The organism is Gordonibacter sp. RACS_AR49 (assembly GCF_030418435.1).
GTDB classification, from domain to species: domain Bacteria; phylum Actinomycetota; class Coriobacteriia; order Coriobacteriales; family Eggerthellaceae; genus Gordonibacter; species Gordonibacter urolithinfaciens.
Map to the genome: position 1 here is coordinate 227465 of NZ_JAIUDM010000003.1, position 115343 is coordinate 342807.

Sequence of the window (115343 nt, forward strand, 5' to 3'; positions counted from 1 at the left end):
GTCGGTCTCGGTGATGTCGTTGACCTTCTGCCCCAGAGACGCAATGAGGTCGCCCGCCACGGCCATCTCGTTCGCGCCGCCCTCCTCCAGCACGTCGGTGGCCGCGATGTAGCGCTCGGCGATCATGCGAGTGGTGATGAGGCCCCGGTAGGTGCCGTCGTCGTTCGTCACCACGAGCGCGCGCACGTTGTGCTGGCGCAGCAGGCGCCCCGCCTCCAGGAGCGTGGCGTCGTGGGCGATGGAGATGGGGTCGGGCGTCATGACGTCGGACACGCGCGCATGGACGTGGCCCACGACCTCGGGCAACGGCAGGCCGTTCTCCTTAAGTATCCAGCTGCTCTCGGGGGGCAGCGGCCCCAAGCGCGCCGGCACGTACACGGCCGGCACCTCCCCGTCGCGCGCCTCGCGGCGCGCCAGCTCGTTCTTCAGGTAGGCGTAGCCCACCGCAGCGCAGATGGAATCGTTGTCGGGGTTCTTGTGACCCACCACGATGATGGGTGCCGCTGTGGCCATGCTCGCTCCTTCGCCGCACGGCGCCCCGGGCGGGACGCCTTCGTCTGCCTTTTTTCGTATCGGAGTAGGGCCGCGCGGGCATGCCCGCGGCCTTGATGGAAAACAGTATAGCGACGAAGGGGCGGGCACCGCGGTTTTACCATCGTTTCGTCGTGGAATCTCACGAAATGAGCGGTCGGCGGAGCGCGCTTGCCGGCTTTGCGCTACCATGGCAGCGCAACAGGCGCCCCGCCGATGAGGGCCGGGCAGCCGGAGCCCGTCCTACCCCGCCCGCTGACGCAGGGCTGCACGGAGGGCGGTCGGGCCAGCCCCGCAGCAACGGCACACGAAAGGACGCGCATGGATACGTTCGGGTTCGCCGACATCGTCGGCCCCATCATGGTGGGCCCCTCCAGCTCCCACACGGCGGGCGCGCTGCGCATCGCGCGCATGGCGCGCAGCCTGCTGGCGGCGACGCCGGTGCGCGCGGAGTTCACGCTGTACGGCTCGTTCGCGCACACGCAGTCGGGCCACGGCACCGACAAGGCGCTCGTCGCGGGCCTTTTGGGCCTGGAGCCCGACGACCTGGGCGTGCGCGACTCGTTCGAGCGCGCGCATGCAGCCGGGCTGGCCTTCTCGTTCTGCTGCGACCGCGAAGCCGCCGTGGAGCATCCTAACACGGTGGACGCGCGCATCGTGGATGCGGAAGGCGGCGCGCTGGAGGTGCGGGGCGTGAGCGTGGGCGGCGGCGCGGCCGTTGTCACGCGCATCGACGGCATCGACGTGAACGTCACCGGCGAGCACACGAGCGTGGTCGTGCGCCAGCGCGACGAGACGGGAGTGCTCGCGCACATAGCAGGCTGCTTCTCGGACTGCGCGGTGAACATCGCCACGGCGCGCATGTACCGCACGCGCCGCGGGTCCGAGGCGTTCACGGTCATGGAGCTGGACGGCCCGGCGCCCGCCGAGGCGAAGGCCGCCATCGAACGCCACCCCGCCGTGCGCGACGTGCGCATCGTGCCCGCCGACGGCGCAGCGGGACGGGCGGCGGGCGATGCCGCGGGACGGCCCGCGGGCGGCACGGGCGCGTGTGCGACCGCAGGTGCGGAGCAGGCCGAGGAGCGCTTCGCCGCCTGCGACTTCGCCTCGGGCGCCGAGCTGCTCGCCCGCTGCACCGAGCAGGGTGCCGGGCTGGCCGGCGCGTTCCTGGCCCGCGAGCAGGCACTCGCCGCCCTCGACGGGCGCGCGTGCGACGCCCTCCCCTACGCCGACCGGGTGCTCGCCGTCATGCGCGCCTCGGCCACGGAGCCCCTGCGCGAGCCCGTGCCCTCCATGGGCGGGCTCATCGGCGGCGAGGCGCGCGACGTGCGTCGCTCGCGCGAGCAGGGGCCCGCGGTGGTCGACGGCCTTGCGGGCGCGGCCATGGAGTACGCGCTGGCCGTGCTGGAGACGAACGCGTCCATGGGCCGCATCGTGGCCGCCCCCACCGCCGGCTCGGCCGGCGTCGTGCCCGGCGTGCTGCTGGCCCTGGAGCAGGAGCGCGGCCTGGACGCCGCCGCGCTGCGCCGAGGGCTGCTGGCCGCCGGTGCCGTGGGGTACCTCATAGCCCGCAACGCCACGGTGTCGGGCGCCGAAGGCGGCTGCCAGGCGGAGATCGGCGCGGCCGCCGCCATGGCCGCCGCGGCCGCCGTGGAGATGGCGGGCGGCACGCCGGCGCAGGCTCTCGATGCGGCCGCGAACGCGCTCTCCTCGCTCATGGGGCTGGTGTGCGACCCGGTGGGCGGCCTCGTGGAGGTGCCCTGCCAGAAGCGCAACGCCACCGCCGCGGCCACGGCGCTCGTGAGCGCGCAGATCGCGCTTGCGGGCGTGGGCAACCTCGTGGGCTTCGACGAGACGGTGGCCGCGATGGATTCTGTGGGACGCGCGCTGCCCTTCGAGCTGCGCGAGAGCGCCCTCGGCGGCATCGCCGCCGCCCCGAGCGCCTGCGCCTGGTGCGCCGCGCACGCCTAGCCGGACGCCCGGGCGAGCCGTCCGGGAGCAGAAGAGCCGCACGGCCTCCGGCTTTCCGGGCGTTCTGCCCGGAAAGCCGGAGGCCGTCGGAGAAGCGGCGGGCGAACCAAAGAGGCGCCGGTCCGGGCGAAGCCTACAGCGGCTCGCTCACGCGCACCTGGCACGGGCGCAGCTCGCCGTCGGGCTGCTCGGTCTTTCCCTTGCGGCAGGGGTTGTAGCACACCTCGCCGCAGATCGTGCAGGTCACCGGCTCCGGTAGGGCCAGGTCGGTCAGGTCGAAGCCGCATTTGGTGCACGGGTTGGGCTTCGAGAAGTGCTCGAGGTCAACCGCGTTGAACATGCCGCATTCGGGGCACTTCACCGGGCGCTTGCGCGGCGGCCGGCAGCCGCCGCAGATGGGATTGCACGACCAGCACATTAGCGGAAGTCCTCGCCCTGGTCGCCTCCCAAGAGCTTCGCCTGCTCCTTCAGGTGCTGCGCCTTCTCGGCGGCGGACACGAAGTCCTCGGGAGCGTCCTCCACCTCGAGCAGCTCCACCTCGAACGTCAGGCTCTTGCCCGCCAGGGGGTGGTTCAGGTCGAACGTGACCAGGCCGTCCGTTATGTCCAGCACCGTGGCGGGCATCGGCGCTCCGTCCTCGCTGCTCGACAGCATGATGCGCTTGCCCACCTTCACGTCGTTCACGGGAATCTGCTCGAGGGGGATCTTCGCCACATGGCCCTCGAGGTACTCGCCGTAGGCGCCGTACTCGTCCACCGTGAACGTCTTCTTCTCGCCCGCCTCGTTCATCTCCAGGATGGCCTTCTCGAAGCCGTCGATGGCCATGTCCATGCCCGTTTGGAACTTCATGGGCTTCTCTTCCGTGGCGAAGCCGAACACCGTGCCGTCGTCGAGCTTGCCCGTGTACACCAGGGTTACCGTTGAGCCAAGTTGCATCGTCTTGATCTCCTTCTTTCGCATTGACAGGAACGTAAACCGACGGCAAGGCGCGGGCAGGGGCCCTCCCCTCCCCGCGACCGCGCGGCGCATGCAGCGCCGAGGGTCTGCGAGCCGTCGGGTCGCCTTCGATTGGATGCCGCAGGAGGGACAGAGGCCCCGCGGCCGGCCTTCAGGTAAGCCGCGCGTCCCGCAAGGCCCCGGCGCGCCGGGACGCAGCACGACGAACGGGCTGGGAACGAATGACCGCTTTGACAGTTCTACCGAGTGGACTCCATTGTAGCACACGGACGCCGCCCCTGCCCGCTGTGCCGGCGCCAATCGGCGCCCTCGCCCGACCGGCCCCCGCCCTCACGCCGGATCGGCCGTGTTGAGGCGGATGGCGCACCGCTGCAGCTCGTCCACCATGTCCTGGCTCGGCGGCGCGTCGAGGGGCGCGCCCGCCTCCATCCGGCCGTCAAGCGCGAAACAGGAGCGCACGAACGCCTCGTCCTCGGGCTTGAGCATGCCCAGCCTGCGCGCTTCCCTGAAGCCATCCTCCACGTCCGTGGACCTCGCCACGCGCCAGAGATGCAGCGTCACGAGGCGCACCGAGCCGCGGAACCGCCTCTCTATCGAAACCTCTGCCATACCGTCCTCGCTTCCGTTTTCCGACCACAGTCTACCACGAACGGCGATTCGTGCCCTATAATGGAAAGCCGCAGATAACGAAGGAGAATCCCCATGTCGAATGAAGCCCTGGACGCAGCCCTCGCAGAGTACGAGGCGGTGGGTGCGCGCTACGTGGCAACGCTCGAGGACAAGGGCCTCGTGTTCGCCGAGAAAGGCGCGGGAGAGCAACGACGCGCCGAACTGCGCGCACAGCTGGCGGCGCGCGGCGTGGCCGTGCGCAACGCGGGCGCCAGCCTGAGCGCGGGGCACTTGTCCCCCGCCTGCGTGGAGTGCACGGGCAACCGCGGGTCGGAGACGTTCTCCACCACGTTCAAGTGCCACCGCGACTGCTACTTCTGCTTCAACCACAACCAGCCCGACTACGAGAAGTTCTTCCGCGAGGGCTGCCCATGGGAGGAGGGTGTGAACCGGGCGGCGGCCGAGAACGGCGCGCTCGCCTGCGTAGGCCTGACCGGGGGCGAGCCGCTGCTCGACCTGGAGAACGCCCTGCGCTTCCTCGGCCGCGCGGGCGAGCTGTGGCCCGGCGCCCACAAGCGCCTCTACACCTCGGGCGACCTGTTGACCGTCGAGGCCGCCGCGCGCCTGCGCGACGCCGGCCTCGACGAGATCCGCTTCAGCGTGAAGGACGACGACGCCCCGGAGCAGCAGGAGCGCGTGATCGCGGCCATGCGGCTCGCCAAGGGGTTCATCCCCTCGGTCATGGTGGAGATGCCGGTGATCCCCGGGGCACGCACCCACCTTCAGCAGTTGTTCCGCCAGTTCGAGGACGTGGGCATCGACGGCATCAACCTGCTGGAGTTCTGCTTCCCCTTCTGCAATTGGGACGAGTTCGCCCGGCGCGGCCTCACCCTCAAGAACCCGCCGTTCGAGGTCATGTACGACTACGGATACTCGGGGGGTCTGGCCGTTGCGGGCAGCGAGGAGCTGGCGCTCGAGCTCATGCTGTGGGCGCTCGACGAGGACCTGGGCTTCGGCATGCATTACTGCTCGCTGGAGAACAAACACCGCAGCGAGATGCGCCAGAAGAACGAGCGCGCCGCGCATGCGCACCCGTGCGTCGCGTTCGACGAGACCGATTTCTTCCTGAAAACGGCGAAGGCCTTCGGGCCGGACGTGAAGCCGGTGCGCACCGCGCTCGAGGCGAAGGGCTGCACGGACTTCATGGAGGACCCCGAGGAGGGCTCGCTCGCGTTCCCACCACGCTTCCTCGAAACGGCGCGGAGCGTCCGGCACCCAGACGGCGAGCCGGTACAGCTCCAAAGATGCTTCCTCGTGTACGAGACCGGCGAGGACGGCGGCTACCTCATCGACGTCGCCCTGCGCCCGGCGTAGGGCATGGACCGGCAGCCGACACGCCGCGCACTACGGGAAAGGCCCGCGCTTGTAGCGCGGGCCTTTCCCGTATCGATGTTTGCAGATCGACCCCCGAGGTGCGGACCCTTCATGCAGGGGGAGGGATCTAGCAGGCCCGCTTCCAAGGCGCGCCCGCCGGGTTGAGCTTGCGGCGCGCGGAGAGCTCGTCGGCGAACATGATGCAGTAGCGCAGGCCCTTGAGCGTAACGTACAGACAGGCTATCTCGTGCTTGCCGCCGTGGTTGAACACGTCGTACGTCAGGTACTCGCGCTCGATCATGGGCTCGTAGAGGGGGCTGCCCTTCACCTTCTCCATCAGCAGGTTCGTGGACTCGCGTCCCAGCTCGTCCTGCTTGAGGGAGATGTTGTACAGGATGTCCTCCTGCTCGGGGGTCAGGCGACCCATTTCCTCGATCTCGGCCCTGATGACATCTTCGGTTCCCATAAGCCCTCGTCTCCTTGTGCGGTTCGGTGCCCGCGTTCCCAATGGTTCCCACAGTTCCCAATACGGTGCCCGTAAGGCTTTATCGCCAACAAAGCGCTGCAGGCGCCGTAGTGCTCGCCATTCTAAAAGAGGACCCACTTCGAGCAACAAGCGAGTCCTCCCTTTGCCTCTTCGCAAGCTTTACTGCTTAAAGCTTAGCTCACCGGCTTGATGTCCTTGAAGCTGCCGCCAAGGCCAAGCTCGCCAGCACCCTCGTTGCCGGTAGCCTTCGTGGAGGTGTAGCCGCCCCAAGCACGAGCGATGTACTTGTCCTTCACGAAGAAGACGTTCAGCTTCAGCAGATCCGGCTTGGTAAGCTCGAACTCGGCCGCAGCCTCGTCCTGGTTCTTACCCTCGGCTATGAGAGCGTTCAGCTTATCGGCTGCTGCCTGAGGATCGAGATCCATGAACTCATCATGCGTCATTATACCCTCCTTGTCAGTCGTTACAGAGTCGTGGCCGCCAGCCGCGAAGGCAGCGGCCACGACAATCATAGCATTATCGGCTTACAGCTGGAACAGGACCATCGGGCGATCGAACTCCGCCATCTTGGCCTGCATCTCCTCAAGCGTGCCGTAGTACATAGACGCGGACTCCTCGACCTGGACGGCCAGGGGACGCTGACCGGCCTTGTCGCCGCCGGTGCCCCAGTGCTCGGAGAAGATCGACGTCGGGCACGGAATGTAGAACCACTCCCATGCGTCGCCATCGGAACCCTCACCCTTGCGGAACGGGCCGACCTCGACCTCTTTGATGCCGAATTGGTCAAGCGGGAGGCCCAGCTCTTCCTTGCAAGCGATCTCTGCGGCATGGTTACCGGAGAAGTAGGTATAATCAACGAGCAAAGCGTATTTCTGGTCTGCCATTATCGCCACTTCCTTTCGGGTTAGTCTTGGTCCAGGCTACGGACGCGGCGGACATTGCACATGACACCCTTGTACGGAGCACCGAAACCAAGCTTGCCAACGTTGAAGTGCGGCACCAGGCTGTTGAAGTTGGACTTCCACACGCCGAACAGGTTGGGTTCCTCGCCATCCTGCTCGGGGAACCACCAGCCATGCGCGCAGTTCAGGATGCCGGGCTTGATAACCGGGGTGATCTCAGCCTTGAAGCGGGCCTCGCCGAACATGTTGTACACCTCGCACCAGTCGCCGTCGGTGATGCCATACTCGGCAGCCGTCTCCGGGTTGATCTGGACCCACGGCCACGGATCGATCTGACGCAGCGAGGGCACATGGCGATGCTCGGAGTGGAACGAGCTGTAGCGGCGCGAGCCGGACGTGGTGATCAGCGGGTACTGACCGGCGAAGTCGGGCTTGCTGATGGGGCTGTAGTTCGGCTCCTCGTAGTAAGGCAGCGGATCCTCACCCCAGGATTCGTACAGGATCGAGTAGGCTTCGATCTGGCCCGTGATGGTGTTGAAACCGGGCTCGCCGTCGAAGCGGAGCAGGCCCTTCTCATACTTCTCGTATTCGAAGCCATGGGCACCGGGCTGGTAGAGACCCTCCTCGCGGAACTGGTTCCAGTCCATGCCGAGCTCCTTCAACTGATCGCTGTAGAAGTCCTCCACGGCAACCGCCAGGGCGTCGAGGTCGAGGGACTTGCCGTCGGCCGGCTTGTACCACGGCCACCAGGACGGGTTGAGGCGCTGGCCGAACATGAGGCAGATCTCCACGTCGGACTTGCACTCGCCCACCTGCAGGGCCTTGTTCATGGGGCCCATGAACACGGTGTTGCGGCCGTAGTGCGTGAGCACGATGCCGTTGTGCTCGGCCCACGTGGCCATCGGCAGGAAGTAGTCGCCCACGGCCATGGCCGTCGGGGTCATGGTCAGGTCCTGAACCACGACGAACTCGAGCTTCTGCAGGGCCTTGTGCCAACGCTTAGGCTGCGCGGAGCACGTCGGGGTGAGGAAGTTAGAGCTGTTGAACCAACCCATCTTCAGGGCGTAGGGCTGGTCGGTCTCCATGGTGTTCAGCGTCTCGTCGGGCTGGGTGGTAGCCATGCCGGTGGACAGGCCGGGCCACGCAGCCGCGCCGATGCGCTTCGACCACACCTCGTCGTCCATGGCGCCGCGCTGCTCCATGCGCCACTTGCCGAGCAGGGCCGACGGAGGACCGAGGGTCAGGCCGCCGGGACGGTCGATGGAGCCGGCGAGGGCAGCCAGGACGATGAACGCCTGGGACAGCTGCACGCCGTTCTTGTTCTGGTCGAACGCGAGGCCCCACGCCCAGCCGATCGGGCGCTCGGTGCCGATGATGTGCGCGACGCGCTTGATGTCCTCGGCGTCGACGCCGGTGATCTCGGCAACCTTGTCGACGGGGTACTCGGCCGCGCGGGCCTTCATGTCGTCGAGGCCGTAGATCCACTTCTCGGCGAACTCCTGGTCGTACTCGCCGTTCTCGAACATGAGGTTCATGATGGCGAGGGCCAGGGCCGTGTCGGTCTGCGGGCGGACCTGCAGGTTGATGTTGCCGTCGTGCGCGCCCACCCACGTGATGCGGGGGTCGATGGAGATGATCTTCGTGCCAAGCTTCATCAGGTCGACGAGGCAGTGGCCGAAGAAGCCGTCACCGTTGGAGGGCAGGGGCTCCTTGCCCCAGACCACGATCCACTTCGGCACGGTGTAGCGCGGGTCCTGGTAGCTGCCCGGCAGATGACCGGCGTAGTCGAGCTCGGGGTAGCCGGCGCCCAGCACGTAGTCGGAGATGGAGCAACGCGGGCCGTAGCAGGACCAACCGGACTGCGTGTAGCAGCAGTTGGGCGACTGCAGCACCGAGAACGTCAGCGCATAGTAGAAGATGCAAGCCTCGCGGCCGGTGCCACCGAAGACCACGATGGACTCGGGGCCGTAGGTGTTCTGGAAGTAGCGCACCTTGTCGCAGATGGTGTCCAGGGCCTCGTCCCACGTGGTCTGAACCCACTTATCCTTGCCGCGGTCCTCCGGGTTGCGCTTCATCGGGTGGATGATGCGGGAAGGCGCGTAGGTGTACTCGCGCAGCGCGAGGTTCATCGCGTTCACGCGGCCCGTGGTGATGGGGTTGTCGTCGTCGCCCTCGATGCGGACGAGCTCGCCGTCCTTCGTGACAACCTTGACGCCGTATCCCACCGGGTGGCTTCCCGGAGGCGACCACGTGTTGCTGCGGGTTACGACAGTCCCGTCTTCCATCACGGTTTGCCACTGTTTACCGTATGCCATGTTCTCCTTCTTTCTACACTCTCACTCGTGTTTCGGTAGAAGCATCTCTGCGCTTGTCATCGCGCGAAACCTCGTGTAGATCCTCGTGCTGGGGACCACCCCCTTCCGTGGTCGCGGCGCCCGTCCCCTTTGCAGGCGCCGCTTAAAGCATCGCGTCCGCTTACGCGGTGGGAGGCTTGGGAGCGCCGGGGGCCGCGGGGGCCTTCGGGGCGCCGGGAGCTGCGGGGGCCGCGGGGGCACCGGGAGCCGCGTTCGGCAGCGGCTTCTCACCGTTGATGTACGGCGTGAAGTCAGCCTTGCAGAACGGGCATGCCTTCAACGTCACGCCGGCCATCATCTGGATGGTCTTGCCGCACTCGGGGCACTTGTTCATGCCGCCGCTCGCACCTGCATCTGCTGGTCTGAAGCACATAGGGGAATCCTCCGTCTCATTTCTTCGGCCGGCTCGGGCGGCGCATCGCGCCGTCTTGCTGCCAACCCCTTGCCATAATGTTCGTCAGCGAAAGCCTGACGGGAAACAGCTTAGTTGCCCGGGCGGGAGGGGCATCGAATCACGGGGACAATTTTGAGGATCATACCATCGTCCCCGGAGGTTGATTTTCGTCAACCCGGTGGTTTACTGTTTGTTATTTTGCCTGTTCAAAGGCAATTTTTAGACTTTCATCACCAAAGCGCGCAAACCCCGATGCAACCCCTGAAAACAGCCTCGAGCGCCCTGCGCCAAGCACCCCTGCGCTATAATCGAAGCAAGCGAAAACGTGCCTTTTAAGGGGGATTTCTTTGAAGAACAACAAGGTGTACTTTCCGGTGGACGCCATCGCGCGCCACGAGGACTTCGACGTGTGGTACGAGGACGGCGACGTGTTCCTGAGCCTCAAGGGAGCCTGGTCGGGCGAACGCGACCGGGTGGCCATCTTCGGCCGCATGGGCGGAGAAATGGGCTCCATCAAGCCCGATGCGAAGGCGCTCACCTACTACCTGAAGCTGGAGCGATGGGAGTACGTGTTCCACACGCTGCACCTGTTCGAGCACTACTACGTCAACGGGATGAAGTGGCAGATCGACGGCAGCCTGAGCAACCCGCCCTTCGACTTCGTGGACGAGGAGGACGGGCACAAGGAGGCGCATGTGCAGGTGGTGGACTTCAAGAACCGCGGCGCCTGCTACGAGATACGGGTGCGCGACGTGGCCAAGCTGCGCATCGCCACGGCGGCCGTCATCGCCATGGGCATCAAGGAGGAGTACAAGGGCCTGAGCGAGGGCCTCAAGAACCCCGGCGCCACCAAGCTCGAGAAGGCAAAGAACTGGCTGTTCTCGGGCAAGGGCTACACCTACGAGGAGCTGCTGGCGCAGGAGGAGGGGGGCAACGCCTAAGGGCTGCAGCCTTTCCCGCACCGAGCACCATGAGAAAGGGCCGGAACCCGCAGGTTCCGGCCCTTCTCGTTCAACGCGCGTATGCGCGGCAGGTCAAAGAGCGCTTAAGCCTTCGTGGAGGCCTCGTCGCCCAGGGAAGCGGAGGCCTTGGCGGCCTTGTTCTTGGCGAGCTGCGCGCCGCCGAACACGAAGAAGTACACGAACGGGAGCAGCAGGCCGATTGCCATGAGCGGCAGGGCGTAGGGCTGCTTCGCCCAGTTCGGCACGATGAGCGGGCAGGCGATGCAGAGCACGGCCAGGATGGCCACGATCACCAGCATGATGATGAAGCGCATGTTGCCGTCGCGCTCGGAGGCGCCGAGCTTCTCCTCCTCGGCCGCCAGCTGGTCCATGGTCTTGCCAGCCGTCTCTTTCACGAACAGCACGGTGCAGACGAAGCCCAGGGCGAACGGCACGATGAGCACGAGCACGACCGTCGACCAGTTCGTGGCGCCGGTGGCCGTCTGGAAGAACGCCATGCCGGCGATGCCGCCGAGCACGATGGAGGAGGCGGAGCCGCCGAAGCGGGCGAACGCCTGGCACCAGGACGTGCCGGTGTTGCGGATGGCCGTGGGATAGCTCTCGGGCATGAGGGGCTGGACGGCCGTGATGGCGTAGTTCAGCGCGAAGCCGAAGAGCAGCATGAGGGCGATGCACAGGCCCATGTTGTTCGGGGCCACGAAGATGGAGCACAGGACGATGGCCACGATGCAGAAGAGCCAGGAGAACGCCAGGTTGCGCTTGCGGCCCACCTTGTCGGACACGAAGCCCACGGCGATGTTCGAGGCGATGGCCGCCACGTTGTTCCACGTCTGGAGGGCGACCGAGTCAGCCTGCGAGTAGCCCAGGCCCACGAACCACGTGGGGATCCAGGCGTTCATGCCGTACACGCAGAACTGGCCCACGAAGTAGGCGGCCCAGATAGCGCAGGTCGCCACGATGAACTTGCTGGAGAACAGCACGCTCGGGCCCGTCTTGGCCGGCTTCGGCGGCACGATGAGCAGGGCGGGGTCGTACTCATGGGACGTGTGGCGCGTGGCCTGCTCGATCTCGGTCAGGCGCTTGCAGGCCATGGCCTTGTTGCCGGAGTTGGCGTACCAGTGCGGCGTCTCGTGCATGGCGAAGATGAGCACGATGCCGTAGAGCAGCGGGATGGCGCCGATCAGGTAGCACAGACGCCAGTTGGCGTACATCGTGGCGGTGCCGCCGTCCGCGAGCGTGTAGGTCACCTGGTTCGTGAAGTCGCCCAGCAGCGGCGTGGCCGCGTTGCAGATGGGGTTGGCGATGAGGCCCGCGAGCACCCAGCCCACGACCATGAACGCCATGCCGAACGTCACGAAGATGCCGCGCTGCTTGGAGGGCATGCTCTCGGAGAACACCGTCGTCACAACGGGGATGCAGGAGCCCACGCCGAAGCCGGCGATCAGGCGGAACGCGGCGAAGAACGCCAGGTCGTTCGCGAACGCCTGCGGCAGCGTGAACAGGCCGTAGAACATGACGGCCGCGATCAGCGTCTTCTTGCGGCCGATCTTGTCGGACATGATGCCGCCGAACGCGCCGCCGAGCACCATGCCCAGCAGGCCCCACGTGGTCAGCGAGCCCATGAGCGCGCCCGGGTTCGCGTTGTCGGGCCAGAACGTATGGGCCACGAACAGGTTGGTCGAATTGACGATCATGAAGTCGTAGCCGTCGAAGATCATGGCAAAGGCCAGCAGCACGAACACGACCCACGTGTGCTTGCTGATGCCGATAGAGTCGATGACTTCCGAGACCGTGAACTCTTTTTTATCCATCAGTCCCTCCTTTTGAGGTAACTCGTATGATAAGGAACCGGGTCGCCCGCCCCCGCTCGAAGCGGGTGCGTGCGCCTCCGGCGCTTAACTCTTCCCCTTTGCACAGTGGCAAGACCGGAACCGCAACGTGCCTTCAGGAAATTACGGACGCTTCAGTATTGCTTGAATAACCGACGCTTCCGTAGTTTCGACCGCCGTCCCTCAACGGCGTTCGCAACCTGCCTACAAGACCGTGCCGTCTCCAGAAGAAACGACTGCGCGCACCCTCCTTCCCCGATTCTCTTGCCTGATCGCGTTATTTCCTTTTGCGCAGGAGACCGAAACGGCCGTGAGCATGCAAAAGAAATATCCAAGTCGAAGGGTACGAAACACGGGGCGAGCGGTCATCCTCTCGCGGGTACGCTTTACCGACCGGGCATCGACCCCTGGGATCGATTTATCGGACGCGCCTTTTCAGGTCGTTTCGCGCAGGCCCGGGCTGGCCGGACGGCCGAGGGCCGGGCGGGCGCAGGGCGCAGGACTGTGCAGACACCGGCGGGCGCTGGAGGGCGGTCGGTGGGCCGTCGCCCCGACCTAGGCCGATCGGCAGCGCAAGCCTCCCCGCCTGCAGCTATCCCGCGCGCGGGCCGGCCCAATCCTTGCAGGACGGCCGCGCCCCTTACGGCGCCGCACGGGGAAGCATCGTCCCGAGAGGTTGATTTTTATCGTCCCTACGGCATAGACAACCCAATATCCCCAGATAAGGGTGGTAGCCACGCGATCGCGTCATTTGAACAGAACCGCGGAAACGTTTATAGTGGAGCCCATCGGCCGGATCGGCGCCGCAGGCGACGCCGACAGACACGGAGGCAGCAGCAGGACAGCATCCGACCGAGAAGACTATGTCCGATGATCGCCTCGACAGGGGAATGCGAGGAAAAAACGCCCATGGCCATCAACCTCCCGCGCATCAGCATCACCGTAGACGACCACCGAGGCATGGGGACGCAGGGAGAGCTCAATATCCTGTCCTTGGGCTTCGGCATACACCAGGCATGGATCTACGCTGCCATGTTCGGAACGAACTCCATCTTCCAGATCCCCTCGCCCGAGGGGTTCTTCGGCCAGTCGCACTCCTTCGTATCGTATGTTTTCCTCATCTCCATCGTGGTGTTCGGGCTGTCGCTTCTGTTCGCCGCCATAACCGACCAGAAACTCCTCAAGCTCTACACCGCCAAGCGCGTGCTGCTCGGAGCGGGTATCCTCACCTCGGCGGGCACGTTCGCCGTGTTCGCCGCCACGCTGCCCGGGACGCTGGGCATAGCGGCCACCGTGTTCGCCGGCGTGTCCACGGGCATCGGATCGGCCTTGCTGCTGCTGTTCTGGGGCACCGCCTATTCGCGCCACGGCGCCGCCACCATCGTCATGAACACAGCCGTGGCCATCGTCATAGCCGTGGCCATCTACTCCATCGCGCTCCATATGGTGCCCGCGCCCTACTCGGGCGTGCTCACCGCCTGCCTGCCGCTGCTGGAGCTGCCCATTTTGTGGCACCTCACGCCGGCGAGCTATGCCGTGCGCCACGCCATACCCATCTTCAACCCACTGCCGGTGCACAAAGGGCCGTTCTGCCTGCGCTTCGCGCTCCCGGTGTTGCTGTTCGGCTTCGCGCTGGGCGCGCTCCGCTCGCTGTCCACGCAGGTCATCTTGCCGTCGTCCGACCTCACCACGCAGCTGCTGGCGCTGTTCGCCGGCGGCGCGGCCACCGTGCTGCTGTTGGTCACCACGTTCTCCATCGACAAGCGCAGCCACTGGGATTTCCTGTTCCGGCCGCTTGTACCGTTCATCGCCATCACGCTGTTCTTCCTGCCGTCCCTCGCGTTGGACAACTCCATGATCGCGGCACTCGTGCTGCTCACCGGCTACATGTGCTTCGAGGCGCTCATGTGGGTGTTCTTCGGCGAGCTGTCGCAGGAGTTCCGCCTGTCGCCCATCTTCGTGTTCGGCATCGGGCGCGGCTGCCTGGCCCTGGGCTCGATAGCCGGGTCGCTGTCGATGGCCGACCTCACGTTCCTGTCGTCTCTCACGCCGTTCGGCGAGGCCGGTGGCGCCGTGCTCATCATGATGGCCATGGTGGTGGCGTACGCGCTGCTGCCTCGCGTACGCGACATCAAGCGCATCGTGGTGAAGGGCGGACGCGATTTCGACGCCATAGAGTCCTTCAACCATCAGATAGAGAGGGTTGTCTGGGCTTCGCGCCGGGCAAGCACGGAGGCATCCGACGACAGCGCCGAGATGGAGGCTTTGCCGATGCCCACGCCCGGAACGCTCTTCGGCATGGACTCCGTGGCGGCCGAGACGCCGTCAGACCTTCCCTCTTACGGCTCGGCCGGCACTCCCGGCTGGCGCGCCGCCAGCATAGGAAGCGCGACGCCGTCCAAGCTGGCGGCGGACACCCAGCTGGCCAAGGAACCGGCGAAAGAGGCGGTCAAGGATCCGGACGCGGCCTCGTCGGAGGCCGAGCGCTCGCGCAAGAGCGGGCGGTTCCGCTCGCAATGCGAGGTCATCGCCGACCGCTACCTGCTGTCGCGCCGCGAGACCGAGGTCATGTTCCTGCTGGCCAAGGGCCACAACGCCGCCTACATCCAGGACAAGCTGTGCATCTCGAAGAGTACGGCCAAGACGCACATCAGCCATATCTACCGCAAGCTGGACATCCACAACCAGCAGGAGCTGCTGTCCATGGTGGAGGAGGCGCGCGACGAGCTTTAGGCGCGGCTATGGCTGCAGCCGCGGCGAGACCGCCTCGCGGGCAAGGGCTCTGCCCTTGCCGCCGACCGGGGCCATTCGCCACGCTGCTGCAAGGGCAGAGCCCTTGCCCTGCACTCTACCTGCCAGCCTGTTTACGAGAGATCCAAGTCAGGGCATGCGGCCAGGTCGACTGCCTGGATGGCGATGCAGCTGGGGCCGCCCTGCGTGATGAAGGCCGGGCCGAGCTCGAACAGGCCGAAGCGGCAGCCCGGGAAGCGCTCCTCCAGGTAGGCGAGCGCCTCGGCTGCCTGGCAGGGGTTGTCGGCGTGGCTCACGCCCACGTAATACCCCTCGCCTACCCCGCGTCCCTCGAAGTCGGCCGCAACGGCGGCGATGGCCTTCTTGAACGAGCGGGCGATGGCAAGCTTGCCCAGCCTCCGACCGTCGTCAGTCTGCTCCATCACAGGGAACGCCTTAACCAGGTGAGCGAACTTGGCCGCAAGGGGCGTGAGCCGGCCGCCGCGGCGCAGGTAGTCGAAATCCTCGGGTATGAGGCAGGAGCGCGCGGTGCCCATCATGGCCTCCAGCCGCCCCACGACCTCCGCCGCGCCGAGGCCCTGTGCAGCCAGCTTCACGGCATAGCACGCGAGCGCACGGTGCGGCACGCAGAGCGTCCGCGTGTTCAGCACGTGAACGCGCTCGGGGTGCCGAGCCTGATCGCGCAGGCCGCAGGCCATCTCGTAGGCGCCGGACAGGCCGTCGGCCATGGCCAGGTGCACCACTTCCTCGTCCGTGTCGTAAGCTGCCAGCGTGAGCGCGGGCGGCGGGGAGGCGCTCTGGGGAAGGGCTCCGGCACGCACGAGGGCCAGGAACTCCTCCGACGAGATATCCTCGTATTCAAGCCAGGTAGCTCCGTCTATGGACACGGTCAGCGGAAGCACCGCCATGCCGCGCCTCGCCCCCTCCTCCACGGAGAACATCACGGATGAGTCGGCCACGATCCTCATGCGGGCCTGCTTTCTCCTCGTCGTCGTCAGGGTACGCACCGCCCCCCCCGCGGTATCGCGCACCCCCGTTGAATCCCATCATGCAGGATCAAGCCGCAACAAGCAAGGCCGCTGCGAAAAAAGCGCGCGTCACCACACCGTCGGCCCCTGCCGCCTAAGCGCCGATCTTCACGATGGGCGCATAGTCCTTCAACAGCTTCTTCGTCTGGCCCGACTTGGCGAACTTCACGTAGAGCGTGTCGCCGTCCACCTTCGTCACCTTACCGCGGCCGAACGTCTTGTGGTCCACGGAGTCGCCGGCGGCGAACGCCATTTTCGCCGCAGCCTTCTTTCCCGCGTCGGGACGCGCGTACGCCTCGGCGCGACGGTCGGAGCGGCCGGCGGAACCCGAGGCGCTCGAGCGGCCGAACACGCGGCCCTCCCCCGCCTCGGCGCCGGAGCCCGCGATGCCGCGGCGGCTGCCGCGCTTCTCCCAGCCCGTGCCGCTGAAGCCCGCCGACCCCACGCCGGAGGACTGGCGCAGCTCGGCAGGGATCTCCTGGATGAAGCGCGACACCGGGTTCGCCGACGTCTGCCCGAAGATCTGGCGCTGCGAGGCGCAGGTGAGGAACAGGCGCTTGCGGGCGCGCGTGATGGCCACGTAGGCCAGGCGGCGCTCCTCCTCGACGCTCGCCGCGTCTCCCACCGAGTTCATGTGGGGGAACAGCGTCTCCTCCATGCCGGCCACGAACACGCAGTCGAACTCGAGGCCCTTCGACGAGTGCACGGTCATGAGCGTGACCGCGTTGCCGTCCTCCGCCACGGTATCGAGGTCGGTGCGCAGGCGCACCCACTCGATGAAGTCCGCGAGCGAATCGCCCCGCAACACGCGCGCGGGGGCCGCATCTGCAGCCTCGTCGTTGCCCTCCGCCGTAGGGGCCGCGTAATCCGCATCCTCGTCGTCATGGGTATCCACGAACTCGTCCACCACGCCCAGGAACTCCTGGATGTTCTCGATGCGGCCGCGCGCCTCGTCGGTGTTCTCGGCCTGCAGGGCGCCGATGAGGCCGCTCTTGTCGATGACGGCCTCGATGATCTTGCGCAAGTCGCCGCCGTAGGTGCGCGCCTCGTTGATCAGGCCCACGAACGAGGCCACTGACTGGCGCGTGGAGGCGCGCAGCTCCGGGTCCACGATGGCGAGCTCGGCCGCCTCGATGAACGGCATGTCCATCTCGCGCCCGAACTGCTCGATGCGCTCGATGGTGGTCTTGCCGATGCCGCGGCGCGGCACGTTGACCACCCGCTTGGCGGCGATGTCGTCGGCCGGGTTCACGATGAGCGTGAGGTAGGCCATGACGTCGCGGATCTCGGCGCGGTCGAAGAAGCGCGTGCCGCCCACGATGCGGTAGGGCACGCCGGCGCGCAGCAGCATGTCCTCCAGCATGCGGGACTGGGCGTTCGTGCGGTAGAACACGGCCATCTGGTTGTACGAAAGGCCCGCCGAGCGCTGCTTCTCTATCTCGCCGGCTATCCAGCGGCCCTCGTCGCGCTCGTCGGAGGCCAGGTACACGTTGATCTTCTCGCCATCCTCTGAGGCCGTGAAAAGCTTCTTCTGCTTGCGGTGCTGGTTGTTCGCGATGACGGCGTTGGCCGCGGCCAGTACGTTTCCCACGCTGCGGTAGTTCTGCTCCAGCTTCACCACGTGGGCGTTCGGGTAGTCCTGCTCGAACTCCAGGATGTTGCGCAGATCGGCGCCACGCCACGAGTAGATGGACTGGTCGTCGTCGCCCACCACCATGATGTTCTTGTGCCCCTCCGCCAGAAGCTGCGTGATGGCGTACTGGGCGTGGTTCGTGTCCTGGTACTCGTCCACCATGAGGTAGCGGAAGCGCTGCTGGTAGGCGGCGCGCACGTCCTCGTGGTTCTTGAGCAGCAGGTAGGCGTAGAGCAGGAGGTCGTCGAAGTCGAAGGCGTTCGCGGCGCGCAGGCGCTCCTGCAGGCGCGCGTACACGCGGGCGGCCACCTTCCCCACCGGGTCGGAGGCCTGTTTCTCGAAGTCGCCCGGCACCACGAGCTCGTTCTTCGCCGTGGAAATGCGATTCATGAGCGCGTTCACCGGGAAGCGCTTGGGGTCGATGTCCAGCTCGGCCATGATCTCCTTGTACAGGCGCTTCTGGTCGTCCACGTCGTAGATGGTGAAGTTGCGCGTGAAGCCCAGCTTCTCGGCGTCGGCGCGCAGGATGCGCACGCACATGCTGTGAAACGTGGACACCCACATGCCGCGGCAGCGCGGGCCCACGAGGCCGTTCAGGCGCTCGCGCATCTCAGCGGCCGCCTTGTTCGTGAACGTGATAGCCAGGATCTCCCACGGGGCAACGCCGTGGTTCTCGATGAGGTTCGCGATGCGGTACGTGAGCACGCGCGTCTTGCCCGAGCCGGCGCCCGCCAGCACGAGCAGCGGCCCGTCGATGGTGACGACCGCCTCGCGCTGCGGCCCGTTCAGGGTTTCGATGTCGATTGGCATGTGAGCAGTCTCCTACGGATGGAGGTGAAATCAAGCTTCCGTATTCTACCGCTTTTCCCGCAGGGCCGCGGACAAACGCGCGCAATCTGCGCAAGCGCCCGTCCCGCTATGCGTGCGCCTCGGCCAGCTCGTCGAGCAGGGCGGCAGGCTCGTCGTCGCCGGGACGGCCGGTGCCGAGGGAGTCGCGCCACATGGACAGCTCCGCGCCATGCTCCACGAGGTTCGCGCACTCGTTGCCCGCGCGCTCGAGGCCGAGCAGCAGCTGGTTGTACGCGGCCTTGTTCTCGGGCGCGCACTGGCGGCTTCCCACGCGGCGGAAGTGCGCCTTGCGCGCCTTGCCCTGGCGCTTGATGATGGCGCGGCGGCGCTCGTCGAGCACCTGCTCGGACGCGGCGTCCCGATCGCTTAGGAACCGCAGCACCGCTCCGTACATCTCCGACACCATCGCAGCGCTCTCGGCTAGCTCCTCGCGCGCCTCATCGGAGAATTGCTTCTTGGACGAGAGGCGCTCGCCGTAGAGCGCGGCAACCTCGCCACAGCGCGAGCCGATGCGGCCCACCGCCTCCACGATAGACATGAGGTCGGTGATCTCGGCCGCCTGCCGCTCCGTCGTCGCGCCGGCGCTCAGCAGCTCCACGGCATAGCTCGCGAGCTCGCCCTCCGCGGCCTCCACCTGCGCGCAGTCGGCCTGCAGGGCCTTGAGCGCGGCGGCATCCCGGCTCGCGATGGCCCCGGGCAGCGCCTCCAGCATGGCGCGCACCTTGCCGCAGAACTTCTGCAGCTCCTCGCCGAACATGCGGATGGCGAACACCGGCTGGCCGAGGATGTTCTCGTCGAGCGTGACGAGCGCGCCCGGCTCCCGTTCGCCCTCTTTGCCCGGAACGAGGAGCGTGACGATCCTCACCATCACGCCCAGAAGCGGCAGCCACAGGAACGTGCAGACGATGTTGAACGTGGTATGCGCGTTCGCGATCTGCCGCGCGATGACGTCGAGCTCGGGACCCGGCGTGATGAACTGGACGAACGAGGCGAGCAGCGGCACGAACCAGATGAACACGAACGCTCCCGAAATGTTGAACACGCTGTGCGCCACGGCCGTGCGCTTCGCGTCGCGAGACTGCCCGATGCAGGCGAGGAGCGCCGTGATGGTGGTGCCGATGTTGTCGCCGAGCAGGATGGGGATGGAGCCCTGCAGGCCCAGCACGCTGGTCACGCCGTCGGGGCCGGGCTGGGAGGCGAAGCTCTGCAGCACGGCGATGGTGGCGCTCGAGCTCTGCACCACGAGCGTCATCACCGTGCCCACCACCACGCCGAGCGCAGGGATGTCCTTCACCTGGTCGATCATGGTCAGGAACACGTCGCTCTGCGCGAGCGGCTTCATGACGGCGCCCATGGTGTCGATGCCCACGAACAGGAGCCCGAACGCGAACACGGTCTGGCCGATGTTCTTCACGCGCTCGTCTTTCGCCACGAACCACACGATGAAGCCCACGAACACGATGAGCCAGATGTAGTCGCTGATCTTGAAGGCCATGAGCTGGGCCGTCATCGTAGTGCCGATGTTCGCGCCGAAGATGACCGCGATGGCCTGGCGCATGGTCATGAGGCGCGCGCTCACGAAGCCGATGGCCATGACCGTGGTGGCGCTCGAGCTCTGCAGCACGGCAGTGGCCACGGCGCCAGCCAGCACGCCGAGCACGGGATTGGAGGTGAGCAGAGACAGGATCGACTTCATCTTGGCGCCGGCGGCCTTCTGCAGGCCCTCGGACATCATGTTCATGCCGAACAGGAACACGGCCAGTCCACCCAAGAGGCCGAACACGGTTTCCATCGGAGCGTTCACGCGGGACTCCCCTTCGCTTCATCGGTTGCAGCGTCAGTGCACGTGAGTCGAAAGGATACCGGGCGGACGGTAAGGCCTTCGTCAAGGGAAGGTAAAGCTCGGGTAAAGTTTTTACGAACGGGACGCGTCCGCCGGGTTTCCGCCCGTCGGACGCGTTTGGTCCTTTACACGATGCGCTTGCCGAAGACGGCGGCGATCTCGCGGAGCTTGGCGACGAGCACCTCGAACTGGGCGGGCGTCAGCTGCTGCGGGCCGTCGGAGAGGGCCGCGGGCGGGTTGGGGTGCACCTCGATCATGAGGGAGTCGGCCCCGGCCGCCACGGCGGCGTAGGCGAGCGACGGCACGAGGTCGCGCTGACCGGCGGGGTGCGACACGTCGATGCACACGGGGCACAGCGACTGCTTGTGGATCACGGGCACGGCCGCGATGTCCAGCGTGAAGCGCGTGGCCGTCTCGAACGTGCGGATGCCGCGCTCGCACAGCACCACGTTGTCGTTGCCCTCGGCGGTGAGGTAGTCGGTGGCGGCCAGCCACTCGGCGATGGTGCCCGCGAAGCCGCGCTTGTACAGCACCATCTTGTGCGACTCGGCGGTCACCTGACCGATCTTCTTCAGCAGGCTGAAGTTCTGGAAGTTGCGCGCGCCCACCTGCAGGCCGTCCACGTAGGAGTGCACGAGCTCGCAGTGCGCGGAGTCCATGACCTCGGTGAGCGTCTTCAGGCCGTGCTTCTCGCCCGCATCGCGCATGATCTTGAGGGCTTCCTCGCCCAGGCCCTGGAACGAGTGCGGGTTCGTGCGGGGCTTGAACGCTCCGCCGCGGATCCATTTCAGGCCGAGGCCGGCCACGCATTCGGCCACTTCGTCGAACTGCTCGACCGACTCCACGGAACACGGGCCGGCGAAGATGGTGATCTCGTCGGAGCGCGATCCGAGATCGGGGATAGAGGGGATGTTGACTTCGCTCATACCGACGGGGTCTCCTTCATGATCTTGAGAATGGTGGCGTAGATCTCGCGCAGGTTCTCGTTGTACAAGGGACCCTCGTTGTAGCTGCTCACCTTGGCGAAGATCTCCTCTTCGCGCTTGGCGTCGTACAGGCCCAGATGGGCACCGGGCTTGAGACCGCGGATGACCAGCGAATGGCCGGCGCGCTTGTTGAGCAGCGCGACGATCTGGCGGTCGATCTCGTCGATCTTGGCACGATGTTCCTGAATCTCCGCAAGGGAGGTGTCTTTCTCAGACATCGGCTTTCCTCTCATGACTCTCATGCGATAACGTGCGCTTCAGCCCGCGCCCCCGCACGTTGGAGGGCCTCTTCGGGCAACACGTGTGCCTGACATGATAGCAAAAGCGGCGCGCTCGGTAAGCGCGCCGCTGGGATTTCGCGGGAAGAACCACGGGAGCGGACCGGTCGAGGGCTCGTCGAGTGCTCGCTTGCGGACGCCGCCCTACGGCAGCATGCCCATCGACTCGAACACGAAGTAGCCCAGCACCAGCACGCCCACGACGATGCGGTACCAGCCGAACGCCGTGAAGTCGTTCTTCTTGATGTAGCCCATGAGAAACTTGATGGCGATGACCGACATGACGAACGCCGTCACGATGCCCACCGCGAGCACGACGACCTCCGTCATGGTCATGGCCAGGCCCGCGGCGAAGAACTTGAGGCACTTCACCAGGCCCCAGCCGAACATGATGGGGATGGCCAGGAAGAACGTGAACTCGGCCGCCGCGGTGCGCGAGCAGCCCGACAGCATGCCGCCGATGATGGTAGCGCCGGAGCGACTCGTGCCGGGGATGATGGCGAGCACCTGGAAGCAGCCGATCTTGAGGGCGGTCTTCCAGTCGATCTCGTCCACGTCGGTGATCTTGAACAGCTGCGCCTCGGCCTCGTCGGCCACGTCGCCGTACGACTGGCGCGCGTGCCGGCCGCGCGGCGCGGCGAGGGCGGCCTCGGCCTCGCGCAGGCGACGGCGGTTGCGGCGCTCGAGCACGATGAACGCCACGCCGTACACGATGAGCATCGCGGCCACGGTCACCTTGTTGTAGAAGTGCTCGTTGACCCAGTCGTCGAACGCCAGGCCGATGATGGCCGCGGGGATACAGCCGATGGCCACCATGCCCCAGAGGCGCCAGGTGGACTTCTTCTGCACGCTCGTCTTCTTCGGCGAGAAGGGGTTGAGCTTGTGGAAGTACAGGATGAGCACGGCCATGATGGCGCCCAGCTGGATAACCACGAGGAACAGGGCCAGAAACTCGTCGGACACCTGCAGCTTCACGAATTCGTCCACGAGAATCATGTGGCCGGTGGACGAGATGGGCAGCCACTCGGTGATGCCCTCGACGATGCCGATGAGAAACGCTTTCAATGCTTCGATGATCATGCGCGAGTACTTCCTCGTTGTCCTTCGATATTACTGTTTGTTCTGGTAATGGTCCTGCAGCATGGCGATAGCCAGCAGGGCGACCGAGAGGCACAGCCCCATGAGCACGAACTTGGGGGCTTCCTGCCCCACGGCGATGGTGGCGAACGCCACGACGGCTATCACAAGCGCCGCCAGCTTGCACAGGTACGAGATGCGCCGGTTGAACGAGGCATGCAGGTCGCGCCTGCGCTCCTCGTCGAGGTCGTTTCTGTCCCTGTTCGCTTTCTCCATGCCGGGCATTGTACACGACGCCGACCGGCGAGGTCGAAGAAACCACAGGGGGAACACGGGCGGGTTGGGAAGGTGATCGGGACGCCGCGGATGCCAGGAGGACGCTAGTTCTCCAGGTAGGCGCGCTCGAGAAGGGGCTTCACCTCTTCGAGCTCGTCGAGCGAGGTGAGGCCGACCTCGATATCGCCTGTTCCCCAATGGCCTTTGCCCGAGCAGTCCCTCACCAAGCTCGTCTCCGCAACCGTCGAGGCGTCGAGCGCCAAATGAAGGATCAGCCGCTTCTGGTTGACCTCTATGCACACGATGTTGCGCACCTTCTTGATGGCGAGGTAGAGCTTCAGCTCGTTCTCCGACACGTCGTCGCCGAACGAGGCCATGTAATGGCGGACCTCGTCGACCACCTCGCGCAGCTTCTCCGGCGCTCCGGCCAGCTGCTCGGCGAATGTCTTGTCCACGTATTTCTTGCCGAGCGATCCGCCCGTCGTCGCCGAAACCGACGGAGCGGTCGACGGCGCGTTCAAGAACTCGAACAGGATGACGTCGTCGCTCTTCGCGTAGCGGACGAGCCGGATGTTGCGATTCATCTGCTTGATTGCGTGGAGATCGTATTTTCCGAAGGAGCTGGCGACGCAGTACACCGCCGGAGAGCTCCAGTCTATCGAGTCGGCGACCTGCTTGCCGAGCTTGTCGAGCACTAGCCGCCAGAAGTCCGCACGATGATCCATGAGCCAGTCCAAGTAGAACAGTCCCTGATTGATGACGTTCTCGTTGGAGTCGCGTTTGTACTCGAACACGATCGGAGAGTTGTTCTCGTCAATACCGAGGCTGTCGATCCGACCGGCCTGGTTCTCGTATTCCCCCGCATGGTTGATGACGTACTCCGTTTGCAAGAACCTGATGCCGAAGAAGGCCTCCATGTTCGCCTCGATGAGCTGCTGCACGCCTTTCTCGAGCTTTGCCGGCTTGAGCTCGATGGCGCGCACCGAAGGCTTGATGTTGAACAGCTTGATGTCTCCCATTGGATTCCCCTTCGCATGGCGAGTGATGGCTCAATTTGATTATAAAGGCTGTCAGGCCGGCGGCTCATGCTGTTTTTTGTGCAGTGCGCGTATATGAAGCTGCGACCTGCGCCGGAGACGGTGATTCGTGTAAGATGGGACGCTGAGAAGAGAGATGCGTACTGCGGGCGCCTCCGCTTGGCCGCCGCCCGCGCGAAGGAGAGCCCCATGCCTGCCACCCCGTCCAGCCAGTTGGTCATCGTCGTCGATTTCGGAGCGCAGTACGGGCAGCTGATCGCCCGCCGCGTGCGCGATCTGCACGTGTACTCGGAGATCGTCCCATGCGACGTCACCGCCTCCGAGGTTGCCGCGCTGGCGCCGGCGGCCATCATCCTGTCGGGAGGGCCGGCCAGCGTGTACGCCGAGGACGCGCCTTCCATCGATCCGGGCATCTTCGAGCTGGGCATTCCGGTGCTCGGCTTCTGTTACGGGCAGCAGATCATGGCCGTGACGCTGGGCGGCACGGTCGGCCATACCGACGCCGGCGAGTACGGGGCGGCCTCCTTGACGCGCCGCGACGAGGGCGCGTCCGCGCTGTACGGCGAGACGCCCGTCGAGCAGACGGTGTGGATGAGCCACCGCGACGCCGTGGTCGAGGTGCCCGCGGGCTTCGCGGTGACGGCCTCGACCGCCACGTGCCCCGTGGCTTCGATGGAGTGCGCCGAGCGCCGTTTGTACGCGACGCAGTTCCACCCCGAGGTGCGCCACACGCCGCACGGCGACGAGCTTTTGCGCAACTTCCTGTTCGGCATCTGCGGCCTCGAGGCCAGCTGGACGATGGACTCAATCATCGACGACGCCGTGGCGGCCATCCGCGCGCAGGTGGGCGGCGACCGCGTGATCCTGGGCCTGTCGGGCGGCGTGGACTCCTCCGTGGTGGCCGCGCTGTGCGCGAAGGCCATCGGCAAACAGCTGACCTGCGTGTTCATCAACCACGGCCTGCTGCGCAAGAACGAGCCCGAAGAAGTGGAAGAGGTGTTCACGAAGCAGTTCGACGTGGACTTCGTGCACGTGCACGCCGAGGACCGCTACGCCGCGCTGCTGGCCGACGTCGTCGAGCCCGAGCAGAAGCGCCGCATCATCGGCTCGCAGTTCTGGAAGGAGTTCTTCGCCGTGGCGGAGGACCTCGCCGAAGGCGGGCGTCCGGTGAAGTACCTGGCCCAGGGCACCATCTACCCCGACATCATCGAAAGCGGCGCCCGCAAGACCGGCGGCAAGGCATCCACCATCAAGAGCCACCACAACCTGATCCCCTTCCCCGACGGCGTTCACTTCGACCTCATCGAGCCGTTGGACCACTTCTTCAAGGACGAGGTGCGCGCGCTGGGCACCGCGCTCGGGCTGCCCGACCACATCGTGCATCGCCAGCCCTTCCCCGGCCCGGGCCTGGCCATCCGCATCATCGGCACGGTGACGCGCGAGAAGCTGGAGATTTTGAAGAACGCCGACGCCATCGTCCGCGAGGAGCTGGACGCCTACAACGCCCGCGTGTTCGAGGAGACCGGCGAGCGAAACAGCGAGCGCAGCGTATGGCAGTACTTCGCCGTACTCCCCGACGTCAAGAGCGTAGGCGTCATGGGCGACGAGCGGACGTACGGCTACCCCATCGTCGTCCGCGCCGTGGAGTCAAGCGACGCCATGACCGCCGACTGGGCAAAGCTGCCCTACGACGTGCTGGACGTGATCTCAAGCAGGATCGTGAACGAAGTGGCGGGAGTCAACCGCGTGGTCTACGACATCACGAGCAAACCGCCTGCGACGATCGAGTGGGAGTAACACCTCTCGTCTAACGTTTTCTTCAGCGAGGCAGACAACTACCCACACCCTGAAAACATAAGCATCGATTCAAACAACGGAGCTACATACAGCAAAGTTCTCGCGAAGCATTTTTACATGGTTTAATTCGCGAACCGAAGAAGAGGGGCGGTCATGAACGACGCAGTCAATCTTGAAAAACTTCTTATTTCTAATCCATATGGCTCCAAAAAACGAATTCGAAAGCGTTGCCACTTTTGAAGAAAGCGATCCATACATCAGATGGCTTTCCATTGATTTCGCCCTTGAAAACGAAGCCGGTTCGTCAAGCGTCTTCATTTATGGCGAGGCGGAAAAGGCTGACGATGCCGCGTGTTTGTTCGGCGCGCTAATACTGGGAGAACAGGCCTTGCGAGATGGGGAAGATTTAAAGGACATCTGCGACGCTTGCAACTGCGACCTTTACGAAGCGATTGAAGAACTTGATTGCGAGGGTTTGCTTGAAAGCCCTGACGTATTAGAATGCAACATCCTGTATATCCATAGTCTTGAGCTTTCCAGTACATTGATGGATGCGAGCAACCTCCACCGGTTCTTCGACCGGATCCCTTGGTATGTGTTTCAACACACCAATGTGATGCCGCAAATCGTCTGCTATCAGATCGCGAGCGTTGAAGGATATTACGAAGAAGCCGCTTCCAAAACAAGCTACGATCGCAGATCCGTAGACGAAACATCGCCGCAGCTATTTGCCAACAATGGATACACGTCCAGCGAGTCGGGCATTTTGCTTTACAAAATCGTCGACAACGGAACACTCTTGCCATGCGACAACGCCGACAATTCGAGTTTCATCGAAGATAATCGAAGCGCGACAAAGGAGCGAGTCTCGACGACTCGCTCCTTTTAACTAAAGAAAATCAGGAACTCCGTTCTTTGCCTGAAACATCAGCAAAACAGCTAGAGCAAGATTCGAACGATGACCTGGACAAAACCTTCGTCTTCAGCAAGCGATCCTTACTTGAAAATCATATAGGAGTGAGCGTCGGAGCTAACATGGCGCTCGTACCTAGAACCGCCCCGAAAAAACTGACTCAATATGTTGAAGCGGCGATCTTTGCGCACGATCTTGGCGTCCGAATGGATTATGCCCTCGAGAAGTACGTCTCCGATTCGGAAGTGGATATTCCACCCATCTACGCCTTGTTTCAAAAGATGTACTTCACCGGCAAGAATCATATTGACGCAACTATCGAGCGAATGAAGCCAATAGGCGCTCCAAGCGCCGGAGAGACCTTCGCGGATGTCGCATTGGTGCGAGCTGCTAACACCTATTACGTTGCCGCATTGCTTTATCGAGAGGGTCACACGATCGAGGCACACGCAATGAGCAGGTTGATGCTTGAGCAGATTGCATGGGCATTCGCCGCTTGCGAGGTGGATGAGTACGGCTTAGCGGAGGCAATCGTTCCCACGAAGGCAATTGGCAAGTTAAAAAAGAAAATCAAATCTGTTGGAAAAATGTACGGGGTTCTCTCGAAGCATGTTCACATCCCCATTCAAGGCCATTATGAATTCATCGACCTAAGCCATGGAAGAAACGAGGTGTTGACGCAATTCGGCGTACATTCCTATGCGCGAGGAGCGATCATCTCGCAACTTGCTGACTACTGGTCGGCCGTTTACGAGTACACGCAATCGCGCCATTTTGAGAAACTGGAGAACTGGATAGAGACCTCTGCAGGACTGGAGATAAACCCGGATAGGCCCTTCCTATCAGTGATTCAACCGATACGCGAAGAACTAATGAGGGAGTATGAGGAGAATTATCCCCCATATGATGAATATATAAAGTCTCATTGGAAGATAGACGACACGTTGACTGATGAATCAGGCGATACGGCTACCGAATCCTTTATCGAGAATAAATAAGTCATAGAGCAAGCAATACGGTTTAAACAATTAACCAAGTACACTGATAGTCGCCAATTCATATTGATATTATTCTTCACTCTTAGTTATTTCGCTCTAGGTTCAGATTCTCGTAATACTAGATGGGTGAAAGGCGGTCGGGCGGATGCGGCCGACAGGACTTACACATCAGCGGAACGTAGCCGGCTAACAGGCCATGCAATCGGACGACTACTCAGTTGAAGCCTTGCAACGAGCAAAATTGCCTTCCAGCTCGAAATTGCCAAATTGCAGGGAAGGGTTTCCTCAAACGAAAGCGCCACCGTCGAATCAATCAGATTGCACCGACTATTTTATGATAACGGATATCGCCAAAAGGAAACCGACTACAGCGAATACCCGAGGAGACGATTTGAGCCTCGAATGAGACCCTAAGCAACTCCGAAGGCAAAATGGGGAGATAAAAATCATACAAACAATCATGAGTAACGGATTGTAGTGCTCGGCGCAAATATCATTTAGGCCATATGTCGCACCTTGCATCACGCGCAGCCGCATTATAGCAAAACCTACAGAACCAATAACAGAGCCATAGGAACACTTCCAATACGCTCTGGTAGTCACTCCCTATTTCCCATTCGTGACATTCTGCAGCATAAAAGGTCTCATAAACATAGCCAGCTCGTCAGCAAAATGCGTAATGCTTTTGAGTCCAGCTAACTCGGGGTTCACTCGAACGCCGACAATTTCCCTACCCTCGTCTTGCACGTGTTGAAACTCTTCAAATGTAGTCTTCGTGCGGCTTGAGCCGAATGGATAAAGGAGCACAAGTCTTGGTATGTTGGCAGCTTGCATAAATGCCCATCCTTCGTAGATGTCGGCATTGCTTATTGTGCCGCTGCTAGCATCATCAAATTTATATTTTGCATCAACGAGCAGCCTCGTTCCATCAACGCCTCGTAGCGTATAATCCGGCCTAACTTTAATCGCCGTGTTGTCTCTTTTTGCAAAAGGGTGCTTTTCTTGAAACGTAATGGAACAGTCCTTCATTCCAAGAACAAGGGCCTGGCGGATAAATTCCTCCCAAGCATCAGAAGTTCTCACAACAAACCCGGGGCTCATGTTTTCTCCCTGGTTCACATAGTCAATACCGAACCCGTCGAGAATATCTTTACAAAGCCCATAGAGATCAGCCCAATTCCTAAAGCGCGATGGAACTGAACGCGGCAGTGCGGCCGGAAGGTTTTGTGGGCCGAGATGGCATATATCCCTCTCAAGCCGCGCTCGAAGATCAAAATCATTGACTGCGCAGGAAAGAACGCGGGCCGCTTTCGCAATCACGGCATTGTAAGCATTTCGCCTTGTGAACTCTGTTACCTTTTGAGTAAATCCAACCTGTTCAGGTAGAAAAATTGACTCCTCGTCTAATTCGCCCTCAATCTCGAACTGGTGTATGACACGCTGTCCATACGAGCGGATCGGAACATGAGAGACTCTGTCGAATAGAGTAAGAAAAACCATGGCAAGCGAGTCATTGATACTCCTTTCTCTGCTTTTCGACGCGCCGACCAGGTGTCTTTCAACAAGCATACCCCAGCGAGTACGGGCAAGGAGCAATAGAAAATCAGCTCTCCACAACTCGTCGCCAATCATAAATTTCGGCACTACTTCCATCTCAAGCTGACTTGTCACAGGAAATATGCCTGCCAAACGACTAAACGCAAACTTTCCTCGCTCGAAACGCAGCGAGCCGGTAATCGAGAGTCTCTTACTTAGGTAGTTGTCAACGGTATAAAGACTAGTTATAAGCTCACTCTCACCCATCCCCAGCTCTTTGGCAAGCGCTGTGACCGTCTTCGGGCAATAACTGCCTTCTGTTAAGACAATTCGCTTCATGCTTCATCCCATGAACGAAAGAAGCATACCGTAAACGTTATCCGCGGTGATTTCGGGACATGTCACCGAGATGACTTGTCTACCTGCAAACAGTGAAGTCTTAATTTGATAGAAGCAGCCATCGTCTGCATTGAGGATCTCGGCGATCGCCTCCTTGTCGCCAAAAAACACCTCATCTATATGAGCATCCACAACTGGCCAACAATCAGCGATGTAATGGAGGGCTCCATCAACATCGACCGGCAGCTCGTTTTGAGGGCATCTCATAAATACACCCTGGCCTATCTGATATTCTTCCCCACGTCCGATCCCGATCTCATGGTTTATAGATGCTAGAGCTGCAGCCGCAAGACCGTACACGTCCTTAGCTTCAGTCGGTGTATCGGGATAATTGCCGTCGCAACCGTCAATTCCGAAATATTGACAAAGACTCGTGACAGAAGGAGACAGCTTGACGCGCCTCCACCTGCGCATGAACGCTGCATCCATCGGTTCAACAGACGAGTCAGCCTGATTCATGGCAGCGAGAATATAAAGCTTGCTCGGCAGTTGGTAGTCTTGCAATTCTGCATTGTCGTTGAGTATCTGCACCGTTACCGTCTTACCAGGGACAGGCTTTCCGTCATCGCCAAGTCGCTTATCAGCTTCGAAGGCGGATATCATGTCGCCAAAAATGCTGACCGCAGGACCACGATTGATTTCATCGATAATGAGAAGCGCAGCTGATTCAGGCTGTTTTGCGTATTCGGCAGCTTGCCAGAGGAGGCCTTTGGACACTTCGAATTTTACAGAATCTGCTCCGGGGACCGGAGTCAAACCACGCACGAAATCGCGATACCCTGTATTTTGATGAAAACACGTCCGAAAAACACGTCGGTTCTTGCAACCCTGACCTGGAAACGCGTTCACGTCAGAGGCTGTTAAGAAGGGGAAAGCTATGGGCCCATAGGGGTCAACCCCCGTTTCACCTCTTTGAGTAAACAGCATCTCGACAAGGTTTAACAAAGTCGTTTTTCCGGTTGCGGGGGCTCCTGCTAAAAGAACGTTCTTATCCTCGGCAAGTATTTTTAGAATATGGTTCGCCTTGGCCATCAAATAATCTTGCATGATTTTGCCTCATTCCAATTCCGCCGAGAAAACAATGGCTTTTCTACCTTTTCGCTTATGTATAGCCTCTCTCATAGCTGACGCAATTACAGGGTTGCTTCCTGATGCCCCTATCTGCTTCTCTGTTAAGTATTGCGCTTGCGGCACCCCTTCGGTCTTGCGTATGAAAGCCATGAATAAAATACCGTCGTCATCGAGAATCGTGGGAAGATCCTGAAAGAAGTTTACCTTGTTGATCTGCGCTATACGTACTTCTCCCGGACGGGCGTTCGTCGGCTGAAACGCATAATAAACTTGCTCCAGCGTTCTATCGCCATTCGCGTAGCAATGTTCAAACGCGCCGACGCGATAGGGCGTCCGACCCGCATAGACTACTTCTTCGGAAAAAAGTCGGTTTAAAACAGGTGCGAAGTCGATCCCGAACCGCAGATCACGCGCTCCGCCACCGGTTTGCGAATCGTTTGATAGTGCGTTAATTTTCCGAATATCCGCCTCTGTGATTTCGTGAAAAAGTACCTCTTTTACAGCCATTGCAAACACCCTTCGGCTATCTCACCAAGTTGCGCATGTGCTCATTCGGCACATACGGCATAGCCCCCTGCTCGCATGTATCCTTTGCCTTGCTTCGCAATTTCTTATCGCCAGTAATGGCTGCTCGTACTAGCTCAATCGTCGGTCTAGCACCACCATACAACTGCGCATTTACCCGGTCAACCAAAGGAAAGTCGGAAATTATTGTCTCAAACTCGCCAATTCCCAATCCATACGCCTCAAAGACGAGCGCATCGAGCTTGGCTCGTTCGTCGGCATACGCCCACAACTGTTCTGTACTCCAGCCAGCGTCACTCTTCTCAAGAGCCACTATCCGCCGAACACCATCAATGACCTTTTGCGCTAATTTGTCGTTTAGGCCAATGCGCGGTAAAGGTAAATTTTCAAGTATAAAAAAGTTAATCGTTGTAGTTATATAGCGCCTAACAACCCAGTCGAATACAAATGAATTGGCTAAGCCTAACCACAACATTGCCGCATCTTCACTGGCAAAAAGAAGTGTCGGCACCTTATTGCCACACACGCATCCCTCAGGCACAAAAGCCGCCTGCATGGCTCTTTCGTTTGTCTGACCAGCAATATCACAAAAGCCGATTCGCTTATGTTGCACGCGCGTACGAAGCGTTTGGTCGAGATTGGATTCCTTTACAAAAAATTGCGGCTTAATTCTGCTGTTGCCAATCGGTACAACCTCCCATTTTGCGGACCGACCGGAACCAGATAGATACCCTTTGCAGCCACATCTAAACTGTGAAATCATCCGGCCTTCAATAAGCGGCAGCTCCCCTTGCATTCCATTCAAACCACTCGCTCTCTCGAAAAGATATCTATCGAGTGTCATATCGAGCTCACGCATGGGTCGAATGGCGCCAAATAGGGAATGCTCAACCATACGGTCACTATGGCTCCATATAACTTTAAGAACGGAAACATCATTCTCGGTCTTCACTTCAGGAGCCCCGAGCTCACCAGAGCTATCACAAAAGAGCACGTCGTCAAGGATGAGGCTGGATGCAACCGCCACAGAACTAGTGTCCGCGGTGCAATAATTGAAACCTACACTATCCAGTTTTTTTACGCGTCGTTTGCCACGCAGCATCGCAAGCACGAATTTGAAACGCGCATCAATGGCAAAGAACTTCGCATGGTTCATAAAAACAGACAATTCGACTTCGCCAAAATCCGTAAGCAAACTCACTCGAACAGGAGCCAGACTCTTCGATCTAATGAGTCCCGCCGGCAGATAAAGAGCGACACTCCCGCCATCTAAACAAATATCAATACTCAGGCTCAGGAACGCTCGATATAAATCTAGACCCCCCTTGAGTCCATAGATTTGCGATAGCTGCATGGACCTGGCTTTGTTCTCGGCCCGATGTTTCTCGTACCCCTCAAGAGGTCGTCCGATTTCCTCGCCATAATTAACAGTCACGCCTCGTTCACGAGCGTATTCGTTGCGAGAAGGCCGTACCCTTTCCCAAGGAGGATTGCCCACAACGCAAGCAAATCCATCTAGTCCAAAATGTTGGGGCATGCTACTTCCGAGTTCAAGACTGTCGGCGCACAAGAAATGCGACTTGAGAACTTGCAACTCCGTCTCATTGTTAAGATACGACGCGAGCGCAAGAAGAGAGCCACGAATAGCAGTTGCGGACAAGTCAACGCCATACAAACTATTTGCAACAAAATCCGCTTCATGGCCTTTTACACGGCGAACATACTCGGCGCAGGCGGCGAGCACAATCGATGTACCGCATGAAGGGTCGATAATCGCCCCTTCGTCGTAGCCGTTCATTATCATACTCGCAAGATACTCTGCAAGCCTAAAATCGGTGTAGACGGAACCGTCTCGTTTAGTGCCGAGCTCATCCAACTCGATCCGCGCCAAAGACGTTAAAGCAACTGCAACCGGAATCCCACTTTCATAAATTGAGGCAAGCAAGTCGTCGATTAATTGATCTTCGCTGATGTTAGCGCAATCATATCCAGTTACAGAAGAATAGACATCTATGCTGATTCCAGAGCATCGACATGACACGTTTTCTAGCAGCACCAGACGCGCGGAGACAGAATCCTCCGAACATGAAACATGCTTGTCAATGAGATAATATGCCCGAGCAAGCCGTTTGCGCTCAACGGTTTCAGGACGGGTCATAAGTTTTCGCCCTTCTCACTCTTGTCGATTTCAATCAGGTATTCTTCAACCGCAGAATTACCTTTTGCAGCAGTCCTATTGGGGCGGTATCTACCTATCTTTCCAAGTTCATGTAGAACCACTTTACCGAGTCGTGGCAGAGTCTCAAGTAATTCGCTTAAAGCTACGTGACCTTGTGAGCTATACGAAAGAAAGATATGCTGCGCTTCGAGCCTGTCTATACAATCGTAGACTGCCCCGAGCGCTTTGGCCTTGTAACAAAAAGGCGAGGCAATCTGCTTCCACGGTCTAAGCCCTGCCACACCTCCAACGATTGGCTCATCGTGATAAGCGATCGTCTCGGGAATGTGATAATAGGACGCGTACTGGCGCTTAGTATACGGAGGATCCAGGTAAACCGTATCTCGTTTATCCGTCGTTATATTGAAAACGTCACCGACGCACATTCGGTGCTCAATAGAATTCGGAAATAGAGTGCGGGGCTGAAGGGTAAGCGGCCCTTGCGCTTGAGGCATCCATTTCTTCAAGAAACATCCGTAGGTTCCAGCAATGTTTGCAACATCGTTTGCAGCCTCGATTAAATCAGCAGTGAGGAGCACCTGTTCTTTATAGCCAATAAAGCCGCTTTCGTGCCATTCGGAAATTTTGTTGCGGACGCCATCAATTTTTCGAGCGTTGTCCTCACTGAAATAGCGCCGCTCGTACTCACAAAACTGCGAAGAAGCAGGACTGTACGTTCTCCAGATGAAGCCGTCAACAAGAGGAGTCGTATTGAGCATTTCGACCGTATTTTGATATGATCCAAAGAAAGAAAAGTCAAGTGCTTCTTCGCTAAGAAGAGACGCTTCGGCAAGATAAGTAGCCGAAAGCAGCGTATCGTTCCCCGAAACACTCCAACCTCTTAAAGCGGCGGTACGAGAAACGACACCCGTACCGCAAAAGGCATCCACAAAATGAGACGACCCATTTGTTGGCTCGCCAATAATATTCATAATTGCTTCTACCAAACGAGCTTTTGAGCCAATATATCGAACAGTCATCCTTCTCCAATCAAGTTCTCCCATTCTACTATCAACCTAAAACATAGCAAAGCGCTATTCTGGAAGGAGCAGCGTGGCTAAACTCGGCCCCATATGTAAGAGATTAAGGGCATCGACAGATACACACATGTTTTCCGGCATGCTCGCATCATCGCTAGCCCATCGGCACCAATCCGCCTAGCAAAACCTACTTGTAATACCGCCGCACCCAACCTCGCCGAGGATGTAGGCGCTGAAGCGATTTCCTGAGAAATAAATAGATAATGCTGCGATGATCTGTACTTCCACAGAGTTCTTGACGCCCAAGTCGACGCACTTCGCCCATTCAATGACGCGGGGGCCGGCTCCAGCTCATTTTTTCACCTCGGGCGGGAAACTACCCCGATGGAACACGATAGCCAGATCCGACCCGGTCAAAAGCTCCGTGCCCTCAAGCAGCCGTCCGGCGCGCGCAGCTCGCGGAAGAGGGGCTTGCCGAACTCCTTCGCGAGTCAATCGAGAAAAGCGAGGGACTCGCGGACGTGCTCCTTTACGAGGACGCGTTGAAAGCCCGCCATGTTGATTGGATCCTCGACCAGTACCGGGCCTTTGCCGAGCACGACCTGCGGCCTACCAGCGATCGAACCACCTACCGGTGCATCGTGGAGCTCATAGAGCGCATGCAGCGGCTGCCAGGCGGGAGGCCCGTCGTGCAGGAGATGATGGAGGACTTCAAGAAACGCTACCCGTGCCGGCGCGCGCTCATGGAGGCGTTCGCAAAGCTTACTCAAGACAGCGGGGTAAGAAGGACTGTGGCACAATGGACGCGAAACGATTCCGCTGCACCGCGCGAAAGGAGAGCGCCATATGGACGAGAACGCGCCCGCCACAGAGCCCCGACCCGAGGGCCAGGACGCCGACGCCGCGCCCGCGCAGGATGCAAACGCGCCGAAGCGCACCGCGGCCGAGTACGCGGAGACCTTCAACAAGGCCGTCGACGCCGCCGAGCAGGTGCTGCGCTTCGCTCCCCTTCCCGCCGGGGCCAAGCGCGTGGCGACCCGCGCCATGCCCACGGTGAAGAAGGTGGCGAAGGTGGCCCCCATGGTGGCGCCGGCCGCCGAGCCCTACGTGCGCAAGGCCGCCGCCAAGGCCAAGGAGGTAGCGCCCGAGGTTGCCCAGGCTGCGAAGACGGGGGCGAAGACCGTCGCCGCAGGGGCCCAGACCGGCGCGCGGGCGGCGACGTCGAGCGCGAAGACGGTCGCCGGGCACGTGCGCGAGACGGCCCCCAAGCTGGGGCGTGCGGTGTCCGACGGGGCCAAGGCCGCCGCCACCCGCGTCCACGACGATGCCCCAAACTCGGCCGCGCCGCCGCCGACAAGGCGTCGCGCCTGGCCGGCAAGTTCAAGCGCAAGAACAAGGAGGGCTGAAGCTGTGGAAGGCAGCGGCGACAACGCGCAGATAGAGCCCCTCACGAAGCGCTTGCAGGGCCGCGACAACGCAGACGCCTACGCGGCGCTCAAAGAGCTCCTTGCGCTAAGCGAGGCCACCGACGCCGTCTCCGCACACTTCGACACGTTCGCCCGCCTGCTGCATGCGAAGAGCACCTTCGCCCGCACGCGCGGCTTCCTGCTGATCGTCGCGAACGCACGATGGGACGCCGAGGAGCGAACGGCCAGCATCTTCGACGACCTCGCGCGCCTGTTCAACGACCCCAAGCCCACCACGGCGCGCCAGTGCGTCCAAGCTGCGCCCGCCCTCGCCCAGGCACAGCCCACGCTCGTGCCGCGCATCGCCGAGGCGCTCGAGGGAGTCGATCCCGGCCGCTATCCCAACAGCACGGCCCCGCTCGTCGCCGCCGACGTCGCCGCGGCCCTCGAGGCCGTGCGCGCGCTCGGCTCGACCGCCACCTGATGCGCGAACCTTAAGCCTCTTCATGGTAGAATTCATCCGAACCGAAGCCGGCCCGGCGCAATAAGCGCCGCAAGCCGGCAAAATGCAGAACCAACCGGACGGAGCAACCGCATCATGATCAAAGAACTCGTGACCGACGAAGCCATCCTCTCGCAGCCGTGCGAGACCGCCACCGCCGAGGACGCCGCCGTGGCGCAGGACCTGCTCGACACCCTCGCCTCGCTCGACGAGGCGGCGTGCCTGGCGGCCAACCAGATAGGCGTGGCGAAGGCCGTCATCGTCTACCACGACGAGAACGAGCAGCCGCACGTCATGTACAACCCGGTTCTCAAGCAAGCTCTCGGCGCGTACAAGACCGTCGAGGGCTGCCTCACCCTGGAGGCCGAGTCCAAGGTCACCCGCTACGAGCGCGTCAAGGTGGTCTACGACGAGCTGGTGGACGGCGCCCTGGTCAGCCGCAAGCGCGACTTCACCGGCTGGACCGCCGAGCTCATCCAGCACATGATCGACCACTGCAAGGGCAAGCTGGTCTAAAGGAATCGCAAGCGCCTCATGATCAAGCCCATCATGACGAACCGGATGTTCCTCTCGCTGCCCTCGTCGCCCGCCACGGTGGCCGACGCCCAGACGGCACAGGACCTGCTCGACACGCTCGCGGCGCATGCCCACGAGTGCGTCGGCATGGCGGCCAACATGATCGGCACGGCCAAGCGCATCATCGTCTTCGACGACGGGGGCACACAGCGCGTCATGTTCAACCCGGAAATCGTCAGCCGCTCTGGCGCGTACGAGGCCGAGGAGGGCTGCCTGTCGCTTCCTGGCAGCCGCCGCGCGACGCGCCACCGCACCATCAAGGTGCGTTTCGAGGACCGAGGCTTCCAACCGCACGAGCAAACGTTCACCGGCTTCACCGCGCAGATCATCCAGCACGAGATCGACCACTGCAACGGCATTTTGATCTGACCGACGCTCCCATAGGCGACAGAGACGGCTCCGCTAACTCGAGCCTCCCCCTCTCCACGAATCGCTGACAGCCTGCATTCGTGCGGCCGAATCCGGTAGAATGTTTCGGCGAACTTTTCAACCTGACCGATGCGCGCCGCAAGGAGAACCCGTGCCGACCGAACCCGCCCCCACACCCGACAACAGCGCCGACCCCGTTTTCGACCAGGAGCAACGGCACCTCGCCGGCACCTACGCGAAGCTCCAGCAGATCGGGCGCGCCCTCGTGCGCAAGATGGAGCGCGCGCAGCGCGAGGCGGCGGCCGACAAGAAGGCGATGGCGGAGGAGCTCGCGCCCAACTTCGCCACCTACGCCGACGCGATGGAGACCTACGCCGACTTCGCGGCCATGAACCGCGTGATCGACGGGTACAACCTCGCGCAGGACGCCGACGCCGCCGAGCTCGCCAAGGTGGAGCTGCTCCTGAAGCAGCCCTACTTCGCCAAGGTCGCCCTCCAGTTCAAGCCCGGCCAGGAGCCCAAGGAGCTCTACATCGGCACGGCCGGCATCTCGGACGAGAACTACCGCCGCCTCGTGGTGGACTGGCGCTCGCCCGTGGCCGAGACCTACTACAACCAGGACAACGGCCGCACCTCCTACGTGGCCGACGGCCGCACCATCACGGCCGATCTCAAGCTACGCCGCCAGTTCGACATCGAGGAAGACCGCCTGAACGCCTACTTCGACACCACCGTCGCCATCCAGGACTCGCTCCTCCTGGAGTCGCTCTCGAAGCAGCGCACCGCGCAGATGAAGGCCATCACGGCCACCATCCAGAAGGAGCAGAACACCGTCGTGCGCCACGAGGACGTGCCGGTGCTGCTGGTGAGCGGCATCGCGGGCAGCGGGAAGACGTCGGTGCTGCTGCAACGCATCGCCTACCTGTTCTACCAGCAGCGCGGCAGCCTGGAACCGAGCGAGGTCTTCCTCGTCTCGCCGAACCCGGTGTTCAGCCACTACATCGCGAGCGTCCTCCCCGACCTGGGCGAGCGCAACCCGGAAAGCCTCACCTGGGACGAGTTCGCGCGCCGCCTGCTGCCGCCCGACCGCGGCAGCGGCCGCGTGGACGTGCCGCTCTCCGCGCTCGCGCGCATCGATAGGGCCGTCGAATCGTTCGAGTTCGACGCGAACGACTTCAAGGACATCCGCGTGGATGAGAAGCGCCTCATCGCCGCCGACCAGATCCGCAAGCTGGCCGACAAGCTCGGCCGCATCCCCGCCGGCCCGCACCGCATCACGCTCATGCGCGAGGAGCTGCACGCGCGCCTGGAGAGCCGCCTCAAGCAGATGGCTGGCACCGACGAGGCGCTCGACGAGCTGGAGGCCCTCGAGGCCGACGAGCAGCTGCGCATCTTCGGCGAGCTCATCGCGCCCACCGACGAGCAGGAGGAGCGCGCGCTCGCCCTGCGCTACCTGACCGACCACTACGCCGACGCCTTCGCCGCCGTGGAGAACGACGACTGGCTGCGCATCGACCGCATCGGCATGCGCCTCCTCGGAACCGACGGCCTCGCGCCGCTCGAGTGGCTCTACCTGAAGATGGCGCTCACGGGGCTGGGCAACCCCGACGCGAAGTACGTGATGGTGGACGAGGTGCAGGACTACACCGCCGCCCAGCTGGCCGTGCTCGCGCGCTACTTCCGCCGCGCGAACTTCCTGCTCTTGGGCGACCCGAACCAGGCCATCGCACCCGACACGGCTGCGTTCGACGACGTGCGCGAGGTGTTCCAGGCCGCACGCGGCGCGGTGGAGGAATGCCGCCTCATGACGAGCTACCGCTCGACGCCCGAGATCACCGCCCTGTTCGCGAGCCTGCTGCCACCCGAGGAGCAGCTCCAGGTCTCCTCCATCCAGCGCGCCGACGAGCCGCCGGCCCTCCGCGCCTTCGACGACGACGCCGCCTACGCGGACGCCCTGCGCGCCGCCGTGGCCGGGGCGCGGGCGGGCGAGGGGCTCGCCGCCGTCATCGTGCCGTGGAAGCACGAGGCCAAGCGCCTCCAGCAGCTGCTCGGCGAGGACGCGCCGCCGCTTTTGGACGAGCACGACGAGCTCCCCGCGAGCGGCGTCGTGCTCATCACGCTCAAGCTGGCGAAGGGCCTCGAGTTCGACCACGTCGTCGTGCCGGACGCCTCGGCGCGCGTCTTCCCCGGCGACGACCTCTCGCGCCGCCGCCTCTACACCACCATCTCGCGCGCCACCCGCCGCGTCGACGTGCTGGCGAGGGGCCCGCTCACGCCGCTGCTCGACGGCTTCGGAAAGGAAACCTCATGAGGACGTTCGTCGCGCTCGATTTGCCGCCGGACTTCGCCGACGACGTGGCGGGGCTCGCCCGCCAGCTGAGCGCCGCCGTGGAGGGCCGCTTCCTGCCGCGCTCGACCTACCACCTCACGCTCGCCTTCCTCGGCGAGGTCGACGAGGCGCAGGCGGCCCGCGCGGCCGACGCCCTCGACGCCGCGTGCGCGAATACGGCCCCCGTCGTGCTGGCGAGCGACGGCCTGGGCAAGTTCGGTCGCGCGAGCGACGCGACGCTCTGGCTGGGCGTGGTGCCCACCCGCGAGCTCGAGGACCTCTCCGAGCACCTGCGCGACGAGCTGGCCTCCCGCGGCGTGCCCTTCGACGCGAAGCCGTTCAAGCCGCACATCACCCTCGCCCGCCGCGCTCGCATCCCCAAGGCGAGCCTGCCGCCGCTCGCCTTCCCCCGCGACGACCGGGCCGCCACTGTCACCCTCTGCAAGAGCACCCTCGAACGCACCGGCGCCGTGTACAAGCCCCTCCACACGACGCGCCTCGGCGGCTAGCGGGCAGCCCACGCCGCGGCCGACCTGCCGCGCCCACTCGACCAGCCCCTTGCATCGCGCGCCCCCTTCGACACGCGCCTGCAACCCGAGCACCGCAAGCGGGCGCCGCCCCGCAAGCAAGCCGGGCGGCCAAACAGAAGCCGACCGCTCTCGGGGCTTCTCGTGCAGAAACCGCGAATCGCCTGCCCGCCTCGCCCCAGACGCGCGCCGGGAGCCTTATACTGGTACCTTTGTTGGCACTGCAGGCTACGGGCAAGACGAAAGGCAAACCAATGGGCGGATTCTTCGGGGCTGCATCGCATCACGATGTGGTGCTGGACGTATTTTTCGGGGTGGACTACCACTCGCATCTGGGGACACGGCGCGCAGGCATGATCTTCCACGACGAGGAAGTGGGCTTCCAGCGCGAGATCCACTCGATCGAGAACACGCCCTTCCGCACCCGCTTCGAGGACGATCTTCCCGGATTCAAGGGCATGAGCGGCATCGGCTGCATCAGCGACACCGACCCACAGCCGCTGCTCGTGCGCTCGCACCTGGGCACGTTCGGCATCACCACCGTAGGCGCCATCAACAATGCCGAGCAGCTGGTGGAGCGCTACTTCTCCAGCGGCAGCCGACAGTTCATGGCCATGAGCTCGGGAGCCGTGAACACCACAGAGCTGGTGGCCGCGCTCATAAACCAGAAGGACAATTTCGTGGAGGGCATCAAGCACGCCCAGAAAGAGATAGAGGGCTCGCTCACCCTGCTCATCATGACGAGCGACGGGACGATCATCGCCGCACGCGACAGCATGGGGCGCCTGCCGGTGCTCATCGGAAAGGACGGCGAGGGCTTCTGCATCTCGTTCGAATCGTTCGCCTACCACAAGCTGGGCTATCACGACGAGTACGAGCTGGGGCCGGGCGAGATCGTGCGCGTGGACGCGGACGGCTACGAGACCATCTCCCCCGCTGGCACGCAGATGAAGATCTGCGCCTTCCTGTGGGTCTACTACGGCTACCCCAACTCCAACTACGAGGGCGTGAACGTAGAGGTCATGCGCTACCGCAACGGCGCGATCATGGCGCGCGACGAGGCAGCGGCGGGCGGCGTGCCCGACGTAGACTACGTGGCCGGCGTGCCCGACTCGGGCGTGCCGCATGCCATCGGCTACTCCACCGAGAGCAAGGCCCCCTTCGGCCGCCCGTTCATCAAGTACACCCCCACCTGGCCGCGCTCGTTTATGCCCGCTAATCAGGACGTGCGCAACCGCGTGGCGAAGATGAAGCTCATCCCCGTGCCCGAGCTCATCAACGGCAAGCGGCTCCTGTTCGTGGACGACTCCATCGTGCGCGGCACGCAGCTGCAGGGCACAGTGAACTACCTGCACGAATGCGGCGCCACCGAGGTGCACATGCGCTCGGCCTGCCCGCCCATCATGTTCGGCTGCAAGTACCTGAGCTTCTCGCGCAGCCGCTCCGAGATGGAGCTCATCGCGCGCCGCGTGGTGCAGGAGCTTGAAGGCGACGAAGGGCAGAAGCACCTCGACGAGTATGCCGACAGCTCCACCGAGCGCGGCCAGTGCATGCTGAAGTCCATCTGCGAGAAGATGGGCTTCGACTCGCTGGGCTACCAGTCGCTCGACGGCATGCTGGAGGCCATCGGCATCGACCGCGAGAAGGTATGCACGTACTGCTGGTCGGGCAGGGAATAGGTTTTCGGCCACGGCGGCGCGCAGAAACCTGCGCGCCGCTTTTTTATGCGCGGAAACGAGAGGATTTACATCAACCGTCCCGGTAGTAGGACAAGCAAGCAGGCGGCGGCGCGTATGATGGGGCCACCATCCAACGCACGACCCCAGGAGGCACCATGGTCGCCAACGCCGCCCTTGCCACGAATTACCCCCTTGCCGAAGCGCCCTCGCCCTCGCACGGCACCGCCGCCCGCGGGGCGCATGCGCGTACCGTGCGGGACGCCCCCACCATCCGCGTGATCGCCTGCCCCGGTGGCGCAGGCCGCCTGCCGCGGCATGCACGCGCGTTGCCGGCGGCGGCGCTTCCCGCCGCAAACCGCGAGACGGGAGCTCGGCCGAAAGGCACCTGCCGCCCGGACATCCCGTCCCCCGCCCACGCGTCGCGCACGGCCCTTTGCCTGCAAGGCACCGCGTTCGGGCTGACCGCCCGCGAGCGCACGTTCGCCGCCGGGGCCGGCATCCTGTTCGCGGCCGCGGCGCTGGCAACGATCCTGCTCTGAGACGAGGACGGGCGGACCGCTTGCGCAGCCCGCCCGTCGAAGGTTTTTCTCGCAGCTCTACAGCCGCGCAGCTCGTTTGCCAGCCTCTCGCCGTTCTGCTGCGCGAAACCTACAGCATGCTCGCGCGCAGCTCCTCGGCGCTCAAGGGCGACAGATACGCGGGCGGGACGTCGAACAGCGTCTTGCAGCCCGTTTGCCCCTCGGCGGAAAGGCGGTGCACCGCACGGGCACAGGCCGCCAGCACGCTGCCGGTGAACTCGGGGTTCGAATCCAGCTTCAGCGAGTACTCCACCACGTGGCCGTGCTCGCCGTCCTGGCCGGTCACGCCCGAGCGGATCACGGAACCGCCGTGCGGGATGCCGGCGTGGTCGCGGTCGAGCTCCTCCTGCGACACGAACGTCACCGTGGTGTCGTAGTCGGCGAAGTAGTTTGGCATCTCCACGATGGCGCGCTCGATGGCGGCCGTGTCGGCGCCCTCTTCCGCCACGACGAAGCACTCGCGCGTATGCTTCTGGCGGGTGGTGAGCTCGGGATTCTCGCCGGCGCGCACGGCCTCGAGCGCCGCGGGCACGGGAACGGTGTACTGGCGCGCGTCGGCCACGCCCTCGATGCGGCGGATGGCGTCGCTGTGGCCCTGGGACACGCCGCGGCCCCAGAACGTGTAGTCGTGACCCTCGGGCAGGATGCTCGTGGCGTACAGGCGCGCGAGCGAGAACATGCCCGGATCCCATCCGCCGGAGATCAGGGCCACCTTGCCGCCCGCCTTCGCCTCCACGTCCACGTCGGCGAAATGGGCGGGGATGTTCGCATGCGTGTCGAACGAGTCCACCACGTTGAACAGGCTCGCGCATGCGGGCGTCTGCTCGGGCAGGTCGCGCGCGCTGCCGCCGCACAGCACGAGCACGTCCACGTCGCCCGTGTGCGCTGCCAGGTCGTCGGCCGCGTACACGGGCACGCCGGCGGTCAGCGGCTGCACGCTCGCCGGATCGCGCCGCGTGAACAGCGCCGTAAGCTCCAGGTCCTCGTTCTGCCGGCAGGCCAGCTCCACGCCACGCCCCAGGTTGCCGTATCCGTAAATGCCGATGCGCGTCTTCGCCATAGTTCCGCTCCTTGCCAAAGTGTCCGTACGTGTTGCAACGATCATCCACGAACAGCGCCCGTTCCGTCAATGCGCGCAGGTCAACTCCAAGAAAGCCCCATCGCATCGAAACACGTTGGAAACCTTGGCGGCCGAGAGGGTCGGCCTCCGCGCGAGAAATCTGCGGAGCTGTCCCATAGGAAGGACAGCCGCTCCGAGCCGCGCGCGTATGATGGCGATACAGGCGAAAACCGAGACCTAGGAGGCATCGTGGACGAACCGTCACGCCCCGCAAAGCAAGATGCGCAGGGAGACCTTCGCGAAGGACGCGCGATGAGCATGCCGGTGGAGGCCGCGACAGCGTTCGCGAACCTGTACCAGCGCTGGTTCGACGATGCCCGCGGCCTCGCGGAGGCCAACCGTCGGCAAGCACGGGGCGCGATCGGCGCATGCGTGGCCGACGTGGTGACGCTCTGGAATGAGCGGGAGCGGTCATGGCTGCCGAACGCGCCGACCATCTTGCGGCTCGAGTCGGGCGACCTCGCAGCGTTCGCCATGAGGGAGCCGTGCATCGCCCTGTATTCCGGTCGCATCGCCACAGACGCCCCCGTGACGGGCCTGCGTTGGGAGAGCTTCCGCCCCTGCTCGTACGCCATCGGGCGGACGGTGGCCGACCTCGTGCTCGTCACCGGCCGAGGCGGCCTGCTCGAGGACGTGGAGGTCGTGCTCGACGATGGAGGACGGCTGTTCCTGGGCAACCGCGACGCATGGCCGCTCGCCCACGCGGTCTAGCCGCGGCCGCGCCGAGGCGTCACTCCCCGTACGAGGCGACGATGCCCGCCAGGTAGTCGCGATACTCGGCCGCGAGCGAGGCGGGCTTCTCGATGCGCACCCGGTCGCCGAACTGCGCGAGCCAGCCGAACAGCACGGGGCTTTTCATGACCGTGGCGTACACGCGCGCCCAGCCCTCGCCCGCCGGCAGGGACTCGACGTCCTTGCCGAACCGGTCGATGATCGCCCCCATGGCCTCGCCGCTCACCAGGAGGGTGGCCGCCACGGGCTCGCCCGAATACATGCCGAACGCGCGGCCCTCGAGTTCCTGGGCGTCGAACGTGGCGATGCGCTCGTTCTTCACGGCGGGCGCGTCCGTGATCTTGATGCGATCCATGCGGTCGACGCGGTAGGTGGCGAAGTCGTCGTGCTTCTCGTTGAACACTACCAGGTAGTAGTACCCCTCGGCGTACACGAGCTGCACGGGCGTCTCGACATAGCGCTCGCCGCCGTGCTGGAGCACCTTCTCCTTGGCCGCGTCGTATTTGAAGTAGACGAACGAGATCTGCCGTTTCTGCGCAATGGCCTCCTGGATGCGGTCGACACTGTGGAACACCGACTCGTTCTGCATCTTGATGCGGCCCTCCACATGCAGGCGCTTGTCGAGCAGCGCGCGCTGGCGGGCGGACGCGAGCCTCTTCACGGCCTCGACCAACGCGTCGCTCTTGCGCTGCGTGAGGAAGCGCGAGCTCTGCACGGCATCCACCAGCAGCAACAGCTCATGGAAGGCGAAGTCGCGCCGTTCCAGCGCATACTCCACCGGCGCGCGCTGGTAGGTGCGCACGTCCAGGCCGAACTCGCGCAGCGCCTCGATGTCGCGGTAGATGCCTTTGCGCTCGGCCGTGATGCCCTGCGCCTCCAGCCGCTCGAGGATCTGCGACATCGTGAGGCCCTGCTCGGCGTCGGTCTCCTCCTCGAGCATCCGCATGAGATACAGCAGCTTGAGCTTCTGACGGTTGACGGCCATGGTTCCTCCTCGCAACAGGTTCGCTTGCAATCCCTACGTGCGAGTATAAACTATCTATCCCTATTATGGTACAGGCAATCGCCCCGAAATAAAGTGATGCCCGCGAGTCGATCACCCTATTCGTTTATGTCTACCAGTCCGCCAGCCACCGCTCCAAAACGGCTACCGAAGGCTACGCGCCCAAGATGAGCTTGACTAACAGTCGGTTCGTCACCGTACTAATACCAGCACATACGACGAGCGCATCAGCCGCTTGTTTGACCACCAGCCAGTTTGCCACTGCTCCAAAACCATTGACAGGCGAGAGTACGTGCGCGAGGGTTTGACTACCAGTCAATTTGTCACTGCTCCAAAACTCTTTGTAGCGGTTGGCGTAGAACTCGGGCGTTTGACTACCAGTCAGTTTGTCACTGCTCCAAAACTGCGATTCCGCTGACGAGCTTTGCGAGCTTGTTTGACTACCAGTCAGTTTGTCACTGCTCCAAAACCGCTCATGATGCCGTCCTTCAAACCGTTTAGTTTGACTACCAGTCAGTTTGTCACTACTCCAAAACGCCTCGTGCAATAAGCCGGAGCTTTTCGGGTTTGACTACCAGTCAGTTTGTCACCGCTCCAAAACCGCCTGAATGTACTGGGCCTTTCGGTCGGGGTTTGACTACCAGTCAGTTTGTCACTGCTCCAAAACCGGGACCAGCGGTGTGCCTTACTGCGCAAGTTTGACTACCAGTCAGTTTGTCACTGCTCCAAAACGACGGCGCGTGGCGCAGACCCGTCACGCATGTTTGACTACCAGTCAGTTTGTCACTGCTCCAAAACAGTTCATGTATCTTGAAGAATTGTTTGGCGGTTTGACTACCAGTCAGTTTGTCACTGCTCCAAAACCGTAAAACGTAATCAAGAGTTCAAAAAAAGTTTGACTACCAGTCAGTTTGTCACTGCTCCAAAACACCTCCTCTCCAATAAAAACAGCTTAACAGTTTGACTACCAGTCAGTTTGTCACTGCTCCAAAACTGGCAAGCGCTCATGGTACCGGGTCAGTTAGTTTGACTACCAGTCAGTTTGTCACTGCTCCAAAACCAGCAGGCCGCAGACAAGATAGGCGCCGCCAGTTTGACTACCAGTCAGTTTGTCACTGCTCCAAAACTATTAGAGTCAACACATTAAACCAATATTGTTTGACTACCAGTCAGTTTGTCACTGCTCCAAAACGCGCAGGCCGACGGGCTGGCGATGCTGGAGTTTGACTACCAGTCAGTTTGTCACTGCTCCAAAACGAACATCCACGCTTCGAACTTCTGCGCGTGTTTGACTACCAGTCAGTTTGTCACTGCTCCAAAACGCCGCGACGAGGAGCTGAAACAGCTTATGGTTTGACTACCAGTCAGTTTGTCACTGCTCCAAAACACGCTCTACTTGTTAAGCACGACATTACAGTTTGACTACCAGTCAGTTTGTCACTGCTCCAAAACATATCTAATAGCGTATTATGCATGTTGTCGGTTTGACTACCAGTCAGTTTGTCACTGCTCCAAAACGACCGCGCGGTACGCCCTCTCGGCCACGTCGTTTGACTACCAGTCAGTTTGTCACTGCTCCAAAACCGTTGGGGCAAAATTCTTTCTGCAGAAGAACGGACAACCGGCTGGCATAACTTTTCATGATTGCAGAAAATGCACGTCAATGCGCATTTTCCTCTCAAACTCATACGTTGCGTCATCGGGCGCGTTCTCAAGCAGCAGCACGTGCAACTTCGAAAATATCGCTTGCCGATAGAACTCTTCGACCTCTTCCCCGGTCAGAAAATTTTTCAAATTCACGAAAACCAACTGCTTTTCGAACGCAGCGTCCGACGCAAACTTCAAGAACTTTATCAAGTTGTCAAGGAGCTTGTCGGAAGGATCGATCTCGACGCCGAAATCGAAGGCCTTCAGGTATTTCCGCATTTCCCATTGTACTTCAAAAGCGTAGTCCGACTGAAGCCGCAGGCCGAGCGATGCCACCCGGTTCGACAAAGCCAAGCCCGCCGCCTCGATTTCTTGGCGCACCTCGTCCTCGGACAAAACCATGTCCTCCAAACGCTCAAGCACCTCGCCGATAAGCGCCCGCTCCGACCAGGGCAGATCGAACGGGTTGAACACGAACAGGAACCTGTTCCGCGAGCTGCGCTGGTCCTCGCCTTCCCAAAGGGCATACGGTTCCAAAGCCTCTCCGTCGAGTCCCGAGTAAAGCGACTGGCACACCCGTGCGAACAACGCGGAATCGTGGATTTCCAGCACCGGAACCGCGTCGCATTCCAAGTCGAGCATCTCGGGAAAACCGGACAAGGAGAGCCTCATAGCACCACGAACCCTTCCAAGGTGTCGATCTCGCTGTAGGACTGGCGCGCGCCCGTGATGAACTCCATTGCCGCGAACTGCTTCTCTGTCACTTTCAGCGCCTGCACCAGCCCTGCCGGCGGACGATGCTGGCGCAGGCGGACGATGGCCGCATTCGCTTGCGCGTCGTTCACCACCAGCTTGGCGTACACTGATTCCTGCAGCATCAGAAAACCCTCTTTGACGAGGTACTTTCGAAATAATCGGTACTCTTTTCGCTGCGCCGCCGTGTCAACCGGCAAGTCGAAGAACACGAACACCCTCATATAGCGGATCCTCTCCCGAGCGCTCATAGCTGCTCGAAGCCCTCGATCTCGGACGGTGCCAAGCTCTTGTTGAGCGCTGCGAGGCAATCCTGCACGAAAAGCGACACCACCGAATGCAGGCGGTACGAGCCTCCTTTGTACGACACCACGCGATTCCCCAGATCGCCGAGCAGGCGACGGACGTCCTGGTCGAAAAGCTCCTGAGCGTAGTCGAAGGCGAGGCGATCGACAACGGGCCGGAAGGGCTCCATCAAATCGCAGGAGAAGTTGAACTGGTTGTACTCGTTGCGGTGGCAGACGCCGCACTGCGTCAGGTACCCGCGCGAGACTACCTCCCGGTTCACCATGGAAAGCAGCACCGCGTACCCGTAGTTCAAAGCGGCGTTGAGCGGCGTGTTGTCGTCGCGCGAGAAATCGCGGCCGAACAGCGCGGCGAAGTACACCCGCGCCGCACGGGCCTCCCGATTCGTCGTGTCGCCCGATTTCACCTCGTCACGACACGCGTACAGGGACTTCGCGGCCTCGGGCAGGTCCTTCTCCTCAAGCAGCCGCGCCTGCTGGCGGATCTTCTCCTTGACCACCTGCTGCCACACGCGCTTCTTTATGGGCTCACCCCATGCCAGCTGTTCCGCGACGCGCTTGCTCGCGTTGTGGGCGCCGTACAGCGGCAGGTACTGGCCGATAGGGTTGCACTTCTCGTCGGCCACCACCAGCGATATCTTGCACTTGGCCAACTCCGCCAACAAATAGGCGCTCAAATACACCTGGGTATTCTGCAAAATAATGGAGGATATCTCCGACAGATGGATCTTCTTCGTGTCATCGGTCTTCCGCACCACCAAGTATCCGCCCTGGTAGCCGCACCGGCACTGGCTCTCGATGAAGATGGTTCTAAAGGCCAAGGTGACACCGCCTCTCGAACATGCCGGTGACGGACGAGTCGACGAAGAGGATGCCATTTGTCGACAGTTCTTTAGAGAACGTGATTTTCATCTGCCCCGATGATCCTTTTCGGCCTATCGGCTTCAAGTCTATGCTGTTCCTATGCGCCGCCGCGATCGACGTCAACGACAGCAGAACTTCCCTCTTGCCCGAAGCTGTTGCCGCGATGAACCCCTCTTCCATTTCAGCCACCTTCATGAGGCGAGCCAAACGCGGTGCGCATGCAAGGTATTTGCGCTGCATCGATCTGAACAAGTCGAGCAATTCCCCTTCCTCGCATTCCTCGCCTTGTTCAATTCGGCAGATGAGCTTCGTCTCATCTTGTGAAAAAGCAAGCTGCCGGGCATTCCTCACCTCTTCTCTCCCCGTGACATACAACCGCGAATCGCCAACGATGATCTGCTGGTACTTGTACACCTTGCGCCGCCGGATACGCTCGAAAACCAAGCCCTCCGCCTCGGCGAGCTCGCGTGCGTAGTCTTCCAATGCATCCGGGTCGTTCGCCAAAGCCGATGCAACCCGCACCGGCACCGGCGCGAACTCCAACACCCGCTGCTTTTTCTTGGGCTTCACGGCTTCATACACGAAGAAGTAGGCGAACTGCTCGCGCGAGTAGCTGCCGTACTTGCGCGGGTCAAGACCTTTCTTCAAAGGAAGGCTCAGCGTCTTGCCCGCCGCCCTCGGCGAGTAGATGGTCGCGTCCCAAAACGCTCCATGCGTCTCTTCGGGCATGCGTGAGATGAAACAATCCTTATAGTCGAAACAACGCCTAATACGGTCGATCTCTGCCCCGGCGTCCCACGCATCGCGGAACACCTCGCCCGTCTTCACATCGAATCCCGGCGTCATGAAGCTCGACACAATGAAACCGGCCGAGCCCGGCGGCACTCGCGTTCGGCGATAGTCCTCCGCCTGCTTCTTGATGAACTGCTTTACCACCGCGGCCATCTTCACCGGCTCGCTGTACACGGCGCTGTGTCGGTACTGCACGAACCTCCCCACCTGGCACGCCAGATAGGCGTCGTGCGCATGATGGAAGTCGTTGATCTCGCGGCTCTTCGCCAGCGCGCATCCAACACGCAGCTGATGCGACACGCCCGCCTTCACCGGCTGCACCTCACTCTCGGGGTAGCGCGCCTGCAGAAGCTGCTGCACTTGCTTCACCATCTGGCCCGTTTCCACCAGCTGGCGGCTCACGAACTTCTTCATCTGTTCGCCGCTCACGCTCGTGCGTGTGAGGTTGTTGAACTTCTTCTCGCCGATGAGCTCCGCATCCCGCAGCGTGCGCCAAAAGCCGCGCATGCGCGCGATGAGCCGCTCGTCCAGAAGCAGCGTGTCGCCCTTGCGCTGGTTGGTGTCAGGACGCACCAGCACCTTGTTCTCGAAGCTGTCGTCTTTGACGTACGACTGCGGCAGGATATGGTCTACCTGGTACGTCTGCAGCTTGTTGATGTCGAGCGCATCGCCCGAGTACATGCACTTGCCGCATTGCATGAAGTAGAGCGTCAGCCGCTCGTCATCGAGCGCGCGCGGATCCCGCTCCTTGAGCTCGGCGTACACGTCGGCGCACTGCGCCTTGATGCTGGAAAGCGCCGCTTCCAGGGCCCGGTAGCGGCTCGTGGTGCGTCTTCCCTTGTTGCGGGCGTCCTCGTCGCGCGTCACCTCCACATAGATGTGCGCGGGGGGCTTGCCGGCGATCCCGGCGATCTCGTCTACGACTCGCAGCGCCTGGTTGATGCCGCGACGCAAAGCGGGAGAGCCCGTCACCTCGTCGACCGACATGCCGCCTACCGCAAGCGCGCGCTCGCGGTTGTGCTCGTCGATCTTCGCTTGAAACTCCAGCAGATCGTCGTGAAGTATCTCCATAAGGTTCATGGCCGCCCCCATGCGCCGCGCATGGTTCGGGTCGCCTTCCAAAAGGATGTCCATAATGGTTTTCGGCCCGTTGTCAGTAGCGCTGCGCAGCCCGCGTAGAAGCTCGCCCGACAGTCGGCCCCAACCGGTGTAGCGCTTCTGGCAGAGCTTGCGGACCTGCGCGTCGCCCAGGCGGTCGCCGTACGCCAGCTTGATCTTGCGCTTCAGGATCGAGCGATCCTCGAACACGGTGTTCCACAGGATGATGTCCTCGGCCATGGCCTCGTCGGCATCGGAAAGCTCGTCAACTCCGAGGATCTTGCAGAAGTCGTAGTGCGAGGAGAGCTGCGATTCGAACGCGTCCTCGCCCTGCCCGCCCGATACGCGGTACGCCCCGCCGGCCGACTTGCCGCCCTCGGGCCCGTGCGTCCGCGCGAGCCACTTCTCCGCCGCCTCGTAGGTCACGCGCTTGCGCTTCTTGAACAGGTCTTCCACGATACCTAGGCGATCGGCCGCGTCGAAGCGGTAGCTCTTGTCGCCGTCCTGCGTCCAGCGGGCTCCGGCGAGCTCGTTCAGCACGCAGAACAGCTCGTAGTCGAGCGAGCAGCGCGCCAGCACCGGCTCGCCTTTCAGGTAAGTGCACGTGCCCGTCATGCGGCGGATAAAGTCCTCGGCGCTTTGGTCCTTGTCGATGACGTCTTCCCAGTTCCAGGGGTAGACGCGCGCGTCTTCCATCCCCGGCTTGCGCGACGACCACGCGAAACGAGCCTCGCCCTTGCCATCGCGCGCGGCGTTCTTCTGCGTCAGCGGCCCCACGTAATACGGAATGCGGAAGCTCACGAGCGATTTCAGCTTGTCCTTCTCCTGCACGAGGAAGGGGTAAAACGCCGCCTGCCGCTCGATGATGGCGTCCATCTCCTCGAGGTGCAGCTGGTAGGGGATCGTTCCATTGTCGCTCGTCTTGAGCCGCCGCAAAAACGTGCCCGCCTCGATCGCGCGCTCGATGTCCGCATAGCGCTCGTCGGCCTGGGCTCCGATGTCCTTGAGCAGCTTCTGCACCTCTTTGAGGAAATCCTCGTGCGAGAGCTTGCTCGCGCCCAGGTTGTACTTGGTGTAGCCCTGCGCCTTGCCGGGATCGTAGTCGCGGGTGCCCTCGTAGAACGGCCCGCAGAAAAACTCGTCGTAGCGCTCGGGCCCGTAGGCGCGAACCAGGCTTTTGAGCGTTTCGAGATCGCGCTTGTAGCGTTCGTACTCCCCCACCTTGCACACCGAGAGAAGCTCGCCTTGCGCCTCGCTCAAAATACCCATGAGCACGTAGGACGAATGCACCGCGCGCATCGCGTCGAACAAGTCGCGTCCCTCGTCGGGGCAGACGTAGGCCTCCACCTTCTCATCGTTTGAGAGCGCGAACTTGCTGCCCTCGGACTCGGCGAAGAACACGTGCCCGAACTCGGCCGCATACCCCACCACAGCCGACGAGACCGCCTTGGCCAGCTTCTTGTGCGCCTTCTCCACGCCGAGCGCTGCCTCCGCCCGCTCCCGCTTCTCGCCCGGGCGCAGCGACGCGTCGCCCAGCGCCTCCGCCAGGGCGGCCTCGTCGCATGCGCACTCGACGTCATGGGCCCCGCACCATTCGTCGAACGCGAGGCACAGCGCCTCCACCGCATCTCCCACGTTGGCGTTCCGCGCGCTCAGCGAGGGGTTGTCCTGGTGCAGGAAGTTGCCGCGATGCTTCACGATGTTGTGGAGCGCCAGGTACACGAGCCGGATGTCGGCGGGCTCGTCGGACTTCAGCAAGTGCGCGCGCAAGTGGTAGATGGCGGGGAACTGCCGATAGTAGTCCTTCTCGGTGAAGTCGCTTCCATTGAACAGCGGCCAGCGGTAGTCGGCATGCGCCGGATCGCGGTTCTCGGGATGCAGGCGCGCCTGGTTGAGGCGGATGAAGAACTCGGGGTCCACCTTGGCCACTTCGTCCGCGAAGAACCCTTGCAGCAAGTCGATCCGCTGGCGCCGGCGATCGTAGCGGCGTCGCTGTCCGCGATGCACCCGGGCCTCGGCGGCGGTCTCCGCCGTCGGGAACACGCGGCTCCCCCAAGTGGGCTTGCCTTTGAAGCGGCAGAGATCGCCTTTGTCGTCGAGCACCGCCCAGCCAATCGACCCCGTGCCGATGTCCAGCCCCACTTGATACGATTCGACGTTGCGCAGATTCATAGGTTCCCCTTTCCGGATGTACCTGCTAGAATGGGCAACATCTTGATACCAGTCAAGATGTCACTGCAAGTCAAAATAAAGGCTCAGCCTTACCTGCCCTTCGGGGCGCCGCGGAGGCGGCATTTTGACTTATTACGGGGCCCTTCGGGGTCCTGTTTTTTCTTCTACAATCAACCTTCTCCCAGCAGAACAAATCACGTGCGAAAGTGCATCTTCTTTTGATGTATTGCCTCTGTTAATTATACGCCGTAAGGTAAGCAACCACGATCAGCACTTAACCTATCCCCCTCTTCGCACCCGGGTAACCCAAATGCCGCAGAAACCGTGATAAGCTCGCACATCAGCCCCGCTCGTGCGACAATAGCGCGTGCACGAACGAACCCCGACCCAGAAAGCTCGACATGCCAGAATTCATTTACCAGATGCATCAGGCCCGCAAGGCGCACGGCGACAAGGTCATCCTCGACGACGTGACGCTGTCGTTCTACCCCGGCGCGAAGATCGGCGTCGTGGGGCCGAACGGCATGGGCAAGTCCACCCTGCTCAAGATCATGGCCGGCCTCGAGGAGGTCACGAACGGCGAGGCGCGCCTCACGCCGGGCTACTCCGTGGGCATCCTGCTCCAAGAACCGCCCCTCGACGAGGACAAAACCGTCCTCGAGAACATCAAGCAGGCCTTCGGCGACATCTTCGCGAAGGTGGAGCGCTTCAACGCCATCGGCATGGAGATGGCCGAGCCCGACGCCGACTTCGACGCGCTCATGGAGGAGATGGGCCAGCTCCAGACCGAGATCGACGCTGCGAACGGCTGGGACCTTGACAGCCAGCTCTCCCAGGCCATGGACGCGCTGCAGTGCCCCGACCCCGACGAGACGGTCGACCACCTCTCCGGCGGCGAGCGGCGCCGCGTGGCGCTCTGCCGCCTGCTGCTCGAGGCGCCCGACCTGCTGCTGCTCGACGAGCCCACGAACCACTTGGACGCGGAATCGGTGCTCTGGCTCGAGCAGTTCCTGCGGAACTACCCGGGCGCGGTGCTGGCCGTCACGCACGACCGCTACTTCCTCGACCACGTGGCCGAGTGGATCTGCGAGGTGGACCGCGGCAGCCTCTTCCCCTACAAGGGCAACTACTCCACCTACCTGGAGACGAAGGCCGCCCGCATCGAGGCGCAGGGCCAGAGCCAAGAGAAGCTGGCGAAGAAGCTGAAGAAGGAGCTCGAGTGGGTGCGCTCGAGCCCCAAGGCCCGCCAGGCCAAGAGCAAGGCGCGCCTGGCCGCCTACGAGCAGATGGCCGCCGAGGCGCGCGCGAACAAGAAGCTCGACTACAACGAGATCCAGATCCCCGTGCCGCCCCGCCTGGGCGCGAAGGTCATCGAGGCGAGCCACCTGCACAAGGCCTTCGGCGACCGCGTGCTCATCGACAACCTGTCGTTCGACCTGCCCCCGAACGGCATCGTGGGCGTCATCGGCCCGAACGGCGTGGGCAAGTCCACCCTGTTCAAGATGATCATGGGCCTGGAACCGGTCGACGGCGGCACGCTCGACATCGGCGAGTCCGTGGTGATCAGCTACGTAGACCAGAACCGCGAGGGCATCGACCCGAACACGAAGCTGTGGGAGGTCGTCTCCGGCGGCAACGACTTCATGATCGTGGGCGACACGGAGATCCCCAGCCGCGCCTACGTGGCCAGCTTCGGCTTCAAAGGCTCCGACCAGCAGAAGCCGGCCGGCGTGCTCTCCGGCGGCGAGCGCAACCGCCTGAACCTGGCCCTCACGCTCAAGCAGGGCGGCAACCTGCTTTTGCTCGACGAGCCCACGAACGACCTGGACACCGAGACGCTGGCCAGCCTGGAGGAGGCGCTGCTGGCGTTCCCCGGCTGCGCCGTGGTGACGTCCCACGACCGCTGGTTCCTCGACCGCGTGGCCACGCACATCCTGGCCTGGGAGGGCACCGACGAGAACCCCGGCAACTGGACGTGGTTCGAGGGCAATTTCGAGGCCTACCAGGAGAACCGCCTGGAGCGCCTGGGGCCCGAGGCCTCCAAGCCCCACCGCCTCCACCGCAAGCTCACGCGCGACTAGGCGAAAGCGAGCAAGGGGCGGTCCAAACCTGCCCCATCTCCCCGCAACGCGAGCGGCGGCCCTTCGGCCGCCGCTTTTCTATGCCTTCTCCACCCGCACCGCGCAGACCTTGTACTCGGGAGCCTTCGACACGGGGTCGAGGGCGGCGATGGTGAGCCAGTTGCTGTTTCCGTCCTGGAAGTGGAAGGGCATCCACGTCTGGCCGGGGTTAGTCTTGTCCGACACATGGGCCGTGGTCTCGAGGGAGCCGCGGCGCGACGTCACGCGCACCCGGTCGCCGTCGGCGATGCCGAGGGTGGCGGCGTCGGCATCGTTCAGCTCGATGAACGAGCTGCCGGACAGCGCGCCCAGGCCCTCGGTGCGCCCGGTCATCGCGCATGCGTTGTACTGGGCGAGCACGCGGCCCGTCATCATGGCCAGCGGGTATTCCTCGTCGGGAAGCTCCGCCGAGGGACGGTAGTCCGGCGTGGAGAACGCACCCACCCCCTGCGCGAACTCGTGCCGGTGCAGAATGGGCGTGCCGGGATGCCCCGCGTGCGGGCACGGCCACTGAAGGCCCCGCCCGGCCACCTCGTCGCCGTCGAGGCGCACATGGCCCACGCCGCCGTACGACGGCGTGACCGAGGCTATCTCGTCCATGACCTCCGCGGCGGTCAAACGCGGCTGCCCGTAGCCCATGCGGTTCATGACCTCCGTGAACACGTCGGTGTCCAGCCGCGGCCCCGCCGGCCCCTCCACGGCTTTGCGCACGCGCTGCACGCGGCGCTCGGTGTTCGTGAACGTGCCCTCCTTCTCCGCGTAGCTGCGGCCGGGAAGCACGACGTCGGCCAGCTTCGCCGTCTCGGTGAGGAACAGATCCTGCACCACGAGGAAGTCGAGCGCCGCGAGCGCCTGCAGCACGTGCCCCGTGTCCGGGTCGGTGCGCACCGGGTCCTCGCCGAACAGGTACAGGCCGCGCACACGCCCCTCCAGCATGGCGGGGAAGCATTCGGTGGCCTTGAGCCCCCGCTCGCGCGGCAGGCTCGCGCCCCAGGCGCGCTCGAAGCGGCGCAGCACCTCGGGGTCGGCGACCTTCTGGTAACCCGGCAGGTCGTCCGGGCCGGCACCCATGTCGCAGGCGCCCTGCACGTTGTTCTGCCCGCGCAGCGGGTTCACGCCGCCGCCGGGCTTGCCGAGGTTGCCCGTGATCATGGCGATGTTCGAGAGCGCCATCACGCCGTCGGTGCCGGTGGAGTGCTCGGTCACGCCCAGGCAGTACACGATGGCGGCCGCGCCCGCCCCTCCGTACATCTTCGCGGCGGACACGAGGTCTCGCTGGTCGATGCCGCAGATCTCGGCCACGCGCGCGGGCGTGTAGTCGCGCACCGTGGCGGCCAGCACCTCGATGCCCTCCGTGCGCTCGCGCACGAACTCGGCATCGTAGAGGCCCTCGGCCAAAAGGACGTTCACAATGCCGTTCGCGAACGCCACGTTCGTGCCGGGCCGCAGCTTCAAATGGAGGTCCGCCTGCGCGGCCAGCCCGATGTCACGCGGGTCCACCACGATAAGGCGGCAGCCCCGCTCCACGGCGGCGCGCAGCTGCATGCCGATGACCGGATGGGCCTCCTCGGGGTTCGACCCCACGAGCATGACCACGTCCGACTTCCGGCACACGTCGTCGATGGAGTTCGTCATCGCTCCCGAGCCAAGCATGGTCGCCAGACCGGCGACGGTGGGAGCGTGTCAAACACGCGCGCAGCAGTCCACATTGTTCGTGTGGAGACTGATGCGCGCCATCTTCTGGAACAGGTAGATGTCCTCGTTGGTGGACCGCGAGCAGGCGAAGGCCGCAAGCGCCTCCCCGCCGTGCGCATCGCGCAGCTCGGCGAAGCGGCGCGCCACCAGGTCGAGCGCGTCGTCCCAGCTGGCAGGCTCGAGCTCGCCCGTGGCGGCGTTGCGCACGAGCGGCGCGGTCAGGCGGTCGGGCGCATCGACGAAGTCGAAACTGCCGGAGCGGCCCTTCACGCACAGAAGCCCCTTGTTCGACGGCCCCGGCGCGCCCTCCGCATCAACGATGCGGCCGTCCTTCACGACGAGGTCCAGCTGGCAGCCCACGCCGCAGTGCGGGCAGGTGGTGCGCACGCGCTCCGTCTCCCACGAGCGGTAGGCACCGCGGCGCTTCTCCACGAGCGCGCCTGTAGGGCACGCCTGCGCGCAGTTGCCGCACGACTCGCAGGCGCTCGCGCGCCAGTCCGGCCCGAACGGGGCCTCGACGGTCGTGCGCGTTCCGCGCTTGCCCGTGCGCAGCGCATGGTTGCGCGCGGCGGCGTTGCAGGCGCCCACGCAGCGCTGGCAGCGGATGCACAGGTTCGGGTCGTAGCGCAAAAACGGGTTACCCTCAACCACGGGCTCCAGCGCGCGCGGCGCCGGGTGCGCCGGGCCTTCCACGCCATACTCGCGGCAGAGGTCGGCCAGCTCGCAGGCGCCGTTTTTGTCACACGAGAAGCAAGGGGCGCCCACGCCCTGCCCGTGGTCGGCGATGATCAGCTCGAGCGCGACCCTTCGATAGGCCTGCACGCGCGGCGAGTCGGTGGTCACGGCCATGCCGTCCCATACGGCCGTCGAGCACGACGGCACCGGGTGGTCGAGGCCTTCCACGTCCACCACGCACACGCGGCACGAGCCGACGGCGCTCACATCCTTCAGGTAGCAGAGCGTCGGGATGCGGATGCCCGCCTCCCGCGCCGCCTCCAGCACGGTCGTGCCCGCAGGCACCTCGCGCGCGATGCCGTCTATCGTGACGCTAGGCATACTGTTCCCTGCCTTCCTCGGTCGAGCCGCAGCCGAACACGTCGCAACGCAGGCAGCGGCCGCACTCCTGCTCGGCCTCCTCGCGGCTCATTCCCCTCTCGACATCCTGGAAATCGCACTTGCGCTCGCGCGCCGGGCGCTCCATCAGCTCCACACGGCCCTTGGGCGTGCGGTCGTTGGGCGGGGCCGGCGGGGCCGAGGCCTCGCACGCCAGCTTGTGCGAGCAGCCCAGGTACGCATCGATGTTGCGCGCGGCCACCTTGCCCGCCGCGATGGCGCGGATGACCGTGGCCGGCCCCGTTTGGCAGTCGCCGCCCACGAACACGTTGTCATACCCCGCGGCCGCCAAGCCCTCGTCGGCGTCGAAGCAGCCCCGGACGGTCTCCATGCCGAACTCCTCGAACGGCTCTGCCTCGATGCCCTGCCCCACCGCTATGAGCACGATGTCCGCCGCGATGCGCTCCTGCGGCTTGTCGGCCGCCACGGGCGCCGGACGGCCGCCGCGCACGGCGCCTATCATCTGGGGCTGCGTGAGAAGCGCCGTACAGCGCCCGTCGCCGTCTGCCTCGATGCCCACGGGCGCCTGCAGCACCACCAGCTCCACGCCCTCGGCCACGGCGCTCTCCACCTCGGCGGGAAGCGCCGTCATGTCCTCCTTGCGGCGGCGGTACACCACGGACACCTCCTCGGCGCCGGCACGCACCGCCGTGCGCGCGCAGTCCATGGCCACGTTGCCGCCGCCCACCACGGCCACCCTCTTGCCCGTAAAGTCGGGGTAGTCGCCATCGCCGATGGCGCCCAACAGCTCAACGGCCGACATGACACCCGCAGCGTCCGCGTTCGGCAACGCAAGCGTCTTGCCCGCCTGCGCGCCCACGGCCACATACACCGCATAGTAGTTCTCGGCGATCTCGGCCATCTCGCGCGCGCCCACCGGCGTGTCGCAGAGCGCCGTGATGGAGCCGGCAGAGAGGATGCCGCGCAGGTCCTCGTCCAGGCGCTCGCGCGGAAGGCGGTAGGCGGGTATGCCGTAACGCAGCATGCCGCCCAGCTGGCTGCGCGCCTCGAACACCGTCACGCGGTGCCCCATGAGCGCAAGGAAGTACGCGCAGGTGAGCCCGCTCGGGCCGCCCCCCACCACGGCGATGTTCCGCGCGGTGTCCACGCTGTGCGGCGGCGGTGCCACCTGGTCGGCGGGAGCCTGGTCCACGGCGAACCGCTTGATGCCGCGGATGTTCACCGGAGCGTCGATGAGCGTGCGGCGGCACCGGGCCTCGCAAGGGTGCTCGCACACGAACGCGCAGGCCGTGGGGAACGGGTTGTCCTTGCGCACCAGGTTCACGGCGCCGGCGTAGTCGCCGGCCGCCACGAGGCCGATGTAGCCGGGCACGTCCACGTGCGCCGGGCAGAGCGTCTCGCAGGGGACCGTCTGGCCCACGCCTGCGGCGCAAGAGCGCGCGCCCACGTGGCGCGCGAACTCGTCGGCGAAGTCGTCCAAGCCCTCGAGCAGGGCGTTCGCTGCCTCGTAGCCGATGGCGCAGTCCGACGTGTCGCGCACCATCTCGGCCAACGCGCGTGCCTCCGCAAGCGTCCCCGCGTCCGCCTCGCAGTCCGCCACGCGCCCGACGAGCGCGGCCAGCCGCGGCAGGCCGTCGCGGCACGGCACGCACTTGCCGCACGTCTGCGCCGCAGCCGCCTGCAGGAGCGACCGCTGCACCACGACCGGGCACGTGCCCGGCGGCATGGCGCCCACGCGGCGCACGTACTTGTCCAGAGTGGCAACGATGCGCCCGTCGTCCTTCGCCTTGGGCGCCACCGATAACCTTGCCAATGACCCTCCCCCGCTCGATTCCTTTCCCAAACACCTCCGCATCATAGCAGAGCGGCCGCGCCCCCGGCGGCGGCCGCACCGGGAACCGCAAACCCCACGGGAATTTCGACGAGCGGCAGCATTTTGAAACATTCAGCCTGCAACCGAAGCAGAGCAGAACCGCGTTGGGCAGCCAACCTCTTCCGTTTCTTTTTAATACAGAAAGCGATGCCACATCATCCTGATCGCCATCACTTTGTCAAACGGGAAAACCTTGGCGAAACCCTTGAGGCCTTGACGGCGACCCGTCGTTGCAGTAGGTTCGAGCCCATACGCTACCGCCACACTAGGGAAAGGCTTCACATGGCCAAAGCCGCCAACAACCGGAAAGTCGCCATCGTCGGATGCGGGTTCGTGGGATCGGCCACGGCGTTCGCGCTCATGCAGAGCGAGCTGTTCACCGAGATGGCGCTCATCGACGTCGACCGCGACCGCGCCGAGGGCGAGGCGCTCGACATCGCGCACGGAATGCCCTTCGCCGGCCCCATGAACATCTACGCGGGCGACTACGACGACGCGGCCGACGCGGCCATCATCATCGTCACGGCCGGCGCGAACCAGCAGCCCGGCGAGACGCGCCTCGACCTCGTGCACAAGAACGTGCGCATCTTCAAGTCCATCATCCCCGAGATCGCCCGACGCGACTACCAGGGCATCCTGCTGGTGGTGTCGAACCCGGTGGACATCCTCACGCACGTGGCGCTGAAGCTCTCGGGCATGCCGGAGAACCGCGTGATCGGGTCGGGCACCGTGCTCGATACCGCGCGCTTCAAGTACATCCTCGGCGAGCACCTCGGCGTGGACCCGCGCAACGTGCACGCACGCATCATCGGCGAGCACGGCGACAGCGAGATCGCGGCCTGGAGCACGGCGAACGTCTCGGGCATCCCCGTGAACGATTTCTGCGAGCTGCGCGGCCATTTCGACCACGACGAGTCCATGCAGCGCATCGCCGAGGACGTGAAGAACAGCGCCTACGAGATCATCGCGAAGAAGAGGGCCACCTACTACGGCATCGCCATGTCGGTGAAGCGCATCTGCGAGGCCATCGTGCGCGACGAGAAGCCCATCCTGCCCGTATCGAACTTCCAGCACGGCGTCCACGGCCTGCACGACGTGGTGCTGAGCATGCCCGCCGTGGTGGGCAAGGACGGCATCGAGTACCAGGTGCCCTGCCCGCTCTCCGACGACGAGCTGGCGAGGCTGCATGCGTCCGCGAAGACGCTGCAGGGGATCATCGGCGGGTTGGACTTGAATCTGGACTAGAACAGTGTCGCCTTCCCGCACAAGCGAGGCATGCTCGTTGGATTGAGGCGACGCTATCGCCGCACACGCCCATAGCCAACATGAAAGACGTCGTCTTGCTACAAATTCACCTAATTCGGCGATATCGAACGAGCCAGCCTGAAGGCTAATTACCGTGAACAGGCGTTTCTCACAGGCGACCTTCCGAGATCGGCTTCAGACAGGGTTCAAACCGCCGAATTCGGCGAATTTGCAGCAAGGGGGGGGGCGACGGCCTGGACGAGCGGAACGCATTCGTTCGGATGGCGCACGGGAGCAGCTGGGAATATCACGGCTGTCGTCGCACGGACTCCTTCGACTCCGCGCCCGGGGCGCTCCGCCCAGACGGGCCGCTCATCGCCACTTCGTCCTCAGCTCCCAAAACGCAACGGCGCTGGCGGCGGCCACGTTGAGGGAGTCCACGTCGTGGTCCATGGGTATCTTCACGGTGTAGTCGCAGGCGGCGATGGTGGACGCGGCCAGGCCGTCGCCCTCGGTGCCGAGAACCAGCGCCAGGCGCTCGCAGTCGCGCAGGCGTGCATCGTGCAGGTAGATCGCGTCGTCCGCGAGTGCGAGCGCCGCCGTGGCGAAGCCGAGCGAGCGCAAGAGCGGCACGCCCTCGGCAGCCCAGTCGCGCGCGCTGCCGATGCGCGTCCACGGCACCTGGAACACCGTCCCCATCGACACGCGCGCGGCGCGGCGGTACAGCGGGTCGTGGCACGACGGCGTGACCAGCACCGCGTCGATGCCGAGCGCCGCCGCCGAACGGAAGACGGCCCCGATGTTCGTGTAGTTCACCACGTCCTCGAGCACGGCCACGCGGCGCGCGCCGGTCACCAGCTCCTCCACGCTCGGCAGCGCGGGGCGCTCGAACGCCGCGAGCGCCCCGCGCGTCACCTCGTAACCGGTGAGCGCGTGGAACTGCTCGCGCGTGGCCACGAACACGGGCATTTCTGGGTCGGCCGCGAGGACGCGCTCGACGACCGGCATGGTCTGGTCGAGCCACTTCTCCTCCATGAACAGCGAGCGCATCCGCACGCCGGCGGCCAGCGCACGCTCGATCACCTTGCGCGACTCGCCGATGAACAGGCCGTTTGCGCTGTCGGGGCAGTCGCGCAGCTGGGAGTCGGTCATGCCCGAGTACGCCGCGAGCCGCGGGTCGTCCAACCCGTCGAGATGGATGATCGGCACGAAACGCCCTCTCCCTACGCGACGGCCTGCTTGATGGCGGCCAGCAGGTCGCCGAACTCCTCGAAGGCCGGCAGGTCGGGGTTGTCTGCCTTGATGGCGTCGGTGCTGCGGAACAGGAAGCCGGCCTTGCTCGCGCGGATCATCGCCAGGTCGTTGAAGCTGTCGCCGGCGGCGATGGTGTCGAAGCCGCACGACTGCAGCGCGCGAACCGTGGTGAGCTTGGACTCGGGGCAGCGCATGCGGATGCCGGCGATCCGGCCGTCGGCGGTCATGTCCAGCTCGTTGCAGAAGATGGTCGGCCACCCCAGCTTCTCCATGAGCGGGCTCGCGAACTGGGTGAACGTGTCGCTGATGATGATGACCTGCATCTGCGAGCGCAGCTCGTCCAGGAACCCCCTCGCGCCCGGCAGCGGATCGATGGCGGCGATGGTACGCTGGATCTCGGGAAGGCCCAGGCCGTGCTCTGCGAGCGTGTCCAGGCGGAAGGCCATGAGCTTGTCGTAGTCGGGCTCGTCGCGCGTCGTGCGCTTGAGCTCGGGGATGCCGCTCGCCTCGGCGAACGCGATCCAAATCTCGGGCACGAGCACGCCCTCCAGGTCAAGGCAGGTCACATACATAGGTACAACCCCTCTTCTCGAACGTTTCCCGAACGCCTCCCGCACGTCCGCCGGATGCGGCTTACAGCATACCCGAGCCGGCCCGGTTCCGCCACGTCGCGCCCGGTCGTTTCGTCGCCCGGATGTGCGCGCCGGGAAGCGGCGGCAGCCAAGCCGCCCCTTCTCCCACCACATGCGACGTCAAGCGCGCGAGGCTTTGCACGCGCCGGCATCCTGCGCGGCCGCCGGCTACGCGCCCGGCACCTCGGCCACCACTTCCACCTCCACGAGCGCGCCCTTCGGCAGGCCCGCCACCTGCACCGCCGAACGCGCGGGCAAATGAGCGCCGAACGAGCGGGCGTACACCTCGTTCACCGCCGCGAAGTCGTCCAGGTCGGCGAGGAAGCACGTGGCCTTCGCCACATGGTCGAAACCGGTGCCGGCGGCCGCGAGCAGCGCGCCCACGTTGCGCATGACCTGCTCCGCCTGCTCGGCAGCCGTGTCGCCCACGAGCTCGCCCGTGGCCGGGTCGAGCGCGATCTGCCCCGAGGCGAACAGCAGCCCTCCCGCCACGACCCCCTGCGAATAGGGCCCGATGGCCGCGGGGGCCTCCTTCGTCTCGACAACGTCCATGAGCGCTCCCTTCCGTATTCGGCGTTTCCGCCCATTCTAGCGCATCGCCCGGGCTTCGTTTGCCCTATACTCTTCCCAACCGATCCATCCGATGCGAAGGAGGCCGCATGGCCGCTACCGTCAAGACCCTTATCGAGCACAGCGGCGAATTGTACTGGGGCACGCGCCAGGCGATGCCGGGGTACCATTTCGGGGTGTCGCTCAACGTGATGGAGAACGGGCTGGTCGCGCGCGTGGTGTACGTGATGAGCGACCTGGACGACAGCGAGGAGCCCCTTGTGACGCCCGAGCTGCTGGCCTCGGCGTGCTTCTCCGTGGACGACCTCGCGCCGAACGGCATCGTGCCGAGCGACCTTCTGGACGACGAGGAGGCCGACGACGAGGGAGTCATCGGCTGGTACTGCGTGGAGGAGTCGTTCTTCGGCAAGGACGACGTGGAGGCGCTGCGCGCCAGCAACGACCGGCTGGACGGCTACCTGGACATCGTCCTCGCGATCATGACCATCTCGGCGGACGAGATAGCCGCCGGCATGCCGTCGCTCGAGGAGGTGTCGTTCTTCGACCTGCTCGACGAGTTGGAGGGCATCGCGGTGCTCATCGACGAGGGCGCGCTGGCAAAGCCGCTCCCCTTCACGTTCCGCCTGATAGGCGATGCGCTTCTGGGATGGGAGTCCGCCGACGAGGAAGACTGGCGCTAAGGGAGGTGCCGCCCGGCGCCTGTGCGGCAAGGCGGCGCCCGTGCAGCAGGGCGGCAGCCGCGCGGCACGCGCCCCGGGCGGCAGGGCAGCGGCCGTGCGGCACGCGCCCCATGTGGAAGGGCGCGCCCGGAGGGGTCGTGCCGACCGTCGACCGGCCCGTAGCGGACCGCCGCGCCGCCCGCGTTGAAGGCCGCAGCGCCGTCAACGGGCCCCGGCGCCCGCAGGCGCGCCCGCGTCGAGCGGCTGGCGCGCCCCCTACCTTTATGTTACTATAGTAGTATCATTTAACGGCAGGGCAGCAGCGCGGAGCCGCCGCGGGCCCCGGATCGCAAGGGAAGCGAGCCATGATCGACAAGGCCATCTTCGCGCTTCCGGGGGTGGGGCGCATCCTCGGGCTGCTCGCGGCGTCCGCGGCGCTGCAGGCGCTCGCGGTGCTGGGTCAGGCGTGGTCGCTGTCCACAGCCATCACTAACCTGTGGCTGGGCGGCGCGGTGGTCGACCAAGCCCTGCTCGTGGCCATGTTCCTCGTATGCTTCATCGGGAGGCAGGGCGTGCTCTGCGCGCAGTCCGCTCTGCTCGACGCCTACGCCTACGAGCAGGCGAACGCGCTGCGCCGCTCACTGCTCGAGAAGATATTCACCACGAACGCCCGGCTCGTGCAGGACCACGGCACCGGCAGCGTGGCCGCCGCCGTGCTCGAGGGCGCCGACCAGGTGGAAGCGTACTTCAAGCTCATCCTGCCCAAGGTCACGGGCATAGCCCTCATTCCCGCCATTCTGCTGGCGGCCTCGTTCGCACTCGACTGGGTGTCGGGGCTCATCATGTTCGTGGCGTTCCCGTTCATCATCCTGTACATGGTCATCATGGGCCACACGGCCAAGGAGAAGGCGTCGCGGCAGCACCGCACGTTCGAGATCATGTCGAACCACTTCATCGACACGTTGCGCGGCATCGACACGCTCAAGCTGTTCGGCGTGTCCAAGCGCTACGGGAAGAGCATCTACGAGGTGTCCGAGCGCTTCCGCGAGGCCACCATGCGCACGCTCAAGGTGGCGAACCTCTCGAGCCTGGTGCTGGACACGTTCGCGACGCTCTCGGTGGCGGCCGTGGCGTTCATGCTGGGATTCCGCCTGATCGACGGCTCGGTCACGCTGTTCCCGGCGCTCGCGCTGCTCGTGATAGCGCCCGAGTACTTCCGCCCCATCCGCGAGTTCGCGGCCGACTACCACGCCTCGCTCGACGGCAAGAACGCGCTCGCGTCCATCCAGGCGCTCGTGGACGCTCCCGACGAGGCGCCCGCGGAGCTGCCGCTGCCCGCCTGGCACGCCGATGCGCGCCTCGGGCTCGAGGGCGTGGGCTTCTCGTACCCGGGGTTCAAGGCGCTCGAGGGCGTGACGCTTGCGGCCGAGGGGTTCCAGAAAGTGGGTATCGTGGGCGCGAGCGGCTCGGGCAAGAGCACGCTCGTGAGCCTGCTCGGTGGCTTCGCCTCGCCCGACGAGGGCGGGATCGACGTGGACGGCGTGCGGGCGGGAAGCCTGCGCCAGGCCACCTGGCAGAGCCAGGTGGCCTACATCCCGCAGGACCCCTATCTCTTCCACGCCACGCTGCGCGAGAACCTCGTGTTCTACTGCCCCGACGCAACCGACGACGAGGTGGCGCGCGCCGTGGAGGTGGTGGGGCTCGAGGGGCTCGTGGACGAGCTGCCCTGCGGGCTGGACACGCGCATCGGCGAGGGGGCGCGGCCGCTCTCGGGCGGGCAGGCGCAGCGCATCGCGCTCGCGCGGGCGTTCCTCGACCGCTCGCGGCGCATCCTGCTGTTCGACGAGCCCACGGCTCACCTGGACATCGAGACGGAGATGGAGCTGAAGGAGCGCATGCTGCCGCTCATGGAGGGGCGCCTGGTGCTCTTCGCCACGCATCGGCTGCATTGGGTGGACGACATGGACCTCGTGGTGGTCATGGAGAGCGGGCGCGTGGCCGAGCAGGGCACGCCGGAGGAGCTGCGCGCCGGCGGCGGCGCGTTCGCGCGCCTGGCCGCCCAGCTGGAAGGGGGTGCGCTATGAGCCGCAACAACGGCGGGCGGCGGGAAGCGGGCCCCGCGACGCAGGCCGGAGGGCCCCGGGCCAACCGCCGAAGCCCCCGCGAGGCCGACCGCTGGGTCGCGCCCTTCTTCAAGCGGTACTGGAAGGCGCTCGCGCTGGCGCTGTTCCTGGGCGTGGCCACGTTCGGGTTCGCGAGCGGGCTCATGGTGACGTCCGGCTACCTCATCAGCGCGGCAGCGGCCCTGCCGGGCAGCATCCTCATGATCCACCTGCCCACGCTCTTCGTGCGCATCTTCGGCATCGGCAAGCCCATCCTGCAGTACCTAGAGCGCCTCACCAGCCACGACTGGGTGCTGCGCATGACGAGCGGCCTGCGCCTCAAGCTCTACGAAGCGCTGGAGCACGACGCCGTGTTCTTCCGCCGCAGCCACCGCACGGGCGATATCCTGGGGCTTCTGGCCGAGGACATCGGGCACTTGCAGAACCTGTACTTGCGCGCCGTGTTCCCCACCGTGGTGGCCTGGCTCGTGTACGCGCTGGGCGTGGCGGTGCTCGGGTTCTTCGACGCGTGGTTCGCGCTGGCGCTCGCGCTCGTTTTGGGCGTGGAGGTGTTCCTGGTGCCGCTCGTGTCCGCACTCGCGAACCGGGCGCGCATCGAGCGCCGCAAGACGCTGAAGAACGAGCTGTACGGCGAGCTCACCGACAACGTGCTGGGCGCCTCGGACTGGATCTTCGCGCGACGCGGCGACGAGTACCTGTCGCGCTACCAGGCCGCCGAGCAGGCCCGGCACGACATCGAGGCGCGGCTGAACCGCTTCGCGCGGCGGCGCGACCTCGCATCCACGGCCGTGTTCGGCATTGCGGCAGCCCTGCTCCTCGTGTGGGCCGGCGACTACTTCGGCGGCCAACCAGGCGAGGCGGCGAACTGGATCGCCGCGTTCGTGCTCGGGTTCTTCCCGCTCATCGACGCCTTCGCGCCCCTGCCCGCGGCCGCGGCCGAGACGGGCGTCTACCGCGACTCCATCCGCCGGCTGAACGAGCTGCCCCAGCCCGCGCCGGAAGAGGGCCCCGCGCCAACGGTGGAGGCGCCCCTCACCCTGGCCGTGGAGGACGTGGCGTTTCGCTACCCCGGCTCCGCGCGCGCCGTGCTCGACGGGGTGAGCCTGACCATCCCGCAAGGCCAGAAGGTCGCCATCCTGGGGCGCAGCGGCTCGGGCAAGAGCACGCTCGCCTCCCTCATCCGCGGCGATCTGGCGCCTGCATCCGGCAGCGTGACGCTGAACGGCGTGCCCACTAGCAGCTTCGGCGACGGCGTGGCGCGCTGCATCGGCGTGATCCAGCAGCAGACGTACCTCTTCAACATGACGCTGCGCGAGAACCTGCGCATCGGCAACCCCGCCGCCACCGACGACGAGATCCGGGAGGTGCTGGCGCACGTGGGTCTGTCCAACCTGGTAGAGCGTCTGCCCGAGGGGCTCGACACCATGGTGGACGAAGCCGGGATGCGCTTCTCGGGCGGCGAGCGCCACCGCATCGCGCTCGCCCGCGTGCTCTTGCAGGACACGCCCGTCATACTGCTGGACGAGCCCACCGTGGGCCTCGACCCCGCCACTGAGCGCGCGCTGCTGAAGACGTTCATCGAGAACGCGGAGGGCAGGACGCTCATCATGGTCACCCACCACCTGCAGGGCGTGTCCGCCATGGACCGCGTCGTGTTTGTGGAGGACGGCCGCATAGAGATGGAGGGCTCGCCTGCCGAGCTCGAGCGCACGAGCGAGCGCTACCGCCGCCTGCTCGCCTTCGACTCCGGGGTGGCCGCCCCGGAGTAAGGCGCCCCGGGCGGGTAACGGCGGACGGACGGATCGCTTTCGCCGTGACGCTTCAACAGCCTTCCTTGATTCACGCGTTCGCATGAATTTGTAGTAATGCGAGCATATTTCACACGAACGCGTGAAACGAAGGAGCAGCGATACCGAGTTTCGCAACACTCGAGAAGCTGGCGCGCTCCGCGGCCGCCACGCTCGGTCGGAAGCCCTTCCCCACGCGCAATGATTCGTTGCTTTACGCGTGGCGCGGCGCATGGTTCAATGGGTGCACGGCGGGAAGGCCGCCTGCCCCGATGAAAGGATGCCGCATGAGTGTTGGAGAGACGCTTGCCCGCATGCGCCGCGAGCGCAACCTCACGCAGGAGGACGTGGCGCGCAGGCTCTACGTCACCCGCCAAGCCGTCTCGCGCTGGGAGACCGGCGAGACCGAGCCGGGCGTGGACATGTGCAAGCTCATCGCCGCCACGTTCGACATGCCGCTCATGGAGCTGCTGGAGATGCCCGACGGAGACTACTGCCAAAGCTGCGGTATGCCGTTCTACCAAGAGGCCGACCACGGCAGCGAGGCAGGCGGCGGCCGTTCGCGCGACTTCTGCTCGATGTGCTACGAGGACGGCGCGTTCGTCCGCGACGAGACCATGGAGGAGCTCATCGAGGAGGCCGCCCCCCACATGGCCGCCGCCTGCCGCATATCGCGCGACGAGGCCGTGTCGTTCATGGGCGCGCTGCTTCCCCACCTCAAGCGCTGGGAGCAGGGGCAGGGCCGGTAGGGGCAGCGCAAGCGGGCCGCTCCCCCGTTGCGAGCGGCCTCACGGCGCGCATCTCACGGTAGCCGGCCGCGGGATCGGGCTCGTATTGAATGCGGGGGTGGTCGTCGTCCCAGGCATAGCCGATGGCGGCCGGGTCGTAGCGGTCCATGGCGCGCTGCACGGACTCCACGGCGTCCACGAAGTCCTCCTCGCGGAATGGCTCGCCCTGGAACGAGAGGTACGTGGCGGCGGGCAGGTCGACCACGTCGAAGCCGTTGGGCACGGGTCCCTCGAAGCCGGCGGGCATCTCCGCGCCCTGCACGTACACCGACGTGCCGGCGGGGCGGAAGCGTGGCGGCAGCCACAGGCTCACCGGCTCGCCGCCCAGCTGCTCCATGCTGGTGACAAGGCCCCACACCTGACATCCCACCTCCTCGCCGTACGAGAAGTAGTCGTGCGCCGACACGCCGCGCTTCAGCACCACGCGGCGCGCCGGCTTCTCGATCGTCTGCACCAGCACGTTTCTCGCCGCGTTCGCAGGGGCGGGCACGTGGGCGCGGCGCAGCTCGTCGAACTTCACGCCGTAAGGCACGAACAGGCATATGGGGACCGGGTCGGCCGCGTAGGCGCCGGGGTTGCAGCCGAACTCGCGGCGAAACGCCCGCTGGTAGCCGTCCACGCTGCCGAACCCCGACTCGAAGGCCACGTCGGCCACGCGCCGGCCCTCCTCGCGCAGCCGCGCGGCCGAATGCGTGAGGCGCATCCGGCGCTGGTAGTCGGCGGGGGTCATGCCCGTGAGCCGGCGAAACAGCCGGTAGGAATGCCACGGCGAGAACAGCGACACGGCAGCGAGGTCCTCAAGGGTCACCTCGTCCTCCACGTGCTCCTCAAGGTAGTCCTGCATCCGCTGCACTGCCTGCACCTGCTCGTTCACGCCGCACGCCCCTCTCCGCCGTTCGCTTTCCACCACCCGACGCCTGCACCCGTCCACTCTACCGGACGCACGCGCGGGCGCTCGACCGTTTTTGCCCTATTCCCACCGGAAGAACCGAACCGCCACCGCCGTGCACGCCACGACCACCGCTGCCAGCACGGCCAGCGTGAGCAGCCAGCCTCCGAGGAAGGCCGGCCACGATCCGCTCATCCGCACGCCGAACGCGTGCGTGGCGCGTGCGCGCTACCGCCCGAGGAAGCGCTCCCAGGCGGGCAGCTCCGCCTGCGCCTGCGCGCGGCCGCGCCGGAAGTTCGCCTGGAGCCTCGCCCGGTCGCGCTCGGTGCTGGCCACGCCCTGGTCGTTCGCGTAGAACACGTAGGCGCGGCCCTCCGCCTCCAGACGTGCGAGGCGGTCGAGCTCGGCGTTGTACCGACGCGCCCAGGTGTCCAGCGCCGCACGCATATGAGGACGCCGCCAGAAGAACACGTCGTAGAGGCGCTGGGGGCGCGTCCGGCGCCGGAAACCGCGAGGGCGCGTGCACACGACGAAGAAGCGCCGCAACCCGTCGGCTTCCGCGCGCGGAAGCATGATGCCGGCGCCGTCGCCGATGCCACCGTCGTACAGCGCCCGTCCGCCTATCCAGGTGGGAGGCAGGATGACAGGGTAGCTCGTGGAGGCGCGCACGCGTTCCATGAGCGCCCGCTCGTCGGGGAAGTCCCGGCGCGTGAAGTAAGCCGTGGCGCCGCTGTCGCGGTCGATGGCCTGCAGCGTGGCGCGCGCCGGGTTCGCCTGGAAGGCCGCGAAGTCGAACGGAAGCGCGTACCCGGGACGTGCGAGCGCGTGGCCGTGCAGGGCCGCGCGCACGCCGTCCGCGCCCGCGAACGGCGCGATCCACCAGCGCAGCGACAGGTCGTCGAGCGATGCGGTGAACGAAGCCTCCGCCCGCCGCACGTCGCGCGACAGGTAGTCGATCGTGTTCGTCGCCCCCGCGGAGAGCCCGTACACGTCGTCGAAGAACAGCCCGGTCTCCAACATGACCGCAAGCGCCCCGGCCGAGTACGAGTTCCGCATCCCGCCGCCCTCGAAGATGAGGGCAACGTCGCGCACCGTGCTCTCCATCAGGCCGCCCTCCCTTCTTCCCGTCGCCGGAACAGTGCCTGCGCGCCTCACAGCGCCGCGACCTCGCGGCGGAGCGCGGCGAGGTCGGGCGCCGGGCCCACGAGGCGGCGGTACAGGCGCTCCACCTGGCCGCGCAGCGCTATCTCGCGCGCCTCGCTCAGCACGAAGAACGACACGCGCAGGTACAGCTCGAGCTCCTGGGCGCTTTCCAGCTGCGCGGGGTCGGCCGAGGGGCGGGCCTGCCGCTCGTCCACGAGGGCGGCCAGCATGCCCTTCGTCACGCGCTGCATGCGCGCAAGGCTCTCCTTCCGGTCGCGGTACGCCCGGTACTGCGGCAGGAACAGCGCCGTGCACACGGCCAGCACCTCTGCGCACGCCGTGAACCACTCCGGCAGCGACCCGAGCTCCATGGCTCCTCCTTTTCGCAAGCTCTTTTTGAGCCACTATAGAAGCGCCTGCAAGATGGTATGCACTCACGGACGCATTCGTCACACCCCCGTGGTCACCGCGTAAGCCCGCAGGAGCCCACGCCACCCTGCGTGCACGGCGCAGATTCAGTGCGCGTACGCTTCGTGCCGATGATAAGATGAATTGCGAAAACCCACGCGACAGCGAAGGAGCGCCATGCCCATGCCGAACTACGACGGCCGCGTGTTCGTATCACTCGATTACGCGGGCGGCGATATAGTGCGCGGCCACCAATGGAGATTGCTCGGCTGGTACCTCGATCATCGAGGAGCAGGCGCCGGGCAATAGCGGAGTCGAACACGACGACTAGAGACCGAGCAGGTCGCGGCTCGTGTGCGCAATGCGCTCCGCAAGGGTTTCGGGGTCCTCGCGGCGCAGGCGGGCGATCTCGTCGAGGGCGCCTTCCAGCAGGCGGGCGAACTCCCCCGCCGGCACGGCCGGGCCGGCCTCGGGCGGCTCGTCGGTTTCCAGCAGCAAGCGGTCTCGCGGGATGGCCTGCGCGTAGGCGCGGCCGCGCTTCGAGGTCAGCATGTGCGGGCCCACGGAGAAGAAGCAGCCGAGCTTCGCGGCGCGCTGCAGCTCGTCGGACGTGCCGGAGAACCAGTGGAAGAGGCAGGCGCTGCCGTCGAGGACGCCGTGGCGCCCGAGGACGTCGAGCACGGCTCCCGCCGAGCGCACGGCGTGCAGGGAGAGCACCTTGCCGCCCTCCGCCGCGCAGGCTGCGGCGATACGGTCGAACGCCGCCACCTGCGCCCCGCGCGTCGCCACGTGCTTGGGGCTGAAGTCGAGCCCCACCTCGCCCACGTAGCGCGACGCGGCTGCGTTCGCGGCGGCGCACTCGGCGGCCGCCTCGCCCGCCGGCCCTTCTTCCACCCACCAGGGATGCAGCCCCACCCCCACGCGCACGTTGGGGCACGGCGCGAGCAGCCGCGCGGCCCGGTCGAAGCCCGCAGGCGTCACCGTCGCCGAGAGCGCGCCCGTCCCGCACGCCGCCAACCCGTCCGCGAGCGCGCGCGGATCGGCGTCGAAGTCCAGGTGGCAGTGCATATCGAACAGGCGATACCTCATGCGCGCCCGATCCCCGCCAACGTGCGGATCACCTCGCCGGCGATCATCTGGCCCATGATGGGCGGCACGTACGACGCCGTGCCGAGGTTCGACCGCTCGCGGCGCGCGGCGCCCTCGCGCACGGGCACGTCCACCGGCTGCTCGCACGAGTACAGCACGCGCAGGCTCCGGATGCCGCGCTTGCGCCCCTCCTTGCGCATGATGCGGCAGAGCGGGCAGTTCACCGTGTCGTACACGTCCGCCACGCGGAAGCACTCGGGGCGCAGCTTGTTCGCCGCGCCCATGCTGCTGATCAGGCGAAGCCCGCGCTCGTCGGCGTACTGCGCGATGGCGAGCTTCGCCGATATCGTGTCGATAGCGTCCACCACGTAATCCACGCCGCCGGCATGCGCGGCGATGAACGCCGGCACGTTCTCGGCCAGCAGGAACTCGTCGATCGCCTCCACCTGCGCCGCAGGGTTGATGTCGGCCACCATCGCGCGCGCCACGTCCACCTTCTTGCAGCCGATGGTGCTGTGGAACGCGATGGCCTGCCGATTGATGTTGCTGGCCTGCACCACGTCGTGATCGACCACGACCAGCCGGCCCACGCCGCCGCGCGCAAGCGCTTCCACGCAGTTCGAGCCCACGCCGCCCACGCCGAGCACCATGACGGTGGAATCCGCGAGCCGCGCCAGGCCGTCGCGCCCCATGATCAGTTCGAGTTTCGAGGTGGCGGTGTCGCCGGTTGCCGTCATGCGCTTCCTTTCTGTCGGCGACCATGGTAGCACCGCAGGGTGGCCGGCCGTCCGAAAAGCCGCCGAGAGCCCATCTTCGCCTCAAAAACACGATTCAGCCACCGAGGCGTGTTTTATAGCGAAGATGCCTCCGCGGATTACGTCCGCGCGCCTATCCCCAAGCGCGCAAGGTCGGCGATGAAGCGCTCGACGGGCAGGCCGAGGCCCTCGAAGCCGGCCGCCTTGCAGGGCATCCGCTCGTTCGCCAGGCGGCATAGCTCCGCCGGGAACGGATCGGCCGCCGCGTCGAGCGCAAGCGGGAGCGCCAGCAGCTTGTCCACCAGCACGTTCATGAACGCGACGGAACGCCGGCCGTGCGTGCGCGTGACCTCGGCCGCGCCGGCGAAGAACCGGTACGCCCCGATCGCGTCCTCGTCGAACCCCGAGGCGGCAAGCGAGGCGCGCAACGCTGCGAGCGCGACGGCCTCCCAATCGCGCCAATCCCCCGGCTGCATGCACGCGAAGGCCGCGAACCGGTTGCACGCGTTCGCCAGCAGCAGCACGTCGACCCCGCCGAGCGCCACACGGTGTGCCTCCCAGCAGAAGAGCGGCTCCTCCGGCTCGCCGTAAGGCGGCCGCGCAAGCCGCAGATGCCGCTGCAACGGTATGGTGATGCCCAGCTGCACCGCTCCGCCTCCTCCTTTCCCGCAGCGCCTCAGCCGCGCTGCAGCCACACTTCCCAGGCGTCGGCCTCGCGTTGGGCCTGGGCGTAGCCTTGGTCGTAGGCGCGGGACAGCTTCGCGTGGTCCGTCTCCCGGTTCGATACCGGCATCTCGTCGGGGTGGAACACGCAGGCGGCGCCCTCGCGCTCCAGGCGGTCCACCTCGTCGCAGAGGGCGTTGTAGGGCCGCCAGCGCTCGATGGTGCGCTCGGCCACCTGCGGATGGGTCCGGAAGGCAGCGCGGAACAGCGCCTGCGCGGCCGGCCGCGGCGGCTTCTTGCGGTAGCCGCGCGGCTGCGAGCGGATGATAAAGAACCGTTCGAACCCGTCGCGGCGCGCAGCGTCCAGTAGGATGCCCCGGCTCTCGCCCAGGCCCCCGTCCATGAACGTGCGCCCATCGATTACCGTAGGCGGCATGAACAGGGGCATGGTGGAGCTGGCCCGTACCCGCAGCATCATGTCGCGCAGCGTGGGGCAGTCGGCCTTCGTCCAGGCCACCGTCTCGCCGGTGTCCCAGTCGAAGCCCTCGATGTGCACGTCGGCGTCGCTGGCTGCGAACGTGTCGAAGTCGAACGCCATCACGGCGTCCGTTCCCGCCAGCTCCTCGGCAACGCCCTCGTACAGATACGGCGCGTTGAAGTAGCCATGCCCGCGCAGGAAGCTGCTAACACCGCCGAAGCGCGGGTCGCGCACGAGGTCGACGAACGACGCCTTCGTGCGTGCGATGTCGCGCGACACGTAGTTCACCGCGTGGCTCGAGCCGGCGGAGATGCCGTACACGCGCCCGAAGTGCAGCTGGCGCTCCAGCAGCGTGACCATGGCGCCCGCCGTGTAGCTGGCGCGCATGCCGCCGCCCTCGACGACGAGCGCGACGTCGGATATGTTGACCGTCAGGGTGCCCATGGGAGTATTATAGCTGTGCCGCGGGCTCTCCTGGGGGATGCGATACCGCGGCGTAGCCGAACGAGATGAGAGAGGAAACGCTACCATGGAGAAGCCGATTCTGTATTACTGGGCCCCGTGCCCCACCTGCTCCGTCCTGACCCATTTCGCCGAAGAGCACGGCATAGAGCTCGACAAGCGCGACGTGGAGCAGGAGGCCCCCTACCAGGAGCTCCTCGAGCTGGGCGGCAACGCCGACCTCATCCCCTACCTGTGGGACGGCGAGCGACTCGTCAACGGCAACGACGAGTGCCTGGCGTACCTGCGCGAGAAGTACCTTTAGGCAGCGGGCGAACCCGAGCAGGGGCGCCCCCGCAGCGATCTCTCGCGCAGGGCGCCCTCGTTCCCGCCGCTCACCGGGTTACGGCAACCGCGGCGCTGCCCGAGCTTTGGGTCGCCGAGCTTTGGGTCGAACTGGAGGACGAGCCGCCCGAATTCGGCTGCGTGGCGGAATCGTGCGAGCCGCTGCCGGACTGCCCGCTGCCGCCCGACCCGCTGCTGTCGCCCGTGCTGCCGCTGCCGGAGCCGTCCGACGAGCCCGACGAGCCCGAAGAGTCGCCCGAGGAACCCGACGAGCCCGAAGACCCCGAACCGCCCGATGCCCCTTGATCTCCGCCCGACGACGAGTTGTCGCCCGACGAGCCCGAGGACCCGTTCGGCGCCGTGTCCTTCGAAGGGTCGGTCGTGGAGGAATCGTTCGAGCCCGACGACGTTCCCTTGTCCGCCGGCTCATCCGAAGCATCCCCGCTTCCCGAGGAGTCCGACTTCTGGGCCTGCGATGACGAGGGGATGAGGGGCTGCGTCTTCGCGCCCACGCCCTGCCCGGTGGTGACGAGGTCGATGACGAGGGCGGACAGCGCGACGGCCACGATAGCGGACGCGATGGACACCGCCACCACTCGTCGCTGCAGCTTCTTCCTGTGTTCGCGGCGCTCGCGCGCCCGCTGCACCGTGGGGTCGTCGCGCAGGCCGGCATCGTCGGCGCGCGGCGTGCGCGAGCGCCGCGCCGCCTCGCGCGACCCGATGGAGTCCTGCGGCGAGAGGCGCGCCGTCTTCTCCGCCTGCGGGAGGGTTGCCGTCCTCCCCGCCGATCCGGCAGCATGCCGGGCGGCGGTCCGCCCCGACGGGTCCGGCCCTTCTGCCCCCGCATCGTCCGAGGCGCCCTTTGCGGGAGGCACGTAACCGGTCTCGCCCGGCTTCAGCTCGCGCAGCTTCTCGGCCGACGCGGTGAAGAACTTCTTGTACAGCTGCGATGCCACCGCCGACACGACGGAGCCCACGCCCACGCCGATCACGGAGCCGTAGATGCCTATTTGCGAGGCCAGCAGCATGGAGGTGACGGCCGCCAGCGCGCCGGCTACGACCTGCGCCACCGACAGGTCGTCGAACAGCCTGCCCCTCTTCGCCTTCCCGCCGCCCGCATCTCGCGCCATGCCGCAACCTCCTGTTCGCCTCGCGTCCGTTCCGGGGCCCTCGCCCCATCCGAACATACCGCACCCGCGCGCGACGGCGATGTTTTCCACCCAATTGCTACCGGCCGGCCATGAAACGTTCTTACCGGCTCCCCAACATCCGCGTATGCGCAGGCGGAAGGCTCGTGGCGAAACCATGCGGGATCGGCGCGGCGGCGGGTGACCTCGCGCTCGAGGCTGTGCGGGAAGGGCAGTGGGCATGCGGCGCGAAAGGCGCTTCGGCTTTCACGGCCTAGTCGCCCATGGCCATGCGGTAGAAGCTCGTGAGCTCTGCGTCCAGGCGGCGCATGAGCTCGGCATGCTGGCGCGGGTCCTCGCGGAAGTCCGTCTTGTGAACCGCCGCGTTGCCGTACGTGCGCACGGCGTCGTAAGCATCCCTGGACGCCGCGGGAATATTCTCCTGGCTGCACAGGAAGTCGACCTTCTCGTTCAGCGAGTACGTCGAGCGGCCGTTCCGCCGGCAGAAGATCTCGAACTCGGCGCCCCGTCCGAGCTCACGGTACCGCTCGACGAACGAGTCGGCTATCACCTCGATGATCTTTCTCATGTAGAACGCCGCCGCGTCGTACAGGCCCGCGTCGGCGGCGCGCAGGGCGCGCTCACGCAGCTCGTAGGCGCGTCGGTAGGCGTTGACGAACACCGGGATTGGCATGCCGGCTCTCCTTTCCCCAGGCCCGGGGCGCTGATTCCCAGGCCTTCTCAAACCGCTTTCGCGGCTCCTTCGGCTACAACTGCGCAGACCCTGGGCTGCGGCCACGCGCATCGGCCCCGGTCACTGCGCTCCCCGCGCGAACGGGTCCACGTAGAGCCGCATGCCGTCGGGCAGGCGGACGAGGCCCGCCCGCTGGAGGACGTCGGCGAACGGCGTGTCCAGCACGGGCCGGCCGTTGAACGATTCCACCACCACCTTCTTGCGGGAGCCCTCCGCCCCGTCGCGCCGCACCGCACGCGCCGCGTGGGCGACGAGGGCGCGAGCGGCCTCTTCGAGCGCCACCTCGTCCGCGGTGAAGGCCAACACGGAGCGCAGGCCCGCCGCGGCGTAGAGCACCGGCACGCCGTCGCGCATGGCCACGAGGCTCCCCGGCCGGCGCGCGGGGCGCGCAACCGAGGGCATGCCGTCAGGCGAGGCAGAGGAAGCGGCGCCGGAAGGAGCCGTAGGCGCGGTAGCATCGCCGCTAGCAGGGGCTTCAGATGCAGGAGCATCGCCGCCCGAGAGGGGCGGCCACGGCAGGCCGGCTCCGAACAGGCACGCAGGGTCGTCGGCCGCCAGCACCACGCATCCTCCGGCACCGGAGCGGCCGTCCCGCGCATCCCCTTCGGCCGCATAGGTGCGCAGCAGGTCCACCGTCTCGCGGGCGGCGAACTGCGCCGGGCCGAGGCCCTTCACGAACATGCCGCGCAGAAGGTCGCCGGCGTCCTCCATCGACCGCAGCACCGGCATGAGGGCGCCCAGGCCGCCGGGTACGCCGGAGAGCAGGGCCACGTCGCGCGCGAGCACGCCGTAACGGTCGAGGATCGACTCCACCAGCGCCACGGCGCGCACGGTATCGTTCTCCGGCGACGGCGCGAGCAGCGACCAACGGCCCGAGAGCGCCGCGCCTGCGGAGCCGACACCCACCACGGAGGCGCGCTCCGCGGCCTCGGCCCGCAGCCCGCCGGCCGCAGCGCCGCGGTAGCGCGAGCGCCGGCTGCCTGCGCGGCGCTTCGGCGCGGGGCGCGGACGCGTGCCCGAGGCCGCCGCCTCGGCCGCGCGCACCGGCGCGAACGTGTCGTTCGTGGCGCGCCCGCTCCACACCAGCTCCTGCAGCGCCGCGGCGATGGACGCCTCGTCGACGCGCTCGGGCTCCATCCGGCGCCGCACCGCATCGGCTATCTGGCGGAAGAACAGCCCGTAGCCGCTGGCGAGCGCCTCCACGACGGCCTCCTCCACCGACGGGCGCACGGCCGGCTCCACGTCCTCCGCTCCGGCCAACGCCGCATCGGCCTGCACGGGCGCGAGCGGCGAATCCGTGGGGTAGAAGGCCACGAGCGCAGGCGCCGCGGCAGCCTTCCCCGCCTTGCGCGCCCGCGGGCCCCCGTCCGCCGGCGGGGCGCCGTCCTCGCGGCGTCTCGCCGCCCACACCACCTCGCCTGCGGCGACGAGCTCGTCGAGCATCGAAGGCCGGTAGTCGCGCACCCGGCTGGGGAACACGTGGCCCTCCCAAGCCGCGGCCGGCAGGAACACGCCCTCGAACTGGGAGATGACCTGGGCTACCCCTTCCGTCCCCTCGAGCGTTCCCCCGCCCGTGCCCGCTCCCTGAAGATCCAGCACGTAGCGCGCATAGGCGCTCGCAGGCACCGCGCGCACGGCGGCGCGCGCCTTCGCGAGCGAGCGCGAGCGCAGGCGGCGGAACACCTCCGCCGACACCCAAGTGCGCTCGGCCCCCGTGATCGCAGCCACGGCCCCGACGCCCGCAGGCCCCGGCCCGTCCGCGCAGCCGAACCGGCCCTGCACGACCTTGCCGGCCGCGACTAGGCGGCGCAGGCTCTCGCGCGCCACCGAAGGCCCGATGCCGAGGCGTGCCGCCACCTCCGCCTCCCCGAAGGGACCGTGCGTGCGGGCGTAGCGCGCGACGAGGCCGTCCAGCGGTCCCGGGCCGTCGCCCGCGTCCGGCACCTCGAGGAACGCTGCGGGAACCCACGCGGGCGCCTCCGTCCCCAGCGCCTCGTGCAGGCGCCCCGCATCCTCCACGGCCGCCCAGCGCTCCACGCCGCCTATCATGGCCGGGAAGGCGCGCTTCGCGTCGCGCAGCTCCTCCAGCAGGGTGCGGGCCTCGGCAGGGGTGGCAGAACGCGAAGGCGTGGGAGCGGCTGCCGCGCCTTCGCAGGTTTCAGCTGGCGAGGCGTTTGAGTCTTCGGCCGCGGCGTCCCATGGGCGCTCCCGCCCGGCGAGGCGGCCGGAAGCATCGGCATCGCACTCGTCTTCTTGCCCGGGTCCAGGCGATCCCCCCGGCGCCTCCAGCCGCGCGGCCACCTCTTCCGCCGTGAGCGGGCCCAGCACGCGCAGCAGGTCGGCCGCGCCCTCCGCGCCGCGGGCGCGCCGGTCGGGCGCCAGGCGCTGCAGCTGCGCCTCTACCTGGGCCACCACCTGCGGGTCCAGCAGCTCGCCCAGGTCGGCCGAGCCCAAGAGCTCGCCCAAGAGCGCCGGGTCCAGCGACAGCAGCGACGCCTGGCGCTCCGCGTGCGGCAGGTCGCCCTGGTACAGGTGCTCGCCCACGTAGCCGAACAGGAGCGGGCCGGCGAAGGGCGACGGGATGCTCGTCTGCGCCTCCACCATGCGCACGGTGCCCTCCGCAAGCCCCTCCATGAGCTCGTGGAGCGCATCCAGGTCGTACACATCCTGCAGGCACTCGCGCGCCGTCTCCAGCAGTATCGGGAAGTCGCGCTCGCCGCGTGCCGCCTCCAGCAACTGGCCCGCCTTGAGGCGCTGCTGCCACAAGGGGGCACGCTTGCCCGGCTGCGTGGGCGACATGAGCAGGGCGCGCGCCGCGCACTCGCGGAACCGCGCGGCGAAGAGCGCCGTCTTGTCCACCCGGTCGCGTACGATGCGCACGAGCTCGTCGGGGTCGAACGCGAACAGCTCCGCCCCCGGCAGGCGCGTCTCGGTCATGGGCACGCGCAGCAGAATGCCGTCGTCGGCGGCCATGGCCTGCGGATCGAAGCCGAGCGTGCGCTCCACGCGATCCTGCACCGCCATGGCCCACGGCTCGTGCACCTGCCGGCCGTAGGGCGAATGCAGCATGACGCGCCAGTCGCCCGTCTCGTCCTCGCAGCGCTCCACCACGAGCGTCTTATCGTCCGGCACGACGCCGGTAGCCTCGCGCTGCGCGCACACGAGCGCGGCCAGGTTGTTCTGCGCGTCCTCGTCGAGGCCTGCAGCCGTCAGCCGCTCGCGCAGGGCGGGGTCGAGGCGCGAAGCCGCATCGGCGAGCAGGTCCGCGCCGGCTGCAGCCGCACCCGCCGCCCCTGCGAGCGCCTTGTCCGCGCCGGCGGCGGCTCCGTCCCCAAGTTCCCCGCCCCCGGCCCCCTCGTCCAGGCCGGCGGCCACGGCGCGCAAAAACGCCCCGCGCGCACGCCCGGTCTCGGCGGGGCGGCCCACGCCCTCGCCGTGCCAGAACGGCAAACGCGCAGAGCGGCCCGGCGCGGGTTCCACAATGACACGGTCGCGCGTGATCTCGCTGATGCGCCACGAGCTGGTGCCCAGCGCGATGATGTCGCCCACGCGCGACTCGTACACCATCTCCTCGTCCAGCTCGCCCACGCGGCGACGGCCCTCGTTGCCGTCGCCCTCGGGCAGCACCACCGAGAACATGCCGCGGTCGGGGATCGTGCCCGCCGCCGTCACGGCCAGCCGCTGGGCGGCAGGGCGCGGCGAGAGCTCCCCGCTCTCGCGGTTCCACACGATGCGCGGCGCGAACTCGGCCAGGTCGGCCGAGGCATAGCGCCCGGACAGCATGTCCAGCACCCCGTCGAACGCGCGGCGCGGCAGCTCAGAGAACGGCGCCGCCCGGCGCACCGTGGCGTACCAGCCGTCGGCGGTGGCGCCACCCATGGCCACGGCGGCCACCGTCTGCTGCGCCAGCACGTCCAGCGGGTTGCGCACGAGCGCGGTGGCCTCGATGGCGCCGGCGCGCATGCCCTCGGCCACCACGGCCGCGTCGATGACCTCCGTGCGCGTGCGCGGATAGATGGAGCCTGTCGACCGGCCGCCCACCTGGTGGTTCGCGCGCCCGATGCGCTGCAAGCCGCTCGCCACCGACGGCGGGGCGGCCACCTGCAGCACGAGGTCGATCGACCCCATGTCAATGCCCAGCTCGAGCGAGGACGTGGCCACCACGCAGGGCAGCTCCCCGGCCTTCAGCTCGCGCTCCACCTGCAGGCGCTTCTCCTTCGACACCGAGCCGTGGTGGGCCTTCGCGATGATCTCGGGCGCGCCCTGCGCGAGCTCGCTCGTGGACCCCAGGTCCGAGCGCAGGTGCGACGACGGCCCGCCGTCCGCCTGGCCGCCGGGCGCCATGAGGCCCTCGCGCTTCGCGTACAGCTCGTTCAGCCGCGCGGTGAGCTTCTCGCACAGCCCGCGCGAGTTCACGAACACGATGGTGGTGCGGTGCGCCAGCACCTCGTCAAGGATGGACGCCTCGATGAGCGGCCAGATGGACGACGTGCCCGCACGGCTGTCGGGCGTGGCTCCCCGGGGCTTGTCGCCGGCCATGAGCGAGCGCAGCGCCCGATCGGACTTCCACGCCTCCTCGGCCGGCGCGCGGCGCGGCCCGCCGCCCCGGCCGGCGCGCAGCCCGCCGGCGTCGGCGCCGGGGAAGGCCGGGATGGCCGTCATGTCGCGCACGGGCACCACCACGCGCACGTCCAGGTCGGGCCGCTCCTCGGCAGCGATCACGCGCACGGGGTGCGGCCCGCCCAGGAAGCGCGCCACCTCCTCGCGTGGGCGAACCGTGGCCGAGAGCCCGATGCGCTGCGCCGGGCGTTCCAGCAGGTCGTCCAACCGCTCCAAGCTAAGCGCCAGGTGCGCGCCGCGCTTGTTGCCGGCGAGCGCGTGCACCTCGTCCACGATGACGGCCTCCACGCCGCGCAGCACCTCGCGCGCCTTGGACGTGAGCATGAGGTAAAGCGACTCGGGCGTGGTGATGAGGATGTCCGGCGGGTTGCGCTGGATGGCCCGGCGCTGGTCGGGCGTGGTGTCGCCGGTGCGCATGCCCGTGTGCACGGCCGGCGCGGGGGCGCCTTCGTCGGCGAGCCGCCGCGCGATGCCCGCGAGCGGCGCCTGCAGGTTGCGCTCCACATCCGCCCCGAGCGCCTTGAGCGGCGACACGTACAGCACGCGCACGCCCCGCGGCGGCTTCGCGGCAGCGGGGCGTGCCTTCTCGCGCATGAGCGCGTCGAGCGCGAACAGGAACGCTGCCAGCGTCTTGCCCGACCCGGTGGGCGCGATGACGAGCGCGTTCTCGCCGCCCTCCACCGCCTCCCAAGCCTGCTCCTGCACGGGCGTGGGGCCAGCCGGAAACGCGTCGAGGAACCACCCGCGCACGGCTTCGGAGAACCGCATGAGGGCGTCCGGAGACGGGCGGGCCCCATCGTCCGCGCCCGCAGCAGCGGCGCGCGCGGCCTCGTCCTCGGCACGGTTCCCATCGTCCATGGCAGCCCGTCGCCCCCTTCCGGCTATCGTCGTACGGTCCTGCCCATCTTACCGCATATGCACCGTGCGAGGCGCCCGGCCGCCCCGGCCGTTGCGAAACCTTAGGACGCGCCCAAACGCCTATTGCAGAAGCGAGGTGGGGGGGCGGCATCCACCCCCCCCCCGACGTGCGCCCGCGCAGCCATACCCGCATCTCGCAGCCAGGCCCGCAGCGCAGCCGCAGCCGACGCGTTCTCCGCAGAACACTCCCTACACAGCGATCTCGAAGCCCTCCGCGTCTAGCTCCGGCGCGCCCTCGGCCCGGCGGCGCTCAACCAGGCGCCGCGCGGCGGGGATGGACGCCAGCAGCGCGAGCCCCATGACCACGCTCGCCGCGATCACCATGATCCACACCGGCGCGAACGACAGGTACGCATCGAACATCACGCCCGACAACACCGCGCCCACGGCCGCGCCCAACAGCTCGAACGCCGTCACGATGCCCGTGACCGTGCCCAGGTCCTTCTTGCCGTACTCCTTCACCACCATGATGGGCGGCGCCACCGTGCCCATGCACGTGGCGAACCCGAAGAACAGGCAGGCAAGAATAGGGCCCCAGTCCGTTGCCGGGAACAGCAGCATGACGCCGGCCAAAACCGACGTGATCGTGCCCAGGATGGTGCCCATGCGCATGCCCCAGCGGTCGTAGATGGCGCCGAGCGCCACCTTCGCCACGATGACCACGGCCAGGTAGAACGACCACACCGAGCCCGCCCACAGCGTGGAGTGCCCGCCGGTCACCACCTCGGTGCCGCCCACGGTCACGCTCGTCATGTTGGCGATGGAGTTGGTGATGATGCACCCGTTCGTGATGCCCATGGCCACGAACCCCACCACCAAAAGCCAGAACGCAGCGCTCTTGCGCAGCGGCTTCCATCCCACCGACACCGTGACGGGCGCATCGGGCGAGCGGTCGGCCTTGGCCTGCTCGGTCTGCCCGGCGCCGTAGGGCAGAAGCCCCTTGTCGCTCGGGCGCGTGCTGAACGCCGCCAACACGAGCGGCAGCGCGGCCACGAGGCACACCACAGCCAAAAGCAGGAACGCCGAGCGCCAGCCGGACGCCTCGATCATGGCGCTCGTTGCCGGCGAGAGGATCACGCCGCCGATGCCCGACCCCGACAGCGCGATGGACACCGCCAGGCCGCGCTTCAAGGTGAACCAGTTGGAGATGACCACCGACACCAGAAGGCGCGTGCCGGCCACCACCACCATCCCCGCCACCACGCACAGCGCGTAGAGCTGCCACGCCGCCGTGATGAACGAGAGCCCCACCAGCACAACCGAGCTCGTGAGCACCGTCACCGCGCCCAGCACGCGCGCGGAGCACTTGTCCGTGAGCTTGCCGATCACAAGCGACGCGAACACCGCCACCACCGTGGTGATGGACACGCCGGTGTTGAACTGCCCCACCGTGAGCCCCAGGTCGCGCACGATGTGCGTCTGGAACAGCGGGATGCAGTTCACGAACACCGTGTAGCACGTGGCCATGATGAGCAGGCCGCCGATGACGATCCACCACCCGAAGAAGAACTTCCCCTGGCGCGCCTGCGCCTTCGCCTCTGCCATGCTGCCTCACTTCCCCAAACGGTCGAGATGACGGATGAGCTGGATGTAGAACCCCACGCCGAGCTTGTACGCCTCCACGTCCAAGCGCTCGTCGCGCCCGTGGATGCGCGAGCGCGTGTCGCCCGCGAACAGGATGCCGGCGAAGCGGTACGTGCGCGGGCACACGCGGTGGAAGTGCCGCGCGTCGCTGCAGCTGGTCTGCACGTAGGGCGCGATGCCGGCGTCGGGGTATGCACTCGCGATCACGCGGCGCAGGTACTCGAACGCGGGATCGCCGTCGAACGGTGCGATGGGCGACGGCTCGCTCACCTCGAACAGCTCGTAGGCCGTCGCGTCGTCGAAGCGCTCCTTGATGCGCGCGAAGGCCGCGTCCACGTCCTCGCCGGGATCGACGCGCACGTTCACCGTGGCCCGAGCCTGCCGCGGGATGACGTTGTGCGCCGGGCTGCCCTCCAGCTGCGTGAGCGCGTAGGTGGTGCGCACCATGGCCGCCGTCTCGGAACCGCCCTGCATGATGCGCGCCACAAGCGGGCGGAACAGCCACAGGTTGCCGAACACGAGGCGCAGCCCGAAGCCGCCCCGCGCCGCAAGCTCGCGCAGCATGGCCGCCACCGGCGCGGAGAGCTTCGAGGCCGGCGGGTTCTTCTGCAGCGCGTCCAGGCCGGACACGAGCTTGGCCGTGGCGTCCTCGAGCGAGGGCATGGCGGCGTGCCCGCCCTCCGCGCTCGTGGCGATGCGCGCGTTGAAGACGCCCTTCTCGGCCACGCCCACGACGGCGATTTGGCCCTTCACGCCGAGCGGCGGGTTGTCGATGACCGCGCCGCCCTCGTCGAGCACCATATACGGCACGCGCCCGCGCTCCACGAGGCGCTCCACCATGTGCGGCGTCGTGTCGCCGCCGTCCTCCTCGGTGTTCGACGAGAACAGGTACACGTCGCGCGGCGGCGCGAAGCCCTCGGCCAGCAGCCGCTCGGCCGCCTCCAAAAGCCCCGCCCAGATGCACTTCGTGTCCACCGCCCCGCGTGCGTAGACGGCGCCGTCCGCGATGTCGGCAGCGAAGGGGTCGTGCGTCCACTCGGACGCCTCGGCGCCCACCACGTCGTGGTGCGCCATGAGCACCACGGGCGCAAGGTCGCGGTCCGCGCCCTTCCACAGAAGCGAGATGCCGTAGCCGTCCACCAGCTCCAGCTCCAGCTCGTCGAACACGCGCGGGTACAGGCGGCGCAGAAGCGGCACGAACCCGTCGAACGAGCTGCGGTCGGCCTCCGGGTCGTGCAGCCCCCACACGGTGGGGCAGCGCAGCATCTCGCGGAAGCGCTCGACCGCGGCGTCGTCGCCCGTCTCGTCCGCGGGCGGCAGCGGGTCGGGCACGGGCGTGGGCTTGAGGCGGACGGCGTTCGCCACCAGGACGACGGCAAGGACGGCGACCGCTGCCGCCAAAACGATGAGGACAACCATGGAACCCCCTCCTTGGCCGCCGGGCAAGATGGGCGGCCGACAGCCCCGTCCTCCGAGGCAAGAGGGGCGGGGCGATGCCTAACGTTGCCGGCCATTATACGCCCTGCGCGGGGGATTGACCGGCTGCTCCTTGCCCCTAAGATCCCTTAGCCTTCGGAAAAACTTCGAGACGCCAAGGCCGAGCTATGCTGCGGCTTCTTCGGCGCCCACGTCGCGCGCCTCATAGACCGGCCTTCCGCAAACGCTGCCAAAATCGAAACCCATCGCCCATGAGGGCATCGAAAAATGCCTCCCTGGAAATACCCCCTCCTTACGGCAGCGCCACCAGCAGGCCCAGAACCACCACGGCAATGCCGCTCAGCAGGTTCACGGCGTCGTTCGTGACCCAGGCGTAACCGGACACCAGCGTGTAGCCTGCTGCCCCTCGGGAGGGCGCGGCCTCCACGAGCGCCCCGTCGGCGGCGAGGGCCGCGGCGCCGGTGCCGGACAGCGCCCCGGCCTCGACGGCCGCGCCGGGGCCGCCGCCGTCGCCAGCCGGGCCGCCCGCGCCCGAGCCGCCCGGCACGCGGTACTTCGCCTGCAGCAGCACGCCCAGGAAGCTGTCCACCACCGAGCCCACGATGCCGCATGCGATAACGAACAGGAACGCCGTCGGCCCCGTAGGCACCTCGAAGCCGAACGCATGGAACAGCAGCATGGCCAAGAACGCCGAGCTCACGGCACCCACGGCCGTGGCCGCCAGCCCAAGGGGGCTCACGCCGCCCGAAAGGCCGCGCTGCATAGGCTCGCGCGTGACGATGTTCACCGGCGGCTTGCGGCTGTACATGCCCACCTCGGACGCCCACGTGTCAGCCGTGCTCGCGGCCAGCGCACCGGCCGACACGATGAGAAACCATGCCTCGCCGGTGGCCGCGTACGCCAGCGCGCACGCGAGGAACGGCACGCTGTTCGCCAGCACCTGGCGCAGCTTGCGCGGGCCGCCGCCCTTCTCGGCCGGATGCGCCCCGCGCACCCGCCGCATGAGCTTCGAAGCCACGTTCGAGCTGCCGAAGAACCACATGAGCAGAAGCCACAGCGGCCAGCCGCCGAACACGAAGGCGAGCACGCCCACGACCACGGCTCCCAGCGCCCCCGGCACGGTGAGCAGCCCGAGCCGCAACGCGGCCAGCGCCACAGCGCCGGACAGGAGCAAGCCCGCGAGCGCCGGCGTGAAGGGGCTCGCGGGCAGGAACAGCACCGCGTACAGCCCCGTCACGCCCAACGGCACGCTCAGGTTGTCGAGCCCCGCCGGCGACACAGCCTCCAGCGCCGTAGCGGCAACGGCCAGCCCCAGCGCGGCGAGCACGGACGCCGCCGCAACGCCCGGCGTCAGGCCCGCGCCCGCCGCCGGGCCCGCCGCGAACCATGGCACCGCGCCCTCCCAGCCCGCCGCGGCAGCCGCCAACAGCACGCCTGCGCACGAGACGAAGCTCACCCCCAGCATGGCGGCGCTGCCCGCAAGCGACTTCCCGTCGCCCGCGCCCGGCAGCGGGCGGCTACCGAAGCGCCTGCCCAGCACAGCTGCAAGGCCGTCGCCGAACGCCATGCAGAACACGCCGAGCGCGCCTGCGTACGGTGCGCCCAGGCCGAACGAGAACAGCGCGAGCAATGTGAGCGACACGGCGTAGTACACGGTTCCCGGCGTGTCCTCCCCCTCGCCGCGCGCCATGAAGGCGAGCTTCTGCCTGCGCCAGGCCAGCGCGTTCACCACGATGAACGCGGCCGGCAGCGCAGCCGCCCACCAGGGCGAGGTGAAGGACAGGGCCGCGACCACCCACCAGCCGCCCAGCGCTATGTGCACGAGTTTGCGCGTGCCCTCCTCGCCCATCCCGCGCCGTGCGAGCAGGCTCGAAGCCGCCAGCACCGCCAAGACGTACACGAGGGACAGCCCCATCCCCACGGCGTTCTGCATGACCGTCACCTGCCTTCCGCGGCCAGCGCCGCCTTCTCGTCCCGCGCGAGCAGCGCCCGGGCCTCGTCCACGAGCGCGGCCGCGCGCTCCTTCGTCACCGCGCTTCGCCGCTCGAGGCAGCTATAGCCGTCGGCGCGCACCTGGTCCATGATGCCCCGGTACAGGAACAGCGACGAGAGCGCAGGCAGCCGGCTGTCCTCGTCCAGCCGCAGGATATCGCGCTGCAGGGGCAGGTACAGCTCCTCTGACCTCCGCGCCACGCGCTCCCATGCGCTGCGGAAGGCGGCATTCGCCCGGTGCGCCGCCAGATCGTCGCGCGTGAGGCCGGCCTCCTCCATTACGGCGGCAGGCAGGTAGACGCGGCCGGCGTCCCAATCCTCGCCCACGTCGCGCAGGATGTTCGTGAGCTGCATGGCCACGCCCAGCGCCACGGCATCCGCCCGCAGCGCGTCGTCGACGGGCCGCCCGGCGCGCAGCAGCGGCAGCAGCATGAGACCCACCGAACCCGCCACGTAGTAGCCGTAGTCCTCCAGCTCCCCCAGATCGGCGGGTTGGCGGAACGACAGGTCGCGCCGCTGCCCCTCCAGCATATCGAAGAAAGGGGCCGTGTCCTCGTCGAAGGCGCCGAACACCACGCCCAGAGCCTGCCACAGCGGCCCGCGCGGCATGCCGCCGGCGTCGAACCGCTCCAGGTCGCGCTGCAGGCCGTCCAGCCGCTCCAGGCTGGCCTCCACATCCACGCAGTCGTCGGCTGCGCGGCAGAACGCGTACACGGCATACACGCCCTTGCGCTTGCGCGGGGGCAAAAGCGAGAACGCGCGGTAGAAACTGTGCGAGTTTCGCCTGATCACATCTTCGCACCAGGCGAAGTCGTCCGCGTGCTCCTCGAACGGGTCGCGCGCGGCGTACATCACGCACCGCCTTCCGCATCGCCGGGCACCGCGCGGGTCGCGGCGCCCGGCGCGCCTCCCGGCGCCACCGAGCCGCCTGCCGCGGCCTCGGCGGCGGCACCGCGCGCGGCCACCACGGCCACCTGGCCGGCCACCTCGCGCTCGGCCGAAGCGGCCTCGGCGTCGTCGCGCAGGAGCTCCTCGGCCGCCAGCCGCGCGCTCAAGAGCACGATGGGCACGCCGGCCCCCGGATGCGTGCTGCTGCCGCAGAAGTACAGGTTGTCGCACGCCTCGGCCTTGTTGTGCGGCCGCCAGTAGTTGCTCTGCCGCAACGTGGGCCGCAGCCCGAACGTGGCGCCCCGGGCGGCGTTGAACCGCTCGGCGAAGTCGTTCGGCGTGAAGACGCGCTCGAACGCTATGTGGTCGCGCACGTCCTCGTACACCGTCTCCCGCTCCACCAGGTCGAGCACCTGCTCGCGGTACGCGGCCACCTCTTCCGCACCCCATGCGGGGCCGCCCTCCGCCAGCGGCGGCACCGGCACCAGCACGTAGAGCGTCTGGCAGCCCTCGGGTGCGAGCGACGCATCGAGCGAGCACGGCGCGTAGCAGTAGAACGAGGGGTCGTCGGGGAAGCGCCCGTCGTCGAAGATGTCGGCGATGTTGCGCTCGAAGTCGGGCGCGAACCGGATGGAGTGCACCGCCTCCGCCGGGTAGCGCTTGTCCAGGCCCAGGTACAGGATGAAGCACGAGCACGAGTACTCCATGCCCTCGAGCTTCTCGTCGGTGTAGCGCCCACGGGCCTCGTCGGCCAGCAGGTTCTCCATGGCGTAGGGGAAATCGGCGTCGCACACCACGTAGTCCGCGCGCACCAGCTCGCCGCCTGTCACCACGCCGACGGCGCGGCCGCCCTCCACCGCGATGTGCTCCACGGGCGCCGACGTGTGCAGCTCGCCGCCCAGCTCCTCGAACAGGCGCGCCATGCCCTCGGCCATGGCGTACATGCCGCCCGGCATGAACCACACGCCGTACAGGAGCTCGATCAGCGGGATGATCATGTACAGCGAGGGCCCCTCGTACGGCGAGATGCCGATGTAGAGCGTCTGGAACGCCAGCGCCTTGCGCAGCCGATCGTCGGACACGTAGCGCGACACCGACGAGTACGCGTCGCCCAGCGTGTGCAGGCGGAAGCCGGCGATCAGGCTCTTCGGGTTGTAGAAGTCGGTCGGCTTGCGGAACGGGCGCTGCAGGAAGTTGTCCTTGGCAATGCGGAAGCGCTTGTACAGCAGCGCCAGGTACTCGAAGTAGCCCTGCGCGTCGGCCTCGCTCACGCCCTCGAGCGTGGCCGTCAGGTCGGACAGGTCGTTCGACAGCCGCACGCGCTCGCCCGGGCCGAAGGATATCTCCATGAGCGGCTCGACCTTCTGCAGGGGGATGTAGTCGTCAGGATTGCGGCCGGCCAGCTCGAACACCTCGCGGTACAGCGCGGGCATCATCACGATGGTGGGGCCCACGTCGAAGGTGAACCCGTCGCCGACGATGCGGCTCATCTTGCCGCCCACCTGCGGCTCCTTCTCGTACAGCGCCACGTCGTACCCGGCATGCCGCAACCGGACGGCCGCCGCCAACCCGGCGGCGCCCGCCCCCACCACGATTACCCGTTTCATGCAACTCCTTAGCCGCAACCGATATGCTATCCGGTTATGGTATGGGTTGTCGCACGGGAGCAGTCCCCGGGCGCGCCATCGTAGGGCAAGCCGTTTCGGCTGCGTCAGGCGTCCGTTGACGGGCCGGACCATTCCAGCGGCCCGGCATCCGCCGACAGGTGCCCCCATCCCGCATGATCGCCTCCTTAGCGGCCGCGGTGCTTCCGCTTGCGCTTGGCGGTGCGCAGCTCGAAGACGCGGCGGGCCTCGGCCTCGCGGCGCGTGCGGGCGTCGGCGCGGCGCTCTTCCTTACGCTCCTCGTAGGCGGCGGCGAGCGCCTGCTGGGCCTTCGTTCCCACGCCGTGGCGTGCGGCCTCCAGCGTCTTGCGCGCCTCGCGCTGGGCGCGCTTCGGATTGCGGCCGCCCGCAGCCACGGCCGACGCGGCCGACGCACCGGCCTCCTCCTCGCCGTCCGCGCACATCCTGAAGTCGAGCCGGCCCCATTGGCCGCACACGAAGGCGAGCACGTCCTCGTCGGCCGGCTCGGGGCCGAACACGAAGCGGCACGCGCCGTAGAGCGCGCCGTCGCGCCGCTCGCATATGCCTATCCAGAATTGGCCGTCGTGAAGTATCGTCAACGTCGATGAGATGCTGACCTGCATGGTTCCTCCTTATGTCGTTGTGAACGAACGAAGAAGGGACAACCAGGAGGCAGGTTACTGACAGCAGGGAGACGCGCGCCGGGGCGCTTTGCCAACCGGCCGCGCGCTCCGGACGGCCGCGCGCCGCCCTGCCGCACCCCGACTACCCGACGGGGTCGTGTTTTTATCTTCGCACGCACGAGTATAGCACGGCCCGCAACCTCCGTCCCGAACCTGCTCGGGCGCCTCCCACCGACCGGCGGATCGCCCACGGCGCGGGCACGGTGCAGCCGATCCTCGCCGATCCGCCGCACCGCTCGACGCCCAACTGTGGCATCATGAGAGCCGACGAACGAACCGAGGAGGACCGCACCCATGCCGAACGACAACCCCGCCGAGCGCCCGCACCCCAAAGACCAGCTGCACGGCGTGACGCTGGAAGCCATGCTCACCCGCCTGGTGGACAAGTACGGCTGGGACGAGCTGGCCCGCCGCATCCGCATCAACTGCTTCGCGAAGGATCCCAGCATCAAGAGCTCGCTCAAGTTCCTCCGCAGAACCCCGTGGGCCCGCAAGAAGGTGGAGGACCTCTACAAGGGCACGACGTTCTAGCCCCCCCCCAGCACGCAAAAGCGCCTCTCCCGCAGCGGGCGGAAGAGACGCTTCGTGCAAGCGAGACGGTTGCAGCCCTGCCGGCTGCCCTACCCGTTCGCCGGGCGGATATCCTCCAGCGGCATGGGCACGTCCGGCATCTCCTCGGGCTCGCGCGGCGCGCCGACAGCCTCCTCGTGGCCCGGCAGAATCACGTTCATCAGGATACCCACGATCGACCCCACGGCCAGGCCCGACAGCGAGATGGTGATGCCGCCCACCGGCAGCACGATAGCGCCCGCCGCGCTGTAGGCAATGCCCAGCGACAGCACTAGGATCAGCGCCGTGATCAGCACGTTGCGGCTCTTCATGAAGTCCACGTGGTTCTCAACCAGGTTGCGGATGCCCACGGCCGATATCATGCCGTAAAGCACGAGCGACACGCCGCCCACGACGCACGCCGGCATGGCCGCCACGAGCGCCGCGAACTTCGGCGAGAACGAGAACACGATGGCGAAGAGGGCCGCGATGCGGATCACGCGCGGGTCGAACACCTTCGTCAGCGCCAAAACGCCGGTGTTCTCGCCGTACGTGGTGTTCGCCGGTGCGCCGAACAGCGATGCGATGATGGTGGCCAGGCCGTCGCCCAAGAGCGTGCGGTGCAGCCCCGGCTCGGCGATGTAGTTGCGGTTGCAGGTGGAGCTGATGGCCGACATGTCGCCGATGTGCTCGATCATCGTGGCGAACGCGAGCGGCATGATGGTGATGATGGCCGTGATGGCGAGCCCCGCGTCGAACGTTTCACCGAACAGCGAGAACACCGTGTTGTCCCACGCCACCGGAAGCCCGACCCACGGGGCCGCCGCCACGGTGGAGAAGTCCACCTCGCCCGCAAACGCCGCCACGGCATACGACACGATCACGCCCAGCAGGATGGGGACGATCTTCACCATGCCCTTGCCCCAGATGTTGCACACCACGATGACCGCGATGGCCACCACGGCAATGAGCCAGTTCGACGAGGCGTTCGTGATGGCCGAGGAAGCCAGGATGAGCCCGATGCAGATGACGATAGGCCCCGTGACCACCGGCGGGAAGAACCGCATGACCCGGTCGGGCCCGAACACGCGGAACAGCGCCGACAGCACCAGGTACAGAAGGCCCGCACACGCGACGCCCAGGCACGCGTAGGGCAAAAGGTTCGCCTCGCCGTTCGGCGCGATGGCCGCATAGCCGGCGATGAACGCGAACGAGGAACCCAGGAACGCCGGCACCTTCCCCTTCGCCAGGAAATGGAACAGCAGCGTGCCCAAGCCCGCGAACAGAAGCGTCGCCGACACGGAAAGCCCCGTGAGCGCCGGCACGAGCACCGTGGCCCCGAACATGGCGAACATATGCTGCAGGCCGAACACGCCCATCTTCGGCATCCCGAGCGGGCGCGCGTCATACACCGCGTCCGGGCTGTCCTTGGCTCCCATGGTCGGTACCGGTCGATCCTTGCTCATCGGCAAAACCCCTCTCGTATCGCTCCCCCGCGCGCGGCGCCGCCTCCCGGCCGCGGGCGCGCGCAAACCTTCGATATTATGCTACAAGAAAGGCCCGTCGGACGCGGCAACGGGGGAAAGCGTCCTGCTTTCCCGTCGGAAGGCGCACGCGGCGCGCAGCGTCTGGCCGGCGGCACGGCACGCGGAGTATGGCCGGGCAGTGCGGCGCACGGCACCCAGCCGGGCAGCAAGCCGCTCCTTTTCCGGCGTCGGGAACCGTCGCGCACGCCCGCCGTCGCGCCTGTCCCCTCTCAGCGGCTCGCCTTCACCGTTTTCACAATGGAGTCGACGGCGTCGATGGCGAGCGCGAGCACGATGAAGCCGCAGAACGCGGTCTGCGCGTTCGACACCGCCCAGAGCACAGGCCCGTTCGGCGCAGCGCCCGACGCCTGCATCGCCTGGAGGATCGCCTGGCTGTCGACCAGCTGGAAATTCGTCAGCCAGAAGACGGCGAGCACCGCGACCACGAGGTTGCTCACGAGCGTGACGGCCAGCAGGCGGGGCGTGTAGCGGCCCTCCACCAGCTTGAAGCTCTCGGCGCCGATGCACACGACCGTCCAGGCGATGATGACCCATGCCGACGAGCGGATGGCCTCGGTATCGAAGGGGTCGAACGGCACGCCGTCGCCGCGATGGCTGAGCGCGTTCAGCACGTCGGGGAACAGCAGGAACACGATGGCACCCACGATGGAGAACACGATCCCGGCCACCGCGTCGCCGCGCGCCGGGTTCTTCGACTCGCGCGGTACGGGCGGCAGATCGTCGAGCGAGCCCATCACCTCCACGTCGACGCCGCGACGCGAGAAAAAGGCGAACAGCAAGGTGACGAACGCGAAGGCGAAGACGAGCGCCGCGATCAGCGAGCCGACCGCTTCGAGCACGCTTCCGAGCACGCCGCCCTCCGCGCCCGTCGCCAGCGACAGCGCGCCGGCCACGAGCATACCGCCGGCCACGCAGACCAGCACGATCTTCAGCACGTAGAGGTACTGCGCGTAGTACGGCTGGCCGATGAGGCACGCGTCCTCGTCGGCGGTGTACTTGCGCACCACCTCGCCGGGGGTTCCCAGCTCGGTGAGCACGACGCGCACGTCCTTCGCCGTGGGCGGCAGGTTCCCGCAGCGCTCGTCGAGCATGTCGGAGATGAGCGTGCGCAGCTCCTCGGCCACGTCGGCGCGCTGCTTGGCGGGCAGCCGCCGCGTGATGGCGTACAGGTAGCGCTCGATCAGGTCGTTATCGTTCGGCATCCTTGACATCCTTTCCTTGTTCGCGCATATCAGCACCCGGAGCATCTGCGTCCCCGCCCGCGCGCAGCAAGGCATTCACGCCGCCGCACAGCGCATGCCACTGGGCCTCCACGTCATGGAGCACGCGCAGGCCCTCGTCAGTGGTTCGGTAGTACTTGCGCGGCTTCGAGCCGCCGTTGTCCCATTCGCTTTGCAGCAGCCCCTGCGACTCGAGCCGCCGCATGAGCGGGTAAAGCGTGTTCGCCTCGATGGGAATGCCGTGGTCGGTCAGCGATTTCACCAGCGCATAGCCGTAGGCCGGCTCACGCAGCTGGCCGAGCACCAACATGACCAGCGTGCCGCGGCGCAGCTCCAGCACCATGCTCGACACCACGTCGTCGTGCCCCATGCCCCCTCCTCTCGCTTACTGTGTGTTGCACACTATAACATATATTGCACAGTAGTGTGCGGCGCACAGTAAAAGGAACTGCAGCCGAGGGATCACTGACGCCACGGGCGCCTGCGAGCAGCTTAGGGGCGCCTGTCGCGTTTTATCGGCCCAACTGTCAAAAACGAGCCGGTTTGGCAATCACGATGGGTTTTCAGGCCCTTTGCGCGCAATCGCGAAGATGGCCCTCGCGATCACAGGTCATGGTTTCTCCAGATCGCAGCCCCGCATCGCTTCCCAGCCTGCCAATCGGCGCTCTCGGCCGATTGCCAAAACGGCTCGTTTTTGACAGTTAAGGCCGTTTTGCCGTACAGACCGCATGCCCACGCCTTCGGCTATACTCGGAGGCGATGGAATTCGCGAACAAGCGACAGGAGGCAGCCATGCCCCGCATGACGGACGAGGAGTTCGAGGCCGCGGTCGAAGAGGCCCTGGAGAGCATTCCCGAGCGGTTCCTCGAGGCGCTGGAGAACGTGGCGGTGGTGGTGGAGGACGAGCCCGACGACTACCATTTCGATATCCTTGACGAGCCCGAATGCCGGGGCGCGTCGATACGCGGCGACGAGCTGCTGGGCCTGTACGACGGCGTGTCCCTCCCTGACCGCGCCGACGGCTACGACGGCGACCTGCCCGACGTGATCACCGTGTTCAAGGGACCGCACGAGCGCTGCTTCGGCTCGCGCGCGGAACTGGTGGCGGAGATCGGCAAGACGGTGGTGCACGAGATAGGCCACTACTTCGGCATCGACGACGCGCGCCTGCGCGAGATGGGCTATTAGGCGTTTCCGGAAAAGAACGCGCGACCTGCATGGACGCGCGCGCTGTTTCACGTATAATCTCCCCAGAACATCATCGAGAACGAGGAGGATACCGCATGGATCCCAACAAGCGCCCCGAGGACATGGAGCGAATCACCACGCCTGAGCTGGCGAACGCGTTCATCGACGAGCAAGTGGAAGCCATCCGCGCCCAGATCGGCGACCGGAAGGTGCTGCTGGCGCTGTCCGGCGGCGTGGACTCGTCCGTGGTGGCGGCGCTCTTGATCAAGGCCATCGGCAAGCAGCTCATCTGCGTGCACGTGAACCACGGCCTCATGCGCAAGGGCGAGAGCGAGCAGGTGGTGGACGTGTTCCAGAACCAGCTCGACGCGAACCTCGTGTACGTCGACGCCACGGACCGCTTCCTCGCGCTGCTCGACGGCGTGGCCGAGCCCGAGGCGAAGCGCAAGATCATCGGCGCCGAGTTCATCCGCGTGTTCGAGGAGGAGGCCCGCCGTGTGGGCGACGAGGTGAGCTTCCTCGCGCAGGGCACCATCTACCCCGACATCCTGGAGTCCGACGGCGTGAAGGCACACCACAACGTGGGCGGCCTGCCCGACGACCTGCAGTTCGAGCTGTGCGAGCCCGTGCGCCTGCTGTACAAGGACGAGGTGCGCGTCATCGGCCGCGAGCTGGGCCTCCCCGAGGGCATGGTCGAGCGCCAGCCGTTCCCGGGCCCGGGACTCGGCGTGCGCTGCCTCGGCGCCATCACGCGCGACCGCCTCGAGGCGCTGCGCGAGGCCGACGCCATCCTGCGCGACGAGTTCGCCGCGGCGGGCCTCGAGGGCAAGGTGTGGCAGCACTTCGTGAGCGTCCCCGACTTCCGCGCCACCGGCGTCCGCGACGGCGTGCGCGCCTTCGAATGGCCCGCCATCATCCGCGCGGTCAACACCGTCGACGCCATGACCGCCGAGGTCCCCGAGCTCGATTGGGCGCTGCTCAAGAAGATCACCGCGAGGATCCTCGCCGAAGTCCCCGGCATCTGCCGCGTGGTCTACGACCTCACGCCGAAGCCGATCGGGACGATTGAGTGGGAATAGAAGAATCGCTGAAAGGAGTTGTCATGAACAAGGAGACGTTCGATTACGTGGCCGAGCGCGTGGACGCGCTCGCGGATTCCGAATTCAGCACGCAGGTGACGAAGGATGCTGCGCAGGCATGGAAGGATGCGGTAGCAGCCGATTCGAGCGACGCTGCTATCGACGCGGCAACGAACGACCTGCTCAACGTCCTCGAAGGGCGCCCGACGACAATCGACGGCGTGATAACCTTCCTGCAAGGGCCGGCAATCGAGATGCTTGGCGAAGACGCGGCTGCAAGCGCGCTTGCAGCCCAACAGCAACGCAAGGAGGCGGGTGCGAAGTACTGCGATTGCGAGGCATGCTCCGCAGCCACGGAGATCCTCGCGAAGTTCGACCGCATAGAGCTCTGATAGCGAGATATCGGAGCCTCCCACCGAGTCCGATAAACGATCACGAGCCATCGATGCGAAAAACGGGGGCTGCGTACCTTGCGACGCGCAGCCCCCGCTGTACAGGCTTGCTATACCCGCTTTCGAACTACGCAACTCCCGCTGTCGCTCGCCATCCGTGCGAGCAGCTTCCTGCGCACGGGAGAGCATCCGGAGCGGCATTAGAAGACGGCGGTCAAGAACGCAGCGGCCGCGAGAAAGATTCCCGGCACGTTGGCCACCACGATCGGCCAGTCCCGCTCCTTCTTGAAGAGGCCGTAGATGGTCCAGAACAGGCAGTTGAAGAACGCTGCCAGGGGCTGCACAGGATTGCCGGGGTGCCCGGCCAGGTTGTCCATGATCTGCGGAATGTAGGAGACGTACATACACACCGACAGCACCGAGGCTATGCGCCCCACTATAGCGATGGGCCTCGCATGGCGCTTGTCGCCTCCCTGGTGCACCGATGCCTTCTGCACCATGCGTCTATGCGTACCGGCCTTCACGTTCATCGAGCACCCTCGTGTTCGCGGATGGGAATCTCTGCAACTCGATGATAGATCGAGGCATTCGAGGCCCCCGCGGGCGCGATGAACCGTGACGCAAAGGCGAGCAGGGGGTAAGCGCGCCGTTTACCGCGCTAAAAGCCGCAGAGCCAGTCCGCTGCCCTTGCGGCATCTACCGAAACGCCATCCGACAAGCCAACGTTGCGCTTTTGCCAGACCGCAAAGTGCGCGTTCACGCGCGACGCCGAAGGGCGCTACGGGTCAGTGACGGTCGACCTTGCCGCCCCTCGACATAGGTTCAGCTGATCCCCTCATCGGAAGACTTTCCTACCATCTCCCTCCGCACGAAGCAATCGGCCACGTGGTCGTTCACCATGCCGATGGACTGCATATAGGCGTACACGATGGTGGAGCCGACGAATTTGAAGCCGCGCTTCTTCAGATCCTTGCTGATGCGGTCGGAGAGCGGCGTGCTGGCCGGGACGTCCGCCTGGGTCTCCCAGTGGTTCACAACGGGCTCGCCGTCCACGTACCCCCAGATGAACGTGTCGAAGCTGCCGAACTCTCGAGCCACGTCCAAGAACAGCCCCGCATTGGCCACGGCCGCCTCGATCTTGCGGCGGTTGCGAACGATCCCTGCGTTCGCCATGAGCTCCTGGACCTTCGCCTCGTCGTAGCGCGCCACTTTGGCGGGATCGAAGCCGTCGAAAGCCTCGCGGTACGCCTCCCGCTTCTTGAGGATCGTAAGCCACGACAGGCCCGCCTGCGCGCCCTCCAGAACCAGCAGCTCGAACAACTCGCGGTCGTCATGGGTGGGTCTTCCCCACTCGTTGTCATGGTAGTCAACGTAGATCGGCGTGTCGCCCGCCCACGAGCACCTAGTCCGCTCCTCCACTGCTCCTCCTAGCGAAACGTCATCCGGTACGCAAGCGTCGCACGCTCGCCCGGCGCGAGCACGCGCACGCCGGGCTTCTCGGCGAGCTCGCGCGGGGAGAAATGCGCGTCGGGCAGCGCCGACCACGGTTCCAGGCACAGGTAGCGGGCGTCGTCCTGGCCCGCCTTCGTCCAAATGCCCAGATAGGGGAAGTCCGGGAACTCCACCTCCACCTCATGCGGATTCGCGGCGCTCGCGAGCACGACCCTGCCGCCGGGCACGTTCTCCAGCACGACGGTGTCGATGCCCAGCTGCTCGGGGGTCTTCGTCAGGCGCCCGTCCTCAAGCGGCACCCCGATCTTCGGCAGCGCGAGGATGCCCTCCTCGTCCATGTCGAACATCCCGAGCGCGTCGGCCCCCTCGAAACGCACGTAGTAGTCGGCCATGCGCTCGCCCGGCAGCAGGCGCGTCGCGTACGCCTCGTGGCCGCCCAGCTCGAACGGCATCGGAACCTCGCCCGCGTTCTCCACGGTGTGCGCCTTCACGATGGTTGCACCCTCGAGCGAGAAATCCACGCGCAGGCGGAAGTCGAAGGGAAAGACCGCCCGCGTCCCCTCGTCGGAAACCGTCTCGAAGCGCGCATGCGTGCCCGACACCTGCTCTGCCGCGAACGCGCGGTCGCGGCAGAATCCGTGCATGGGAGCGTCCACGCGCTCGCCGCCGTTCGCGTACCAGCCGTCGCGCAAGCGCCCGATCAGCGGGAACAGGAGCGGCGCCCGACGGCCCCATACCGCAGGGTCGCCCGACCACATCCGCTCGATCCCCTCGCACACGACGCTCTGCAGCTCCGCGCCCTTGCTCGATATGCGCACCGCAAGCGCATCGTTCTCCAAGACCATAGCCATCGCTTCCATCGCAGGCCGCCTTTCGCTTCGATTGCGTGTCCAGAACATGCTAGCGCATACGCACGCATCCTGCAGATCCGTCGGCACATTGAAGTCTGCGGATCCTGCAACCGCCCCTGGTATCCACCTCTTCACCGAAGTCCCTATTTCTGCTCATTTTGCAACCTACCCGTTATCTGACGGTATAATGGACGCGAAAAGACCGAACACCACACCCAACCGCATAGAATTCGCTCGCGCTCCGTCCGGGCCTCCAACCTGGACGGAGCGCTTTTTCGCGCGCGCCGGACGGACCGACACCAAGAAGAGCAGGGCATGCAACGCGACAAGATCAAACCGATACTTTTCAGCATCATCAAGCACTCCAGCAAAGAAGAGCTCAAGCGGCAGCTGCCCAAGGACGTTCTCTCGGGCGTCATGGTGGCCGTGGTGGCGCTGCCCCTCTCCATCGCGCTCGCCATCGCCTCGGGCGTGAACCCCGAACAGGGGCTCTACACGGCCATCGTCGCCGGGTTCCTCATCGCCTTCCTCGGCGGCAGCCGCGTGCAGATCTCGGGGCCCACGGCGGCGTTCGCCACCATCGTGGCGGGCATCGTGGCAACCGACGGCATCGACGGCCTGGTCGCGGCCACCGTCATCGCCGGCGTGCTGCTCGTGCTGATGGGCTTCTTCAAGCTGGGATCCCTCATCCGCTTCGTCCCCTACACCATCACCACGGGCTTCACGGCGGGCATCGCCGTGACCCTTGTCATCGGGCAGGTCAAGGACTTCGCCGGCCTGGCATTCCCCACCGGCACCCCCACCGTCGAGACCATGGACAAGCTGCAGGCCGTCGCCCAGAACATCGGCACGGCGAACTGGCAGGCCCTCGCCGTGGGCGCGGTGTGCCTTGCCATCCTCTTCCTCTGGCCCAAGGTGAGCGAGAGGATCCCCGGATCCCTGGTGGCGCTCATCGTGGGAATCGGCATGGTGAGCGGCCTTGGGATGCAGGCGAGCACCATCGGCGACCTGTACACCATCGGCAGCAGCCTGCCCACGCTCCACGTTCCCCAGCTGAGCGTGGAGCTGCTAAGCGACCAGCTGCCGAACGGCATCACCATCGCCATCCTGGCGGCCATCGAGTCGCTTCTGTCCTGCGTCGTGGCCGACAGCATGATCAGCTCGCACCACCGCAGCAACATGGAGCTGGTGGCGCAGGGCGTGGGCAACATCGGCTCGGCGCTTTTCGGCGGCATCCCGGCCACCGGCGCCATCGCGCGCACCGCGGCAAACGTCAAGAACGGCGGGCGCACGCCCGTTGCCGGCATGACCCACGCGCTGGTGCTGCTCGTGGTCCTGGTGTTCTTCATGCCCTACGCCGCCCTCATCCCCATGCCCACCATCGCGGCCATCCTGCTGCACGTGGCCTACAACATGTCCGGCTGGCGCAACTTCGTGCACCTATGCAAAACGGCCTCGCGCGGCGCCGTTGCCACGCTGCTGCTCACCTTCGGGCTGACCATCGTGTTCGACCTGGTGGTGGCCATAGGCGTGGGCATGCTGATCACGGTCGTCCTGTTCATGAAGACGGTGAGCGAGGAGACCGAGGTGCGCGGCTGGAAATATTACTGCGACGAGGACTCCGAGGTCACGCACCTGCGCGAGCTGCCCGCAAGCGTGCGCGTGTACGAGATCAACGGCCCCATGTTCTTCGGCATGTCGGACCGCATCTCCGACATCTCGGTGAAGGAGTTCACGAAGTACCTGATCATTCGCATGCGCGGCGTGCCTTCGCTCGACTCGACGGGCATGAACGCGCTCGAGAACCTCTACGAGTACTGTCGCGAGAACGGCGTCAGCCTCATCTTCTCGCACGCCAACGAGCAGCCGATGAAGACCATGCGCCGCGCAGGCTTCGTGGGCCTTGTGGGCGAGGACCACTTCCGCAGCAACATCGACGACGCCATAGCATACGCGCGCCAGCTGCTCGACGAGGAAGGGAGGGCAAAAGGAAAAGCCAGGGCCTCGCTGCCGTAGCTTCTCCCCTAACGCGCATCCAGATTTCGGCAATTCCAGATGACGAGGCGGACCGCCATCAAGAGGAGCGGACTCGCTGGCAAGATCGCCAACGGGCAGCATCAAGGCGAACGAAATCCTCATCGAAACCTTCGAGGGGACGATGCGCGTGCTACCATGTATTCATAATCTAGCCAATCATGATAACGTGATCGATCTCAAACGCGGAAGCGCGTGCCTCCGCACCTGAACGCGCGCGTAGAGGGGACAATGCTATGAAGCAGAACGCGAACGCATCGGTCTGGCTGCCGAGGGCTATCGCCGTTATCCTAGCCGCCCTGATGACGCTGTTCTTCGCGATCACCATAAACAACATGATGACCCTCGGCGCCGAAACGGACCGGACAAAGAACGGCCCCTACCCCGTGTCCGTGGCAGCAGGGCGCGTGGAAACGCTGCTCGTGCAATGCCGGACCCTTGCAGACCGGCCGCTGTTCACGCGCACGGACAGCGCCATCAGCGACATCGAGCGCTCCTACGCCGTAGCTGACGCCGATTTGCGCGAGAAGCTGTCCTTTATGGCAACGGCACACGAGTCCGACCCCGAAGCCGCCCGCAAGCTTGAGCAGGGCTACGAATCGCTCGACGTCGCGCAACGGGAATACGTCGCCTTGTGCCGCAACGCCGATGTAACTGACGAGGAGATCGAGGCCTATGTGGACGGGATCATCGACCCCGCCGTCGAAGAGCTTCTGCGCATAGACGCCGGCATCTTGGACGAGTCGACCGAGTCGGTGGAGCAGCTCTATGGCATCGTGAAAGAAAGGGGGCGGCAGACGGTAGGCTGGGCGGTGGTGCTCATGGCAGGAGTAACCGTGTCGCTGGCGGTGTACCTCACGCTCATGTACCGCAACCGCATGCGGGAAGGCCGCCTCAAGGCCGACCTGCAGGAGGCGCTCGCCCTCGCGCAGTCCGCCAGCGCGGCGAAATCGCAGTTCCTCTCCAACATGTCCCACGACATCCGCACCCCTATGAACGCCATCGTCGGACTCACCGCCATCGCCAAAACCCACCTGCACGAACCTGACCGCATAGCCGCCTGCCTCGACCGCATCCAGTCCTCCTCACGGCACCTCTTAAGCCTGATAAACGACGTGCTCGACATGGGCAAGATCGAAAGCGGCAAGATCGTGCTGAACGAGGACCGCTTCAGCTTTCCCGAATTCGTCAACGGCGTTATCGCCATCGTCCAGCCCCAGGCCCGCGCGAAGAACCTGTCGCTCGACATCACCGTGGGCACCATCCAGCAGGAAACCGTGATCGGCGACTCCATGAGAATGAACCAGGCGCTCATCAACCTTGTCAGCAACGCCTTGAAATACACGCCCGACGGCGGATCGGTGCGCCTTTCCCTAAGCGAGGGGCCGTCCCGCCGCCCCGGCTGTCGTGACTACCGCTTCGTGGTGCAGGACACGGGCCTGGGCATGTCACCGGAGTTCATCGAGCGCCTGTTCGACCCCTTCGAGCGGGAGGAAAGCGACATGACGGAGCGGATCGAGGGCACCGGCCTGGGCATGGCCATCACGAAGAACGTCGTGGATATGATGGGCGGCTCCATCGAGGTGGAGAGCGCTTTGGGCAAGGGATCGACCTTCACCATGACGGTCCCCCTCGCCCCGATCGACGAGGAGGAGGACTTCTCGCTCGCAGGGCTGGAGTCTGCACGCGTCCTCCTGGTAGACGACGACCGGGATGTGGTCGAAGGAACGCTGCTCATCCTAGACGAGCTCGGCCTTTGCGGCGACGCAGCCTCTTCGGGCCTCGACGCCGTGCCGCTGGTCGCGCGTGCCCATCGCGAGGGGCGGGACTACCGCTTCATCATCGTCGACTGGGTCATGCCGGGCATGGACGGCATCGAGACCATCCGGCGCATCCGCTCGGAAGTGGGAGACTCCACGCCCATCGTATTGCTGACAGCCTACGATTGGCGCGAGATAGAAGACGACGCACGCGCCGCAGGCGTGTCGGCTTTTGTATCGAAACCCCTGTTCAAATCGCGCTTACATCGCGTTCTGAAGCATTTCTCCCACCCGGACGACCCGGCCGAGGACTCCTGCGAGCCAGCCGAGGCGCATGTTGAGGGACGCGTGCTGCTCGTAGAGGACAACCAGCTGAACCTCGAGATAGCCTCGGAGCTTATTCGGCGCATCGGCGCCGAAGTCCACCAGGCGAGCGACGGGCAGAAGGCCGTAGATGCCATGGCGAACGCTCCCGAAGGGTATTACGACCTCGTGTTCATGGACGTGCAGATGCCCGTCATGGGCGGCATCGAGGCAACCCGCGCCATACGCGAGCAGGAGCGCGAGGTCGGGCGAAAGCCCGTTCCCATCGTGGCCATGACGGCCAACGCCTTCAACGAGGACCGAGAGCGTGCCCTCGCAGCCGGCATGAACGGCTTCATGACCAAGCCCATCGACACGGCGAAGCTCAGGAGGATCCTCGAGGAATACCTGACAAATCCCCTATAGGCAGACGCAGGGCGACGAGGAACGGAGTCAGGGAGGGGGAGGTGCGCGACGGCGCCAATACGCACCACGCCCCCTGCTGCGCGCCGCTCCCCTACATGGCGCCTTCTGCGATCTCGCCGGTGCGATACGCCTCCAGCAAGCGTTCAAGCTCCGCGATCTGCCGTTTGAGCTCGGCTCCGTTGTCGGTGTCGGCCACGAGCGTGCGCTTGTCCGGCTGCTCCACCACGCTGCGCGACGAGTGGATGTCCAGCTCGTTCACCACGGCGGCGCGCGCCGACGAGAGCGGCTCATGGGCGGCCAGCACGAAGCCGTACGAGTTCGAGATGAGCGTGTAGCCGGCGATGCCCGTGGTGGGCTGGTAGGCTTTCGAGAAGCCGCCGTCGATGGTAAGCACCTTGCCCCCGCACTTCACCGGATCCTCGCCGTCCTTCACCTTCACGGGAATATGGCCGCACACGATGCGCGAGGTCTCGGGGTCCATCCCGAAGTCCTCGAAGACGCCGGCCATCACGCGCTCGTCGTCAAGGTAGGTGTAGAACGGGTTCTTGACCTCCTTGCGCGCCTCCTTCTCGGCTATGAGGTACAGCTCGAACGTGGCCATCTTGCTCTTCGCGAACAGGGGCGACCCCTCGCCCAGCCACATATACCACAGCAGGTCGCGGCCGCGCTTGCGCATCTCGGGGTCGGGGTCGTAGAACGCCGCGCGCACGTAGCGCTCCATGACGTCGTAGAGCGCGCGCCCCTTGTACTTCTGGCCGAACACGTCCGTCTCCCTAAGCGAGCCGTCGGCGTTCAGCGGCACGCAGGCGTGGAACAGCAGGCTGCCGTTGTACACCTTGTAGAGGCTGCCGGCCTCCAGGAAGAAACGCATGTGGCGCTGCAGCTTCTCGCAGCCCGTGAACGCCTGCTCCAAGCGCTGCATGACCTCTTCCTCCTCGGGCGTGAGGCGGTAGGGGTCGTCCGGGTTCACCGTGGGGAACACCGTGTCGGTGAGCGCGTACTCCACGCCGTCCAGCATGACCGTGCCACGCTCGTGGTCGATCTTGTCCAAGAGCTTGCGGTCTGCAAGGCCGAATCCGGGATTCTCGTCGATGAGCTGCGCCTCCACCTTGAACTGGATGATGGCCATGGCCTTCTGGATCTTCACGTTCATCTCCAGCTCCTGCGGCGGCAGGTCCGGGTTGCCCTTGAGGCCGAACGCGACGCACGGGTCGTCGGCGTATGCGCTCGTCGCGAACGCCGCGAGCGGCAGGATGTTGATGCCGTAGGCGTCTTCCAGTATGGACAGGTTGCCGTAGCGCGCGCAGTTGCGCACCACGTGCGCGATGCAGCCGCGCTGGCCGAGCGCGGCGCCCATCCACACGATGTCGTGGTTGCCCCACTGGATGTCGAGCGAGTGGTAGCCCATGAGCGTGTCCATGATGACGTCAGGGTACGGCCCGCGATCGTAGATGTCGCCGATGATGTGCAGATGGTCGATGGCCAAACGCTGGATGAGCAGGCACAGCGCCTCGATGAGCGCGCCCACGCGGTCGGTGCGGATGACGGCGTCGATGATGGCCGCGTAGTAGGCCTTCTTGTCGGCGCCCTGGCTGTTCTCGGTCATCAGCTCCTCGATGATGTACGCGAAATCGCGCGGCAGCGCCTTGCGCACGCGGGAGCGCGTGTACTTCTGAGCGGCGCGCTTGCACACGGCCACGAGGCGCGGCAGCACGGTCTCGTACCATGCCTGCGGGTCGTCCACTTGGGACAGCACCAGCTCCATCTTCTCGCGTGGGTAGTAGATGAGCGTGGCCAGCGAGCGCTTCTCGGCCGCGCTCAGCGTGTCGCCGAACACGTCGTCGATCTTGAGCCTGATGGAGCCCGAGCCGTTGCGCAGGATATGCGAGAACGCCTCGTACTCGCCGTGGATGTCCGAGGCGAAGAACTCGGTGCCCTTCGGCAGGTTCAAAATGGCGCTCAGGTTGATGATCTCCGCCGAAGCCTTGGCGGCGGTAGGGAACGACCGCGAGAGAAGTTCCAGGTACCGCTTTTCCATCGCATCCATATAGGGCCTCCTTGTGGGTGTTGCCGCGCTTGCACGGCCCTATGGTACCCGCATCAGGCCCACACCGGACGAAGCGACACCGAAACGGCGCGATTATTCGACGGAAGCGCTGAAGTCCGACTCCCGGACGGCATCCGGACAACGTAACGAAGATCACGCGAGCGACGCGCACGGCGTGTCGCCGCCGTACTACTGCTCCGGCGGGCTACTCCCACCCTTTCCACACGTCGGGCGCGTAGCCCACCGTGGCCTGCTTGCCGTTGCGCACGATGGGCTCGGCCAGCACGTGCTGGTTCTCCAGCAGCTTGTCGAACTTCTGGTCGGGCGCGAGGTACGCGAGCAGCGCCACCGTGTCCTGGTCCTTCGCCTTGGGGTCGACGAGCGCGTCGATGCCGCCCACCGCTCGGCGCACCGACTCCAGCTCGCCCTTGCTCATCCCCTTCTCCGCAAGGTCGATGAACTGGAACTTCACCCGCCGCTCCTTGAAGTAGCGCTGCGCCTTCTTCGTGTCGAAGCTCTTCTTGGTGCCGAACACCTGGATGTTCATCGCCTTCGCCTTCCGCTCGCTCGCGTGCGCGCGCCGGGAAACCAGACGCGTCAGCCCGCTATAATGCCTCTTTGGGATTATCTCGCCTGCGATTCTAAGACACGAGGAGGAGCCTTATATGGAACTCGCCGAAATCCCCGAAAGCGACAGAGCACAGCACCTCGACCTGCTGCTCATCGCCGACGAGTCGGCGGACATGATCGAGCGGTACCTGCACCGCGGCGATCTGCTGGCCCTCATCGAGGACGATGAGGCGCGGGCGCTCTGCGTGGTGACGCAGGAAGAGCCCGACGTGTTCGAGATCAAGAACATCGTCACCGTGCCCGAGCACCAGCGCAAGGGCTACGGGCGGCGGCTCATCGCGCTTGTCGCCGAGCGTTACCGGAACCGAGGGGGCTGGCTCCTCGTCGGCACGGGCGACGTGCCCGGCATCCTGCGCTTCTACGAGCGGTGCGGGTTCGAGCGCTCGCATGTCGTGGAGAACTTCTTCGTCGACAACTACGACCATCCCATGTACGAGGAAGGCCACAAGCTCATGGACATGGTGTACCTGAAAATGCGCCTCTAGCGCACCGGATCGTAGTTCAACTCGGCGGGAATGTCGGTGGCCTCGAGCTTCATGATGACGGGGCGCAGACCGTCGTTGCAGCTGACGATGGCGCGTCCGGGCACGCGCATCCAGTCGTCGAAGTAGAACGTGAAGTCGCCGCCGCCGTGGGCGAGCGCGAACACGTACTGGTAGATGGCCTTCCACGCCTCATCGCAGAAGCCCTCGGGCTTGGCGTAGTCGGCGAGGAACACCTGGCCGGCCTTCATCATGGGGCACGGCGCGAGCCCCTCGGCGCCGTACTCGGCAGCCAGCTCCTCATCGAACGTGGTCTTCAAAACGGTGATCCTCACCTTGGTCATGGCCATGGCGCATCCTTTCGCGAACATCGTCCTTTCTTTGCCGCCTCTCGTTATACTGTATGGGACGACCGCAAAGGAAGTACGGTCTTTTAGAACAGGTACTATCCCGAAAGGAAGCGCTATGAGCATGAAGCCCTACGAGGGAAGCCTCTCGTCGCTCGCCGACACGCCGTTCGGCTACACGCTGTCGATGATCGGCGGGAAGTGGCGGCTCGTGATCATGTACTGGCTCGTGGAATGCGAGACCATGCGCTTCAACGAGCTCAAGCGCAAGATCGGCCGCATCACCGACAAGACGCTCAGCAGCCAGCTCAAGGCCATGGAAGCTGACGGGCTTGTCGTGCGCACCGAGTACCCCCAGATCCCGCCGAAGGTGGAATACCGCCTCTCCGAGAAGGGCAAGTCGCTCTACCCCCTGATGGAAGCCATGTGCGAATGGGGACGCGAGCACGACACTTTCTATTAGGGTAGCTACTGCGGTCGCTCCGCTTGCTCGGCATGACAACATGTCGATCTTGCCTTAGCACCGATACGGGCTTCTGGTCACAGTTTTGGCCGCTCTGAAGCCTTTTCGTGCGCCCAGAGTTCGGTTTCGACGGCCGGACGGCTGTCCTCTGCGTGTTTGCGCAGGTCGCGAATTGCGCCGAAGCACCTGCTAACCGCCGAAAAGCTTCAGAGCGGCCAAAACTGTGACCAGAAGCCCGCGATTCTGCGAAGGACCCCAACACGGGGTGCCAGACAGCGCAGCCAAGCTCGTCCAATCCCACGCAGAGGTAGCGGGGAGAGTCGCGCTATAATGCAAGGCCGACGAATCAGCCGCTCGAGACCTCAGGAGTTCGCTCCATGCCCACCATCCAAACCACGCTCGCGTGCGAGCTCAACCTGACCGCGGCGCAGGTCGCGGCCGTTATCGCCCTGGTCGACGAGGGCAACACCATCCCATTCATCGCCCGCTACCGCAAGGAGGCCACGGGCGGCATGGACGACGCCCAACTGCGCGCGTTCGACGAGCGCCTAGCCTATCTGCGCAACCTCGAGGCCCGCAAGGACGAGGTGCTGCGCGCCATCGACGAGCAGGGCAAGCTCACACCCGAACTGCGCGCGAAGATCGAGAACGCCGCGGTCATGCAGCGCGTGGAGGACCTGTACAAGCCATACAAGAAGAAACGCGCCACCCGGGCGTCGAAGGCGCGCGATGCGGGGCTGGAGCCCCTTGCGCTGCTCATCCTGGCGCAGGGCCGCTCCGACAAAACGCCGCTCGACCTCGCGGCCGGGCTCGTGAACGCCGAGGCCGGCTTCCCCACGCCCGAGGCGGCGCTGCAGGGCGCCCAGGACATCGTGGCCGAGGTCATCGCCGACGACGCCGAGCACACCGAGGCCCTGCGCAGCTTCACCAAGCGCACCGGCGCGCTGGCCGTGGAAGCGGTCGACCCGCAAGAGAAGACCGTCTACGAGGCGTACTACGACTTCTCGGAGCCGCTCTCGCGCATCCCCAACCACCGCGTGCTCGCCGTGAACCGCGGCGAGAAGGAGGGCAAGCTGCGCGCGAAGGTGCGCGTGGACGCAGACGCCGCCATCGAACAACTCGAGCGCCGCGTGGTCAGGAACCCGGCAAGCCCCTTCGCCCCCGTGCTGCGCGAGGCCGCGGCCGACGGCTACAAGCGCCTCATGGCCCCCGCGCTCGACCGCGAGATGCGCAGCCTCCTCACCGAGCGCGCGCAGACCGACGCCATCAAGGTGTTCGCCAAGAACACCGAGAGCCTGCTTTCGCAGCGCCCCGTGCGCGGCGCGCGCGTCATCGCCATCGACCCGGGCTACCGCACCGGCTGCAAGGTGGCGGTGCTCGACGAGTACGGCAAGCTGCTCGACTTCACCACCGTCTACCCCACCCCGCCGCGCAGCGAGGTGCGCAAGACGCAGGACAAGCTGGCCGAGTACGTGAAGCGCCACCGCGCCAACACCATCGTCATCGGCAACGGCACGGGCAGCAGCGAGACGGAGGAGGTCGTGGCCGACCTCATCGCCAAGTCGGACGCGCCCCTGCGCTACACCATCGTGAACGAGGCCGGCGCGTCGGTGTACTCCGCCTCCCAGCTGGCGAGTGAGGAGTACCCCGACCTCGACGTCACCACGCGCGGCGCCATGAGCCTGGGCCGCCGCCTGCAGGACCCGCTCGCCGAGCTGGTGAAGATCCCGCCCCAATCCATCGGCGTGGGCCAGTACCAGCACGACCTCAACCAGGCGGAACTCGGCCGAGCGCTCGCGGGCGTGGTGGAGCGCGTCGTGAACCGCGTGGGCGTCGACCTCAACACGGCCAGCGCGAGCCTGCTGGGCTACGTATCGGGCGTGAGCGCCACCGTGGCAAAGAACATCGTGGCCTACCGCGAGGAGCACGGGCGCATCTCCGACCGGCGGGAGCTCAAGAAGGTGCCGAAGCTCGGCGCCAAGGCCTACCAGAACTGCGCCGGCTTCCTGCGCGTGACCGGCGGCGCGAACCCGCTCGACGCCACGAGCGTCCACCCCGAGAGCTACCCCGTGGCGCGCGAGCTGCTGAAGCGCGCGAAGGTGAAGCCGGAAGCGCTCGCGCGCGGCGGCGTCCCCGACATCGCGAGCCGCCTCGGCGACCTGCCCGCACTCGCGGCCGAGCTGGGCGTGGGCCTGCCCACCCTGCGCGACATCGTGGCCGAGCTGGAGAAGCCGGGCCGCGACCCCCGCGACGGCGCGCCGGAGGTGGTGTTCAGCAAGGGCATCCGCTCCTTCGACGACCTCGCGCCCGGCATGGAGCTCACCGGCACCGTGCGCAACGTGGTGGACTTCGGCGCGTTCGTGGACGTGGGCGTGAAACAGGACGGGCTCGTGCACGTCTCCAAGCTGGCCGACCGCTTCGTCAAGCACCCGAGCGAGGTCGTGGCCGTGGGCGACACCGTCACCGTCTGGGTCACCGCCGTCGACAAGGACCGCGGCAAGATCTCGCTCTCCATGGTGAAGGGGAAGGCGTAAGGGGGCGGTAGCCGCCCGTCCCCCGTCATAGGTAGTCATAGGGCATGCGGCGGGCGAAGGCGTAGAACAGGAGCAGTGCCATGGCAACGAGCGGCGGGAGCGCTACGGCGGCAGCCAGCGTCAGCACCCGCGCCACGTAGAAGGCGAGCCGCTGCCAGCCTGCGCGGGGGCGCGTCTCGCACGTCATGCGCACGAAGCCGCCTCCGAGCGTGCGGCCCTGCCGAAGCCACGGGACAACGCCCTCGAACACGACGAACACCGCAATCGCGGCCGCTCGCTCCCACCAGCTGCCGTCGGTCCACGAGGAGTCCCCCGCCGCATGCAGCACGACGCTCGCCGCTGCGAGCAGGACGACAAGGACGACCCCCATGACGGTCAGGTCGATCCAGTACGCGACGGCGCGACGCACGAAGCCGGGCCGGTCGGTCACGCGTCCCTCCCGGGCCGACTCGCTCGGCGGCAGCAGGCGCCCGGCGAGCACGGTGCCGGACCACCCGACAGCAGCGCCCATCGTGTTGCAGAACAGGTCCAGCACGTCGAACATCCGGTACGCATAGGGATACAGGCCGAACAAGCCGGTGAGCTGCGCCGTCTCAATCAGCAGAGAGGCACCGAATCCAACTGCGAGCGTCGTTGCGAACCGCCAGCGCAGCAGGCGCCCTGCGATGAAGCCGAGCGGGACGAAGAACGCGACGTTCGCCACCATGTCCGGCAAGGCGCGGACGCCGTCTTTCGCGAGGTCGTCCAAGAAGCCGAGCGGATTGAACCGCGGCTCGATGCCGTAGGTGATGCCGGGGCCGGAAGCGCCGTCGGGCAGCGGATAGAGCGTGAAGCACCCGAGTCCCAGCACGTAGAGCACGGCGAGGTAGGCCGATACCGCCGAAGCCGCGCGCAATCGCCCGTCCCGATGGTACAGGTAGGCGAGGATGGGCAGCGTGAGCACCATCGATGCGAGCGGCCAAAGCGCCACCGCCGCCGCGAAGCTCTCGCTGAATCGTCCGAGGAACTGCGCAAGGTATCCCATCTCCTCCTCCTTTCCCCGTTGTCCCGCGCGCGGGTTCCAGTATGGTGCAGCCTCCTTGCGTCGGCCTTGCCTGTCGCTTACGGCGCGCTTACTTCTTTGTAAGGCGCAGGTGGAGAAGAGCAGGCATCTCGCGACGAAACGGGCCGAGCGCTACAATAGCGGAATGGATACTTCTCGAAACATCCAACCGCCCGCTCCGTATGCGCCCGACCACATCCAGGTGCGCGGCGCCCGCGTGCACAACCTGAAGAACCTCGACGTGGACATCCCGCTGAACCAGCTCGTGGCCATCGCGGGCGTGTCGGGCTCGGGCAAGTCGTCGCTCGCGCTCGGGGTGCTGTACGCGGAGGGCTCGCGGCGCTACCTCGAGGCGCTCTCCACCTACACGCGCCGCCGCCTCACGCAGGCAGGGCGCGCCGACGTGGACGAGGTGCTCTACGTGCCCGCCGCCCTCGCGCTGCACCAGCGTCCGAGCGTCCCCGGCGTGCGCAGCACGTTCGGCACCTCCACCGAGCTCTTGAACAGCCTCCGACTCCTGTTCTCGCGCGTGGGCAGCCATGTGTGCCCCAACGGCCACCGCGTGCCGCCCACACTCAACGTGGCCGCCGAGCGCCCCATCACGTGCCCCGTCTGCGGCGTGGAGTTCTTCGGCCCGAGCGCCGAGGAGCTGGCCTTCAACGGCGACGGCGCCTGCCCCGAATGCGACGGCACCGGCATCGTGCGCACCGTGGACGAAAACGCCCTTGTGCCCGACGAGTCGCTCTCCATCGACGAGGGCGCGGTGGCGCCCTGGGGCACGCTCATGTGGGACCTCATGAAGCAGGTTGCGCGCGAGATGGGCGTGCGCACCGACGTGCCGTTCAACCAGCTCACGCCCAAGGAGCGCAACATCGTGTTCCACGGCCCCGCCGAGAAGAGGCACATCCTGTACAAGGCGAAGAAGTCCGACACCTTCGCCGAACTTGACTTCACCTACTACAACGCCGTCTACACCGTGGAGAACGCGCTGGCAAAAGTGAAGGACGAGAAGGGCCTGGCGCGCGTGGCGCGGTTCCTCAAGCAGGGCACCTGCCCCGTGTGCCACGGCACGCGCCTGTCTGCGGACGCGCTGAAACCGCAGGTGGCGGGCATCAACCTGGCCGATGCCACCGAGAAGACGCTCGGCGGCCTCGCCGGTTGGGTGGACGCCGTGCCGGGCGGGCTCGCCCCCGAGATGCGCCCGATGGCGCGAAACATCTGCGAGTCGTTCCAGCACACGGCGCGCCGCCTCGTGGACCTGGGGCTGGGGTACCTCTCGCTCGACCGCGCGGGCTCGACGCTCTCCACCGGCGAGCGGCAGCGCGTGCAGCTGGCCCGCGCCGTGCGCAACCGCACCACCGGCGTGCTCTACGTGCTGGACGAGCCGTCCATCGGCCTGCACCCCCTGAACGTCGACGGCCTGGTGGAGGTCATGCGCGACCTTCTGGCCGACGGCAACTCGGTGGCCATGGTGGACCACGACGCGCGCATCCTGCGCGCGGCCGACCATATCGTGGAGATAGGCCCTGGAGCGGGCGCCGCGGGCGGGCGCGTGATCGCGCAGGGCTCCGTGGCCGAGATCGAGGCCGACCCCGCCTCGCTCATCGGGCCGTTCCTGTCGGGCGCGCGCACCGTCTGCGTGCGCGACCGGGCAGATGCGGACGACGTGTTCGCCCACGGCCGCATCCATCTGGAGACGGACGCGCTCCACACGGTCAAGCCGCTTGCCGTGGACGTTCCCCGCGGCCGGCTCACCGCCGTCACCGGCGTGTCGGGCTCGGGCAAGACCACGCTCGTGCTGGAGAGCCTCGTGCCCGCGCTGAAGGCGTGGGCCGCCGGCGAGAGGCCGCCCGCCCACGTGCGCGCCCTCGAGGCTGCAGGCATCGAGCGGGCGAACCTCATCGACGCCTCCCCCATCGGCATCAACGTGCGTTCGACCGTGGCCACCTACGCGGGCGTGCACGACGAGCTGCGCCGCGCCTTCGCTCGCACGCCGGACGCGAAGGCGGCGGGGCTCAAGGCGGGCGACTTCTCGTACAACACGGGAAAGCTGCGCTGCCCCGTATGCGACGGCACGGGCTCCATCAGCCTGGACGTGCAGTTCCTGCCCGACGTGGACATCACCTGCCCCGCCTGCCGCGGCTCGCGCTACGCCCCCGAGGCCGATCGCATCCGCCGCCCGCACGCCGACGACCCGGTGGACCTCGTGTCGCTGCCCGACCTCATGGCCATGAGCGCGAGCGAGGCGCTGGCCGCCACCTCCGACCTCAGGAAGGTGGCCGCGAAGCTGCGAACCCTCTGCGACCTGGGACTGGGGTACCTCACCCTCGGCGAGGCCACGCCGGCGCTTTCCGGCGGCGAGGCGCAGCGCCTGAAGCTGGCCAGCGAGATGAAGCGCACGCAGGACGATGCCGTGTTCGTGTTCGACGAGCCCACCATCGGCCTGCACCCGCTCGACGTGCGCACGCTGCTGGAGGTGTTCGAACGCCTGGTGGCGCAAGGCGCCACCGTGGTGGTGATCGAGCATGACCTGGACGTCATCGCAAACGCCGACTACGTGATCGACCTCGGCCCCGGAGGCGGCGCGTCCGGCGGCCGCATTGTCGCCGCCGGCACGCCCGAGGAGGTGGCCGCCAACCCGGACAGCGTCACGGGAAGGTACCTGTAGCGACACACGGTAAAGCCAATCGCAAGGTATACCTTGCGATTGGCTTCATTCTTGGTAAAGTATAAGGTATATCTTACACTCTTCCATCTTCGATACCGTTCTTTTGAACGATGTCGCACTCCGTCTGGGAATCCGCGATATCGCGCTGCTCGAACAACTCGTCACCTATCTATTCTCCACTTCGGGCAACCTGTTCTCCACGCGCAAAGTAGTAGGAGCGCTCGTCAGTTCGGGCCGAAAAACATCCGCGGAAACGATCGATAACTTCATCTCCGCACTTGAGAAATCTTTCATCCTTCATGGCGTCGAGCAATCGGGAATAGCAGGTAAGCAGGTTCTCAGTCCATTAAGGAAGTTCTACCCCGTCGACACAGGACTCCGCAACCTGTCAACGAGGTTCTCACCCCGCGACCTGGGATTTCAGTTAGAAGACGTAACGCTTGTCGAACTTCTAAGGCGCGGATACGATGTACGGGTGGGGGCCGCCGAGAAAGCGGAAGTGGACTTCGTTGCAAGCAGGCATGACAAGCGGATCTATTTCCAAGTGTCGGAAACCATGCTCGACAACTCCGTTTACGATCGCGAGCTTGCACCGCTTCGAGCTATCCAAGACTCGTTCCCGAAGATGGTTCTCACGCTTGACCGCTTCCGCACCGGCACAACCGAAGATGGCATCCATATCGCCAACCTCATCGACTGGCTCCTTGATCGCTGAAATTGCAGCGAAGAGACGACCTCTTCGCGGCGGGATCTACTCGAGCCGACCGTGCAGCTCGTCGAGCACATGAAGCCCCGCGGGCGGAAAGTATCGCAACCTGGCAGCATCTCGACCGACACAACACCCGTGGCAACCGTGATAGAATCAGCAAGGAGAAACGGAGCTCCCGCTACCGGGCCATCGAGTCGTTCACGCGCGACATCGAGGGTCGCGACGGCTCGGCGATGGTCGACCTCGTCGCCCATCGGCTGGAAGACTCCGTCGGCCAGCGCATGCTGCAACTGGAGCAGGCGAGAAGCTAACGCCCCTCCCCTCCAAGCTCCGCAGAGAGACCTCGCTCCCCGTCGTCGATCTTCCAGATATCATCGAAGGGAATGCGGGTGCGGACGATGGTGACGGTGCGTGCCGCGAGATCGATGTCGCTCACCAGGCCGCGCGTCGTGACGTACGCCTCGCCGTCGTAGTGGACGACGCTCGCCATCGTGCGGCGCTCCATCCGGGCGAGGCGCTGCGACAGCTCGAGCGCCTGCTCGTCGGTCAGCTCGCGCTTCGGCTCCGCCACGCGCTCGCGTTCGCGGATGAGGTCGTAGTAGCCTTTGAGCGCGGCGAAGGGCATGAACTGCTGGGCGCGGTCGGCGCGCGGTCGGCGCTCAGGCATGGTGGCCCCCGATCTGCTCGTTGCGCTCGCGCGCCGTGGCCTTCTCCTTCAAGCTGGTCCCGCGCAGAAGCGCGTTCTTCCCGAAGCGCCCCTTCACGGCCAGCACGGCCTGCTGCAGCCGGAGCTCCTCGGCCTCCGCCTCCGCATCCGAGAACAGATCCATCGTGGCGAATTCCTCGGGGAGCACCCCGCCGACGCCCACGTTGATGCGGCGGATGGGCGCGTCTTTGCGCGTAGTCTCGTCGAACAGGTCGAGGAAGCGCGGCATGAGCTTCGA

General features: G+C 65.7%; 96 protein-coding genes and 1 CRISPR repeat array (2 of these 97 running past the window's edge). Of the genes, 34 read left to right on the forward strand and 62 right to left on the reverse strand.

What is annotated here, in order from left to right:
- Nucleotides 1-513: the beginning of a putative manganese-dependent inorganic diphosphatase gene (locus LB310_RS08580; RefSeq protein ID WP_278806024.1), read on the reverse strand. 861 nt of this gene lie to the left of the window's left edge; 513 of the gene's 1374 nt are visible here — the first part of the coding sequence; it begins with the start codon at nt 511-513; its stop codon lies beyond the left edge, outside the window.
- 339 nt (nt 514-852) lie between these two features.
- On the opposite strand from LB310_RS08580, the gene sdaAA reads away from it, so the two are divergent.
- Complete coding sequence (sdaAA, locus tag LB310_RS08585) at nt 853-2502, forward strand: L-serine ammonia-lyase, iron-sulfur-dependent, subunit alpha (RefSeq protein WP_278806026.1); 1650 nt, start codon at nt 853-855, stop codon at nt 2500-2502.
- A 133-nt stretch (nt 2503-2635) separates the two neighbouring features.
- Here sdaAA and LB310_RS08590 read toward each other — a convergent pair whose 3' ends face one another.
- The 3 genes from LB310_RS08590 to LB310_RS08600 form a co-directional block, all read right to left on the reverse strand.
- Nucleotides 2636-2920, reverse strand: a complete 285-nt coding sequence (locus tag LB310_RS08590) for a hypothetical protein (RefSeq protein WP_015540474.1) — start codon at nt 2918-2920, stop codon at nt 2636-2638.
- On the reverse strand, nt 2920-3438 hold the full coding sequence (locus tag LB310_RS08595; protein WP_049784210.1) for an FKBP-type peptidyl-prolyl cis-trans isomerase: 519 nt from the start codon (nt 3436-3438) through the stop codon (nt 2920-2922). Before LB310_RS08595 ends, LB310_RS08590 begins: the two co-directional genes overlap by 1 nt.
- A 351-nt stretch (nt 3439-3789) precedes the next feature.
- Nucleotides 3790-4068, reverse strand: a complete 279-nt coding sequence (locus LB310_RS08600; protein WP_278806028.1) for a hypothetical protein — start codon at nt 4066-4068, stop codon at nt 3790-3792.
- A 93-nt stretch (nt 4069-4161) separates the two neighbouring features.
- On the opposite strand from LB310_RS08600, the gene LB310_RS08605 reads away from it, so the two are divergent.
- Nucleotides 4162-5442, forward strand: coding sequence for a radical SAM protein (locus tag LB310_RS08605; protein WP_301154912.1), 1281 nt, complete (start codon nt 4162-4164; stop codon nt 5440-5442).
- Between the two features lie 127 nt (nt 5443-5569).
- Here LB310_RS08605 and LB310_RS08610 read toward each other — a convergent pair whose 3' ends face one another.
- The 5 genes from LB310_RS08610 to LB310_RS08630 form a co-directional block, all read right to left on the reverse strand.
- Complete coding sequence (locus LB310_RS08610; protein ID WP_087190446.1) at nt 5570-5908, reverse strand: hypothetical protein; 339 nt, start codon at nt 5906-5908, stop codon at nt 5570-5572.
- Between the two features lie 194 nt (nt 5909-6102).
- Entirely contained in the window at nt 6103-6372 is a 270-nt protein-coding gene (locus tag LB310_RS08615) for a hypothetical protein (RefSeq protein WP_087190445.1), read from the reverse strand.
- Between the two features lie 81 nt (nt 6373-6453).
- Nucleotides 6454-6813 carry a hypothetical protein gene (locus LB310_RS08620; RefSeq protein ID WP_087190444.1) on the reverse strand — a complete coding sequence of 120 codons (360 nt, stop codon included), beginning with the start codon at nt 6811-6813 and terminating at the stop codon, nt 6454-6456.
- A gap of 20 nt (nt 6814-6833) precedes the next feature.
- A complete protein-coding gene (locus tag LB310_RS08625; RefSeq protein WP_301154913.1) occupies nt 6834-9146 on the reverse strand; it encodes a molybdopterin-dependent oxidoreductase in 2313 nt (770 codons plus the stop codon).
- 160 nt (nt 9147-9306) lie between these two features.
- Nucleotides 9307-9558 carry a hypothetical protein gene (locus tag LB310_RS08630; protein WP_087190442.1) on the reverse strand — a complete coding sequence of 84 codons (252 nt, stop codon included), beginning with the start codon at nt 9556-9558 and terminating at the stop codon, nt 9307-9309.
- A 368-nt stretch (nt 9559-9926) separates the two neighbouring features.
- On the opposite strand from LB310_RS08630, the gene LB310_RS08635 reads away from it, so the two are divergent.
- Entirely contained in the window at nt 9927-10520 is a 594-nt protein-coding gene (locus LB310_RS08635) for a hypothetical protein (protein ID WP_278806033.1), read from the forward strand.
- A gap of 104 nt (nt 10521-10624) precedes the next feature.
- Here the strand turns inward: LB310_RS08635 and LB310_RS08640 are convergent, their stop codons facing one another.
- Nucleotides 10625-12352, reverse strand: coding sequence for an MFS transporter (locus LB310_RS08640; RefSeq protein ID WP_096227012.1), 1728 nt, complete (start codon nt 12350-12352; stop codon nt 10625-10627).
- A gap of 927 nt (nt 12353-13279) precedes the next feature.
- Between LB310_RS08640 and LB310_RS08645 the strand changes: the two genes are divergently transcribed.
- Nucleotides 13280-15103: a response regulator transcription factor gene (locus LB310_RS08645; RefSeq protein ID WP_301154914.1), complete on the forward strand. Its 1824-nt coding sequence runs from the start codon at nt 13280-13282 to the stop codon at nt 15101-15103.
- A 131-nt stretch (nt 15104-15234) separates the two neighbouring features.
- Here LB310_RS08645 and LB310_RS08650 read toward each other — a convergent pair whose 3' ends face one another.
- The 8 genes from LB310_RS08650 to LB310_RS08685 all read right to left on the reverse strand — a co-directional run bounded on the left by LB310_RS08650 (nt 15235) and on the right by LB310_RS08685 (nt 24110).
- Nucleotides 15235-16089 (reverse strand): DegV family protein, encoded by an 855-nt coding sequence (locus LB310_RS08650; protein ID WP_096227013.1) that lies wholly within the window; start codon nt 16087-16089, stop codon nt 15235-15237.
- Between the two features lie 154 nt (nt 16090-16243).
- Entirely contained in the window at nt 16244-18592 is a 2349-nt protein-coding gene (locus LB310_RS08655) for an ATP-dependent helicase (protein ID WP_278806036.1), read from the reverse strand.
- 106 nt (nt 18593-18698) lie between these two features.
- Entirely contained in the window at nt 18699-20435 is a 1737-nt protein-coding gene (locus LB310_RS08660; protein WP_278806037.1) for a Na/Pi cotransporter family protein, read from the reverse strand.
- Nucleotides 20436-20599: 164 nt separating this feature from the next.
- The gene (gene aroF, locus LB310_RS08665) at nt 20600-21400 is read right to left on the reverse strand and encodes a 3-deoxy-7-phosphoheptulonate synthase (RefSeq protein WP_301154915.1); all 801 of its coding nucleotides are present in this window, start codon (nt 21398-21400) and stop codon (nt 20600-20602) included.
- On the reverse strand, nt 21397-21678 hold the full coding sequence (locus LB310_RS08670) for a chorismate mutase (RefSeq protein ID WP_015540464.1): 282 nt from the start codon (nt 21676-21678) through the stop codon (nt 21397-21399). The genes aroF and LB310_RS08670 overlap by 4 nt, the downstream gene beginning before the upstream one ends.
- Nucleotides 21679-21882: 204 nt before the next feature.
- A complete protein-coding gene (locus LB310_RS08675; protein ID WP_114568857.1) occupies nt 21883-22818 on the reverse strand; it encodes an undecaprenyl-diphosphate phosphatase in 936 nt (311 codons plus the stop codon).
- Nucleotides 22819-22848: 30 nt separating this feature from the next.
- Nucleotides 22849-23091, reverse strand: coding sequence for a hypothetical protein (locus LB310_RS08680; protein WP_278806040.1), 243 nt, complete (start codon nt 23089-23091; stop codon nt 22849-22851).
- Nucleotides 23092-23195: 104 nt separating this feature from the next.
- Entirely contained in the window at nt 23196-24110 is a 915-nt protein-coding gene (locus LB310_RS08685; protein WP_301154916.1) for a DUF5655 domain-containing protein, read from the reverse strand.
- 207 nt (nt 24111-24317) lie between these two features.
- On the opposite strand from LB310_RS08685, the gene guaA (LB310_RS08690) reads away from it, so the two are divergent.
- From guaA (LB310_RS08690) to LB310_RS08700, 3 genes are all read left to right on the forward strand, one after another.
- Nucleotides 24318-25925: a glutamine-hydrolyzing GMP synthase gene (gene guaA / locus LB310_RS08690; protein ID WP_278806041.1), complete on the forward strand. Its 1608-nt coding sequence runs from the start codon at nt 24318-24320 to the stop codon at nt 25923-25925.
- 172 nt (nt 25926-26097) lie between these two features.
- On the forward strand, nt 26098-26814 hold the full coding sequence (locus LB310_RS08695) for a hypothetical protein (protein WP_301154917.1): 717 nt from the start codon (nt 26098-26100) through the stop codon (nt 26812-26814).
- A 26-nt stretch (nt 26815-26840) separates the two neighbouring features.
- Entirely contained in the window at nt 26841-27836 is a 996-nt protein-coding gene (locus LB310_RS08700) for a hypothetical protein (RefSeq protein WP_301154918.1), read from the forward strand.
- A 606-nt stretch (nt 27837-28442) separates the two neighbouring features.
- Here LB310_RS08700 and LB310_RS08705 read toward each other — a convergent pair.
- From LB310_RS08705 to LB310_RS08725, 5 genes are read right to left on the reverse strand one after another with little or no spacing between them, the layout of a single operon-like run.
- Nucleotides 28443-29711 carry a hypothetical protein gene (locus LB310_RS08705; RefSeq protein WP_301154919.1) on the reverse strand — a complete coding sequence of 423 codons (1269 nt, stop codon included), beginning with the start codon at nt 29709-29711 and terminating at the stop codon, nt 28443-28445.
- 3 nt (nt 29712-29714) lie between these two features.
- A complete protein-coding gene (locus tag LB310_RS08710) occupies nt 29715-30818 on the reverse strand; it encodes an AAA family ATPase (protein WP_301154920.1) in 1104 nt (367 codons plus the stop codon).
- 9 nt (nt 30819-30827) lie between these two features.
- Complete coding sequence (locus tag LB310_RS08715) at nt 30828-31349, reverse strand: hypothetical protein (protein WP_301154921.1); 522 nt, start codon at nt 31347-31349, stop codon at nt 30828-30830.
- Nucleotides 31350-31365: 16 nt separating this feature from the next.
- A complete protein-coding gene (locus LB310_RS08720; protein ID WP_301154922.1) occupies nt 31366-33525 on the reverse strand; it encodes an N-6 DNA methylase in 2160 nt (719 codons plus the stop codon).
- Entirely contained in the window at nt 33522-34589 is a 1068-nt protein-coding gene (locus tag LB310_RS08725; RefSeq protein ID WP_301154923.1) for a DNA adenine methylase, read from the reverse strand. The genes LB310_RS08720 and LB310_RS08725 overlap by 4 nt, the downstream gene beginning before the upstream one ends.
- A gap of 822 nt (nt 34590-35411) precedes the next feature.
- On the opposite strand from LB310_RS08725, the gene LB310_RS08730 reads away from it, so the two are divergent.
- From LB310_RS08730 to LB310_RS08760, 7 genes are all read left to right on the forward strand, one after another.
- Nucleotides 35412-36455, forward strand: a complete 1044-nt coding sequence (locus LB310_RS08730; protein WP_301154924.1) for a hypothetical protein — start codon at nt 35412-35414, stop codon at nt 36453-36455.
- 114 nt (nt 36456-36569) lie between these two features.
- On the forward strand, nt 36570-36989 hold the full coding sequence (locus tag LB310_RS08735; RefSeq protein WP_301154925.1) for a peptide deformylase: 420 nt from the start codon (nt 36570-36572) through the stop codon (nt 36987-36989).
- 18 nt (nt 36990-37007) lie between these two features.
- Nucleotides 37008-37418: a peptide deformylase gene (locus LB310_RS08740; protein WP_301154926.1), complete on the forward strand. Its 411-nt coding sequence runs from the start codon at nt 37008-37010 to the stop codon at nt 37416-37418.
- A 151-nt stretch (nt 37419-37569) separates the two neighbouring features.
- Nucleotides 37570-39729 (forward strand): UvrD-helicase domain-containing protein, encoded by a 2160-nt coding sequence (locus LB310_RS08745; protein WP_301154927.1) that lies wholly within the window; start codon nt 37570-37572, stop codon nt 39727-39729.
- The gene (gene thpR / locus LB310_RS08750; RefSeq protein ID WP_301154928.1) at nt 39726-40256 is read left to right on the forward strand and encodes an RNA 2',3'-cyclic phosphodiesterase; all 531 of its coding nucleotides are present in this window, start codon (nt 39726-39728) and stop codon (nt 40254-40256) included. Before LB310_RS08745 ends, thpR begins: the two co-directional genes overlap by 4 nt.
- Nucleotides 40257-40528: 272 nt before the next feature.
- Nucleotides 40529-41953 (forward strand): amidophosphoribosyltransferase, encoded by a 1425-nt coding sequence (locus tag LB310_RS08755; RefSeq protein ID WP_087190323.1) that lies wholly within the window; start codon nt 40529-40531, stop codon nt 41951-41953.
- Nucleotides 41954-42108: 155 nt separating this feature from the next.
- Nucleotides 42109-42492 (forward strand): hypothetical protein, encoded by a 384-nt coding sequence (locus tag LB310_RS08760; protein WP_301154929.1) that lies wholly within the window; start codon nt 42109-42111, stop codon nt 42490-42492.
- 109 nt (nt 42493-42601) lie between these two features.
- Here LB310_RS08760 and LB310_RS08765 read toward each other — a convergent pair whose 3' ends face one another.
- Complete coding sequence (locus LB310_RS08765; RefSeq protein WP_301154930.1) at nt 42602-43591, reverse strand: diaminopimelate dehydrogenase; 990 nt, start codon at nt 43589-43591, stop codon at nt 42602-42604.
- A 312-nt stretch (nt 43592-43903) separates the two neighbouring features.
- Between LB310_RS08765 and LB310_RS08770 the strand changes: the two genes are divergently transcribed.
- Nucleotides 43904-44362, forward strand: coding sequence for a hypothetical protein (locus LB310_RS08770; RefSeq protein WP_157004991.1), 459 nt, complete (start codon nt 43904-43906; stop codon nt 44360-44362).
- A gap of 19 nt (nt 44363-44381) precedes the next feature.
- On the opposite strand, the gene LB310_RS08775 is transcribed toward LB310_RS08770, so the two are convergent.
- The 5 genes from LB310_RS08775 to cas9 all read right to left on the reverse strand — a co-directional run bounded on the left by LB310_RS08775 (nt 44382) and on the right by cas9 (nt 53017).
- Entirely contained in the window at nt 44382-45368 is a 987-nt protein-coding gene (locus LB310_RS08775; RefSeq protein ID WP_157004992.1) for a YafY family protein, read from the reverse strand.
- 255 nt (nt 45369-45623) lie between these two features.
- Nucleotides 45624-46970: a CRISPR direct-repeat array (repeat unit 36 nt; unit sequence GTTTGACTACCAGTCAGTTTGTCACTGCTCCAAAAC).
- A 54-nt stretch (nt 46971-47024) separates the two neighbouring features.
- The gene (gene csn2, locus LB310_RS08780) at nt 47025-47705 is read right to left on the reverse strand and encodes a type II-A CRISPR-associated protein Csn2 (RefSeq protein WP_301154931.1); all 681 of its coding nucleotides are present in this window, start codon (nt 47703-47705) and stop codon (nt 47025-47027) included.
- Complete coding sequence (gene cas2, locus LB310_RS08785; protein ID WP_087190317.1) at nt 47702-48010, reverse strand: CRISPR-associated endonuclease Cas2; 309 nt, start codon at nt 48008-48010, stop codon at nt 47702-47704. The genes csn2 and cas2 overlap by 4 nt, the downstream gene beginning before the upstream one ends.
- Nucleotides 48011-48033: 23 nt before the next feature.
- On the reverse strand, nt 48034-48912 hold the full coding sequence (gene cas1 / locus LB310_RS08790; RefSeq protein ID WP_157004994.1) for a type II CRISPR-associated endonuclease Cas1: 879 nt from the start codon (nt 48910-48912) through the stop codon (nt 48034-48036).
- Entirely contained in the window at nt 48902-53017 is a 4116-nt protein-coding gene (gene cas9 / locus LB310_RS08795; RefSeq protein WP_301154932.1) for a type II CRISPR RNA-guided endonuclease Cas9, read from the reverse strand. Before cas9 ends, cas1 begins: the two co-directional genes overlap by 11 nt.
- A gap of 401 nt (nt 53018-53418) precedes the next feature.
- Between cas9 and ettA the strand changes: the two genes are divergently transcribed.
- On the forward strand, nt 53419-55098 hold the full coding sequence (ettA, locus tag LB310_RS08800) for an energy-dependent translational throttle protein EttA (RefSeq protein WP_301154933.1): 1680 nt from the start codon (nt 53419-53421) through the stop codon (nt 55096-55098).
- A gap of 78 nt (nt 55099-55176) precedes the next feature.
- Here the strand turns inward: ettA and fdhF are convergent, their stop codons facing one another.
- The gene (gene fdhF, locus LB310_RS08805; RefSeq protein WP_157004997.1) at nt 55177-57888 is read right to left on the reverse strand and encodes a formate dehydrogenase subunit alpha; all 2712 of its coding nucleotides are present in this window, start codon (nt 57886-57888) and stop codon (nt 55177-55179) included.
- Nucleotides 57881-59719, reverse strand: a complete 1839-nt coding sequence (locus LB310_RS08810; RefSeq protein WP_204244304.1) for an NAD(P)-binding protein — start codon at nt 59717-59719, stop codon at nt 57881-57883. The genes fdhF and LB310_RS08810 overlap by 8 nt, the downstream gene beginning before the upstream one ends.
- A gap of 342 nt (nt 59720-60061) precedes the next feature.
- Here LB310_RS08810 and LB310_RS08815 point away from each other — a divergent pair, with 342 nt between their 5' ends.
- Nucleotides 60062-61024 carry an L-lactate dehydrogenase gene (locus tag LB310_RS08815; protein ID WP_087190312.1) on the forward strand — a complete coding sequence of 321 codons (963 nt, stop codon included), beginning with the start codon at nt 60062-60064 and terminating at the stop codon, nt 61022-61024.
- A gap of 372 nt (nt 61025-61396) precedes the next feature.
- On the opposite strand, the gene LB310_RS08820 is transcribed toward LB310_RS08815, so the two are convergent.
- The 3 genes from LB310_RS08820 to LB310_RS08830 all read right to left on the reverse strand — a co-directional run bounded on the left by LB310_RS08820 (nt 61397) and on the right by LB310_RS08830 (nt 63462).
- Complete coding sequence (locus LB310_RS08820) at nt 61397-62233, reverse strand: RNA methyltransferase (protein ID WP_087190311.1); 837 nt, start codon at nt 62231-62233, stop codon at nt 61397-61399.
- A 14-nt stretch (nt 62234-62247) separates the two neighbouring features.
- Entirely contained in the window at nt 62248-62850 is a 603-nt protein-coding gene (gene thrH, locus LB310_RS08825) for a bifunctional phosphoserine phosphatase/homoserine phosphotransferase ThrH (protein ID WP_087190310.1), read from the reverse strand.
- A gap of 228 nt (nt 62851-63078) precedes the next feature.
- Entirely contained in the window at nt 63079-63462 is a 384-nt protein-coding gene (locus LB310_RS08830) for a RidA family protein (RefSeq protein WP_087190309.1), read from the reverse strand.
- A 107-nt stretch (nt 63463-63569) separates the two neighbouring features.
- Here LB310_RS08830 and LB310_RS08835 point away from each other — a divergent pair, with 107 nt between their 5' ends.
- The 4 genes from LB310_RS08835 (at nt 63570) to LB310_RS08850 (ending at nt 68798) form a co-directional block, all read left to right on the forward strand.
- Complete coding sequence (locus tag LB310_RS08835) at nt 63570-64160, forward strand: hypothetical protein (protein ID WP_096227058.1); 591 nt, start codon at nt 63570-63572, stop codon at nt 64158-64160.
- A 344-nt stretch (nt 64161-64504) separates the two neighbouring features.
- Nucleotides 64505-66223, forward strand: coding sequence for a thiol reductant ABC exporter subunit CydD (cydD, locus tag LB310_RS08840; protein WP_157007479.1), 1719 nt, complete (start codon nt 64505-64507; stop codon nt 66221-66223).
- Nucleotides 66220-68031 carry a thiol reductant ABC exporter subunit CydC gene (cydC, locus tag LB310_RS08845; protein ID WP_301154934.1) on the forward strand — a complete coding sequence of 604 codons (1812 nt, stop codon included), beginning with the start codon at nt 66220-66222 and terminating at the stop codon, nt 68029-68031. Before cydD ends, cydC begins: the two co-directional genes overlap by 4 nt.
- A 305-nt stretch (nt 68032-68336) precedes the next feature.
- Complete coding sequence (locus tag LB310_RS08850) at nt 68337-68798, forward strand: zinc ribbon domain-containing protein (RefSeq protein WP_096227061.1); 462 nt, start codon at nt 68337-68339, stop codon at nt 68796-68798.
- On the opposite strand, the gene LB310_RS08855 is transcribed toward LB310_RS08850, so the two are convergent.
- From LB310_RS08855 to LB310_RS08865, 3 genes are all read right to left on the reverse strand, one after another.
- Nucleotides 68767-69711, reverse strand: a complete 945-nt coding sequence (locus tag LB310_RS08855; protein WP_191412208.1) for a helix-turn-helix transcriptional regulator — start codon at nt 69709-69711, stop codon at nt 68767-68769. The genes LB310_RS08850 and LB310_RS08855 overlap by 32 nt on opposite strands.
- A gap of 243 nt (nt 69712-69954) precedes the next feature.
- The gene (locus tag LB310_RS08860; protein WP_238386248.1) at nt 69955-70830 is read right to left on the reverse strand and encodes a patatin-like phospholipase family protein; all 876 of its coding nucleotides are present in this window, start codon (nt 70828-70830) and stop codon (nt 69955-69957) included.
- A gap of 47 nt (nt 70831-70877) precedes the next feature.
- A complete protein-coding gene (locus tag LB310_RS08865; RefSeq protein WP_301154935.1) occupies nt 70878-71240 on the reverse strand; it encodes a transcriptional regulator in 363 nt (120 codons plus the stop codon).
- Nucleotides 71241-71460: 220 nt separating this feature from the next.
- On the opposite strand from LB310_RS08865, the gene LB310_RS08870 reads away from it, so the two are divergent.
- Nucleotides 71461-71586 (forward strand): hypothetical protein, encoded by a 126-nt coding sequence (locus tag LB310_RS08870; protein ID WP_274381303.1) that lies wholly within the window; start codon nt 71461-71463, stop codon nt 71584-71586.
- An 18-nt stretch (nt 71587-71604) separates the two neighbouring features.
- Here the strand turns inward: LB310_RS08870 and LB310_RS08875 are convergent, their stop codons facing one another.
- The 4 genes from LB310_RS08875 to LB310_RS08890 all read right to left on the reverse strand — a co-directional run bounded on the left by LB310_RS08875 (nt 71605) and on the right by LB310_RS08890 (nt 74706).
- Complete coding sequence (locus LB310_RS08875) at nt 71605-72366, reverse strand: TatD family hydrolase (protein ID WP_301154936.1); 762 nt, start codon at nt 72364-72366, stop codon at nt 71605-71607.
- On the reverse strand, nt 72363-73103 hold the full coding sequence (locus tag LB310_RS08880) for a tRNA threonylcarbamoyladenosine dehydratase (RefSeq protein ID WP_278805550.1): 741 nt from the start codon (nt 73101-73103) through the stop codon (nt 72363-72365). The genes LB310_RS08875 and LB310_RS08880 overlap by 4 nt, the downstream gene beginning before the upstream one ends.
- 137 nt (nt 73104-73240) lie before the next feature.
- Nucleotides 73241-73768, reverse strand: coding sequence for a hypothetical protein (locus LB310_RS08885; protein WP_278805549.1), 528 nt, complete (start codon nt 73766-73768; stop codon nt 73241-73243).
- 29 nt (nt 73769-73797) lie between these two features.
- The gene (locus LB310_RS08890; RefSeq protein ID WP_087190299.1) at nt 73798-74706 is read right to left on the reverse strand and encodes a patatin family protein; all 909 of its coding nucleotides are present in this window, start codon (nt 74704-74706) and stop codon (nt 73798-73800) included.
- An 85-nt stretch (nt 74707-74791) separates the two neighbouring features.
- On the opposite strand from LB310_RS08890, the gene LB310_RS08895 reads away from it, so the two are divergent.
- Nucleotides 74792-75028: a glutathione S-transferase N-terminal domain-containing protein gene (locus LB310_RS08895; protein WP_087190298.1), complete on the forward strand. Its 237-nt coding sequence runs from the start codon at nt 74792-74794 to the stop codon at nt 75026-75028.
- Between the two features lie 70 nt (nt 75029-75098).
- Here LB310_RS08895 and LB310_RS08900 read toward each other — a convergent pair whose 3' ends face one another.
- The 9 genes from LB310_RS08900 to LB310_RS08940 form a co-directional block, all read right to left on the reverse strand.
- Complete coding sequence (locus tag LB310_RS08900; protein WP_087190297.1) at nt 75099-76178, reverse strand: hypothetical protein; 1080 nt, start codon at nt 76176-76178, stop codon at nt 75099-75101.
- Between the two features lie 271 nt (nt 76179-76449).
- The gene (locus tag LB310_RS08905) at nt 76450-76869 is read right to left on the reverse strand and encodes a DUF4145 domain-containing protein (protein ID WP_162611506.1); all 420 of its coding nucleotides are present in this window, start codon (nt 76867-76869) and stop codon (nt 76450-76452) included.
- Between the two features lie 120 nt (nt 76870-76989).
- Complete coding sequence (locus LB310_RS08910) at nt 76990-82407, reverse strand: DEAD/DEAH box helicase (RefSeq protein ID WP_301154937.1); 5418 nt, start codon at nt 82405-82407, stop codon at nt 76990-76992.
- A gap of 249 nt (nt 82408-82656) precedes the next feature.
- Complete coding sequence (locus tag LB310_RS08915; RefSeq protein WP_301154939.1) at nt 82657-84012, reverse strand: MFS transporter; 1356 nt, start codon at nt 84010-84012, stop codon at nt 82657-82659.
- A 6-nt stretch (nt 84013-84018) separates the two neighbouring features.
- Nucleotides 84019-85470, reverse strand: coding sequence for a M20/M25/M40 family metallo-hydrolase (locus LB310_RS08920; protein WP_301154940.1), 1452 nt, complete (start codon nt 85468-85470; stop codon nt 84019-84021).
- A gap of 310 nt (nt 85471-85780) precedes the next feature.
- A complete protein-coding gene (locus tag LB310_RS08925; protein ID WP_301154942.1) occupies nt 85781-87421 on the reverse strand; it encodes a DUF92 domain-containing protein in 1641 nt (546 codons plus the stop codon).
- 5 nt (nt 87422-87426) lie between these two features.
- The gene (locus LB310_RS08930) at nt 87427-88332 is read right to left on the reverse strand and encodes a phytoene/squalene synthase family protein (RefSeq protein WP_301154958.1); all 906 of its coding nucleotides are present in this window, start codon (nt 88330-88332) and stop codon (nt 87427-87429) included.
- A complete protein-coding gene (locus LB310_RS08935; protein WP_087191693.1) occupies nt 88332-89975 on the reverse strand; it encodes an NAD(P)/FAD-dependent oxidoreductase in 1644 nt (547 codons plus the stop codon). Before LB310_RS08935 ends, LB310_RS08930 begins: the two co-directional genes overlap by 1 nt.
- A 185-nt stretch (nt 89976-90160) precedes the next feature.
- Entirely contained in the window at nt 90161-90616 is a 456-nt protein-coding gene (locus LB310_RS08940; RefSeq protein WP_278805541.1) for a YjdF family protein, read from the reverse strand.
- Nucleotides 90617-90970: 354 nt separating this feature from the next.
- Between LB310_RS08940 and LB310_RS08945 the strand changes: the two genes are divergently transcribed.
- The gene (locus tag LB310_RS08945; protein WP_278805540.1) at nt 90971-91207 is read left to right on the forward strand and encodes a VF530 family protein; all 237 of its coding nucleotides are present in this window, start codon (nt 90971-90973) and stop codon (nt 91205-91207) included.
- A gap of 89 nt (nt 91208-91296) precedes the next feature.
- Here the strand turns inward: LB310_RS08945 and LB310_RS08950 are convergent, their stop codons facing one another.
- From LB310_RS08950 to LB310_RS08960, 3 genes are all read right to left on the reverse strand, one after another.
- Complete coding sequence (locus tag LB310_RS08950) at nt 91297-92691, reverse strand: uracil-xanthine permease family protein (protein ID WP_278805539.1); 1395 nt, start codon at nt 92689-92691, stop codon at nt 91297-91299.
- 290 nt (nt 92692-92981) lie between these two features.
- Nucleotides 92982-93974: a hypothetical protein gene (locus LB310_RS08955; protein ID WP_278805538.1), complete on the reverse strand. Its 993-nt coding sequence runs from the start codon at nt 93972-93974 to the stop codon at nt 92982-92984.
- A complete protein-coding gene (locus tag LB310_RS08960; protein ID WP_278805537.1) occupies nt 93961-94362 on the reverse strand; it encodes a PadR family transcriptional regulator in 402 nt (133 codons plus the stop codon). The genes LB310_RS08955 and LB310_RS08960 overlap by 14 nt, the downstream gene beginning before the upstream one ends.
- Nucleotides 94363-94784: 422 nt before the next feature.
- Here LB310_RS08960 and LB310_RS08965 point away from each other — a divergent pair, with 422 nt between their 5' ends.
- From LB310_RS08965 to LB310_RS08975, 3 genes are all read left to right on the forward strand, one after another.
- Entirely contained in the window at nt 94785-95180 is a 396-nt protein-coding gene (locus LB310_RS08965) for a metallopeptidase family protein (protein WP_123674212.1), read from the forward strand.
- A gap of 95 nt (nt 95181-95275) precedes the next feature.
- Nucleotides 95276-96259: a glutamine-hydrolyzing GMP synthase gene (guaA, locus tag LB310_RS08970; RefSeq protein WP_278805536.1), complete on the forward strand. Its 984-nt coding sequence runs from the start codon at nt 95276-95278 to the stop codon at nt 96257-96259.
- Between the two features lie 23 nt (nt 96260-96282).
- Nucleotides 96283-96651 carry a 3-hydroxyisobutyrate dehydrogenase gene (locus LB310_RS08975; RefSeq protein ID WP_278806111.1) on the forward strand — a complete coding sequence of 123 codons (369 nt, stop codon included), beginning with the start codon at nt 96283-96285 and terminating at the stop codon, nt 96649-96651.
- 200 nt (nt 96652-96851) lie between these two features.
- On the opposite strand, the gene LB310_RS08980 is transcribed toward LB310_RS08975, so the two are convergent.
- The 3 genes from LB310_RS08980 to LB310_RS08990 form a co-directional block, all read right to left on the reverse strand.
- A complete protein-coding gene (locus LB310_RS08980; protein ID WP_224768032.1) occupies nt 96852-97181 on the reverse strand; it encodes an SWEET family sugar transporter in 330 nt (109 codons plus the stop codon).
- Between the two features lie 292 nt (nt 97182-97473).
- Complete coding sequence (locus LB310_RS08985; RefSeq protein ID WP_301154943.1) at nt 97474-98070, reverse strand: DNA-3-methyladenine glycosylase I; 597 nt, start codon at nt 98068-98070, stop codon at nt 97474-97476.
- Nucleotides 98071-98078: 8 nt separating this feature from the next.
- Complete coding sequence (locus tag LB310_RS08990; RefSeq protein WP_224768031.1) at nt 98079-98963, reverse strand: aldose 1-epimerase family protein; 885 nt, start codon at nt 98961-98963, stop codon at nt 98079-98081.
- 306 nt (nt 98964-99269) lie between these two features.
- On the opposite strand from LB310_RS08990, the gene LB310_RS08995 reads away from it, so the two are divergent.
- Entirely contained in the window at nt 99270-100970 is a 1701-nt protein-coding gene (locus LB310_RS08995; RefSeq protein ID WP_301154944.1) for a SulP family inorganic anion transporter, read from the forward strand.
- Nucleotides 100971-101224: 254 nt separating this feature from the next.
- Complete coding sequence (locus tag LB310_RS09000; RefSeq protein WP_301154945.1) at nt 101225-103477, forward strand: response regulator; 2253 nt, start codon at nt 101225-101227, stop codon at nt 103475-103477.
- Between the two features lie 91 nt (nt 103478-103568).
- Here the strand turns inward: LB310_RS09000 and LB310_RS09005 are convergent, their stop codons facing one another.
- Entirely contained in the window at nt 103569-105524 is a 1956-nt protein-coding gene (locus tag LB310_RS09005) for a fructose-1,6-bisphosphatase (protein WP_087191681.1), read from the reverse strand.
- 205 nt (nt 105525-105729) lie between these two features.
- Nucleotides 105730-106071 (reverse strand): arsenate reductase family protein, encoded by a 342-nt coding sequence (locus LB310_RS09010; protein ID WP_278806104.1) that lies wholly within the window; start codon nt 106069-106071, stop codon nt 105730-105732.
- Nucleotides 106072-106189: 118 nt separating this feature from the next.
- Between LB310_RS09010 and LB310_RS09015 the strand changes: the two genes are divergently transcribed.
- On the forward strand, nt 106190-106639 hold the full coding sequence (locus tag LB310_RS09015) for an N-acetyltransferase (protein ID WP_278806103.1): 450 nt from the start codon (nt 106190-106192) through the stop codon (nt 106637-106639).
- Here the strand turns inward: LB310_RS09015 and LB310_RS09020 are convergent.
- Nucleotides 106636-106986, reverse strand: a complete 351-nt coding sequence (locus LB310_RS09020) for a TIGR04076 family protein (RefSeq protein ID WP_278806102.1) — start codon at nt 106984-106986, stop codon at nt 106636-106638. The genes LB310_RS09015 and LB310_RS09020 overlap by 4 nt on opposite strands.
- Before the next feature lie 115 nt (nt 106987-107101).
- Between LB310_RS09020 and LB310_RS09025 the strand changes: the two genes are divergently transcribed.
- A complete protein-coding gene (locus tag LB310_RS09025) occupies nt 107102-107446 on the forward strand; it encodes a helix-turn-helix domain-containing protein (RefSeq protein WP_278806101.1) in 345 nt (114 codons plus the stop codon).
- 377 nt (nt 107447-107823) lie between these two features.
- Nucleotides 107824-109980: a Tex family protein gene (locus tag LB310_RS09030; RefSeq protein WP_278806100.1), complete on the forward strand. Its 2157-nt coding sequence runs from the start codon at nt 107824-107826 to the stop codon at nt 109978-109980.
- Nucleotides 109981-110005: 25 nt separating this feature from the next.
- Here LB310_RS09030 and LB310_RS09035 read toward each other — a convergent pair whose 3' ends face one another.
- Nucleotides 110006-111004 (reverse strand): VanZ family protein, encoded by a 999-nt coding sequence (locus LB310_RS09035; RefSeq protein ID WP_278806099.1) that lies wholly within the window; start codon nt 111002-111004, stop codon nt 110006-110008.
- Nucleotides 111005-111167: 163 nt separating this feature from the next.
- Between LB310_RS09035 and LB310_RS09040 the strand changes: the two genes are divergently transcribed.
- Nucleotides 111168-113690 carry an excinuclease ABC subunit UvrA gene (locus tag LB310_RS09040; RefSeq protein WP_278806098.1) on the forward strand — a complete coding sequence of 841 codons (2523 nt, stop codon included), beginning with the start codon at nt 111168-111170 and terminating at the stop codon, nt 113688-113690.
- 103 nt (nt 113691-113793) lie between these two features.
- Nucleotides 113794-114405 (forward strand): ATP-binding protein, encoded by a 612-nt coding sequence (locus tag LB310_RS09045; protein WP_278806097.1) that lies wholly within the window; start codon nt 113794-113796, stop codon nt 114403-114405.
- 301 nt (nt 114406-114706) lie between these two features.
- On the opposite strand, the gene LB310_RS09050 is transcribed toward LB310_RS09045, so the two are convergent.
- Complete coding sequence (locus LB310_RS09050) at nt 114707-115066, reverse strand: hypothetical protein (protein WP_157005908.1); 360 nt, start codon at nt 115064-115066, stop codon at nt 114707-114709.
- Nucleotides 115059-115343, reverse strand: the final stretch of a protein-coding gene (locus LB310_RS09055; RefSeq protein ID WP_162457374.1) for a DNA repair protein. It continues 1053 nt past the right edge of the window; the window shows 285 of its 1338 coding nt (coding positions 1054-1338); the start codon falls outside the window, past its right edge; its stop codon occupies nt 115059-115061. The genes LB310_RS09050 and LB310_RS09055 overlap by 8 nt, the downstream gene beginning before the upstream one ends.

Bases quoted from the DNA above. Each gene is read 5' to 3' on its own strand.
- LB310_RS08860 (WP_238386248.1), bottom strand. From the start codon at position 70,830: ATGGAGAGCACGGTGCGCGACGTTGCCCTCATCTTCGAGGGCGGCGGG.
- LB310_RS08645 (WP_301154914.1), top strand. From the start codon at position 13,280: ATGGCCATCAACCTCCCGCGCATCAGCATCACCGTAGACGACCACCGA.
- LB310_RS08620 (WP_087190444.1), bottom strand. From the start codon at position 6,813: ATGGCAGACCAGAAATACGCTTTGCTCGTTGATTATACCTACTTCTCC.
- cas9 (WP_301154932.1), bottom strand. From the start codon at position 53,017: ATGAATCTGCGCAACGTCGAATCGTATCAAGTGGGGCTGGACATCGGC.
- LB310_RS08895 (WP_087190298.1), top strand. From the start codon at position 74,792: ATGGAGAAGCCGATTCTGTATTACTGGGCCCCGTGCCCCACCTGCTCC.
- LB310_RS08900 (WP_087190297.1), bottom strand. From the start codon at position 76,178: ATGGCGCGAGATGCGGGCGGCGGGAAGGCGAAGAGGGGCAGGCTGTTC.
- LB310_RS09035 (WP_278806099.1), bottom strand. From the start codon at position 111,004: ATGGGATACCTTGCGCAGTTCCTCGGACGATTCAGCGAGAGCTTCGCG.
- LB310_RS08975 (WP_278806111.1), top strand. From the start codon at position 96,283: ATGAACAAGGAGACGTTCGATTACGTGGCCGAGCGCGTGGACGCGCTC.
- LB310_RS09050 (WP_157005908.1), bottom strand. From the start codon at position 115,066: ATGCCTGAGCGCCGACCGCGCGCCGACCGCGCCCAGCAGTTCATGCCC.
- LB310_RS08960 (WP_278805537.1), bottom strand. From the start codon at position 94,362: ATGGGGCACGACGACGTGGTGTCGAGCATGGTGCTGGAGCTGCGCCGC.
- guaA (WP_278806041.1), top strand. From the start codon at position 24,318: ATGCCTGCCACCCCGTCCAGCCAGTTGGTCATCGTCGTCGATTTCGGA.
- LB310_RS08675 (WP_114568857.1), bottom strand. From the start codon at position 22,818: ATGATCATCGAAGCATTGAAAGCGTTTCTCATCGGCATCGTCGAGGGC.
- LB310_RS09015 (WP_278806103.1), top strand. From the start codon at position 106,190: ATGGAACTCGCCGAAATCCCCGAAAGCGACAGAGCACAGCACCTCGAC.
- LB310_RS08880 (WP_278805550.1), bottom strand. From the start codon at position 73,103: ATGACGGCAACCGGCGACACCGCCACCTCGAAACTCGAACTGATCATG.
- LB310_RS08625 (WP_301154913.1), bottom strand. From the start codon at position 9,146: ATGGCATACGGTAAACAGTGGCAAACCGTGATGGAAGACGGGACTGTC.
- LB310_RS08875 (WP_301154936.1), bottom strand. From the start codon at position 72,366: ATGAGGTATCGCCTGTTCGATATGCACTGCCACCTGGACTTCGACGCC.
- LB310_RS08685 (WP_301154916.1), bottom strand. From the start codon at position 24,110: ATGGGAGACATCAAGCTGTTCAACATCAAGCCTTCGGTGCGCGCCATC.
- LB310_RS09010 (WP_278806104.1), bottom strand. From the start codon at position 106,071: ATGAACATCCAGGTGTTCGGCACCAAGAAGAGCTTCGACACGAAGAAG.
- thrH (WP_087190310.1), bottom strand. From the start codon at position 62,850: ATGTATGTGACCTGCCTTGACCTGGAGGGCGTGCTCGTGCCCGAGATT.
- cydC (WP_301154934.1), top strand. From the start codon at position 66,220: ATGAGCCGCAACAACGGCGGGCGGCGGGAAGCGGGCCCCGCGACGCAG.
- LB310_RS08740 (WP_301154926.1), top strand. From the start codon at position 37,008: ATGATCAAGCCCATCATGACGAACCGGATGTTCCTCTCGCTGCCCTCG.
- LB310_RS08920 (WP_301154940.1), bottom strand. From the start codon at position 85,470: ATGGTTGTCCTCATCGTTTTGGCGGCAGCGGTCGCCGTCCTTGCCGTC.
- LB310_RS08775 (WP_157004992.1), bottom strand. From the start codon at position 45,368: ATGGCCGTCAACCGTCAGAAGCTCAAGCTGCTGTATCTCATGCGGATG.
- LB310_RS08935 (WP_087191693.1), bottom strand. From the start codon at position 89,975: ATGAAACGGGTAATCGTGGTGGGGGCGGGCGCCGCCGGGTTGGCGGCG.
- LB310_RS08955 (WP_278805538.1), bottom strand. From the start codon at position 93,974: ATGCCGAACGATAACGACCTGATCGAGCGCTACCTGTACGCCATCACG.
- LB310_RS08980 (WP_224768032.1), bottom strand. From the start codon at position 97,181: ATGAACGTGAAGGCCGGTACGCATAGACGCATGGTGCAGAAGGCATCG.
- LB310_RS08640 (WP_096227012.1), bottom strand. From the start codon at position 12,352: ATGGATAAAAAAGAGTTCACGGTCTCGGAAGTCATCGACTCTATCGGC.
- LB310_RS08590 (WP_015540474.1), bottom strand. From the start codon at position 2,920: ATGTGCTGGTCGTGCAATCCCATCTGCGGCGGCTGCCGGCCGCCGCGC.
- LB310_RS08610 (WP_087190446.1), bottom strand. From the start codon at position 5,908: ATGGGAACCGAAGATGTCATCAGGGCCGAGATCGAGGAAATGGGTCGC.
- LB310_RS08925 (WP_301154942.1), bottom strand. From the start codon at position 87,421: ATGCAGAACGCCGTGGGGATGGGGCTGTCCCTCGTGTACGTCTTGGCG.
- LB310_RS08940 (WP_278805541.1), bottom strand. From the start codon at position 90,616: ATGCAGGTCAGCATCTCATCGACGTTGACGATACTTCACGACGGCCAA.
- LB310_RS08730 (WP_301154924.1), top strand. From the start codon at position 35,412: ATGGACGAGAACGCGCCCGCCACAGAGCCCCGACCCGAGGGCCAGGAC.
- LB310_RS08870 (WP_274381303.1), top strand. From the start codon at position 71,461: ATGCCGAACTACGACGGCCGCGTGTTCGTATCACTCGATTACGCGGGC.
- LB310_RS08890 (WP_087190299.1), bottom strand. From the start codon at position 74,706: ATGGGCACCCTGACGGTCAACATATCCGACGTCGCGCTCGTCGTCGAG.
- LB310_RS08765 (WP_301154930.1), bottom strand. From the start codon at position 43,591: ATGGCGAAGACGCGCATCGGCATTTACGGATACGGCAACCTGGGGCGT.
- ettA (WP_301154933.1), top strand. From the start codon at position 53,419: ATGCCAGAATTCATTTACCAGATGCATCAGGCCCGCAAGGCGCACGGC.
- LB310_RS08950 (WP_278805539.1), bottom strand. From the start codon at position 92,691: ATGAGCAAGGATCGACCGGTACCGACCATGGGAGCCAAGGACAGCCCG.
- LB310_RS08680 (WP_278806040.1), bottom strand. From the start codon at position 23,091: ATGGAGAAAGCGAACAGGGACAGAAACGACCTCGACGAGGAGCGCAGG.
- csn2 (WP_301154931.1), bottom strand. From the start codon at position 47,705: ATGAGGCTCTCCTTGTCCGGTTTTCCCGAGATGCTCGACTTGGAATGC.
- LB310_RS08835 (WP_096227058.1), top strand. From the start codon at position 63,570: ATGGCCGCTACCGTCAAGACCCTTATCGAGCACAGCGGCGAATTGTAC.
- LB310_RS08595 (WP_049784210.1), bottom strand. From the start codon at position 3,438: ATGCAACTTGGCTCAACGGTAACCCTGGTGTACACGGGCAAGCTCGAC.
- LB310_RS08715 (WP_301154921.1), bottom strand. From the start codon at position 31,349: ATGGCTGTAAAAGAGGTACTTTTTCACGAAATCACAGAGGCGGATATT.
- LB310_RS08760 (WP_301154929.1), top strand. From the start codon at position 42,109: ATGGTCGCCAACGCCGCCCTTGCCACGAATTACCCCCTTGCCGAAGCG.
- LB310_RS08770 (WP_157004991.1), top strand. From the start codon at position 43,904: ATGAGCATGCCGGTGGAGGCCGCGACAGCGTTCGCGAACCTGTACCAG.
- LB310_RS08670 (WP_015540464.1), bottom strand. From the start codon at position 21,678: ATGTCTGAGAAAGACACCTCCCTTGCGGAGATTCAGGAACATCGTGCC.
- LB310_RS08830 (WP_087190309.1), bottom strand. From the start codon at position 63,462: ATGGACGTTGTCGAGACGAAGGAGGCCCCCGCGGCCATCGGGCCCTAT.
- LB310_RS08615 (WP_087190445.1), bottom strand. From the start codon at position 6,372: ATGACGCATGATGAGTTCATGGATCTCGATCCTCAGGCAGCAGCCGAT.
- sdaAA (WP_278806026.1), top strand. From the start codon at position 853: ATGGATACGTTCGGGTTCGCCGACATCGTCGGCCCCATCATGGTGGGC.
- LB310_RS08725 (WP_301154923.1), bottom strand. From the start codon at position 34,589: ATGGGAGAACTTGATTGGAGAAGGATGACTGTTCGATATATTGGCTCA.
- cas2 (WP_087190317.1), bottom strand. From the start codon at position 48,010: ATGAGGGTGTTCGTGTTCTTCGACTTGCCGGTTGACACGGCGGCGCAG.
- LB310_RS09005 (WP_087191681.1), bottom strand. From the start codon at position 105,524: ATGGATGCGATGGAAAAGCGGTACCTGGAACTTCTCTCGCGGTCGTTC.
- LB310_RS08965 (WP_123674212.1), top strand. From the start codon at position 94,785: ATGCCCCGCATGACGGACGAGGAGTTCGAGGCCGCGGTCGAAGAGGCC.
- LB310_RS08655 (WP_278806036.1), bottom strand. From the start codon at position 18,592: ATGCCAATCGACATCGAAACCCTGAACGGGCCGCAGCGCGAGGCGGTC.
- LB310_RS08850 (WP_096227061.1), top strand. From the start codon at position 68,337: ATGAGTGTTGGAGAGACGCTTGCCCGCATGCGCCGCGAGCGCAACCTC.
- LB310_RS09000 (WP_301154945.1), top strand. From the start codon at position 101,225: ATGAAGCAGAACGCGAACGCATCGGTCTGGCTGCCGAGGGCTATCGCC.
- LB310_RS08710 (WP_301154920.1), bottom strand. From the start codon at position 30,818: ATGCAAGATTATTTGATGGCCAAGGCGAACCATATTCTAAAAATACTT.
- LB310_RS08720 (WP_301154922.1), bottom strand. From the start codon at position 33,525: ATGACCCGTCCTGAAACCGTTGAGCGCAAACGGCTTGCTCGGGCATAT.
- LB310_RS08735 (WP_301154925.1), top strand. From the start codon at position 36,570: ATGATCAAAGAACTCGTGACCGACGAAGCCATCCTCTCGCAGCCGTGC.
- cydD (WP_157007479.1), top strand. From the start codon at position 64,505: ATGATCGACAAGGCCATCTTCGCGCTTCCGGGGGTGGGGCGCATCCTC.
- LB310_RS09030 (WP_278806100.1), top strand. From the start codon at position 107,824: ATGCCCACCATCCAAACCACGCTCGCGTGCGAGCTCAACCTGACCGCG.
- LB310_RS08995 (WP_301154944.1), top strand. From the start codon at position 99,270: ATGCAACGCGACAAGATCAAACCGATACTTTTCAGCATCATCAAGCAC.
- LB310_RS08865 (WP_301154935.1), bottom strand. From the start codon at position 71,240: ATGGAGCTCGGGTCGCTGCCGGAGTGGTTCACGGCGTGCGCAGAGGTG.
- LB310_RS08915 (WP_301154939.1), bottom strand. From the start codon at position 84,012: ATGGCAGAGGCGAAGGCGCAGGCGCGCCAGGGGAAGTTCTTCTTCGGG.
- LB310_RS08910 (WP_301154937.1), bottom strand. From the start codon at position 82,407: ATGGACGATGGGAACCGTGCCGAGGACGAGGCCGCGCGCGCCGCTGCT.
- LB310_RS08650 (WP_096227013.1), bottom strand. From the start codon at position 16,089: ATGAGGATCGTGGCCGACTCATCCGTGATGTTCTCCGTGGAGGAGGGG.
- LB310_RS08605 (WP_301154912.1), top strand. From the start codon at position 4,162: ATGTCGAATGAAGCCCTGGACGCAGCCCTCGCAGAGTACGAGGCGGTG.
- aroF (WP_301154915.1), bottom strand. From the start codon at position 21,400: ATGAGCGAAGTCAACATCCCCTCTATCCCCGATCTCGGATCGCGCTCC.
- LB310_RS09025 (WP_278806101.1), top strand. From the start codon at position 107,102: ATGAGCATGAAGCCCTACGAGGGAAGCCTCTCGTCGCTCGCCGACACG.
- thpR (WP_301154928.1), top strand. From the start codon at position 39,726: ATGAGGACGTTCGTCGCGCTCGATTTGCCGCCGGACTTCGCCGACGAC.
- guaA (WP_278805536.1), top strand. From the start codon at position 95,276: ATGGATCCCAACAAGCGCCCCGAGGACATGGAGCGAATCACCACGCCT.
- LB310_RS09020 (WP_278806102.1), bottom strand. From the start codon at position 106,986: ATGGCCATGACCAAGGTGAGGATCACCGTTTTGAAGACCACGTTCGAT.
- LB310_RS09040 (WP_278806098.1), top strand. From the start codon at position 111,168: ATGGATACTTCTCGAAACATCCAACCGCCCGCTCCGTATGCGCCCGAC.
- LB310_RS08630 (WP_087190442.1), bottom strand. From the start codon at position 9,558: ATGTGCTTCAGACCAGCAGATGCAGGTGCGAGCGGCGGCATGAACAAG.
- LB310_RS08945 (WP_278805540.1), top strand. From the start codon at position 90,971: ATGCCGAACGACAACCCCGCCGAGCGCCCGCACCCCAAAGACCAGCTG.
- LB310_RS08755 (WP_087190323.1), top strand. From the start codon at position 40,529: ATGGGCGGATTCTTCGGGGCTGCATCGCATCACGATGTGGTGCTGGAC.
- LB310_RS08705 (WP_301154919.1), bottom strand. From the start codon at position 29,711: ATGAAGCGAATTGTCTTAACAGAAGGCAGTTATTGCCCGAAGACGGTC.
- LB310_RS08600 (WP_278806028.1), bottom strand. From the start codon at position 4,068: ATGGCAGAGGTTTCGATAGAGAGGCGGTTCCGCGGCTCGGTGCGCCTC.
- LB310_RS08930 (WP_301154958.1), bottom strand. From the start codon at position 88,332: ATGTACGCCGCGCGCGACCCGTTCGAGGAGCACGCGGACGACTTCGCC.
- LB310_RS08905 (WP_162611506.1), bottom strand. From the start codon at position 76,869: ATGCCAATCCCGGTGTTCGTCAACGCCTACCGACGCGCCTACGAGCTG.
- LB310_RS08815 (WP_087190312.1), top strand. From the start codon at position 60,062: ATGGCCAAAGCCGCCAACAACCGGAAAGTCGCCATCGTCGGATGCGGG.
- LB310_RS08990 (WP_224768031.1), bottom strand. From the start codon at position 98,963: ATGGAAGCGATGGCTATGGTCTTGGAGAACGATGCGCTTGCGGTGCGC.